A 101,927-nucleotide genomic window follows, 5' to 3' on the forward strand; every position below is an offset into this window, starting at 1 on the left:
AGAATCGAGCCAAGAGCAGTGAAACGACGACCGAAGCCTTACCCACTATTGACGAAATCACGCGATAAGGCACGGGAACTCGTTAGGAGACATGGACACCCCAAAAAGCAGAGAATGGCGACGGCTGCGTAAAAATGTTCCGCAAATTCAAACACTTGCGCTTAAGTCAGCGCCATTCGGGTCAGGCCTTACATTTAAACAGCCGCAGGGGTCAGGCCTTAAACAGCCGCAGGGGTCAAACAGCCGCAGGGGTCAGGCCTTAAAACAGCCGCAGGAAACAGCCGCAGGGGTCAGGCCTTACATTTTGCATCACCTTCCACTGGACCGCCCTCGAATGACTTCACCGCTCTGCTGACCGTTGCGTAGCTCACACCAAACTCAGCCCCCACCTGCGCCAAGGTGTACATAGCTTCATTTCGCTCCGAATATCTTTTCCGATAATGCTCCAACGGCCTTGGTGGACTCTGCCTCTGAGGCTTTGGAATATCCTGCAAAGACTGTTCAGGGTTCATCCTGCATTGCATATCTTCTACGAATTCATCCGAACCCAGATAGATCTGATTCTTGAGCGATTCCCAGGGACTTGGCTGTCCACGGCCTTCCTGAACGAACTGCCAATACCCTGCCTGCACCCTGCCACGACGAGCCCCGAAATTCCCCAAGACCCAGTCCGCAGTCAGCACCGGATGCGGCTCCGCCAGGCCCGCCGTCGCCCGGTAGCTACTCCAGGGCCAGTCCTTGGCTGCACGCACCATGCGCGCACGCACAGGATTCAGAACGATGTACCGTGCAAGCTCCAGTAGATAGCTCTCAGCCTCCACCAGAATCGCCTTGAAACGCCTCTGAAATACATGCCCTACCCGCTTGTGCCGGCGATTGAACTGCTGGGTATGAGTGCCGTTGATGTACTTCATACCCTTGGACAAACTCGGCGTTCCGGTTTCCAACAACAGATGGTAGTGGTTGGACATCAAACAGTAGGCGTGACACAACCAACCGTATCGCTCACAGGCCTTCCCTACCAATTCCAGGAAACCGTCATGCGCTGTCGCCTTTATGCGCTGGAAGGACAACCTGCCGAATGGAGCACTTAGGGAATCTCTGAATATCGTCATTCCGGCGAAGGCCGGAATCCAGAACACGTTGATTTCAGACTCCGGCCTTCGCCGGAGTGACGAAATGGACCTGTTCAGAGATTCCTTAGGGCCGGTAATCCTCTCGCCAGAGGGGCGCACACCTTTAAAGTGCACGCCCCGGCGAGTGAAATTCAGGCCTCTGGATTTTACTGACCAGGATTTTGTCGCGACTGCTCTATCTTTTGCGGGAATTCACCACGCCTTGAGCGGTCCTTTTGACTTTTTGAATCGTACCGTCGTCGTTGAAATGGAGGTACTCGGCGGCCACATGCCGCTGCTTCTTTTTACAGCTTGAATCCGGCGTATCCAGCCAGCGGTGGTAAAACAGAACCCAGTGTCCTTTGTACTCGACAATGGAGTGGTGATTGTTGCTGCTGTGCTCTTCATCCATGATGACGCCCTGATACTTCCATGGCCCTTTGGGTGAATCGCTCATGTAATAGCTCAGCACCCGGTTGTTTTCCGGCATGGTGAAGTAGTAGATTCCGTTTCTCTTGAATACCCAGGGTCCTTCCATTTTGGGCTCATGTCCACCCATGTCCATTTTTTGGAAGTCGCCCTTTACACTCAGCATGTCATCTGCCATTTCTGCGACGTGGTAGTCCCTGCCGGTACCATGAAAATACAAGTAAGCTTTGCCGTCGTCGTCGATGAAAAGACTCGGGTCATTGGCGTAGGGCTCTCTCCACAGCGGCCCACCGATTGCATCCTTAAAGGGTCCTGTTGGCGAATCGCTGACCGCAATGCCAATTCCCATCCACTTTGTGCTGTTTTTCGGGTTTTGCCGGTCCTTCATGCCTGTTCCCGCGGGGAAGACCAGGTAATATTTGCCGTTCTTGTAGGCTGCGTCTGGTGCCCAGGCATAATTGTCCGCCCAGGTGAGATCATCCACCGACAAAATGGGGCCGTGATCCGTCCAGTTGACAAGGTCGTCGGACGAGAAGGCGTACCAGTCTTTCATATAGAAATCTTCCTGGCACTCTTCGTCATGGGAGGTGTAAAGGTACATTCTTCCGTCTTTCCAGACGTGTCCTGACGGATCAGCTGTTCTTATATCGCTGCCAAAGTCGAGGGGGTTTTGCGCAAGACATATTGAGGAGCCCAATACAAGAAAAGGTAATAGCAATTTAAAAGCGGATCGATTCATTGTTACTTCCTATGGTTTCGTGGAACGAAGGAACCTCTGAACAAGTCCATTTCGTCACTCCGGCGAAGGCCGGAGTCCAGAGAAATCAGCGAGTTCTGGATTCCGACCTTCGCCCACTACTGTCCGGAATAATCTCATAGAAGCGTTCCTTGCCTGGCAAGGAGCTCTTCTCGCCATCGCTGATGTCTTCGCCAAACCTGATATTCGGTTTCCGACCGCTTGAACAATGCATCACCGGGGCGTACGCGGATATGCTGGACGCGAACACGTCGTGGGTACGAATCGAGAGGCCGCTGCGGATCAGGGTAATGCCGAGAGAGGGCGCCGTCTGTCCGGCAATGGAACGACGGAGAATCCCATGGTTTTTTCACGTGTTCTGTAGGAGCGGCCGTTGGCCGCGATCGATAGTGGTAATTTCCCAGGGCCCATCGCGGCCAACGGTCGCTCCTACAAGGACAGTTCGAGGATCACTTCACGTGCAGATAGTCGAAGTCCGCGTGGCCGTTGTCGCCTTGGGCAAAGAGGCCGAAGCGGGCGCCAACCCAGCGTCCGGGTTGGGCGATAAATCCCTCGTTCAGCGGTGTCCAATTTCCATCCGGCTGGCGGTAGGAAAATACGGTACGGCCTTCGGGAAAGACGCTGATGCCGATTTCCGCCTGGGGCTTCTCCAGCTCTGCGAGCAGAACCTCGTGTGTCTTGCAACCGCCGCGGGCACCGATACACACGTTGTAAATCAGCTGGCTTTTGCCGTCTTTGTTGCGCAGCCCGAGCCAGGCGTAGTCGGTGCCGTAGACCAGCAGGCCGGCCTGGGCCTTGTCTCCCTCGAGCCGCAGCTTGGTCTCCACGCGGAACTCTTCCGCCGGGAACTTCTGCAATAACAGCGACGGCACATGCCAGAGGTTTTCTGCCTCACCGGTACCGGACTGGGCAAAAAGGCGCAGATGGCCGGGGTTGTCGCTGAGCGAGTACCAGTCGGCCCGCCAGTTGGCATTCCACTGCCACTGGGGCTGCAGTTTTTTCGTATCGAATTCGTCGCTGGCAGCCAGAGAAAAGTCCGCCGATGCCGCGGATACTTTCGGACGCGCGTGGCTCAGTACCGGCTCGCCGCGGCCATCGCCGTCGGGGTCTGCGCCGATCACCGGCCAGCCATCTCTCCATTGCATGGGCTGCAGGTGCACTATACGGCCATAGGCGTCCTTGTCCTGGAAGTGCAGGAACCAGTCCTCACCACCGGCGGTGCTTACCCAGGCGCCCTGGTGCGGGCCGTTGATGGGGGTATTGCCCTGGGCCATCACCACCTTCTCCTCGTAAGGACCGTAAATATTCTTCGCGCGGAACGCCGACTGCCAACCCTGGGCAACACCACCGGCGGGTGCAAACACATAGTAGTAACCGTCGCGCTTGTAAAACTTGGGGCCTTCCAGGGTGCGATAGCCGGGAATCTTATTGCCGTCGATCACCACTTTGCCCTTGTCGAGAACCTTGCGCGCATCGGCGCTCATACGGTGCAGGGTGAGTACATTATTGATACCGGAACGGCTCTTGGCCCAGGCGTGCAGCAGATAGGCCTTGCCATCGTCATCCCACAGGGGGGTGGGGTCAATCAGCCCTTTTCCTTCTTTCAGAAGGTGTGGCTCACTCCAGGGGCCGCGCATATCCTCGGCGGTGATCACGAAAATACCCTGATCCGGGTCGCCGTAGAAAACCCAGAATTTGTCGTCGTGGTAGCGCAGGCTGGGCGCCCAGACGCCGTTGCCGTGCTGGGGAATAGAAAAACGCTCGTCCGGTACCTGCTGCTCCAGCACGTGGCCGAGCAGGCGCCAGTGCACTAGGTCCCTGGAGTGCAGTATCGGCAGGGCGGGCGCATGGTTGAAGCTGGACGAAATCATATAGAAATCGTCGCCCACCCGAACCGCGTCCGGGTCCGAATAGTCAGCGTGGATAATGGGGTTGGTGTATTTTTCCCGATCTGTGCCAGCAAGCGCTGTTGGTATTGAACAGAGCGCGGCAACCAATGAAAGGCAATAAAGGCGGAAAAGCAGTTTCACTACACTGACCTCCATAAAAAGCACCGCGCCTGGGGGGAGCGGTGCAAGCAAAGACGGAGAACTCCGCACAAAAAATTTGATTGGCACATCCATTGTGCCGCATTAACCCGGCAATATTCAGTTGCCGGGTTAATGCAGCCCTAGGGCACCTCTAAATCAAAATGTTACTTAGAACTTGTACTGAGCACCTACGAAGTACTGTGCACCAGTGCTGATCTCGTTGATCATGCGCTTGGCATCTCCATCCATGTAGGAGAACACCGGCTCGTCGGTGAGGTTGATGGCCTCAAAGTTAACTTTGAGGTTATCGGTCACACGGTAGCTGGCAGAGAAGTCCAGGAAGCTGGTCGCATCTACGTAGCGACGTTTTTCCTTGTCTGTCTCCTGCGGACGGGTGGAGTACTCGCCGCGGTTCGCCATGGAAAGGCGCGCAGAGAAAACGTCGTTTTCCCAGTACAAGGTCAGGTTGGAGGAGTCGTCGGATTGGCCGCTCAACGGGCCTTTGAACTCGTCTGGCTCACCGGCTTTGTAGGTCACTTCGGAACTTACCTTGGTCAGGTTAGCGATAACGCCAAAGTTGCGCACCCACTCCGGTCCCGGCAGGAAAGTCAGCGGCTGTTGATATTGCAGTTCCCAACCATCCAGTTCACCACCTTTTTCGCCGTTTATGGTGCGCTTCACTTCGAAGTCTGCGTTGTACAGATCATCGTACTGGGCGCCCAGCAGGCTGTCCGGCAGGCCGGTCGCGGCCCAGGGCATAACATCGGTCTGGCCAATCGGCAGGGACTCGATGTCCTTCACGAAGTAAGCCACAGACACAACGGCGTTTTCGGCGAAGTACCACTCAGCGCCCAGATCATAGGCTTTCGCGCGGAACGGCTCGATGAACGGGTTGCCGTAGCTTACTTTCGGATCGCCGAAGGTGCCTACGCTACCACCCGGGCTAAGGGTTCCCAGATTCGGACGGGACATTACCTTGGCGGCGCTACCGCGCAGGATCACGTCGTCGCTCAGCTCGTACACCAGGTTCATTGACGGCAGGGTGTCGCGGTAGTCGTTCTCTACAGTCACCTCCACTTCGCCATTCTGCAGGCCGGTGGAGGTCAGTTCGGTTTCTACGCTGCGCACACCGACGTTACCGCGGAAACGGCGGCCGGCGATATCGGTATCGAAGTCCAGCTGCGCGTATACACCCAGGCTTTTCTCTTCCACTTCGCGGGTGTCACCAGCGCGTACCGTGTGCGGCCAGCAGCCACTTGCCAGTGCTACATCAATCAGTGCGAGATCACCTTTGAAGTAGGGGAGGCCGGTGGGGCTGACCACGGAGCCCATGTCGCTGGTGACATTGGAGCCAACGCCGCAGGCCTCGCCATCAACAGTACCGTCTCTTTCATCGGCATCAGAGAGTCCAGTATCCGCTTGCACACCGGCGATTTCATAACCGTAAGACTTCTGGGTGACACCACCGCGCAGGGTCAACGCATCGTTAAACGCGTAGTCCAGGTCCAGACGGAAAGTGGAAGTGGAGGACTCGGCATCTTGCAGGCGATCGCGAATCTCGGACAGCTCCCAGTTCTCCGGATTGGTGGTATCGAAACCGAACACAATTTCAGGGGAAGTCATGTCGGTGTAGTCGTAGGTTACGGTGTCATTGGACTCGGCGTACTCGATCATCCGGCGAGGATCGGTCTCGCTGAAGTGCTCCAGAATCAGGGTGCTTTCGCGGTTCTGCAGATCCGAGGTGGACCCGCCGGCGAGAAACTTCAAGTGGAAGTCTTCGCTGAAGTCGTGCTCCAGAGACAGTGAGTACTGGGTAAACTCGGACTCCCAATCCGCGAGGAAATTTTCCGCACGGGTATCCACGCCATCCATGGTGGCGGTGATCAGGTTATTGTTGCCGTCAATGGTGTAGGCAGCCACGTCGGTCTGTGCGTTACCGGTGTCACCGGTACGAGCCAGAGAGATCGGGTTGATGTTCGGCTCGGTACGCTTGGAGTCGAGGTTGGAATACAGGGCGTCGAAGCTCACCAGGGTGGAGTCGCTCGCCTGCCACTGGAAAGAAGAGGTAACACCCAGGCGATCCTCGCCGTAGTTACGGTTCATGTAGCGCGGGATGCGCGGATGCCAGGCGCTCCGGACCTGATCGAACTCCGCTTCGCTGTCACACGCGGTACAGCTGGCAAAATCATCGTCTTCCCAGCGACCGGTGTCGGCGCCTTCCCCGAATACATTGCGCTCGGAGAATGCGACGGAGAAGAGCGCGCCCAGGGTCTGGTCTTCGTTGGTCAGGCTCACCAGCGCAGACGTGCGCGGGGAGAATTCTTCACTGCCGTCGTTGTAGCTGCCCTGAACGTTGGCAACCACGGTTACGGGATCGTAATCGAAGGGACGCGCGGTGCGCAGTGCAACGGTCGCCCCCAGAGAGCCTTCCTCAAGCTCAGCAGAAGTGGACTTGTAAACATCCAGGCGGTTGAACAGTTCGGAGGCAAACACGTTGAAATCGAAACCGCGATTGGTCTGCACGCCATTGGAACCAGCAGACAGCGACTGTGCTTGCATGCCGTTGATCTGCACCCGCGTGAAAGTAGAATTCAGGCCGCGCACGGTGATTTCACGACCCTGGCCGCCATCGCGATCGATAGTCACACCGGGAATACGCTGCAAAGATTCCGCCAAGTTCTGGTCGGGGAAATCGGCAATATCCTCTGCCAGAATCGAATCCACCATAGTGGTGGAATTGCGCTTGGTATCCAGCGCCTTGGCAAGGCTTCCGGCGTAGCTTCCAGTGACAACCACTTCCTCCAGCGACGCTTCGCCCTCCTGTGCAAAAACCGGCGCTGTAGACAGGCTGATACCGGCGGCGGTTATTGCAACATAGAGGGGTTTCTGCATAAATTTACGAAACATTATTATTCTCCCTGTTAAGCTTCTTATCTCTCTTCATCAATGGCCCAGACAGGCTTGCTCTGATAACGCCCCTACACCTGCCCGGATTCGTTTAGCCGCGGTGGTCAGTCGATCAACCCCAACGCCCGCGGCAGGTACTCACTGATCGCCGGCACATAGGTCACCAGTATCAGCACTAGGAACATCACCGCATACATTGGCAGCAGCGGTCGGACAAGCTGGGTGATCGAGGTTTTGGAAATACTTGCGCCCACAAACAGCACGCTGCCCACCGGAGGTGTGCACAACCCGATACAGAGGTTGAGGATCATGACGATGCCGAACTGCAGCGGGGACATGCCCAGTTCCACAGCCACCGGCAGGAATATGGGGGTAAAGATCAGAACCGCCGGAGTCATGTCCATAAAGGCCCCCACCACCAGCAGGACCAGGTTGATGGTAAGCAGGATCAGCAGCGGATTTTCGCTGATGGTGATCAGAGCCTCACTGATGGTCTGGGGAATATTCTCGTAGGAGAGTATCCAGGACATGGCCGAGGAGGCGGCGATCAGGAACATCACTATCGCTGTGGTTTCCACTGCCTTTACCAACAGTTCCGGCAATTGCGAGACCTTCACTTCCCGGTATACCAGCACCGAGAGTAGCAGCGAGTAGAGCACCGCGATGGCACTGGCCTCGGTAGCGGTGAAGATACCGCTGATAATGCCGCCGATAACCACCACGACGAGGAACAGGCTGGGTATCGCGTCCAGGGTTTTGCGCAGCGCCTCCCGCCAGGGGGTGACTTTCCCCACCGGATAGCCCTTGGCTTTGGCCCAGATTCCACAAACCAACATCAGCCCCAGGGCTACCAACAGACCGGGCAGGTAGCCGGCGATAAACAGCGCGGCAATGGACACGCCCCCGCTGGCCAGGGAATACACAATCAGGATATTGCTCGGGGGTATCAGCAGGCCGGTGGTGGAGGAGGCCACGGTAACGGCGGTATTGAAATTTTTGTCGTAGCCCTCCTTGGTCATCGACGGAATCATGAATCCGCCGATCGCCGAGGTGGCGGCCACCGCGGAACCGGAAATGGAACCGAACAGCGTGCAGCTGATGATGTTCACGAACGCCAGGCCGCCGGGCAACATGCCCACCAATACCCGTGCGAAGTCGATAATTCGCCGCGCGATTCCGCCGCTGCCCATCAGCAGCCCCGAAAAAATGAAAAATGGAATCGCCAACAGCGCGAAACTGTCGATTCCACTGGCCATGCGCTGGGCCATGGTGATCAGCGCCGGTACCACGTCGATGGTTATCAGCATGGTCAGCAGGGTGGCGATACCAATACTGACGGAAATAGGGACGTTCAGCGCCAGCAGGAGCAGGAAGCTGATCAGCAATACAGCTGCGGTGATTTCCATAAATCCTCCTAGGCGGACGCAGTTTTTACGGCTGTTGCAATGCGTTCTTTCTTTCCGCCCAACAGTTGGACCAGTTGGTCCAGACTGAAGAGACAGATCAAGCCGCCGGACAGGGGTATCACGCTGTAGACAATACCCATGGGAATATTCAGTGCCGCGGACAGCTGGTTCAGCTCGACAGTCAGCGCCACCAGTTTGATGCCGCCGAACACCATGGCCGATGCGGCGAAGACGAAGCACAGGGATATGGTCAGAATTTGAACCTGCTTGCGGATTTTTTCCGGCAGGGCGTTGGTCAGCAGATCGATTCCCAGGTGGGATTTTCTGCGGTAGGCATAAGCGCCACCGAGTAGACCGATCCAGACCAGCAGGTAGCGCGCCAGTTCCTCGGTATAGGAGCTGGGGCTCATGGGCAGGAAGCGGGTGAGTATCTGCCAGGTGACATCCAGCACCATCAGTGCCAGCAGGCTGCCGAGGAAGATTTCCAGCAGTTTTTCTATTCTATTCATCGCCAGTACACCTTTTATAATTCGATGCGTTTTTTATGCCCTCTCCCCCGGCCCCAGTGATTCGCGCCATCCCTGGCGCTCACCCTTCGGGCGCCTTCGGCGCCCAAATTTGATCCCTCAAATTTGTCCCGCAAGCGGGAGAGGGGAGGTGTCCCGCAAGTGGGATTGGGGAGAGGGGGCAGCGGGCATTACATAGCCGCAATCCGATCCAGCAGCTCGCCTACTTCCGTGCCCTTATAGCTGGCGTGCAACGGCTGCACGGCATCGATAAACGGCTGCTTGTCCGGGTAGATCACTTCCACGCCGGCCGCCTCCACTGCGGCGAGGGATTCGCGGGTGGATTCCTGCCAGAGCTTCCGCTGGTAGGCCACCGCATCATCCACTGCCTGCTGCAGCCATTCCCTCTGTTGCGGATCGAGTTTCTTCCACACTTCCGTGCTGACCAGCAGCATGTCCGGCACATAGGTGTGCTCGTCCAGGGTGTAGTACCTGGAAACTTCGTAGTGTTTGGAAAGATAGAAACTGGGCGGGTTGTTTTCCGCACCGCTGACCACACCCTGCTGCAAGGCTGTGTAGAGCTCTCCCCAGCTCACCGGAGTGGCGGCACCGCCGAGGGTATTGACCATCTTGATCGCGGTCTGGCTGTTCTGTACGCGGATCTTCATGCCGCGCAAATCTTCCGGTGTGTGAACGGGCTTGTCGGTGACATAGAAGCTGCGGCTGCCCGCATCGAAATAGCCCAGCCCGCGCAGGCGCGCGCGCTCACCGGCCACTAAAAGCTGGCGGCCGAGATCGCTCTGCAACACTTTCCAGAAATGATCTGCATCGCGAAACACATAGGGGAGATTGAAGATCTTGAGCTCGGGGACGAACCCCTCCATGGGGCTGGCCGACACCTTGGTCATGGCCAGGCTGCCAATCTGCAACAGCTCGATCAGCTCGCGCTCGCTGCCCAGCTGTCCACCGGGATAGATATCGATGCGCATGCTGTTGCCAGACAGCTCACGCAGCCGTTCGTCCATAAATTCCATGGCCCGATGCACCGAGTGCTGCCGGTCCAGGGTGTGCGCCAGCTTGAGCGCAGTCTGCGAATCTTCGAGACCGCAACTGCCGAGCAGCAGAAACAGCCCCACCACCGCCAGGCGGTAGAGGGTTTTTCCTTTCATCATCTTATGCACCTGTTGTCTATTGTTATCGCTACAGGTATGACCGAAAAATCTTAGCGGTTTTTATCATCGCCAAATTGGTCTTACCATCCTATCGGCTTGTTACCCCAGGTGCAATACTTCTCGGAATAATTGCCCCGCGGTTGCGGATTACCGCAGCGGCGCAGCGGTTGCCCGCGGAGATCGCGGCCTCCGGCTCCTCGCCTTGCAGCCGTGCCGCCAGGTAGCCGGCATTGAAGGAGTCGCCGGCACCGGTGGTATCCACCACCTCGCGAACCTCCGGCACGGGAATGGCGCACAGCTCCCCGTCGTGCTGCAGTAGCACCGGCTCAGCGCCGCGCTTCAGCACCAGCTCCGACAGGCGGTAGCGGCCGTTGCGCTGCAGGCATTCGTCAGCATCCCCATCCCCCCACAGCAGTTGCTCATCCTCCAGGGTGAGCAGGGCGATATCCGATTGTTGCAGAAAGGCGGAGACCGCCTCCCGGGCCTCTTCCACACTGGTCCACAGGCGCGGGCGGTAGTTGCTGTCAAAGGCCACCCGGCCGCCGCCGGCGCGGAACTCCCCGATAAACGTAAGTAAGCACTCACGCGCATGGGGGGCCATTATTGCAAGGGTGATTCCGGAGAGATAGAGGCAATCCACCTCTCTCAGGTAATTCTGTAGGCGCTCGCGCTGCAACTGGTCCGCGAACAATTCCCGCGCCGGGGACTCCCCGCGCCAATAGGTGAAATAGCGCTCGCCATCGGGGGTGTTGTAGATGCTGTAGAGGCCGGGGCAACGCCCGGGCAGACGCTCTATGGCCCCGGTATCAATGCTTTCGGCGCGCATGGCCTCCAGCATCTGCTCGCTGTAGGGATCGTCCCCCAGCAGGGTCACATAGGATGTGTGAACGCCACTACGCGCCACATAGACCGCGGTGTTGTACGTATCCCCGGCAAAGGACTGGGCCAACAGCCCCTCTCCGCGCGGGGACAACTCGACCATTACCTCACCCAAAGCTGCAAGTTTCAAAGCTATCTCCTGTACTGACCAGAGCAGGTCTTACCATTAATCGTTGACCGGTATAACCAATTTTTGGCAGTATAGCAATTCCGGTCTATGTACTGGGTTTCTCCATTGCCTGGCGCGGCCCAACCCCAACTTGCCGCGCACCCCCCGCCTTCGGGCGGGGTTTTTCCTTCAATGGGGTACGCAGTATGCTTGTAAGACAACCCAATTAGAACGAGCCTTTCCGCTATGTCACGCCCTTTGCAATTGCACCCCGATCGCCTGTTCCCGGTGGATAACGCCCAGCGGGATATCGCCCGCAAGCTCTACGAGAGTGTCAGGGATCTGCCGATTATCAGCCCTCACGGGCACACCGATCCATCCTGGTTCGCCGGTAATCAGCCTTTCGGCAATCCGGCGGAACTGTTGATCAAACCGGATCACTATGTGTTCCGCATGCTCTATAGCCAGGGCGTACCGCTGGAGAGCTTAGGGATTGCCGGCCGCGAGGGCACTCCGGCGGAAACCGATCCGCGCGCCATCTGGCAGCGTTTTGCCGAACACTACTACCTGTTCCGCGGCACTCCCTCACGCATGTGGCTGGATACCGTATTCCACGATGTGTTCGAGCTGGACGTGGCCCTGGACGCCTCCACCGCGGAACTCTACTACGAGCGCATCGACAGCTACCTGAAAAAGCCGGAGTTCCTGCCCCGCGCCCTGTTCGAGCGCTTCAATATCGAAGTGATCGCCACCACCGAATCCCCGCTGGATGACCTGCGTCACCACCAGAAAATTCTGGACAGCGGCTGGAGCGGGCGCATCATCACCGCCTACCGCCCGGACCCGGTGCTCGACCCGGACTACGAAGGCTTCGCCGACAATCTGCGCAAACTGGCGGAAATCACCGGTGAAGACACCGGCAACTACGCCGGCTACCTGGCGGCACTGAAAAACCGCCGCGAATTCTTCAAGCAGATGGGCGCCACCTCCACCGACCATGGCCACCCCACGGCCACTACCGCCAACCTCAGCCCGGCCGAGGCGGAAGCGCTGTTCAACCGCGTACGCGGCGGCGGCGCGAGCAGCGAAGACGCGGAGCTGTTCCGCGGTCAGATGCTCACCGAAATGGCGCGCATGAGTATTGAAGACGGCCTGGTGATGCAGATTCACCCCGGCTCCGTGCGCAACCACAACAAAGTGGTGTTCGACAAATACGGCCGCGACAAGGGCTGCGACATCCCCTCCCGCACCGATTACGTCCACGCGCTCAGGCCGCTGCTGGAAGCGGTGGGCAACGAGCCGAACCTGACGGTGATCCTGTTTACCCTGGACGAGACCAGCTACAGCCGCGAACTGGCACCGCTGGCCGGTCACTACCCGGCGCTGAAACTGGGCCCCGCCTGGTGGTTCCACGACAGCCCCGAGGGCATGCGTCGCTTCCGCGAGCAGGTGACCGAGACCGCCGGTTTCTACAATACCGTGGGCTTCAACGACGACACCCGCGCTTTCCTGTCCATCCCCGCCCGCCACGACGTGGCCCGGCGCATGGACTGCAACTTCCTCTCCCAACTGGTGTGCGAACACCGCCTGGTGGAGGACGAAGCCTTCGAACTGGCGCACGACCTCAGCTACGCGCTCGCCAAGCGGGCCTACAAGCTGTAACGTCCGTTGCCGCCACAAAATGCTTGTGCACTACTTGTGTACTAAATAGGAGCGGCCGCTGGCCGCTCCTATTAGTTAGTGAATCTGGGAAGTTTTATGAACGAAAAGGTCCTGAACAGTCATACCCTGGCTGATATATCCGCATCGGTAACCACGCCTGACTACGACCGCAGCCGGATTAAAACCGGAATTGTGCACCTGGGCATCGGCGCCTTCCACCGCGCCCACCAGGCCTGGTATACGGAACAGGTACTGGAAGACGGTAGCGACTGGGGCATTGTCGCCGCCAGCCTGCGCTCGCCCACAGTGCGCGACCAGCTGGCGCCGCAAAACTACCTCTATTCCCTGGTGGAAAAAAGCAACGATGGCGAAAAAGTTCGCGTGATCGGTTGCGTGCAGGATGTCTACGTGGCTCCGGAGAGCCCGCGCGCCCTGCTGGACGCCATGACCCAGGAAGGGATTCGCGTCGTCTCGCTCACCATCACCGAAAAGGGTTACTGCCACCACCCGTCTTCCGGGGAGCTGAATCTGCAGCACCCGGATATCCAGCACGACCTCGCCAACCCGCAGGCCCCGAAATCCGCGCTCGGCTTTATCGTCTACGCCCTGCGCGAACGCATGCAGAAAGGGCTGCCCGGATTTACCCTGCTCAGCTGCGACAACCTGCCCAGCAACGGCAATGTGCTGCAGCGCGTGCTCTTCCAGTTCGCCGACCAATTGGAGCCGGAATTCGCCGCCTGGGTCAGGGAGAATACCCGCTGCCCCTGCACCATGGTGGATCGCATAGTCCCCGCCACCACCGATTCAGACCGCGACGCCCTTGAGAAGCTTCTCGGTGTGCGCGACAACGCCGCGGTTATGGCCGAGCCTTTCTCCCAGTGGGTGGTGGAAGACAACTTCCTGCGCGGGCGCCCCGCCTGGGAAAAGGCCGGAGCCACCTTTGTCGATGATGTGGAAGTCTACGAACTGATCAAGCTGCGCCTGCTCAACGGCTGCCACTCCCTGCTCGCCTACAGCGGCTACCTGGCCGGGTTTGAGACCGTTGCCGACGTGATGCAGGAACCCGCTTTTGCGGCACTGGCGGAGCGGTTTCTCGCCGACGAGGCCAGCGCGGCGGTGGAAGCGCCGGCAGACTTCGACCTGGCGGCCTACCGGGGACAATTGTTGGAGCGCTTCGCCAACCGGGCGCTGAAACACCGCACCTGGCAGATCGCCATGGACGGTTCGCAGAAGATCCCCCAGCGCTGGCTGGGTACCCTGCGCCACCAATTGCAGAACGGCGGCTCCATCGAACTGCTTTGCCTGGCCCTCGCCTGCTGGATTCGCTATGTCTCCGCGGAGGACGACGCCGGCAAGCCGATCGAGGTTTCCGATCCGTTGGCACAGGAACTGAAGGCCCTTTGCGACGCAAACGCAGGAAACCCGCGGGAACTGGCCGCAGCTTTCCTGGGTTTTGCACCGGTATTCGGCGAAGACCTGCAAAAGAACGAAGCCCTGCAGCAGGCCCTGGCTGCCCAGTTGGAATTACTGGCAAAGCAGGGTGTGCTGAACACCGTGCGTATGCAGATGAAAGAAAGCATCACCTGATCCCACCCGCCATTCGCCTGCAAGCAGGCTCCTACAAAGCACCCTGTAGGAGCCTGCTTGCAGGCGAATAGAACACCTTTCGCTTGCTAGCAAGCTCCGGGGCTCTGCAGGGCGATGGATAGCCCGGATCAACCAAGTTGTCTCTACTCACATTTTCCACTCCGCCAGCCCTCCGAAACCCAGTCACACATCCCCACTATCTTCTACTATCCAGCTGTTGGCAGGGGGCGAGATAGCCAGCGCGGGAGAATCGAGATGAATGAACAGATTGCAACAGTCTTTGGCGGCACCGGCTTTTTAGGCCGTCGCGTGGTACGGGCACTGGTGACGATGGGTTACCGGGTGCGCGTTGCGGCGCGCCATCCCCAGGATGTGGACTTCTCTGACATAAAAGATCAAATTACGCCAGTGGCCGTTGATATACGTGATGAGCGGCAGGTTACAGAAGCGATTACGGGCTCGGCGTTCGCAGTCAACGCGGTTTCTTTGTATGTGGAGAGAGGTGATCTCACGTTTGACGCCATCCACGTGAAGGGTGCCGAGCGCATCGCCCGTTGTGCCCAGGCAACCGGCGTTGATCGGCTTGTGCATATATCCGGGCTCGGCGTAGACGAACGTTCACCGTCGAAATTCATTCGCGCGCGAGCACGGGGAGAGCAGGTCGTTCGCAACGCATTTGAGCGAGCGATCCTGGTTCGGCCAAGTGTTATGTTTGGTAGCGATGATGCTTTCCTGGCCTCGATCAAAACCGCAACCCTATCGCCATTAGTACCGCTCTTTGGCAAAAGGAACAACCGGTTGCAGCCGGTGTACGTCAAAGACGTTGCCGCAGCAGTGGCGAAGCTTTCGCGGCAAGCTGATGGTCAGGAGCAATTGTTCGAATTGGGTGGCGGTAGTATCTACACTTATCGCCAGGCCCTGCAGGTGGTTATGTCCCACTTGGGGCGCAGGCGCGTATTATTGCCCGTGCCATTGACTCTTTGGCGGGTATTGGTGGCCGCACTGAGCCTGATGCCCAACCCTCCACTCACCCGCGACCAGCTTATTTTAATGCAGAGCGACAATACGGTGGGCGAGAGTGCGAAAACTTTCGCCGATCTCGGCATTGATCCCTATAGCCTGGAAGAGTTATTGGATGAGTGCTTGCCCACAAATAGCGGGTAAACTCGACCGATATCGATAACGGTAAAAGAACTTTGTAGGAGCGGCGGGGCGTCCATCCGCCGCTCCTACATGGGGGATTAGAGGAATAAAGGAATAAATCCAAAAGCGGGCTGCGCCCGCAAGCGGAGCTGGAGCTCCGCGGTCCCGGGGGGGGGCTATTCGTTCGACGGCTTGCCGATGGTCGCCAGGATACCGCCATCCACATAGACGATCTGGCCGGTCACGAAGTTGCTGGCATCGCTGGCGAGGAATATCGCCGTACCCTGCAGATCTTCCGGGTTACCCCAGCGCCCTGCCGGGGTGCGGCTGAGAATAAATTCATTGAAGGGATGGCCGTCCACGCGGATGGGGGCGGTCTGGCTGGTGGCGAAGTAGCCCGGGCCTATACCGTTCACCTGGATGTTGTGCCGCGCCCACTCGGTGGCCATATTGCGGGTGAGCATCTTCAATCCGCCCTTTGCCGCGGCGTAGGCGGAGACACTATCCCTACCCAACTCGCTCATCATCGAGCAGATATTGATGACCTTGCCGCCGCCGCGCTCGATCATCTTGCGTACCACCGGACGACTCATGGTGAAGACTCCGGTGAGGTTGGTGTCGATCACCTGCTGCCAGTCCTTCAGTTCCATTTCCAGCAGCGGCACCCGGCGGATGATGCCGGCGTTGTTCACCAGAATATCGATGGGCGCGCATTCGCTTTCTATCTGCCCCACGCCGTCGGCGACCGCCGCTTCATCGGTGACATTGAACAGGTAGCCGCTCGCATCGAAACCCTTGTTGCGCAGGTGTGCCACCGCATCGTCGAGTTTCTGTTGCGACGAGTGGCCCGTGATGACCAGCCGGGCACCGGCCATGCCCAGCCCCTCCGCCATGGCCAGACCGAGGCCGTGGGTGGCGCCTGTCACCAGGGCCAGCTTGCCGGTTAGATCGAATAGTGAAGGCATTGTTTATTTCCTACATTGTGCCCTCTCCCCCCGGCCCCTCTCCCGCCAGCGGGGAGGGGAGACCAGATCCCTCTCCCCTTTGGGGAGAGGGTTGGGGAGAGGGGAATTTCAGATCAACGCAGCTCGTTCGGCTGCACAAAATCCATATCGGTGTAATCGAGGTTCTCGCCCGCCATACCCCAAATAAAGGTGTAGTTGCTGGTACCCACTCCGGAGTGCAGGGACCAGGTGGGAGAGATGACCGCCTGCTCGTTGGCCATCCAGATGGTGCGGGTCTGCTGCGGCGGGCCCATGAAGTGACACACGGCCTGGCCTTCCGGCACATTGAAATACATATAGGCTTCCATGCGACGGCTGTGGGTGTGGCATGGCATGGTGTTCCAGACGCTGCCCGGAGCCAGTTCGGTCATACCCATCTGCAGCTGGCAGCTTTCCACCACTTCCTTTACCAGTAGCTGGCGGATAACGCGCTGGTTGCAGGTTTCGCCTGCGCCCATCTCCAACACCTTTGCGTCGTTCTGGCCCACTTTCCGGGTGGGACACTCGCGGTGTGCGGGGGTGGAGTTCAGGTAGAACTTCGCCGGCGCGGACTTGTCATTGCTGGAAACTTTTACCTCGCGGGAGCCGCGGCCGATATAGATGGCCTCTTTGCTGTCGACGTCGTAGCGGGTGCCATCGACTTCCACAACACCCGGGCCACCGATATTGATCAGGCCCAGTTCGCGACGTTCGAGGAAATATTCGGACCTGAGCGCGTCCACAGTTTCGAGAAGCACAGTTTCCTCTACCGGCATGATCCCGCCCACGATCATGCGGTCTACGTGGGTATAGGTGAGGTGCACTGTGTCCGCCTCAAACAGTTTCGGCACCAGGAATTCTTCGCGCAGGCGCTCAGTATCGTAGCTCACATAGTCGCGCGGGCTGTGCGCGTAGCGCTCTTCGTATTTGGTAGCCATAAATCTCTCCTTTTAGCCTTGCTTATTCAGCAGCTTATACATCTCCGCACCGGCCATGATGAAGGGTCCAACGCCTTTGAGGTCGTCGTCGATGACCGGCTCGCTCATGTAATAGCGGTAGCTGCCGTCGCGACCAAAGCCCAAGCCCGCCACTTCGCAGTTGTTGGTCAGGCTTACACTGCCATCGGCGTGCACCTGGATAAACTGGTCCAGCAGGCCCTGATAGGATTTTTTCGCCAGGGGCACATAAGTGTCGGGCAGGTAGCCGTTGTTGATGGCCTTGGCAAAAAAGTAGGTAAACATGCTGCTGCCGGTGGCTTCCAGGTAATTACCCCGCGCGCCGGCCTTGTTAGCGACCTGATACCAGGTGCCGCTTTCAGCGTCCTGGTATTTTTCCAGCACCGGCGCCAGTTCGTTGATCATGTCGATCAGGTACTGCCGCTGCTCCGCGTTTTCCTCCGGGATATAGTCGAGCACGTCTACCAGTGCCATGGCCATCCAGCCCATGCCACGGGACCAGAAATTGGCGGAGAGGCCGCTCTCTTTATCCGCCCAGCCCTGCTCTTTCGCTTCGTCCCAGGCGTGGAAGTAGAGGCCGGTTTGCGGGTCGTGCAGTTTTTCACGCACGACTTTGAATTCCGCCAGTACCTCATCGAAATTCCCTTCTCCGCCATTTTCAGCGCTCAGCTTCTCGTAATGGGCGAGGAACGGAATGCCCATGTAGACACCGTCCAGCCATACCTGGTGGGGGTATTTCTGCTTGTGCCAGAAAGCACCGGCGGTCGTGCGCGGGTGGTGCTCCAGTTGCTCGCGCAGGGTGGCCACGGCGGTTTTGTAGCTGTCTTTGCCGTTGCGCTCGAGCATGCGCAGCAGCATCTTGCCGGCGTTGATGCTGTCAATGTTGTATTTTGACTGGACGTAGCCGTTGATACTGCCGTCTTCGTTGACGAAGGAGCCCATCACCTTTTCCACCGCGTCTGCGTAGCGCGGCTCGGGGCTTGCCCGGTTGAGGTCGTCGTAGGCCTGCATCAACAGGCCGGTGGTGTATTCGAAATAGGCCGGGCGCTTGCGGTGCGGGTCCACGCCGCCGAAGGCCAGTTGGTAGGTACTGCGCTCCAGTTCGGAATCCGCCAGGCGCTGGCTCCACTGCAGAGCCCCATTCGCGCTCAGCGGCTGTTGCGTCTGCGCCTCGCTCAGGGCGGTGGTCAGGCGCTTGCGCAGCGGCATGGTGAGTTTTTCCGCCTCGCGGGCCAGATAGGCTTCAAACTGCCCGGCACTGGTGATGGGGCCGTGCCTGCTCTCCGCTTCTTTTGCCCAGGCGGCGGTGAAGTAGTAATTGAAATCGTTGGTGGCTGGCTGCTTGAATACAACCACTTGGTTGAGCTCGTCTTCGGTCACTTCCTTGACGGTCTTTTTCTGCACCAGCAGGCCCATGCCCAGGCCGCTGCCATCGAGGCTCTGTTGGCCCCAGGTGCCGATATAGGTCCAGGCCCCGCCGGGAATATCCAGGTCGCCGACCATCAGTTGGGTACCGGTGTGCTTGACCAGGCCGGCCACCAGGGCGCCGAGGCCTTCGCTGGCCTGCCCGTTCACTTCCACCAGGCGGCTGCCGGCGCGCATGGAGAGTATCGTACTCAGGTCGGCCTGCTTGTTCTTCGCGGGTTTCCAGCCTTTGTATTCAATATTCAGGGAAGAGTAGAGCTCGCCGTTGTCGACGATTTTTGCGGACCAGTCCTGCACGTCACTGACCCGCACAACTTTTTCGCCATCCCAATAGCCGTAGCCGCCCACGCCGAGGGCATCGCCCACTTTCAGGATATCCATGCCCCAGTCGGCCATATGGTGGTAGGACTCGAAGCCGTCCTGCCCCACATCCTGCAGCACCGGCTCGCGCACTTTCTTACCGAATATGTCGAAACCGTTGCGCCAGTCCAGGTAGACCCGGTAGCCCACCAGGTCCGATTCGATGCCCGGGCCCTCGTAGCGGATAAACTGCGAGTGATCAGTGTGTTCCGGGGGAACATCCAGCTCGCTGACATTCTGGAAGTAGCCACCCAGGTATTTCCTGTCGGCCCACTGGCCACCGGTCTTGCGGGAAATTTCCGCCTGGGTGCGTTTATCCCCAGCCGGCTGTTCACCGCTGCCGGGGAGAATTTTCAGGTCGATTTCTTCATCCACCTGCAAGTCCACCAGGAACAGGATGCCGTCGGCGCTGCCATCAGCATCCCGATCGACCCGCTGTACCGGCAGTTGTCCGCCGCCGTGAACCGCCAGCGGCTCGGCATAGTCTTCGCTCAGGCCCAACTCCCGGAAGCTCAGGTACACAGGCTCATCCAGGCGCGGAAATGCCGACGGATTGGCCAGTTGCAGGCGGGCGATACTCTCACTCTCCGTGCTTTTGCTCTCCGTCGGTCTCTGTTGATCCTTTATTGCCGTGGAATCCTTCGCTTCGCCACAGGCGGTCAGGGCAATTGCGGCGGCCAGCAGTGGATAAACGGAACTGGATAATTTCACTCTCTGTTCCTCGTCATTCTGTTTCTTTCAAAGGGGCGAAGGGTGCGCCGTAGGGAGCCTGCTCGCAGGCGCACACTCCAAGAGCTTCGTCTCGATACCTCATTCGCCTGCAAGCAGGCTCCTACAGGTCAGGCTGGACGGAACTCCTTGCCGTTGATAAGCAAGCCCTTCGCGGTAAATTCTTTCAGCGCCTCGATCACCCCAAGGTCGCCCGCACTCTTTATCTCGCTGTTGGAAATATGCAGACCGCGGATGGGGGCGCGGTCGAAGCCGCGGATATGGAAGGCGCGCTGCGCCTTCTCGCAGCGGAGGTTGTCCACGAAGATGTTGTACACCTCCGGATCAAAGGGACCCTTGTCCCCTTCCTCGTAGAAGAAGTTGATCACGATCACGTCCTTCACCTGGCCGATTTCCAGGTTGCGCACATAGATATCGTGTATCTCGCCACCGCGCATGGCGTTGGTCTTGATGCGCAGACCGCGGTCCAGGTTGGGGCTGCTCATTACGCAGTTTTCCATGAACACATTGCGCACCCCGCCGGAAATCTCGCTGCCCAGCACCAGGCCACCGTGACCGTCGCGCATACGGCAGTTGCGGATGACGATATTCTCGCTGGGTGTGGCCAGCCGGCGGCCATCCGCATTGCGCCCGGACTTGATCGCGATGCAGTCGTCGCCGTTGTCGAACAGGCAATCCTCAATCAGCACGTTGCGGCAGGATTCGGGGTCGCAACCGTCGGAATTGGGCCCGTGGCTGCGCGCCGTGACTCCGCGCACGGTGACGTTTTCACAGAGCACCGGGTGCATGACCCAGAAGGGGGAGTTTTCCAGGGTAACGCCTTCGATCAGCACATTGCGGCACTGGTAGAACTGCACCAGCGGCGGACGCAGATAGCTGCCGTCGGCATAGACCCGCTCCGCCACCGGCAGGCCTTTTTCCGCATCCTCAAACAGCGCGTCCCGCGCAGCTTTCTGCGTAGGGCTCTCCCGGTATTCGCATTTGCCGTTCTTCCCCTTCCAGGGCCACCAGGTATCGCAGTCCGCACCTCCGTCGATGCGGCCCTTGCCGGTGAGCGCCACATTCTCGCAACCGAGCGCATAGATCAGGGGGGAATATCCCATCAGCTCCATTCCCTCCCAACGGGTTTTTACCGCCGGCAGGTAGCGTTCCGGTTCGGGAATAAAGGAGAGCACCGCACCTTCCTGCAGGTGCAGTTCGGTATTCGATGGCAGGTGAATGGGGCCACTGCGGTAGCGCCCCGGCGGCACCAGGATGCGGCCGCCGCCAGCCTCGCGGCAGGCGGCCAGGGCGCGGGCGAAGGCGGTGCTGGCATCCTCGCCTTCACCACTGGCGCCGTACTGTCGGAGATTGAACTCTCGAGAGGGAATCTGCGGCCGCTCGATGGCGGCGAGGATTTCCGGTACCGCGGCCCAAGGGCCGCTGTAATCCATCCGCGGCGGCCGGCTCATGGCCCTGGGCACCGCAGGAATGGCGGCCGCGGCCAGAGCAGATTGCAGAAACGCGCGCCGGCTCAACTGTGTCATAACTCCCTAACTCCACTATCGTTATTATCTCAGCCGAAAGCGGCAAGACCAGACTATTACTATGACCCAATGGTGTCATACCAATTTTACGGGAGCAAGGGGAAGGAAAAGCAATGACAGATGATTAAATTGAAAAACTAATCATCGATCATTGGTCACTACCTTCAGGGCAGGGCAAAGCGCTGGCGCGCCGCATTCACTTCGCGCCGCGCGGCCTCCAGGGCCTCGGCTTCGGTGGCGTCCAGCAGTTGCTGCACCACGCGCTGCAGGTGATCGCGCATGGCGCTCCTGGCTGCATCCGCATCGCGGCGCTTGAGGGCGTCGAGAATCCTGCGGTGCTCCTCGATGCGCGGCCGGGAGCCGGTCTGGCGCACCTTTTCCAGGATGCGCGCGGACACGCTGGAACTGTTGCGCAGCTGCCACAGATGCTCGCACACGGAGACCACAGCATCGTTGCGGGTGCTGCGGGCAATATGCAGGTGGAACTTCTCGTCCGCCACCTCTGCGTTGGCCTCGGTGGCGTTCTCGGCGATCATCTCCTCGAGTATCCGCTCCAGCCCCTCCAGTTCCGCCTCAGTCATCTGCCGGGCGGCCAAGCCAGCGGCCTCCCCCTCGAACATGATGCGCGCCTGCAGTATCTCAAACGGGCCTATATCGGATTCCCCGGCCTTGAAGACACCCACCTCCGCGTCCACCACATAGACGCCGGAGCCGCCTTTCACTTCCACACAACCGGCCAGTTCCAGGGCGATAATCGCCTCGCGCACCGTGGGCCGGCTGACCTCAAAGCGCTCCGCCAGCTTGCGCTCCGCCGGCAGGCGTGTGCCCGGAGGGTAGTCACCGGAGGCGATGGCGGCGGCCAGTTGTTCGGCCACCTGTTGGTAAAGTCGCACACCTTGCATGAAGGCATTCTCCGTCATTCGTTAATCGGCGCAGTTTAGCAGATGGGGTTTAACCGCTACAACAGAACTACTGCCACAACAGTCTTACCAAAACAAGTCTAATTCAAGATTGCGGCCTTACCAATATAGTGCTAGATTGCAGCCATTCACATAGCAATCAATAAAAATCAGTTGTTCCTGGCCGTTTGCCGGTGCGGAGTCTGTACGCAGATGGACCTTATCCATATTCACGAATCTGACAATGTCGCCCTCAGCCGCGCTCTGCTGCCCGCGGGCAGCCTGGTGAACTGGCGCGACGCCATGCTCGAGCTGGTCAGTGACCTGCCCGCCATGCACAAGGTGGCGGTCGTCCCCATCGCCAGCGGCGAAGCAGTACTCAAATACGGCCAGGTTATTGGCTTTGCCTCCCGCGATATCGCCGCTGGCGAACACGTGCACGAGCACAATATGTGTGCCGGCAACCACAAACCCAGCCACGATTTCTGCAGCGAGGCGCAGCCCGTCGACTACGTCGACCCGGCGGCCCGGGCCAGTTTCCAGGGCTTTCGACGGCCCAACGGCAGGGCCGGCACCCGCAACTACCTGGCAGTCGTCTCCACCGTCAACTGCTCGGTGACCGTGGGCCGGGCCGTGGCCGCGCATTTTCAAAACAGCGGCATGCTGCGGGACTTCCCCAATATCGACGGTATCGTCGCCCTGGGTCACGAGAGCGGCTGCGGCATGTCCACCTACGACGAGGGCTACCAGACGCTGCTGCGCACCCTGCACGGCTACATCGCCCACCCCAACTTCGCCGGCGTACTGTTGATCGGCCTGGGCTGCGAGGCAATGCAGGTGAGCAGCGTGCTGCGCGAGTCCGGCCTGGAAACCAACCCGCTGTTTCAGACACTGACCATCCAACAGCAGGGCGGTACCCGAGCGGCCATCCAGGCCGGCATCGAGAAGCTCACCACCATGCTGCCGGCGGCGAACAACTGCCGGCGGGAGCCCGTTCCCGCCTCGGAACTGACCCTCGCGGTGCAGTGCGGCGGCAGCGATGCCTATTCCGGCATCACCGCCAACTCGGCACTGGGTGCCGCGGCGGACCTGCTGGTACGTCACGGCGGCACGGTAATCTACTCGGAAACACCGGAGATCTACGGCGCCGAGCACCTGCTCACCCGCCGCGCGGTATCCCCGGAAGTGGCGCAAAAGCTGGTAGACCGCATCCACTGGTGGGAGCACTACACGGAGATCAACGGCGTAGCCCTGAACAACAACCCCTCACCGGGGAACAAGGCCGGCGGACTGACCACGATCGCGGAGAAATCCATGGGCGCCCAGGCCAAAGCCGGCACCACCATGTTGCAGGATGTCTACCTCTACGCCGAACAGGTGCGCACGAAAGGGCTGGTGTTTATGGACAGCCCCGGTTTCGACCCGGTTTCGGTAACCGGTCAGATTGCCTCCGGCGCCAATGTGGTCTGCTTTACCACCGGCCGCGGCTCAGCCTTCGGTGCCAAACCGGTGCCCAGTATCAAGCTGGCGAGCAACTCGCAGCTGTTCGAGCGGATGCGCGAGGACATGGATATCGACTGCGGCGGTATTCTCGACCGCGAATACACAGTGGCCGAACACGGCGAGTTTATTTTCCAGCGCATCCTGGCCATTGCCTCCGGTGAGCTCAGTGCCAGTGAAAAGCTCGACTACGGCGACAACGAGTTTGCGCCCTGGCGGATCGGCGCGGTGATATAAATCCCGGGAAAGGCAGAGCCGGTTCAGCTTTGTCTTGCCGGCCCTGTCCAGTCTCAGGCGTCCCACAGGTATCTGGTGGGCTCAGGAAAACACCACCCGCTGCCAGAAACGCACTTTTCGGCGCAGATGCGCTGGTGTCTCCTGTGGGGGAATCTTGTAGACAAAGTCCCGCCGTGCCCGCTGGTACTCCGCTTCCGGATCGAAGATCACCGCGGACACTCCTTCCAGCTCCTCCTCCCGATACCGGCGCAGCGGCTTGCGCTTTTCATCGGCAGTGCGCATGGCCCGCTTGGCTTTCAGCTGCGCGCCAAAGTTGGCAGATTGCGACAATATCCGGCAATAATGCTCCATCTCCCGCTGGAAAATATCCCACCCCTCATCGAAGATTTCGTCGCCAAGCCCCATCTGCAGCGCCTCGGTGGCGAGCAACGGCAGGCAGTTTTGGGTCAGCGCCAGGGCCTGCTTTTGCCCAGCCCGTCGCGGCAACAGGTAGGTCCAGTACTCGGAGCCGCAGAACCCCATAGTCCGGTAATGCGGATTGAGCACCACGCCTTCGCGCAGTAATACATGATCACAGGCCAGCGCCATCATGGCGCCACCGGCGCCGGCGTTGTTGCGCAGGGCGGCCACGGTGATCTGATCGGGCGTTTCGATAATGGCTTCCACCAGATCGTCGATGGCGTTGATATTCTCCCAGGACTCCCGCGCCGGGTCCTCCGCCGCCTCGATACAATGCAGATGGACGCCGTTGCTCCAGAAATCCTCGCCACCCATCAGCACAATCACCCGCGCATCGCCGGACTGCAGTTCGCGGTAGTGCCCGAGCAGGCGCCGGCACTGGCCGGTATTCATAGCGCCGCCGGCAAAGTCGAAATAGAGGTAGGCCACATCACCGATCCGCGCGCTGCGAATATCCTCCACGGCGCTGGGGATGTTTTTCAACTCGCGGGGGATTTCCTTTAGCAGCGGCAGCAAAACCTGCGCCGCGGGCAGTTTGATCCCCCCTTCGCACCGGGCCTGCGGTATCCACACGGCACCATCGACGGTGGCGCGACAGACGGCGCCGTTGCTGTGGGCGATAAAGTCGCCCGCCCCGCCGGAGAGATTTTCCTCCCGGCGCACGCCATAGAGGAACACCACCTGGCCGCCGATCTCCTCGCGGATACCCGGCGCGCTGTCGGCGGCGCGCAGTTTCGCAATGGTGATATCGGTGGAATCCCTTTGCCAGTCGATCGCGCGGTCCGCCTGGCGCATGGGCGGCTGCACACGCCCGGGAATTTTTTGCGTCTCCAGTGGACGGGGAGTGAAACCGGGGTCTTTCAGCGCGGCCAGGGCCGACTTGACCAGGGAAGCGGCGGCGGCGGTGACCTCGCGCCGGTAAAGGCCGGCCTTGCTGGCGCCGCGCAGGGGGAAGGTGGCGGTGCCCCAGATATCCCCCGCGCCCATTTCCCCGTTGGCCTGCAGCAGGGTCACGCCCCACTCGGTACAGTTGCTGGCGATCGCCCAGTCGAGAGACGAGAGCCCGCGGTCGCTCTCGATGCCAGGGCGCAGCACCAGACAGGGTATTTTTTGCCAGATGGCGTCGGGAATCCTGTGGACCAGGTAGGGGCAGACGATCAGCCGCGGGCGGAATTCGGCCACTGCATTCTCCATCCCGGTTTCGCCAGTGGCCAGTTCTACGGAAACCTGGCAGCCGTGCAGTTCCAGTTCGCGGTGGATACGCTGGCTTATGCCGTTGAAAGCGCTGCACAGCAGCAGGACTCGCATGGTGACACTCCTTGTTGTTATTGGGCTCGGGAAAATCCTCTTTCCCCGTGGTATCTCAAGAGAACGCTGTCATCTTTTTGTAGGATGGGCAAAGCAAAGCGTGCCCATCAACTCCCCTGTGATGGGCACGCTTTGCTTTGCCCGTCCTACTAACCAGCGCGACCTCTCTACCTCAGTTGTCCTGCAAAAAGCGTGCAATTGTGCGCAGGCCGTGCCCCTTGGCACCCTGGGCCCACATATCGTTGGCGGAGGGCAGGTAGGAGCCGGACAGGTCCACATGCACCCAGGCGCGCCCCTCATCGCGCACAAAGCGGGCCAGGAAGGCCGCGGCAGTGGAGGCGCCGGCGCTGCCGTCGATCCCTACATTGGCCACCTCGGCAAAGCCGGAGGGTATCTGCTCCAGGTGGAATTTCTCCAGCGGCAGCCGCCAGGCCCTTTCGTTTTCCAGGGCGGCGGCGTCCAGAACCTTCTGCGCGGTTTCATCTTCGAAACTGAGCACGGAGTTGTAGTCGCGCCCCACCGCCATCTTCGCCGCGCCAGTGAGGGTGGCGGCATCGAGGATCCAGCGCGGATTCTGTTCCGACGCGGCGATCAGGCCGTCCGCCAGCACCAGCCGGCCCTCGGCGTCGGTATTGAGAATCTCCGCGCTGACGCCATTTTTGTAGCGGATAACGTCCCCCAGCTTGAAAGCCTGGCCGGAGATCAGGTTTTCCGCGCAACAGAGGTAGAGCTTGACCCGCTTCTGCAGGCCGCGGGCGATGGCCAGCCCCAGGCCGCCGCTGACCATGGCGGCACCGCCCATATCGGATTTCATGGTGACCATATTGCTGGAGGGCTTGATGCTGTAACCGCCGGAGTCGAAGGTAATGCCCTTGCCCACCAGGCAGAAATCCACCGGCGCATCGGCGTTCCCGGAAGGGTTATAGTCCAGCTCCAGCATCACCGGCTCGCGCGCACTGCCATGGCCCACCTTGTAGATACCGGCGAAACCCTCCTGTACTAACTCCTCCCCGGCGACAACCCGGTAATTAACCGCCTCCGGCGCCAGCTTCTGCAGCATGTCCGCCGCGCTCTCCGCCAAAGCCCGCGGGAACACCTCCTCCGGAGTGCCGTTGGTGATTTCGCGCACCCAGCGCGCCGCCGCCTCGCGGGCTTTCAGCTCCTTCAACTCGGCGGCATCCTGCGTGCCCCAATCCAGGCGGTTCTCGCGATTCGGGTTGTAGTAGCCGGCCCAAAAGGCCCAGCGGCTCTCCAGGTCCCAGCCGCCTCCGGCGAGCGTCACCGCGGGAACGCCCATACCGTCCAGCCGCCGCGCCGCGCGCTGGACCGTCACCATCGGTGCGCCGGCGGCCTCAGTGGCGTGTACCACAGCGCCGCCGTCGGAAAAACTCAACAGCGCCTTGTCACCCCAGGTTTCCGCCGCGGCGGTCTTGACCAACTGGACCTGCATTGCCTTCGTCATACTGCATCCTTAACTGAAATCGTCGGGTGGATTTGCGGTGCATTCTAGCAGCCTAATCAACTCCCCTCTCCGCTCGCTCTATAGCCCCCCTCCCCCGCTTGCGGGGGAGGGGTTGGGGGAGGGGGTGCGCCGGTATAAACTGGCGCGCGGGAAATAACGACAACAAACGGATTTATTCATGGCCGAGCCCTGCAACTACCACTCATCCGCCGAGGCCGCCTGGCACTGCCAGCCGTGCAGCCGCCACTTCTGCGGCAGCTGCATCCCCGGCGCCAGCGCCAACTACCGCAACGGGCAGCCGGACTGCCCCCTGTGCCACAAGCCGCTCGACTATATCGGCGCCAGCAACAGCGCCAAACCTTTCTGGCAGATGGGCCTCTTCTACTTCCGCTACGCGCTGCAGCCGGGCCCGCTGACGGTGCTTGCGCTGGCCACCGGCGCCGGCCTGATGATCTCCGGCCTGGGCATCATCTCGCTGCTACTGCTGCTGGCGGCGGTGGCCCTGGTCAGCCGCTACAACCTGCTGGTGATCGAGAAGCTGGCCGGCGGCCAGTTGCAGGCGCCATCCTTCGGCGACGCCCTGGACGGCAACAGCGCACCCCTGTTTCTCAAGGTGATCGGCATGACGCTGATCGCCGGCTTTGTCGGCTACAAGCTGATGGCCTTCGGCCAGGGCGCCCTGCAGCTCTACTCCATTGCGCTTTCCCTGCTGGCCCCGGCGGCGATGATAGTACTGGCCCTGGAGGGCAGCCTGCGCCCCGCCATCAACCCGCTCAAACTGCTGCAGTTCACCGTGATTATCGGCTGGCCCTACCTGCTGCTTTGGCTCACCACCAGTGCCGTCTCTGCCGCCCCTGGCTACCTGGTGATGCTGGTGGCGGACAAGCTGCCGCCCTGGGCCATAGTGCCTGTAATCGCGGCGAGCACGACTTACTTCTATATTGTGACCAGCGCGATGATGGGCTACATCTGCCTGTCCCGACAGCAAAAACTGGGCATCATCGCCGAGCGGGACGACGACGGCGACTTCCTTGAGGAAGCCGAATTCAACCGCGCCCGCGCCCTGGCAGAAAGCCAGATACTGATGCGCGAGGGCGACTTCAACGGCGCGCGCCGCGCCTTGGTGGAATGTCTGCGCCGGTACCCGGACGACCCGGCCCTCAACGAGCGCTACTACCGCCTGCTGCTCGCCACCCAGGACAAAAAAGCCCTGCGCGAACTGGGCCCACACCTGCTGGAAAAATTCATCCGCATGAACCGCGCCCACAAGGCCGCGGAGCTCTACCTGGCCACAGACCCCCTCCCCACCATCGACAAGTCCCACCTCCGTCACACCCTGGCCGAGGCCCTCTACCGACAGCAGAAATTCCGGCCGGCGGCGATGCTGCTGAATAATTTGCATAAGGAAGACAAGGACTACCGGCACCTGGATGCGGCTTATTTGCTCTTGGCGCAGATCTATATCGACGGTTTTAACCGCGAGGATATGGCGAGGAAGCTGCTGGCGTTTGTGCGGCAGCATTTTCCCAATAGCAAGTTGCAGGGGCAGATGGATACGTTGGAGCGGGTACTTGGTGGGGTGCAGGTGGCTGACTGACTGCTCGGCACAGACGTGCCACTCACGATTTTTTATACATACGACCATTTATGGGTATATATGGGCATACAAGGCCAGTCTGTACGCTCAGCTGGCAACGTTAGGCGCATTTGGAGGCTGATTCAAAATGACACAAAGCGACACAAAGTCTCGCTTCAAAGCAAAACTGCTTTGTCCAGCTAAGTCGGGCAGCGATGCGCCGTGGGCTTTTATAATTCTGCCCAAGAACGCGAGCGCAAAACTTCCAAGACGGGGAAGGACGACGGTAGAGGGCACCATCAACGGTCACGGCTTCCGGGCCACGCTTGAGCCGGATGGCCAATTGAGTCATTGGCTGCGGGTAAACGAGGAGCTACTCGAAGCCGCAGGCGTGAACATTGGCGACACTGTCACGTTTGAGATCATGTCAGTGGAACAAGAACCAGAACCTGAGATTCCCTCGGACCTGCAAGAAGCCCTTGCGGCTGCTCCCGAGGCTCGAGCCGTTTGGGACGATACAACGACCATCGCACGCCTGGACTGGATACACTGGATTACTTCAGCCAAGCAGTCCAAGACTCGGGCGAAGCGGATTAGTAATGCTTGTGACATGCTTGCTTCTGGAAAACGACGGGTTTGCTGTTTCGATCCATCTGGCTACTATAGTAAAGCCTTCAGCGCGCCCAAAGCGGCAGATTAAATCGGGCGAATTTTATGAACAACCGAAGTCAGGGTACAATTTTGACGTATGACCTGGATGGCACTGACCTCATGGGTGATGATTTGAAACAAGGATTTATGCTGGAGCGCTGAGCCAATTTGGCTGAAATCAGGTCTGCCCCGGACTTACTATTAGCAGCCCTACCGTAAACAAAGATTCTTCCCAGCAAGTAATAAACACTTACAATATTTCAGAAGGAACTCGAACATGCCTTTCAACCACATCACTGCCTCTCAACAGATTGATCCTACCTCTTGTGGGTGTTGTACTACCGCCTGGGGTCTCAAAGTATTGCATGAAAACAACTTGACGGTCGCTACCCTGACCCTGCCATCAGGGGCCAATTTGGCTAGCCAAACCCAAGCGAACTATTGGAACTATGGCGATACCCGGCTGGAACGCGACCTGTTCCCAATGCGCGTCGGCGGTCGGGCACCCGGATTAACCATGCCCAGCAATATAGCCGAGACCATACTACGCAACGCCAACGGGATTACTCTGGTGCTGGAAACCTCTCCGGGCATAGAAACCATCTTTAACAAGGTCGGGTACGGCGGAGAAGTCACCACGTTGAAAAATGTCGTGGCGAATTACGCCAACGCCTCCCACGTCTATATGGACTCCTATATCAGACGCCCCCTTTCAACTCATCTGTTTTCGATTGGGTTGATGGGCAGAACCGATGGGACATTGCACTGGCTCTTCCAGGAAGCTTCCAATGGCTCCTGGTGTGACCCCGGATTGGTTGGCAACCGCCACTGGTTCAAAGCCCATACTGCCTACACCTCAGCAGCTCAGGGTACAGTGGGCTCAACGATAGGCGTGAACCTGTATGTTTATAACTAACTTCACCTGAAGGCTAATTCAGGTACAGCGGCACGTCTAGCATGCCAATAGATGCATAACAACAACCATCATTCTACCCAAAGAATATTGATATTGGGTCGGAGTACAATTTTTCCGCCAAACCTTACTGACAGATAATTCGCAGGCGCGCAGGGGCAAAGAAAAAACATCCTTTTGATACTGTAGATCAAATAGCCAGCACAACCGATCTGAACGATGCCAAGTGAAATATAAAGATAGCAAAGGAAGCCTGGACACCCCCAAGAAGATTCTAAAGGTGAATCACGCCGGGGAATTTGGCGCGATAAATATATATCGCTCGCAGATACTTGTTTCCCGAATCTTTATGCGCGACCTGGTTCCACTGCTCGAATCATTCCTGGCCGACGAGAAAAGACACTTGCAAATATTCTGGACGGAAATCCAGTCCCGGAACGGCGTGAAGTGCAAGAGCTTCTGGCTTTGCGGGCTCGGGGGCTACTTTATGGGGTTTGTATCCGAGCTGCTCGGGAAGAAGGGCATTATGGCCTGCACCTGGGCGGTGGAATCCGTGGTGGTAAACCATCTCAATACCCAGCTCACCTATCTCGAGAGCAAATCCGACAGGGCTGCTTACCATACCGTAGCGGCCATCCTGGAAGACGAAAAGAACCATCGGGACATCGGCAGCGAACACGGCGGTGCCAACAATATCTGGTATAGCCCCCTGCGGTTTGCCATTAGTCTTTTTACCGACGGTGTTATCCGGTTTGGCATGAGATAGCCGCATCTCAGTATCACCGGAAATTGCGGAAATGGAGAGCAGGGGTTCGCTGAAGCTGTTCCGCTCAGAGCCTGTCCGAGGAACCCACGGCATCAATAATTTTATCGCCTTCCGCGTAAATCCTGCACAAGCTCTCGACATTTAATGTAATCCTCCGGGCTTCACACACCTCCAAGGCTTTGCTATTGGCAGTATCCTGGTCGGGAGAATCATATGCATAACCGAACACATAGGCGCCTTTGTAATCAAGGGCCAGGGCGAGAGCCTTGTTCGCTGAATACCCTTTATACTTGGCAAAGGCACCATCAATGGTCTTTTTCTCCTCCGCATCCACTTCAGGCGCTGCAATATCGGGCAGCAGATCGGCAAGCATGGCTTGAAGCTGTGTGCGCGGTTGCTCCTCCGTTATTTGCATAAGCAACGGGTGCGCTACCCGGGCAAATATTTCCGCATCCCGGTCAAGATACAGTTCATTAGCGTACCACCAGGCAATACCCACCTCCCGCGGAGCCCTCAGGTAAGCCTGTTCCAGTATTTTCAGGTACTCGCCCCGCGGATACCCGAGTTTCTGCATGGCGACCGCCAAGCCGCGCCAATAGGCTGGCACCTCATCGTTGGCTTCTATCAGTGCAGCAAACCTGTCGCGGACAGCTTCCAATCGCTCGGGATCACTGTGTACGCCCTTTACCAACTGCCTTTCCAACCACAGAAAGGCTTCCGCACTCTGGTACCACTGCTCGCTGTGCGCCCCCAAGGGTATAGATTCCAGCAGGGATTCGGCCCGGGAAAACTCTCCGGCCCGGGTTTTTGCAACCGCGATTATCGACATCAATTCATGGCTGTCAGCTCTCTCCGCCCGCGCATACTGCACCAGTTCCCGAAGGGAATCCGCGTTCTTTCCGGACATCACCAGGTAGCGGGCAATCTCGGCCACCGCAGCCTCTCGCGACAACGGCTGCACTATCGGTTGAACGGGTTTGTAGCCCCGGGGCATCAGGCCTGTGCGTTTGGAAAACTTGCCTTTCGCCTGCCCGATGTAGTGTCGTTCCAATTCTTCAAACGGCATTTCCAGAGCCGAAACCAGAGCATCCACCGGGTCCTCTCCACGGTTATACGCCGACACGTAACCCTGTATTCTGTCTGCCTTCCCACTGCTCATGATCAACCAGTGGGTAAGCATCCAGCCTCCCGCATAGACTCTGGAGTTCTGCCTCCCGTCAGCCGTTGTCGGCGTCGCCCTGAGCAATTCCTCCAGCGGCATCGGCTGGTCGTAGTAAAGAGAGGCGGCACGGTCCATGGGAATGGCCCCAAACACGTAGTTGCCGTCTTTAGGAAAGTCCACCGTGGAGAAAACTTCCGCAAACCCCTCGCTATACCAGTATGGGTAATGGAGTGGACTTCTCCCGTAGGTAAGGAAGTGCGTGTATTCATGAAACAGGAATTCGCGTGCCGGGTGTTCCCGCATGGACCGGTCGCTCCCAAGATTGACCAGGGCAAAGCTTCCATAGCTGGTATTATGGAATACGCCCCCGGTACGCTTTGCGTTCTCATCTCCGACGAAGGCTGCATAACTGTTTCTGTCAGCCAACGCGAAAATTGTCAGCTTATGCTGAACTTCACTCGCACTGAGCAGTTGAGAGGCCACAACCCGGAAGCGCTCCAAGTCTTCCGCCAAGCCTTTTACCGATTCCGGCCTGCCGTTGGTCACTATGCGGAAATGTGGAGTTTCGATTTCATGCCATTCGGCATCTACCAGATTAGCAGGGCTGGTCCACCCTGCAATCGGCAACAGATAAGCCATAAGCAGTATGCAAAGCTTGCCTCTCATTTTCCTTCCCTATACCCAATTTATTCAATGTAACAGGGCAAATCACGGACTACGCATGTTCTTCAGGCCGCACCAACCGCAACACCTCCCGTGCCCGTTGCTCCTCCCCGACCCTGCGATAGTGATCGACCAGCGCCATCCCAAGGCTCTGCAACAGCGGATGTTCGACTTCCCTCTTATGCAGCCGCCGCAATAAATCCTCCAGCCAGGGCCAATCTTTTTCCTGTGCTGCGCGCCGTGCCAGCAACAGGCTGGCCCTGACGGTGAGGGCCCGGGGTTGGGGGCAGGCCTGGAGGTAGTTGCGGTAGCCTTCGGAAATTCTCCGTGCGTCGATTGCGGAGTTGCCGGCGAGGGCGAAGAGAGCCAGGTTTGCGCGGTGGTGGGCATCGCTGTCCGGCGCTGCCGCGGTTAGGGCGATGGCGCGCTGAATCAGCGGCAGCGACTGGGGGAGCTGGCGCACCGCGGCGGCCGCGGCGTCGGCCGCCTCCAATAATTTGCCGCTGTTCTGCAGTGATTCGATGCGCGCCATGGCGCGCTGCTCCGGCGACGGCGCTTCGTCTTCCCGCGGAATCTGGGTGAGCGGCGGGCGCCGCTTTACCAGTACCATGGCAGAGGCAAAGCCGGCCAGCAGGCCGCCGGTGTGGGCCCAGTAGGCAATGCTGCTGTCGCCGTAGAAGTAACCGAAAATTTCCTTGCCGAGCCACAGCGGCAGCACCAGCAGTGCCGGCGCGCTGAACTCGCCGAACACGAAACCCAGGGTGTAGAAAAAGCGCAGCCTACGCACTCCGTACACCGCGACGAACATGCCCATGATTGCCGACACCGCGCCGGAGGCACCCACCATGGGCACCGGGCTGCCCATCTCCACGGCGATGTGCAGCCCCGCGGCGGCCAGGCCGCCGAGCAGGTAGAGGCCGAAAAACCAGGCGGCCCCCAGTGCCAGCTCCACCGAGAGGCCAAACAGCAGCAGGAACACCATATTGCCGATCAGGTGGTCCCAACTGCCGTGCAGGAACATGTGCCCGAACACGCCGGCCAGGTGGGGCTCCGCCGGGGTCAGCCCCAGGGCGAAACTGCTCAGGCGATCGCGCAGCCGTACGAATTCCTGCCGTTGCGCCAGCCACTCGCTCTCCCCTTCGGCGCGCAGTTGCGGCAGCAGCCAGCGGTGAAATTCCGGGTTCCACAGCAGTTCCCGGTAGACGAAGTCCTCCCCTTCGGCGTCCACCTGCAGGCGCCATTCCGGGTGCACCTCGTTCACGTAGATCAGGAAGCGTGACTCCTCGCGGGCGGAAAGGTCGTTGGAAAAATAGTATTCCTCCGCCTGCTGCCAGCGGGCCTCGTCGCCGCCTTGGTAGAACACGAAGACCAACAGATTGAGCGCGACCAGGGCCAGGCAGACCAGCGGCGGGCGGCGCCAGTCGGGCTTGTTCTGGATGGGAATAATCAGCACGGGATTTTCCTTGTGGTTATCGCTCGGGCGGGCGGCTCGACATTACAACAATGCCATCCTCTTGCCGCCAAACGACCTAAAACCGCTACATAATTTACAAATACTTTGCACTTTCGCCACAACACCACTATTTCCCCGCCAATTTTCACTAACAGTCCCTGCGTCGCTGGATTGTCCGGAGAGAGCCGCGCTATGTTTGCAGGCGTTGTTCGGACGCCCGCTGTGCGGTCCGACGGCGGGAGAGATCACAATAAGGAAATCAATTGGAGCCCCAAATGAAGAAGCACAGTAGCAAACCCTCGAATAAAGTTTTACCGTTTTTCGCCATCTGCGCCCTGGCTTGTTCCGCCGGCGCCCTCGCCGCCCCCGATCCGCTGGCGGGCAAAATGAACCTCCCCGCGCTGCAGGCGGGCCAGAACCACCAGCGTTTTATCGTCAAATACCGCGAGGGCGCGGCGGAGCGCGCCAGCCTGGCCGCCGGCAACCGGCTGCTGAACGCGGTGGCCGCGGAGACCGGTTCCGAGCTGAATCTGGTGCGCCGGCTAGCCACCGGCGCCGACCTGGTGGGGGTTCCCGGCGGGCTGGACGGCGCCGCCGCCGAAGCGCTGATGCGCCGCTTTGCCCGCGACCCAGACGTCGCCTACGTGGAACCGGATATCCGCCTCACCACCCAGTTCACCCCGGACGACAGCCGCTACAGTGAGCAGTGGCACTATTACGAACCCACCGCCGGACTGAACCTGCCCGGAGCCTGGGACAAGGCGGACGGCAGCGGCGCGGTAGTAGCGGTGGTGGACACCGGCTACACGGACCACAGCGATCTGCTCGGCAATATTATCGGCGGCTACGACTTTATCAGCGACAGCGCCACCGCCCGCGATGGCAACGGCCGCGACAGCGATGCCCACGACGAGGGGGATTGGTACGGCTGGTTCGAGTGCGGCATCTTCCCCGCCAGCAGCAGTTGGCACGGCACCCACGTGGCCGGCACCGTGGCCGCGCTGACCGACAACAGCCAGGGCGTGGCTGGGGTGGCCTTCAATGCCAAGGTGGTTCCGGTGCGGGTGCTGGGCAAGTGCGGCGGCAGTCTGTCGGATATCGCCGACGCCATTGTCTGGGCCTCCGGCGGCAGCGTCTCCGGCGTGCCCGCCAATCCCTTTCCCGCGGATGTGATCAATATGAGCCTGGGCGGTTCCGGTGCCTGCGGCGCCACTTTCCAGGATGCCATCGACACCGCGGTGGGCAACGGCGCCGCGGTGGTGGTGGCGGCGGGCAACAGCAACGCCGACGCCTCCGGCTTCCAGCCCGCCAGTTGCAACAACGTGATCAGCGTGGCGGCCACAGACCGCCAGGGCAACCGCGCCAGCTACTCCAACTACGGCAGCGTGGTGGATGTGGCGGCCCCCGGCGGCGAGACCGCCTCCACCGCCAACGGCGTGCTCTCCACCCTCAACAGTGGCTCGCAGACGCCTTCATCGGAGAGCTACGCCTTCTACCAGGGCACCAGTATGGCCACGCCCCACGTGGCGGGACTGGCGGCGCTGGTGCGGAGTGTCGATCCGGATATCACTCCGGCGGAGCTTGAAGCGGAGATCAAAGCCAATGCGCGGGCTTTCGCGGGCTCCTGTTCCCAGTGCGGCAGCGGGCTGGCGGATGCCGATGCCACGGTCACTGCGGTGATGAACCCGTAGTTTGAAGCCGTAGTTTGAAGCTGTAGGTGCACCCTGCCCGGCGGCCTACCCGGCCGCCGGGTTATTTTCCCGCGCGCCGCTCGATCGGCATCGGCGCTTCCCAACTGCGCAGGTGCAGGTCGCGCTGGGGAAAGGGCACTTCGATACCCCTCTCGTTGAATTCCCTCAGCAGCTCCAGGTTGTAGAGCGCGTAGGGGTCTCCAAGGGGCGAGACCATATTGCTATTGACCCACACCACCAGCTTGAAATTCAGCGCGCTGTCGCCGAACTCCATCAGCCAGACCTCGGTCTTGCGCTGCCAGTCGGTATGGGTAATGTTCACCCGCTCCGCCGCTTCCATGGCCGACTCGCGCACCAGATCCGGGTCGGAGCCGTAGGCCACGCCGAAGGGCACGTGGATGCGGCGCACCGGGTCGTCCAGGGTGTGGTTGATCACCCGACCGGTCACGAATTCCGAATTGGGCACCATGATATCTACGTTGTCCCGGGTGGTGATGCGGGTGGAGCGCACATTGATATCGCGGATGCGGCCGAAGACGCCGGACTCCAGTTCCACCAGGTCCCCCACCCGCAGCGGCTGCTCCAACAGCAGGATCAGTCCGGAAAGAAAGTTGGAAAAAATCGCCTGCAGGCCAAAGCCGATACCCACCGACAGCGCCCCGGCAATCAGGGCCAGCTTGGACGTGTCCAGACCCAGCATGCTCAGCGCGATCACCAGCGCAATAGCAATAATGGTGTAGTGCAACACCCGGCCGAGGTTGTACATGGAGGATTCGCTGGCGTGTTTTTTTACTACCAGCCGGTTGAGAAAACGCCGTGTGAGGCTGGAGATCAGCCAGGCGACCACCAGCACAAAAAAAATCCTGGCGATGTCACGCAAAGTTACCGGGCTCTCGCCGATCGCGAACAGCTTGTAGTCCGCCAGTTCCCGCCAACGGTTGTAGACAACACCACCCCAGTGGCCCGCGCGCTCGCGCACCGTGGCCCACCATCCCTGGTGCTCGCGGTACACCATCAGTTGGGCCGTTTCGTAGCGCAGCACGTCTTCGATCAAGTCGTCGCTGCGGCCCAGGGCACTATCCACCCGCTCGAAGCTCCGCCACCAGCCACTCATCGCCTCGCTGCCCTCCCCCATCCAGGCCACCACCTGGCGCCGGCGGACGTTGAGTTCGCGGGAAATACTGTCGACCAGGGTGCGCGCTGTCTCCACCAGGTCGCCGCTGGAGACCAGAGACTGGTCTTTCACCTCGGGGTTGAGCACATTGTTGATGGAGACCAGTATCTCCGTTTTGCGCTTCTGCAGGTGTGCCTCCAGGGCCTGTACCTCCAGCTCCATCACCCGCAGGTCTTTTTTCATGTTCTCAGCCGGGTCGGTGGACTCCAGTGTGGTGCTCTGCAAGCGGGTGCGGTCGCCGGCGAGTTTTTCGATCCTATCGGTGTATTTCTCCAGGGTTTTCTGCAGCTGCTCCGTCGCCTCGGCGCTGTACTGCAGCTCCTCCAGCATCCGCTGCAGCTGGCTCTCGCCGTGTTCGATCTGCTCCTGCCAGGCGCCCAACTGCCGCTCGATGATCCTGCGCTGCTCGATAATATTCAGGTGATTGAACTGGGCCGCCAGCAGCGCCAGGGCCGCGCCTTCACTGGCGGCCGGGTCACCGCTCGCCTCGCGCAGGATCACCACCTGCTGGCGCAACTGGCCCAGGGATTGGGCGAGCGCCTCGTCCAGTTGCCGCAACTCCAGTTGCAGCCCCAACAGCCGCTGGCGCCCTCGGGCCACCGCGGCGTCGGCCGTGGCCCAGGCCATCACCCCCGGGTTGCGGGGGAATTCGACCTCGGGCAGTACCGCGACTTTCTCGAACTCGGCGTACTTCTTCCACGTGATGCCGATGCCCTTGAGGCTCCTCTCCACCGCAGCGGCGCGCTCCTGCACCCGATCGCTGTCCGGCAGCGTCCCGCTCCACTTGTCCCAGGCTTTGTTCAACTCCCCCAGCCACTGCTCGCGCTGCTCGCGAGTGGCCTCGGGCCAGGTGGTCCACCAGCCGGCGGAGGGCGAGTTGAAATCGGGGATCTCCGGTTTGAATTCCTCGGGCTTCTTAGTGGGCAGCTGGGCGAAAGTGAGAAGGGAAATACACAGCAGGAAGAGGGTCAGCGAAATACGGGCGCCAGCGCGATAGCACCCACAGCGAGAGGGAAAGTGACAGCATTCGCCCGCCATAGCCTGACTCTATCCTTGACCGGAAACCGCGCAGGTCCACTGATAGAGTGTAGATGAGGGAAGTTATCCACCCGGTCAGGGGTTAATAGCGGCGCCTTGAGGAGGAGTCGTTCACACAGGCGAGGTACTCTTCCTTAACGTAAGTGTCGCCCCGCACACGGATCTCCGTCGCGCTCGCGGGCAGTTGCCCAAAGCGGTCCTGGGCCCAGCCGGTGGTGAGACACAACAGAATGGTGGCGGCACAGCGCATGGCGATAACTCCAGGCTGTGGAAGTCCGGCCAGTCTACCTCCTGCGGCGTCGGCTCCCAACGGTTTAGAGAGCTCGCAAGCGGACTCTAGCGGGCCTGCGGCCCGCAAGCCGAGCCGGGACTCGGCGCTCCCGGCGGGCGCTCCCGGCGACAATCAGAGGAAATGCTGCACTTTGTTCTTGTAGCTGCGGCTCATTTTCAAACGCTCGCCATTGTTCAGTACCAGGTGGTACTCGCCGTTGATATGCGCACAGATCTCGCGCACCCGGCCCAGGTTGACGATGGTGGAACGGTGAATACGCTGGAACACCCGGGGGTCCAGCTGCTGTTCCAGCTCCTTCATGGTGATGCGCATCACGTGGGTCTCGCCGTTGGCGTGCACGCACATATAGTCGCCGGCGGCATCGATCCAGTCTATCTCCCGCGCGGGTACCAGGGTGATGCGGCCGGCGTCCTTGATGGCGATCTTTTCCGGATAGCGGCTGCTGCCCCCCTCCCCCACATGTAAGTCGCCCGCCGCCAGCTTCCGCTCCAGTACTTCCGGCGACTCCCGGGTGAGATCCGCCACCGCTTCCAGCAACTGTTCGCGCTGGGTGGCGATGTCGGCGCTGGCGAGCTTCTCCCGCACCCGCGCCAGCGCCAGTGCCAGGCGCTCCTCCTCGATGGGCTTTAGCACATAGTCCACCGCGTTGACCTCGAAGGCTTCCACCGCGTACTGGTCATAGGCGGTGACGAACACCACCTGAGGCAGTTGCTCCTCGGGAATCTGCTGCACCATCTGCAGCCCGTTCACACCGGGCATCTGGATGTCCACAAACACAACGTCCGGGTGCAGCTCTAGGATCTGCTCCCGCCCCTCGCGACCGTTGCTGCACTCGGCAATCACCTCCACACCGTCCATCTGCTCCAGCCGCAGGCGCAGCCCGCGCCGCGCCAGCGGTTCGTCGTCCACTACAATGGTTTTTAATTTTTCTACCGCGTCACTCATCGCACTATTCCTGTTCATAGGGAATTCGAATATGCACTACCAGGCCGCCCTCCGGCCGGTTGCAAAAACGCACTTTCTGTTCTTCGCCGTACAGCGCGCGCAGGCGCTCACAGGTATTGCGGATACCCACGCCGTAACCGGAAGTCAGTCGGGCCAGGTCCTCATCCGCCATGCCCGGGCCGTTGTCGCCCACCTCGAGCAGCAGTTCACCGGCGAACACCCGCGCCTTGATGGTGATCTCGCCCCCCCACTCCCGCTGGGAGATACCGTATTTGATCGCGTTTTCCACCAGCGGTTGCAGCAGCAGACTGGGCACCAGCGCGCGCGGGGACTCCCCCTCCAGATCCAGGTTCACCCCCAGGCGGTCGGCGAAGCGCACCTTTTCGATATCCAGGTAGAGCATCAGCGCCTCAACCTCACGGGCCAGGGTCACTTTCTGCATGGGGTCGTTGTCCAGGGAGTGGCGCAGGAACTGCGACAGGCGCGTCACCATATCGTTGGCGGTGCGCCCCTGGCTGTCCAGGATCAGGGTGGAGATGGCGTTCAGGGTGTTGAACAGGAAGTGCGGATTCAACTGGTAGCGCAGCATCTTCAGCTGCGCCTGGTGAGCCATGGACTCGGCACGCAGGGCCTTTTCCTGCTGGGTCAGCGAAGCGCGGTAGTACTTGATGCCGTAGTAGAGCGCGGTCCAGGTCATGAGGATCATGAAGGAATAGGAAAACCAGTAGATAGCCAGCACCGCCGGGTGCTCGTCTCCCCGCTTGCCATACAGCCACAGGGAGCCGCCGAACTTGATCGCCGCCCACACCAGTGCGGCCAGGGCAATCACCGCCAGGGAGCCAAACAGGCGCCACGCCGGCGGCTTGTCCCACAGCCGGCGGAAACCGCGGCGCATCACTTCCGAGAGTGCGACCCCCGAGCCGGTGGCCACGGCGAGATATCCCATGTGCAACCAGTGGTCCTCCACCCAGAAGAAGCTGCCCACAAAGGTGAGCAGGGTATATCCACCCCAGCCGGCGAGCTGCAGAGCCCAGTACTGCTTCTGGTGCTCGGCCAGCCGCTGCGACAGCCATCGAAATGCGTTGTTGCCCATAAATACTCATTGCTATTCAATCGACCCCGGAAGGCCGCAGGTTGCAAAACAGCCTAATGCAGCGGCCCGCCCGGTGAAACACCGTCGGGCGCAGCAATAGGACGGACTGCCGCAGGAACACATCATGACTTACTGGCTTTTCAAATCGGAACCAGACGAGTACAGCATCCGCGACCTGGCCGCGGAATCCGGTCGCACCGGCCGCTGGGACGGTATCCGCAACTACCAGGCGCGGAACTTTCTGAGGGATTCGGTCGGGGTGGGCGACGGGGTACTCTTCTACCACAGCGCCTGCAAGGTGCCTGCGGTGGTGGGCACCGCCGAAGTGGTGCGCGGAGCCTACCCGGATCCGGCGCAGTTCGACCCCAAAAGCGGCTACTTCGACCCCAAGGCCAGTGGCGACAAGCCGCGCTGGTACTGCGTGGATATCCGCTGGCAGAGCGAGTTCCCGCGGCCGGTGCCACTGGCGGAGATCAAACAGAATCCGGATTTGGCGGAGATGCTGCTGGTGAAGCAGGGACGGTTGTCGATCCAGCCGGTGACCGCTCAAGAGTGGAAAACCATTCTGCGACTGGGTAATGCCATTATGTAGGAGCGGCGGGGCGGCCATCCGCCGCTGGCCGTGATCGGCAGGCGCTTCGTAGCCCAGTCCGATCGCGGCCAGCGGCCGCTCCTACATAGTTAGTGCCACGATTTCAGCCAGTCCCCAGCAAGCCATCCGCGCGGAACATACCCTTGATCCCGCGCACCGCCTGGCGGATACGATTCTGGTTTTCGATCAGGGCGAAACGCACATAGTCGTCTCCGTAGTCACCAAAACCGATACCCGGCGAGACGCATACCTTGGCATCCGCGAGCAGTTTTTTCGCGAACTCCAGCGATCCCAGTTTGCGGTAGGGCTCCGGAATTTTTGCCCACACATACATGGACGCCTTGGGCAGCTCGACCATCCAATCCGCCTCGTGCAACCCCTTGACCAGGGCATTGCGGCGCAGACAATACTGCTCGGCAATGTCCCTCACGCACTGCTGATCGCCCTCCAACGCGGCTATCGCAGCCACTTGCAGTGGCGTAAAGCTGCCGTAATCGTGATAACTCTTGATACGCGCCAGGGCATTGACCAGATCCCGGTTGCCGACCATAAACCCGACGCGCCAACCCGCCATGTTGTAGCTTTTCGACAGAGTGAAAAACTCCACCGCCACATCCTTGGCCCCCGGCACCTGCATGATCGAGGGCGCCTTCCAGCCATCGTAAACGATATCGGCGTAGGCCAGATCGTGCACAACCAGGATGCCGTAGCGCTTAGCCAGGGCCACTACCCGCTCGAAAAAATCCAACTCGACACACTGGGCGGTGGGATTGGACGGGAAGCCGAGAACCACCATCTTCGGCTTGGGAATGCTCTCACAGATGGCCCGTTCCAGTTCGACAAAGAAATCGATACCGGGCACCAGCGGCACCGAACGCACCTGGGCGCCGGCGATGACAGCGCCGTAGATGTGAATCGGGTAACTGGGATTGGGTACCAGCACCATGTCGCCGTGGTCGAGCACCGCGAGCATCAGGTGTGCCAACCCCTCCTTGGAGCCGATGGTGACCACCGCCTCCTCTTCCGGGTCGATCTCCACCTGGTAGCGCTGCGCATACCAGTGCGAGATGGCCCTGCGCAATCGGGGTATCCCCCTGGACGTGGAGTAGCCGTGGGTGTCCTCGCGCTGGGCCACATCACACAGCTTATCGACGATATGCCGGGGCGTAGGGCCATCCGGGTTGCCCATGCTGAAATCAATAATGTCCTCTCCCCGCCGACGGGCAGCCATTTTGAGTTCGGCGGTGATATTGAAAACGTAGGGAGGGAGTCGGTCGATACGGGAAAACCGGCGCACCGGCGTTTGGGTGTCTATTGTCATGGGTTCCTCGATACACGTTAGCGCCCGGAACCGTCCGAGCGACGCGGCCGCAGCATGCGGCTGAACCCATATTACGCGAGCGGCGCCCCGTTGCGAACCCTCTCCAGAGACTGTAGTTCTTCTATACCACGCCCTTGGTGCGCGCGATAAAAATACTGAGCAGCGACAACAGGGTGAGCACGCCGACGATCACCAGCAACAGCAGCAGCGGGCGGAAGGGCTTGCGTTCCACCTTGTTGACGCCGCTGTGCAGGTATTTGTCGACCTTGGCCTGGTCTTCGTCGGAGAGTTTCTTTTTGGGCTTGTCGGGCATGGGCATTTGTGCTCGTTATCGCTATGCAACGAGTGTAGGAGAAACGGCAAGTACAAAAAAGCCCCGCTGTTCGGGGCCTGATCGGCAGATCAAAGTGCAGATAGAGGGCGGGCCTGCGGCCGGCGTGCGGAGCTGGAGCCTTCAGCGAACCAGATAAATAGCTCCGCGGTCCCGGGTTGGGTCAGAGGAGCTCTTCCTCGATATCCATCAGGGTGGCGCTGCCGGCCTCGACGCTGGCGGCCAGGGCCCGGGCCTGGGGCAACAGGCGCGCGAAGAAAAAGCGGGCGGTCTTCACCTGAGCACTGTAGAAGCTGTCCTCCGCAGTTTTCCGCAGCGAGACTGCGGCAGCCCTGGCCCACATATAGGCGTAGGCTACGTAGCCGAACAGGTGCAGGTATTCCACCGAGGCGGCGCCGGGCGCGTGGGGGTCGTCCTTGGCCGCGGCCAGTATGTTTTCGGTAGTTCCGCGCAGGCGCTGCAGTTCCGCGGCCAAGGGCTGCACGAACTCGGCCATGTCCTCGCGGTCGATCTCCCCGTCGATAAAAGCCTGGACGTCGGCGGCAAACAGCTCGAAGAAGGCGCCGCCGTTGGCCACCGTCTTGCGACCCACCAGGTCCAGGGCCTGGATGCCGTTGGTACCCTCGTAGATCTGGGTGATGCGCACATCGCGCACCAGCTGTTCCTGGCCCCACTCGCGGATATAGCCGTGGCCACCGAACACCTGCTGGCCGAGTACCGTGCACTCCAGGCCCTTGTCGGTAAAGAAGGCCTTGGCCACCGGGGTGAGCAGGGCCACCAGCGCCTCCGCCTTCCGCTTTTCCTCGCCCTCGCCCTCGCCGAACTTGGCGATATCCAGCCACTGGGCCACGTAGGTGGACAGGGCGCGGCCGCCGCCGATCAGCGCCTTCTGGGTGAGCAGCATGCGGCGCACGTCCGGGTGCACGACAATGGGGTCGGAGGCCTTGTCCGTCGCCTGCGGGCCCGCCGGCGAGCGGCTCTGGATACGTTCTCGGGCGTATGCCCGGGCGTTTTGATAGGAACGCTCGGACGCGCCCAGACCCTGGATACCCACCCCCAGGCGCTCGTAGTTCATCATGGTGAACATGGCCGCGAGCCCCTTGTTCACCTCGCCCACCAGCCAGCCGGTGGCGCCGTCGAAATTCATCGCGCAGGTGGCGGAGGCTTTGATGCCCATCTTGTGTTCGATGGAGCCGCAGTGCACCGCGTTGCGCTCGCCCAGGCTGCCGTCCTCATTGACCAGCACCTTGGGCACCAGGAACAGGGAGATACCCTTCGGGCCCGCGGGGGCGTCGGGCAGCTTGGCCAGCACCAGGTGAATGATGTTCTCGGACAGGTCCTGGTCGCCGCCGGTGATAAAGATCTTGCTGCCGGTGATGCGATAGCTGCCATCTTCCCCCGGTTCGGCCCGGGTGCGGATCATGCCGAGATCGGTGCCGGCGTGGGGCTCGGTCAAATCCATGGCCCCGGCCCAGGTGCCCTCGTACATTTTGGGCAGGTAGCGCTGCTTGAGTTCCCCGCTGCCGTGGGCGTCGATCGCCAGGCAGGCGCCGGCGGTCAGCACCGGGTAGAGGGCGAAGGAGATATTGGCGGAATTGATCATCTCCTCCACCTGGGCACCGAGCATTTTGGGCATACCCATACCGCCGTATTCCGGGTTGCCCAGCAGCGCGCCCCAGCCGCCCTCGCAGAAAGTGGCATAGGCCTCCGGGAAACCTTTCGGGGTGGTCACCACCCCGTCGTTCCAGTGACAGCCTTCTTCATCGCCGCTGCGGTTGATCGGGTCCAGGGTATTGGCGGCGAGTTTGGCCATCTCTTCCAGGATCGCATCCGCAGTTTCCCGATCGACGGTTTCCGCCAGCGCCGGCAGGCGGGCCCAAAGTTTTTCTGCGGCAAATACTTCGTGCAGGAGAAAGTGCATCTCCCGCAGTGGCGCCTTGTATTCAGCCATGCTCCCGGTCCTCATTCACTTGTTTCAAACGGTTGTTTGAATCTAGGCGCGAAGTGGGGGATTGTCAACTGTGTTGGAAAATGGTGTTGAGGTTCGACGCTGTAGGAGCGGGCCATGCCCGCTCCTACAGGGAGGTTAGAAGAGGGCTCAGGTCGAGGTGCCCGGCGGCGTTGCGGTAATCGGCCGCCTCGTCGAACGGCAGTGTGCCCAGCAGCGGTGCGGGCAGCAGCGCCTGTAGAGTAGCCAGGTTTTCCTCCGGCCGCGCCATGCTTTCACAGACGAAGTTGGCCACCCAGCCCACCAGTTGCAGGCCGTCGCGGCGGATCGCCTCGACCGTCAGTAACGCGTGGTTGATGCAGCCCAGTTGCATGCCCACCACCAGGATCACCGGGATATTCAGTTCCCGCGGCAGGTCCGATAGGAAGGCCCGGGGGCCCAGCGGTGTGCGCCAGCCGCCGGCACCCTCGATCAACACCAGGTCGGCACCCGCGGCCATCACTCCGCGGCAGACACCGGCCAGGCGGGGGATATTGAGCTGCACGCCCGCTTCATGCGCGGCTATATGGGGCGCTATGGCAGGCTCCAGGGCGATGGGATTGACCTGTTGGTAGGGTAGCTCCAGGGTCATCGCCTCCTGCAGCATCAGCGCATCGGCGTTGCGCAGCCCCTCGTGGGTACAGTCGCAGCCGGAGGCCACCGGCTTCACCGCTGCGGTGCCCAATCCCTGCCCGGCCGCGCGGGTCAGCAGTGCCGCGGTCACGTAGGTTTTTCCCACTTCGGTGTCAGTACCGGCCACAAAGAAGGTGCGGGCCACAGACATTCCCTCCATCAGAATTTTCATCTTTTTTACTTGACGCCTCTTTCAACGCCGCCTACATGCTGATAAATTACCCACTCAGAGCAAAAAATAACCAATTCCGGCAGGTTTTTTTGTCCGGGGTTGAGATAATTGCCCGCTACGCCGGCGGCGGGACAGCGCCGGCATAAGATCGCATCACGCCCAACCGGCGGCAGTGCGACCGCAAGGAAGCCTCCGAAGAACAGAAAACTATAGCTTTTGCTTCAGAGACCAATGCGATACCTAACTCTTGCCCTGCTGTTGCTGGCACCTGCGCTCGCCTGTGCCGCTGTAAATCCCGTCGACCTGGTGGTTGTGTATAAATCCAAAGGCCTAATGCAATTGATCCGCAACGAGCGTGTGGTCAAGAGCTACAAGGTGGTGTTCGGCGAAAACCCCAGGGGCCACAAGGTCCGCCAGGGGGACGAACGCACGCCCGAAGGCCGCTACACCCTGGACTGGAAAAACCCGAACAGCAGGTTCTACCGCTCGATTCACGTCTCCTACCCCAACGCCCAGGACCGCGCCCGCGCGGCCAGGCTCGGGGTGAACCCAGGCGGCGATATCATGATCCACGGCATAAAGCCGCAGTGGCAGGGCATGGAGAAGTACCTGCAGAAAACGAACTGGACCGACGGCTGTATCGCGGTAACCAACCGCGAGATGGACGAGATCTGGGCGATGGTGAAGACGCCGACGCCCATTCATATCTATCCCTGACGTCGAGTCTCAGGACTCGCAGGATTGTGCTGTAGGAGCGGCGTCCCTGCCCGCCATCTCCAGGTAGATCACCTCGTAAGTGGCCGGCAGCCCGGCCGGCGTTCGAAACCGTTCATAGGCCGCCGCCAGACGACGCAACTTCTCCCGGCCCAGCAGGCCGCGCCCGGCATCGCGATTGATATTCCGGGCCCCGATAACTTTCAGTTCGCGCATCAGCAACCGGGCACTGTCGAAATAGAGCACCCGCTCCTCGCAGTGCAACCGGCAGTCTCCCGCCGCCCGGCGCCAGTCGTCCTCGGGCAGGAAGCGGTTGACGTGCACACCGCCATCCACATCCGCCCAGCTCGCCTTCAATTCCCGCAGGGTGCCCGGACCGAGGGTGGCGACCAGACAGCGTCCCCCCGGCGCCAGTATCCGGCGCAGCTCCGCAAACAACTGCGGCAGGCGGTAGCACCACTGCAGCGCCATGCTGGAAAACACCAGATCGATACTGCCGTCCGCCAGCGGCAGCTGTTCCGCGTCGGCGGCGATATAGTGATCCGCCGCCGGCCGTTCGCGACGCGCGAACTGCAACATCTCCCCGGCCAAGTCCAGGGCGATGATCTCCGCCCCCGGAAAACGCCGGCGCAGCAGCCCGCTGCCGTAGCCGGTGCCACTGCCAAGGTCCAGGATACGCCGAGGTGTCGCGTGATCGCCGACCTCACGCAGCAACTGGCGGCACACGGCGCGCTGAAGATGGGCCGCGTTGTCGTAATTGTGCGCGGCGCGGCCGAAGGATTTGGCTACCGCGCTTTTGTCGAAGGGCGGAGGAATATCGCCGTCCGGGGGAGCGAAACCATTATCCGCCCGCACAAAACCCAGAATTTTCTCCGCCACCCGTTCGGGATTTGAGAGTTGCGGCGCATGGCCACTGCCGGGCAGCAGTTCGGCCTGCGTGCCCAGTCCGCCCAGTCCACGCAGACGCGCCGCCGCGTCGGCGGGCACCAGGGCATCGCACTCGCCGAGCAGGTGCAGCGCCGGTAGGGACAGGCCCCGCAATATTTCCCGGTTGTCCCAGCGGCCCAGGCAGTCCAGCGCTTCCCCCCAGGCGTCGCCAATGGCTTGCGGCGCCCACTGCTTCAGTTGCCTGATCACCCGGCGCATTTCGCCATCGCCGCGGGCCTGCAGGCCGCAGAATTTTTCCCAGGTTTCCCGGGGCTCGTTTCGCATCGAGCGACAGAACCGGCGGAAGGCGGCGGGGTCCATACCGGGCCAGCTGTCGCCGGCGACAAAGCGACCGTTGGCGGCGATCGTCAGCAGGGCGCTAATTTTCTCCTGGCCGGGCAGTGCGGCCAGCCGCGCGGCCAGCATCCCGCCCAGGGAATGGCCGACTAACAAGCAGTTGTGCGGCAGACGCCGATAAAGATTCTGCAGCAGCGTTTCATCGTCGGGCCAGGACTCGCCCGCCGCATCACCGAAACCCGGCAGGTCCAGGCAGGTGATCGGCAATGCGGTCCTCTCCCGCAGGGCGTCGAGCAGCGGCTGCCAACCGCGGCTGTCACCGCCCCAGCCGTGCACAAGGATCAGTCGCTCTACCGGTTTCACTCTGCCACCACTACGGAGTCGGCCAGGGATTCCACCAGTGCCTGCAACAGCGCGTCGATTTCCGCCTCGCTGTGCGCGGCGGAGAGCGTGATACGCAGGCGCGCGGTGCCCGCCGGCACCGTGGGCGGACGGATGGCCCCCACCAGGAAGCCGCGCTGCTGCAGCCCGGCGGCGAGTGCCATCACCGCTTTCTCTCCGCCGATAATCAGCGGTTGGATGGCGCTACGGGAATCCGTCAGGGGCAGGTCCAGCGCACCGGCCCGGTCGCGGAAATAGCCGACCAGGTGGGCCAGGTGCTCGCGCCGCTGCGGTTCCCGCTGCATGATTTCCAGCGCCGCCAGGCAGCCGGCGGCCACCGCGGGGGGCATGCCGGTGGTGTAGATATAGGGGCGCGCGAACTGGGTGAGATAGTCGATCAGCTCCCGCGAACCGGCGACAAAGGCGCCGGCGTTGCCGGCGGCCTTGCCCAGGGTGCCCATCAGTATCGGCACCTGCTCCGGGGCCAGGCCGGCGGCCGCGGCGCTGCCGGCGCAGGGAAACCCTTCGCTGCCCATAACGCCGAAACCGTGGGCCTCGTCCACCATCAGCCAGGCGCCGTGCGCGCCACAGAGGCGGGCGATATCCGCCAGCGGCGCGCAGTCGCCGTCCATGCTGTAGACACCGTCCACCGCCACCAGGATATTGCCGTCCGCGCGGCTCAACTGCCGCTCCAGGGATTCCATATCGCTGTGGGCAAAGCGCAGGCTGCGCGCACCGCTGAGCTGCGCGCCGTCGATCAACGAGGCGTGGTTGAGTTTGTCCTGGATCACCGTATCACCGCGGCCCACCAGCGCACACACCGCGCCGATATTGGCCATATAGCCACTGGAGAACACCAGCGCGGCCTCGCGCCCGGTGAGTTCGGCGATCTTGTCCTGCAATTGTTCGTGGATCTGCAGGTGTCCGTTGACCAGATGGGAGGCGGTGGCGCCGGCACCCAGCCCGGCGCCCCGCTGCTGCGCGGCGATCACTTGCGGATGGGTGGCCAGGCCCAGGTAGTCGTTACTGCTGAAGGCGACCAGTTCCCCGCCATCCACCTGCGCCCGCGGCCCGGGCGCGGCGGCCAGGGTTTTCACCTCCCGGTACAAGCCGAGCTCGCGCCGCCGGGCGAGCCGCTGGTGCAGAGTCTCCCGGAAGGTCATTTCACCGCGTTGTAGAAGTAAGGGTCTTGTTGTTGCTCGGCGATGCGCCCGGACAACTCCGCTTCCGCCTCCGCCTCATCGGCGTGCTGGTGGTATTCCTCCGGCTGGATACCCAGGCGGTTGAACAGTTGCATATCCCGGTTGGTTTCCGGGTTGGGCGTGGTAAGCAGCTTCTCGCCGTAGAAAATGGAGTTGGCCCCGGCCAGGAAAGCCAGCGCCTGCATTTCATCGCTCATATGTTCGCGGCCGGCGGACAGGCGCACGTGGGATTTGGGCATCACAATCCGCGCCACGGCGATGCAGCGGATAAATTCGAAGGGGTCCAGGTCGCGCTCGTCTTCCAGCGGTGTGCCGGCCACCTTCACCAGCATATTGATCGGCACGGACTCCGGGTGCTCCGGCAGGTTGGCCAGTTGCACCAGCAGCCCGGCGCGGTCCTGCTCGCCCTCGCCCATGCCGATAATACCGCCGGCGCAGACCTTCATGCCCGCGGTGCGCACGCGGTCCAGGGTTTCCAGCCGGTCCTGGTAAGTGCGTGTGGTGATAATCTCGCCGTAGTACTCCGGCGAGGTGTCCAGGTTGTGGTTGTAATAGTCAAGGCCGGCATCCGCCAGTTCCTTCGCCTGTTCGTCGTTGAGCATACCCAGGGTCATGCAGGTCTCCAGCCCCAGGGCCTTCACCCCGCGCACCATTTCGGTCACATAGGGCATGTCCTTCTTTTTCGGCGAGCGCCAGGCGGCGCCCATGCAGAATCGGGTGGCGCCGCCGGCTTTGGCTGCGCGGGCTTCTTCCAGCACCTTTTCCACCTTCATCAGCTTTTCCCGCTCCAGGCCGGTGTCGTAACGGGCGCTCTGTGGGCAGTAGGCGCAGTCCTCCGGACAGGCGCCGGTCTTGATGGAGCAGAGGGTGCTCACCTGTACCCGGTTGGCATCGAAGTGTGTCCGATGCACCTGCTGGGCGGTGAACAGCAGATCGTTGAACGGCATGGCGAACAGGTCCAGTACCTGCTGGCGGGTCCAATCGTGGCGTATGGCGGCGGTGGGCATTTGCCGGTTGGCGGTCACGGGCGTAGTCTCCCCGGTTATTGTTTTGACTGTAGGAGCGGCGGGGCGGCCAGCGGCGGATGGCCGCCCCGCCGCTCCTACAGGGTGCATTTAAAAGTCGCCAGTGTAGCGGTGGACCAACCTCTGTCAACCAAAGTGACCATCAATGGTTTACAAATACCTGTCCCACCTGTTATCCCGCGGGCTGGCCCGTTGCGTGCTGTGCGCCGCCGGCCCGGCGGAGCCCGACGGAGTCTGCGAGCCCTGCCGCGGGGAACTGCCCTACCTGCACAGTGCCTGCCACCGCTGCGCCCTGCCCCTCCCTCAGCCCGCCGGCGCATGCGCCAACTGCCTGCAGCAGCCGCCGCCCTTTGCCTCCGCCCGAGCCGCCTGGCACTACGCCTTTCCCGTGGGTCAGTTGATCCAGCGCTTCAAATACCACCGGGATCTCGCCGCCGGGCACAGCCTGGCGCTGTTGGCCGCGGACCATATCCGCCCAAATGAGAGGCCCGACCTGCTGGTGCCGATTCCCCTGCACTGGCGCCGCTACCTGACCCGCGGCTACAACCAGGCCCAACTGCTCGCCAGCGAGTTCGGCCGCCAGTGGAATATCCCGGTAAAACCGCGGCTGCTGCACAAGCACACCGCTACGGGCACCCAGCAGCAGCTCAAACGCGGTCAGAGACTGCGCAACCTGCGCGACAGTTTCCGTGTGCGGGGAACGCCGGTCGGCCTGCATATCGGTCTGGTGGACGATGTGATTACCACTGGCGCCACGCTGGAGGCCGCGGCCCGCTGCCTGCTGGAAGTGGGGGCTGCAAGGGTCAGCACCTTCGCCCTGGCCAGAACCCCCTGAGCCCCGTCCCATCTATACGTTGACCGGTGGCCCTATTCCGCAGGGAGAGAAATTGGATGCCATAGGCGCCCGGAAGAAACAGCCCGGTTACAATAGCCGTCTTTTGCCAAACCGGTACCTACGTATCAACCGGGCGGGCGCTGCTAGTGTTTAAAAACATAGTCGCTCGCGCGCAGCCAGTAGGATGCGGGCGGGCCGAGGGTTCAGCGATGAGTGAAAACAAGTTGCCGCGTAGCGTGGTGGTCAGCGGTACCGGCCTTTGGACGCCGCCGGAATCGATCAGTAACGAGGAACTGGTAGCCGCTTACAACGCCTACGCGGAAAAGTACAACCGCGAGCACGCGGCGGAAATCGAGGCCGGCACCCTGGCCGCCAAGCCGCCCTCCTCGGCGGAATTTATCGAGAAGGCCTCCGGCATCGAGAGCCGCTATGTGGTGAGTCGCGAGGGCATCCTCGATCCGGAGCGCATGCGCCCCTATCTGCCGGAGCGCAGCGACGACGAACTCTGCCTGCAGGCGGAAATGGGCGTTGCCGCCGCGCGCATGGCGCTGGACAAAGCCGGCAAAAAACCTGAAGACATCGATGCGGTGATCGTCGGCGCCTCCTACCTGCAGCGGGCCTACCCGGCCATCGCCATCGAGATCCAGAGCGCCCTGGGTATCGACGGCTTCGCCTTCGATATGGAGGTGGCCTGCTCCTCCGCCACCTTTTCCCTGCAACGCGCGGTGGATGCCATCTGCTCGGGTTCCGCGCGCGCAGTGCTGGTAATCAACCCGGAGCTAACCTCTCCGCAGTTGGATTTCACCGATCGCGACAGCCACTTTATTTTCGGCGATGTCGCGGTGGCCAGCGTGGTGGAACGGCGCGGGACCTGCGCTACGGACTCCGCCTGGGAAATCCTCAGTACCAGGGCCAAAACCGTCTACTCGAACAATATCCGTTCCAATTTCGGCTACACCGCCCGCGCTGCCGATGTGGACCCCTTCGGCCCCGACAAGCTGTTCCACCAGAACGGGCGCAAGGTATTCAAGGAGGTCTGCCCCATGGCCGCCGCGCATATCGAGGAGCATCTGCGCGGGGCGGGCAGCAAGCCGGAAACAATCCGGCGCTACTGGCTGCACCAGGCCAATATCAATATGAACAACCTGATCGCGAAAAAACTGATGGGCGATAACGCCAGCGCCGAACGCGCGCCCATAGTACTGGACCGTTACGCCAATACTGGCAGCGCCGGTTCACTGATCGCATTTCATCTTTACAGCGAGGATCTGGAGATGGGAGATCGCGGGGTAATCTGTTCCTTCGGCGCGGGCTATTCGATCGGCAGCCTAGTGGTGGAAAAGATCACTCTTTAACAAAAGTCTTTCTCTGGGCCGTGGTTTCCTTCGGCCCCGGGACGCGATCGAAACGCAGTGCATAGCAGCCATAGGCGGCAAAGCGCAGCAAGACAAACTCGGTTTCACTGCGCGCAAAAAACGTAACCAGCTCGGTCTCTATCTGTTCCGGCAGCACTAATCTTGCCGCCACGATACTCTCCTCTGCGCAGTAGGCGCGCAATGCCACTGGTGTATTGGCTTTCAGGTAGTCACCCGCCTCACCTGACAGCAGCGGCAAATTTTTTTTTGCATTTTGATTTTCTTCGGACTGCGCCAATACGAAGACAGGACCGTACTCCCGATAAGGACCCGGCCGTCGGAAGGGGCAATAGCTCGCCAGGACAATCCGCTCCCCGGACCGCGCGCGTCGCAGCACATCGCGGCAGGGTTCGCCGCCATCGGCGACCCTGTATCTCACGGGCTGGTTTTGATCGTCCAGGCCGGTCTGCCTGACTTTAGACAAAAACTCTTCACGAATCGGTGTTACGATAAACGGCATAGCCATCGTTATACTCCAGAGTAGCGAGCAGAGCGGCCAGCCTAGCGAATGCCGGCAGTTTCAGCTGGCCGCTTCCGGAAACGGCATTCGCAATCCAAACGATTTCTTCCACACCAATAAAAAGAGGACAGCACCGTGAAGAAACTGTTGTTGATGACACTAGCCCTGCCACTCGCGGCAACCGCCGCCGATCCCCTGTCCACCAGTTGCACTCATGGTGGCGATGTGCGCACCATCGAGGTGGTCTACCCCCAGGGGGCCGAACTGCCCTGTGAGGTGCACTACACCAAGGACGGGGAGACCCAGACCCTGTGGAGCGCGAGCAACCAGGCCGGCTTCTGCGAGAGCAAGGCGGAGGAGTTTATCGCCAGCCAGCAGAGCTGGGGCTGGCAGTGCGACAGCGCCACGGACGCGTCGCAGGAGGCGGCAGCCGCAGTGGAACCGGCGCCCGCTGCCGAAAGCGATGATTTGAAGACCGCTGCGAACGCGGAGGAAAGCCCGGCAGAAGTCCAGACCGACTGATATTTCCGGCAGGCTCCAGCGCCTCGCGGGGCTGGAGCACTGCGCTCCCGGAGCGGGCTATTCCAGCTCTTCCAACAGTCGCTCCCCCCACACCAGCCAGGCCTTTTCCGTCTCGATACCCAGCAGCAGGGTCTGGTGCGCAAGCCAGAAACGTTTCTGCAGCTGCGGATCGCTCTGCTTTACCCTTTCATTCTGCTCCAGGTAACCCTGCAACAGTTCGCGGTGCTCGTCCAAATGGCGCCGCACTGCATCCCTCGCCTGCCCGCGGGTCAGGTGGTGGCCGGCAAACAATTGCAGCAGAAACGGCTCGCGGATTTTCTGTGCGGGCGCGGGCCGTTGCACCCACTCCCGCAGTGCGCTCCCGCCGCTTTCGGTCAGGCGGTAGATCTTCTTGTCCGGCTTGCCCTCCTGGGCCTGCTCGGTGCAATCCAGCAGCCCCTCGGCATGCAGCTTGTGCAACTCCCGGTACATCTGCTGATGACTGGCGCTCCAGAAGTGGGAGATGCTGCGCTCAAAGCGGCGTTTGAGGTCATAGCCGCTGCCGGGCTCGATATCCAGCAGGGTGAGGACAGCGTAGCGCAGGGACATACAGGCTCCAGACAGGCAATGAATTTCATACTGGCCGGAATGGTAACCCCTCGCAACGGGAGATGGGCACCCCGGCACCCTCGGGCCGCCCACGGGATTTATCTCGACTGGTTGCGCCGCTTGTGGATAAATAGCCCCCCAATTGAGTTGATCAGAGGAAACCACGGTGCTCAGCAACGCGATCGAAAACAGCGGCATGACCATCGGCGTGGTCGCCGGCACCGCTATCGACACCCGCTTCGGCCTGGAATTCCTGGCCGCGCGCGACCTGCGCGGCATCGGCCTGTCCCTGTCTGCCTCACCCCAGGCGCAAACCCAATTGCAGGCACTGGGGCGGAATGCCCTGACCCAGCAGTTGATCCAGGCGATTGCCCGGCTGCACGAGGCCGGCGCCCAGGCGGTGATGATCTACTGCAACTCCCTCTCCGGCGCGGTGGATATGGCCGCGGTGGTCGCGAACTCGCCGGTGGAGGTGGTATCGCCGCTGGAAGTGTACGCGGAGCTGACCCGGCGCTATCGCAACTTCGGCCTGCTGGCGGCGAACTGCCAGAGCTGCGCCAATATCGAACGGGAGATCCTCGCACGCAACAGCACGGCCAAGGTGATCGGTATCGGCAACCTGCAGATCGTCGAGGATATCGAGGACGGGGTAACTCCGGAGATGATCGTACAGCAGCACGCACTGGACGACCTTGCCGCGGCGCTGGTGAAGAGCGGCGTGCAGATACTGATTCTCGGTTGCACCCACTTCGATTATTTCTACCGGGAGCTGCTGGCCCACTGCGACGGCATCCGCCTGTTCCTGCCCTCGGAGCGCATGCTCGAGTTGCTGCGCGAGCGGCTCCCCCGAGCCGCCTGACTATCCTATCAATCCCGTAATCCAAGCCCGTTGAAGTAAACTATTGAAGCACCACGCCAATAGTTAGTACTTACGTACCGCAAAAACCCGATTTCGAGTGCAAATTCAGCTTGAGTGCACCGGCTGTTTGCAGTATCAAAACAACCCACGACTGGAAGGGGATTAGCGACAAATACACAGTTCTCGGGTTCTGGAATTCAACCCGCATAGACAACAAGTGGTTACAAGGATGAAAAAGGCCATTCGCACCCACAGGGGTGTCTTTACCTATTGCCGTGCGCGCGCAGCCCGCCTCGCGCCCGCCGCGACTCTTTTGCCCGCCGCGGCCATTGCCGCCCCGCTGTCGATTCCGCCTCTGCACACGCAAGTCTCCATACTCTGGGCCCTGGGCCTGGGGCTCGCTGTCGTCGTGTTTGCAGTGGTCGCCCTCCTGCTCCGGCTGCGCCTGCGCGAGGCCCTGTTCAGCGGCGAAGCCCGTGCGGCGGAACTGCAATCCGACAACGCCAGGCTCCACCGCCAATTGCAGTCCAAGGGGCGCGAACTTGCCGCGTGCGAGCGGGAGCTTGGCGAGGCCCGCGACAGCCAGGAAAAACTGCGTCAGGAGAAATCCGACCTGCTCGCCATTACCGGCCACCGCCTGCGCCAACCCCTGGATACCCTGCTCGGCACCCTGAACCTGCTGGCCCAGAACACCGACGGCGAAACGGCGCGGCTGGTGGACACGGCCCGCCGACAGGCCCAGACGGCCCTGGAATCCCTGGAGGAAATGCGGCAGATGGAGCAGTTGGAGACGGTGGAGCTGAAAATGCCGGCGGAGCAGGCCGCGGATAGCCTGTCGATCCTGCTGGTGGAGAGCGGCAGCCACGACTCCCTGCGCCCCGCCCTGGAGGAACGCGGCCACCGGGTACAGCAGCAGAACAATGGCGTCGACGGCGCTGATGCGGCGCTGCGCGACAAGTTCGACCTGGTACTGCTGGACAGCACCCTGCCACTGATGGACGGCATGGAAACGGCGCGCAAAATTCGTCGCGGCGCCGGAAACGAGCTACCGATTTTCGCCTTGGTGACGAACCTGCGCCCCGGCGACAGGGAGCGGTACCGGGATCAAGGCCTCAACGGCATACTGCCAAGACCGGTGGCGGAAACCCAGCTGCAACAACTGCTCGCCTGGGCCGCCCGACACCGGCGGACGCGCCCCGCCGGCCAGCAGCGCGCTCGTGCCACGCGCCTGCTCAACGCAGACACCCTGTGTCGGCAGCGGGACACACTCGGCCACCTGCCGTTTGCTGAACTGCTCGGCGAGCGCATCGCCAACCTGCCCAAGAAAACCACCGAGCTCACCAGCGCGCTCACCGGGCGCCACTGGCTCGACGCCGAGCAGCAGGCCCAGGCCATCGCCGCGAACGCCGAGGAGATTGGCCTGGAAGCCGCCGCCGCGCGCCTGCGCGCGCTGGTGGCGCGCCTCGCCGTGGACGGCGAGCGGGAATATTGCCGCCACCAGCGCACCGAGGTCCTCAACCTGATGCGCACATCGATACAGCAGCTCAAAGCCTGGCGTGAGAAAAACGTCCGCAGCGAGTGGGCGCTAAAATGACAGAAATTGGGGATCGGAGGATCTAAGGTCAGTTGCAATTGCAACACCGGCCCGCATGCTAGTGTGGTGTAAGGTACTAAATGCGGATATCAGCGGGCCGCTAAGCGGCCAGATGCAAGGCGCATTTGCGCCGGCATAGTCATCTATGTCAAGCAAATGCAACGCCGCAGATGGCTGCTTAGCGGCCCGCCCGAAGGGAGCCCCCCCTCTTCACCAATAGAGAGGGCCCACCGCCGCGTTGCCGCTCTTGAAAAGGGCGAGCCATTCCCTGCGAGCGGCGCCTTGCTGTGAACATTTTGGGGGGCTCTGATAACCGCATTTAGTACCTTACACCACACTAGGACCTGAGCATTATCAAACGAGAACAACCATGCCCCAACAGTTTCCCATCGGCACCGACAAGGCCCGCGAGCAGTCGGGCCGCGACCTCGCCACCCTGGTCTACCTGATCCAGGCCATCAGCCTGTTCACCGCAGTGCCCTTCTTTATCGGTGTCATCGTCAACTACGCCAAGCGCGGTGACGTGCGCGGCACCCTGGCGGAGTCCCACTTCCGCTGGCAGATACGCACCTTCTGGTTCTGGCTGCTGTGGACGGTAATCGGCTCGGCGACCTGGTGGCTTCTGGGCCTGGGTTTCCTGATCCTCGGCGTCGCCTGGGTGTGGGCGATCTATCGGGTGGTCCGCGGCTGGCTGGTTCTGGCGGACAACCGCCCGGCCTACTGACGAGGAGACCCTGCAAAATCCCGCTTAGAACTCAAGTTTCGGAGTTCAAGGCGCCTGCCGATGGCAAAAGCCGGAACTGAGTTCCGAAGCTTGAGTTAGAATTTTCCTGTGAGCGCCAGCAGGAAGAGGTCCGCCGGCAGTTCCTGGCCGTTCACCTGCAGCCGCCCCCGCTCCACCTGCAGGTGCATCTGCAGCTCCCCATTGTTTTCCAGCAGCAGCCCGTACTGGCGCAGCGCAGTGGCCTGGCCGATCAGCGGCGATTGCATCAGTGCCTGCTCCGCGGCGCTGAAGGTCAGGTCGCAGGTGAGCGGGCTCAGCCACCACGGGTCCCCGCCGCTGTCCACCACCCGCGCGCCGGAGCGCTGGCCGCGCCAGTCGATATCCGCATCCAGCAGCGTCGGGCCATTGGCGGACTCCACAGACAGCTGCTGTTGCAGTTTCAGGGGCCTGTCCAATACCTGCTGCCAGTCGCGCTTCGCCGCAGGCGTGGCCAGCGCTTTCAAGTAGTGGCCCAAATCGGCCCAGGAAATATGTGGCAGGGTCAACTGCTGCTGCAGCGAAGTCACCGGCGTGGCCGACTGAACCTGGGGTACCTGCAGCGTGGAGGCCAGTTTAATTGCCCCCGCTGACACCGGCTGTATATCCAGTTGCAGGGAAATATCCCGCAATTCCAGCGGCCCGGAATCCGATTCGGTGCGCAGCAGCGGCAGGGCGACGGTCGCTTCTCCGTCCCCCCCCGGCGTGTAGAGAATGTCGGCGCGGGCCTGCTCCAGGTGGAAGTTCTCCCGCCCACCGATCGAGTGGCGAACCTCCCCAAGTTCAAGCACGCCGGTCAACAGCGAGCCGCTGTAGTCGGTTTTCACCAGCAGCTCCGCGCCCTCGAATACCAGCTCGCCGCCGCTGTCGCCGCGGGTAAAGGGTTCCAGGCGCAGGTAATTCACTACGCGGTTGTCCGTTCCCACCAGGGATTCGAGTACCAGCGGACTGTGATCCAGGCGGCCGTAGAACCGCTCCAGCTGGCCGCGCAGCGCCGGTGCCAGCTGCTCCACGGACAGGCGGGTCTCGCTGTACACCAGACCGATGCGCGGGCCGCGGGCGGTGAACAGCAGCGGGCCGTGTTGTATCTCGCTGTGCAGCCGGGTGTGACCCTCCTCCGTCGCCAGGTCGATGCTGGTCTCGGCACCGAACCAGCCGCGCTGGTAGGCCCCCGCCTCGCCGCCGCGCAACCGCCCGAGTTGCTGTTTCCACACCTCCTCTACCTTGGGCCCCACAACTCCGGGGGCCGCCAGGGCAGTGGCGACCAGCAGGACGGAAAGGGAAATCAAAACAGTGCGCAGTAACTTCATGGGGACATCGGAATTGGAAATTTCCGTCGATGTTAGCAAATTCCGGGGGAGGTGGTGACGGTAATCGACGTTCAGAAGGTCAATCCCGAAATGGATATCCCTGTAGGAGCGGCCGTTGGCCGCGATCGAAGCCCAGGTGCACCCGAATAGCCCGATCGCGGCGGCCAACGGCCGCTCCTACAGGCAGTCATCAGTTTGCCGCGAGGGCCTTCGCCACCCGCGAATTGCTCTCGCGACCCAGTTCGGCGGAGATGAAGTTGCCAGCCTCCGCCAACCGGTGCAGATCCACCCCCGTCTCGATCCCCAGGCCATTCAGCAAGTACAACACATCCTCGCTGGCCACATTGCCGGAGGCGCCCTTGGCATAGGGGCAGCCGCCAAGACCGGCCACAGCGGAATCCACCACCGCCACCCCCAGCTGCAGCACAGCGTAGATATTCGCCAGGGCCTGTCCGTACGTATCGTGGAAATGCACCGCGAGCTTTTCCAGCGGCAGCCGCGCGGCGACGGTTTCGGTCATGCGCCTGGCTGCCTCCGGCGTGCCCACGCCGATGGTGTCGCCGAGGGAGATCTCGTAGCAGCCCATTTCGTACAGCGCCAGGCTGACCTCCGCGACCTTCGCCGGGTCGATTTCCCCCTCATAGGGACAACCGAGCACACAGGACACGTAGCCGCGCGCCGGAATGCCGTCCGCCTTCGCGCGATCCAGCAGTGGTCGGAAACGTTCCAGACTCTCGGCAATGGAGCAGTTGATGTTTTTCTGCGTGAAGGTTTCCGAGGCGGCACCGAATACGGCCACCTCGTCCGCCTTCGCCTCCAGGGCGCGCTCATAGCCCTTCAAATTGGGGGTCAGTGCGCTGTAGCAGACACCGGTGGCGCGGCGGATACCCGCCAGCACCTCTTCGCTGGCGGCCATCTGCGGCACCCACTTGGGGCTGACGAAGCTGCCCGCCTCGATAAATTGCAGTCCACTGTCGCTGAGTTTGTCGATCAGTGCGATGCGGGTGTCGATGGAAATTTCCCGCTTTTCGTTCTGAAGGCCATCCCGGGGGCCCACTTCCACCATTTTCACCTTCTTTGGCAGCGACATATTCAGTCCTCCTCGGCGGCGAAGTCCACCAGCAGGCTGCCGCCGTCCACCAGTTCGCCGGCGCTGCAGAAAAACTCCCGCACGGTGCCGGCGGCCGGGGCGCGCAGTGTGTGCTCCATTTTCATGGCTTCCAGCACCAGCAGTGGCTGGTCTTTTTCCACCTGCGCGCCCGGCTCCACCAGCAGCGTGACGATAGTGCCGTTCATGGGTGCGTCCAGGCCCTGGGCGCGGTCGCCGCCCTCGCCCAGATCCGGCGGCAGCAGGGTGAATTCCACCTGGGTGCCATCGATAAAAACCGAGCCGCCGTCCCGCGTCTGCACGCAGGAATAATTCATCCGGCGCCCGTCCACCAGCGCGATTTCCCGGCCGGGGAGCGGGCGGATTTCCCCCTGCATGTCTCCACACTGCCAGTGCAGCTGCTCGCCGCTGTGACGGAAGCTGAGTTGCACCTGCCGGCCGCGGTACTCGATATTGTGACTGCGCGCACTGGCCAGGTTGCAGCGCCAGTTGTCGCCGCCGTGCCAGGGGGAGTGTTCATCCGCCTTCGGCGCGGCGGCGCGCAGGTCCCGGCGCTCCCGGTCGCCCAGGCAGGCGGCGATGGCGGCGCAATTCAGCGGCGTCAGCTGGTGCTCCTGTCCCAGGATTTCCGCCTCAAAGTTCTCGATAAAATGCGTGGACACCCGGCCCCCGGCAAATTCCCGGTGGTTGATCACCCGACGCAGGAATTCGATATTGTGACGCACACCGGCGATCTGGTATTCCTGCAGCGCGCGGTCCAGTTTCGCCAGCGCCTCGCGGCGGCTGCGCCCGTGGCAGATCAGCTTGGCGATCATCGGATCGTAGTGCACGCCGATCCCGTCACCGCTCTGCACACCGGTGTCCACGCGCACCGACTCGGATTCTTTCGGCGGCCGGTGGCGAACCAGTTTGCCGGTGGCGGGCAGGAAGTCGTTGTCAGGGTCCTCGGCGTAGATGCGCACTTCCATCGCGTGGCCGAGGATATGCAGGTCCTCCTGCTCCAGCGGCAGGGGTTCACCGGCGGCCACCGCCAGCTGCCAGGCCACCAGGTCCTGGCCTGTGATCATTTCGGTGACCGGGTGCTCCACCTGCAAACGGGTGTTCATTTCCATAAAGTAGAAAGCCCCGCTGGCGTCCAGCAGGAATTCCACCGTGCCCGCCCCCACGTAACCGATAGCGTGGGCCGCGCGCAGCGCCGCCTCGCCCATGCGCGCGCGCAGTTCTTCGGTCATGCCCGGCGCGGGCGCTTCCTCCACCACTTTCTGGTGGCGGCGCTGCACTGAGCAGTCACGCTCGAAGAGGTAGATGCCGCCGCCCTTTTGGTCACAGAATACCTGGATCTCCACGTGGCGGGGATTCACCACATAGCGCTCCAGCAGCATCAGGTCGTCGCCGAAGGCGTTTAGCGCCTCGCGCTTGGCGGCCTCCAGCGCCGAGTGGAAATCCTCCGCCCGGTCCACCCGGCGCATGCCTTTGCCACCGCCGCCGGCGGCCGCTTTCAGCAGTACCGGGTAGCCGATGCGCTGGGCGTGGCCCTCGAGAATACCGGGGTTCTGGTTGGTGCCGTGGTAACCGGGCACCAGGGGTACCCCCGCGTCCTCCATAATCCGCTTGGCAGCGGACTTGGAACCCATGGCCTCGATTGCACCGGCGGGCGGGCCCACGAAGACGATTCCTGCACTGTCGCAGGCTCGGCAAAATTCGGCGTTTTCCGACAGGAAACCGTAGCCCGGGTGAATGGCATCGACGCCGGTCTGCGCCGCCGCGTCCAGCACCTTGCGGATATCTAGGTAGGAGTCCTTCGCCGGCGCCGGTCCCAGGCGCACCGCCTCGTCCGCCAGCTGCACGTGCAGCGCGTCGGCGTCCGCATCGGAATAGACAGCGACGGTTGCCACACCCAGGCGGCGGGCGGTTTTGATAATGCGGCAGGCGATTTCGCCGCGGTTGGCTATCAGTAGTTTGCGAATCATAAAACCAGTACAAGGTTGAGTGGCACAGAGTTGCTAATGCAGTGGCGGTCCCGCTGCAGGGAGCTGTTTGCGGGGCCTTCGCATCGGACTTTACTGTTTCTTTATTTGCCAGCTGGGTGCACGCTTTTCGAGAAAAGCACCGAGCCCCTCCTGTCCCTCCGCGGATACCCGCACCGCGGCAATCAGCGCGCTGGTCTGCCCCTGCAGTTCCTCGTTGATCACCCGGTTGGACATGGACATCGCCAGTTGCTTGGCCATGGCCACTGCGCGGGGGCCATTGGCGGCAATGGTGTCCGCGAGATTTTGCACGGTGGAGTCCAGTTCATTCTCGGCGCAGACTTCCGATACCAGGCCGATCTCCCGCGCGCGTTCGGCGGAAAAGCGTTCCGCGGTGACGAAGTAGCGCCGCGCCTGGCGGGTGCCGACGGCGTTGATTACGTAGGGACTGATAGTGGCCGGCAGCAGGCCGATTTTCACCTCGGACAGGCAGAAACTGGCGCGCTCGCTCGCCACGGCAATATCGCAACAGCTCACCAGGCCCACACCGCCGCCAAAAGCGGCGCCCTGTATCCGCGCGATGGTGGGCGCGGGAAAGGTGTCCAGTTTATGCAGCATCGCGGCCAGGGCGGCGGCGTCGCGGCGGTTTTCCTCTTCGGAATAGTCCGCCATGCGCTTCATCCAGTTCAGGTCGCCGCCGGCGGAGAAGCTCTCGCCGTTCGCCGCCAGCACCAGGGCGCGAATAGAGGGGTTTTGCGAAAGCCGATCGAAAGTCTCGCCCAGTTCGCGGATCAGTTCATCGTCGAAGGCGTTGTGCAGCTCCGGGCGGTTGAGGGTGACGGTGACGATACCCCGATTGTCGATTTCGGTCAGCAGCTTGTCGCTCATATTCAATTCCTTAGTCTTCGGCGGCTGTTAGTCTTTTTTGTAGGAGCGGCCGTTGGCCGCGATCGGCCTTTGCCGAACAGAAATACCGATCGCGGCCAACGGCCGCTCCTACAGGGTGCCTACCCTACTACATCCGGAATACGCCGAACTTGGTTTCCTCGGGTTCCTTGTAGCTCGCCGCGGCGAGGCACAGGCCCAGCACGCGGCGGGTATCCGCCGGGTCGATCACGCCATCGTCCCACAGCCGCGCGGAGGCGTAGTAGGGGTGCCCCTGGTGTTCGTAGTCTTCGACGATCGGCTGCCTGAAAGCCTTTTCCTCCTCGTCGCTCCAGGATTCGCCGCGGGCGGCCATCTGGTCTCTTTTTACCTGCGCCAGCACACCGGCGGCCTGTTCGCCGCCCATTACCGAGATGCGCGCGTTTGGCCACATAAACAGGAAATTGGGATCGTAGGCGCGGCCGCACATACCGTAGTTGCCGGCGCCGAAGGAGCCGCCGATCAGCACGGTGATCTTGGGCACTTTTGCCGTGGCCACCGCGGTCACCATCTTGGCGCCGTGCTTGGCGATGCCGCCGGCCTCGTACTGCTTGCCCACCATAAAGCCGGTGATGTTCTGCAGGAATACCAGCGGAATCTGCCGCTGGGCGCACAGCTCGATAAAGTGCGCACCTTTTTGCGCGCTCTCGGAAAACAGGATGCCATTGTTGGCGACGATACCCACCGGGTAGCCGTGAATGCGTGCGAAGCCGGTCACCAGGGTAGTGCCGTAGAGGACCTTGAACTCGTCGAACTCGGAGCCGTCCACCACCCGCGCGATAATTTCGCGCACATCGTAGGGGTGTCGGGAGTCCTTCGGCACCACGCCGTAGAGTTCCCCGGCCGGATAGCCGGGTTCCACCGGGGGTCGGATATCCAGCTGCGGATTCTTGATGCGATTCAGCCGGCTCACCGAGCGACGCGCCAGTTCCAGCGCGTGCACGTCGTTGTTGGCGTAGTGGTCCGCTACGCCGGAAGTACGGCAGTGCACCTCCGCCCCGCCCAGTTCCTCCGCAGAGACTTCCTCACCGGTGGCCACCTTCACCAGCGGCGGGCCGGCGAGGAAAATCGTCGCCTGCTCCTTCACCATGATCGACTCGTCCGCCATCGCCGGCACATAGGCGCCGCCGGCGGTGCAGCTGCCCATCACCACAGCGATCTGTGGAATATTTTTTGCGGACAGGTTGGCCTGGTTGAAAAAGATGCGCCCGAAGTGTTCGCGGTCCGGGAACACTTCGTCCTGGCGCGGCAGGTTGGCGCCGCCGGAATCTACCAAGTAGATGCACGGCAGCTTGTTCTGCTCGGCGATCATCTGCGCGCGCAGGTGTTTTTTTACCGTGAGCGGATAGTAGGTGCCGCCTTTCACCGTGGCGTCGTTGACGACGATTACGCAGGGCTGCCCGGAGACGGTGCCGATGCCGGTGATAATCCCCGCGGCCGGCACTTCCTCGCCGTACACCTCGTAGGCGGCCAGCTGCGAGAATTCCAGGAAGGGGCTGCCCGGGTCCAGCAGTGCATCGATGCGATCCCGGGGCAGCAGTTTGCCGCGGGCCAAGTGCTTTTCCCGCGCCTTTTCCCCGCCGCCCCGGGCGATGGTTTCGACTTTTTCCCGCAGGTCGGCGACCAGCTTTTGCATCTGTTCGCGGTTATCTGCGAAGGCGGGATCGCGGGGGTTAATTTTGCTGTGCAGCTGGTTCATAAATTCCGGTTCGTTGTTTGCAGTGAACGAGCTTTTTGTAGGAGCGGCCGTTGGCCGCGATTGGAGTTCAATTTGATAGAGAGTTCCATCGCGGCCAACGGCCGCTCCTACATCGGCGCTCCCGACTCACCGGGTTTCGTTGAACAGCTCGCGACCGATCAGCATGCGGCGCACCTCGGAGGTGCCGGCGCCGATCTCGTATAGCTTGGCGTCGCGCAGCAGGCGGCCGGTGGGGTATTCATTGATATAGCCGTTGCCGCCCAGGGCCTGGATGGCCTGCAGGGCCATTTGTGTCGCGCGCTCGGCAGTAAACATAACTACCGCGGCGGCGTCCTTGCGCGAGTCTTCACCCCGGTCGCAGGCGCGGGCCACCGCATAGAGATAGGCGCGGCTGGCGTTCAGGTCGGCGTACATATCGGCAATCTTTCCCTGCATCAGCTGGAATTCGCCGATAGCCCGGCCGAACTGCTTGCGCTCGTGGACGTAGGGCACCACCGCATCCAGACAGGCCTGCATAATACCCACCGGGCCGCCGGAGAGGATGGTGCGCTCGTAGTCGAGACCGCTCATCAATACCCGCACGCCACCGTTCAGTTCGCCGAGAATGTTTTCCTCCGGCACTTCACAGTCCTCAAACACCAGTTCGCAGGTATTGGAACCGCGCATGCCCAGCTTGTCGAGTTTCTGCGCCTGGGAAAAACCGGGGAGATCCCGCTCGACGATAAACGCGGTGATACCGCCGGAGCCCACTCCCGGCTCGGTGCGCGCGTAGATCACATAGGTGTGCGCATCCGGGCCATTAGTGATCCACATCTTATTGCCGTTGAGGATGTAGCGGTCCCCTTTTTTCTCCGCGCGCAGCTGCAGGCTGACCACGTCGGAGCCGGAGTTGGGCTCGCTCATCGCCAGGGCGCCGATGTGTTCGCCGGAGCAGAGTTTGGGCAGGTATCTTTCCTTCTGCTCGCGCGTTCCGTTCTTGCGGATCTGGTTGACACACAGGTTGGAGTGGGCACCGTAGGACAGGCCCACGGAGGCGGACGCGCGGGAGATTTCCTCCATGGCCACGGCGTGGGCCAGATAGCCCATGTCGGAGCCGCCGAACTCCTCCTCGACGGTGATGCCCAGCAGGCCCAGCTCGCCAAATTTTTTCCACATGTCCGCGGGGAACAGGTTGTCCTCGTCGATCTGCGCCGCGCGCGGGGCCAGTTCCGCCTGGCAGAACTTGTAGACCATATCGCGCAGCATATCGATCTCCTCGCCGAGGCCGAAATCGAGGGTGCGGTAGGGGGTATTCATAGCGACTCCAACAGGGTTTGCTAATTGCTCAATGCAGGTTGCGGCGCTGGGAGCGCCGGGGGCCACCGAAAAAATTCAGGAGGGATTTTTCCGCTGGTCCGATGAAAGCGCGGCGCGGGCGCGCGCCTCCGCCCGATCCAGTTCCTCCATCAGGCTGTGGATGTCGCGGAGCTGCTGTTGCAGCTGCGCGCGCTTCTGTTCGATGTACTGGAGCAGCCGCTGCAACTGCTCCACATTGCCGTGAGCCGGATCGTACATATCGATAATTTCCCGGCTCTCGTCCAGGGAGAAGCCCAGCCGTTTGCCGCGCAGGATCAGCATCAGCCGGACCCGATCCTCGGGGCTGTAGACACGGGCCTGGCCGCGCCGCGCCGGGCTGAGCAGCCCCTTGTCCTCGTAGAAGCGGATGGCGCGGGTGGTGATGCCGAACTCCTGCGCCAATTCGGAAATGCTGTAGCTGCCGGGCTCGATGGTTTCGGTCTTCATATCGGCTCTCTCGGGTTGCGGGGGGAGCTTAGCAGAGGGTTACGTTGACGTAAACGTAAAGCAAAAAGCAAGACCGACCGGGAACCGAAAATTAGTCGCGTGGCTTTTCACTGGGCTGTAGGAGCGGCCGCTGGCCGCGATCAACCTTGCTTCGTAGCTCAGGCCGATCGCGGCCAGCGGCCGCTCCTACACAGGGGAAAACGGATCGGAAAGCGTCAGGTATTGGCCAACTGGCGCAGTTGGCTGTCCAGCAGTTTTTGGTAGCTGGGCACCAGGCCGGACACCTCGGCACCCCAGTTGGTGGTGTGGCACTCCACCCGGTTCAGCAGCGCCGCGTCTTCCAGCAACTGCGGGTGCAGGGCCAGGCCGCGGGGCTGGCTCAGCAGTTGCTCGCCGGAGAAGTCGCAGGACCGGGGCTCCGAGGGCACCACCGCCACGGCCAACTGCAGGCCGGCGGCGCGGCTGGACTGCTGCAGCTCGCGCAACAGCAGGCCACAGCAGACCGCGCGGAAGGCGGCATCCCCGCCGCTGAAACCCAACCCCAGCTGCGGGCCCGAATGCCGCAGCGGCCGGGCGTCGTAGATCCGGCGCAACAACTGCAGGCGCTGGTCCAGGTCGTCCTGCAGCTTGTCCAGTGCCCCGCGGCTCAGTTGGTTGCCCAGTTGCGCCCAGTTCAGCGCGCGCAGGTAGAGCCCCACGGTCACCTCCGGCTCCGGCACAGGCGCCGGCCTGGCGGGAACCACCGGCAGCGGGCGCCGGAAGGGGAAATTGCCGGCGGCCAGGGCCGCTGCGGCGCTGACCGGCAGCGCAAACACCAAGCTCAGTATCAGACTGGCCCAGGGAAAGCCCACGCCGCTGCCGGGCACCAGATTCAGGGTCACACTGCCAGCCAGGCTGTCGTGCAATACCACCGGCGCGCTGACCGTTTCTCCCTGGTGGGTATCGCCGACCTGGGCCAGCGCGTTGGACTCCACGTCCTCCACAGTGACGCCGGTAACCGCCGGCAGCTCTAACAGCTGCCGGGCCAGCAGCTGCATGCTGATGCGGTCTCCGGCGACGATCCGCTCCAGGCTCTGCTGTGCCAGGAAGTCCGCCGCCGCCCGCGCCGCGGCCCTGTCCCTCTCTGCGGCGTCAGCCTTCTGCTGGCCGTAGTAGTGGCCCAGGGCGGCACTGCAGAAGAGCGCCAGCACCAGCCAGATGCCGCCGGCCAGCAATTGTTGCCGGGTGCGGCCGGGCAGGCGGGACAGGAACTCGGGGAGGTTGCTGGCAAACATAGGGAAACCGCGCGGGCATTTATTGAAGTCAGGGATTTTAGCGAATAATGACGCCGGGGCTATAATGCGCGCCTTCTTTTCATCCAGCCGCGGAAACACAGCACTATGGGCGAAGCGCCGACGCAACAGGAGTTCCAGCTGTCCCTGGAGCAAATTCGCACAACTGCCGCCGACTGCGCGCTGCACTATCTTGAATACGGGGGCGGCGACGCCCGGCTGGGCCTGGAGTACAGCGGCCCGCCCCCAATAGAGACAGCTACAGCTGCAGGCCCCCTGTCCCCCATGCCCGCGGAGCCGGCGCAGGTGGCCGCCCCCTGGTGCGCCACCCTCCTCTCCCCCAACGCCACCCTGGAGCAACTGCGCCGGCTGCTGGCATTTTTTGCCGAACGGGACTGGGAGCTGACCGCCGCCGACACCATGGCGCGCCATCCCGGGTGCACAGTGATCCGCTTCCAACTGCAGGCAGAGCTGGAGTTCGAAACGGCGAAACACGCCTGCCAGGAACAGGCGGAGCGACTGGGCGCCGATCTGGTACTGCAGCCCGGCGCCACCCAGCGGGTGCCGGGGCTGGCCGGCTTCGATATGGACTCCACCCTGATCGATGCGGAGGTGATCGACGAACTGGCGAAGATTCTCGGTATCGGCGACCAGGTGGCGGCGATCACCGAGGCGGCGATGCGCGGCGAACTGGATTTTAAACAGAGCTTCAGGAAGCGCATGGCCCTGCTAAAGGATTTTTCTGAGCAGCGCCTGGCCGAGATAGCCCCGAGGCTGCCGATCAAGCGGGGGGCCGAGCGGCTGCTGACCGCCCTGCGCGCCCTGGGCTGCAGAACCGCGATTCTCTCCGGTGGCTTCACCTATTTCGCCAATTACCTGCGGGCGAACAAGCTGCCGCTGGACTTCGTGCACGCCAACCAGTTGGAGTTCGCCGACGGCAAGCTGACCGGCGACGTGATCGAACCGATTATCGACGGCGCGCGCAAGCGCGAACTGCTGCAACGGCTGGCCGATGAGCTGAACCTGCCCCTGGAGCGGGTGATCGCCGTGGGCGACGGCGCCAATGATATTCCCATGCTCAGGCTGGGCGCCCTGGGCATCGCCATTCACCCCAAGCCCAAGGTGCGGCGGGAGGCGCCGCAGTCCATCGACAGTTTCGGGCTGGATGTGGCGCTGTACCTGTTCGGCCTGAACGACCGGCAGATAGAGAAGTTGCTGTAGGAGCGGCCGCTGGCCGCGATCGGACTTGCTTCGTAGCTCAGGCCGATCGCGGCCAGCGGCCGCTCCTACAAAGAGATTCCAGCCCATCGCGTGGGGAAAGTCGACGGCGGTGGCGCTATCCTCTCAAAAGACACCGCTCATTTTATCCACGCCCATGGCCGGATTGATGACAGCATCGAGCAAAGACAGAGCCCCCCTCCCCGACCAGCTGCGCGACCTGCAGCGCCCCCTGCGCGAGCGGGCAGACCTGGACCCGCTGATCGAAAAGCTGGCCCCAGCCCGGATAGTAATGCTGGGCGAGGCCTCCCACGGCACTTCCGAATTCTATGTCTGGCGCGCCGCCATCAGCCGGCGACTGATCGAAGAGTACGGTTTCGATTTTGTCGCGGTGGAGGGGGACTGGCCCGACTGCTACCGCGTCAATCGCTACGTCAAATCCTATCCGCAAGCCGGTGAGCACGCCGAATCGGTGCTGCGCGCTTTCGACCGCTGGCCCACCTGGATGTGGGCCAACTGGGAGATGGTGGCCTTCGCCGAGTGGCTGCGCAGGCACAATATTGGACGCGAACGCGGGGCAGGCTTTTACGGGCTCGACGTGTACAGTCTGTGGGAATCCCTGGACGCGATCATCGGTCACGTGCGCCGGGACGATCCGCAATCACTGGCCCTGGCAGAGCGGGTGTTCAACTGCTTCCAGCCCTACGGGCGCGACGAACAGCGCTATGCGCGACATACAACCGCAACACACCAGGATTGCGCGGATGAGGTGGTCCGCCTGCTGCTGCGGCTGGCGCACCGCCGCCCGCGTTTCGATACGGACCCCGAGGGCGACTTTGACACCGAGCAGAACGCCCACGTGATGGTGAACGCGGAGCGCTACTACCGCACCATGGTGCTCGGCGGCCCCGGCTCCTGGAACCTGCGCGACACCCATATGATGGAAACCCTGAACCGCCTGATGCAGCACCACGGGCCGGACAGCAAGGGCATTGTCTGGGCCCACAACACTCATATCGGCGACGCGCGCGCCACGGACATGCGGCACGAGGGGATGCACAACATCGGCCAGCTGGCGCGTGAGGAGTGGGGCTCCCGGCGGGTGCGCCTGGTGGGCTTCGGCTGTTACCGCGGCAAGGTGATCGCCGGCAGGGCCTGGGGCAGCGAGCAGCGGAAAATGCCGCTGCCGGGAGCTGCCGCGCACTCCTGGGAAGGCGCCATACACCAGGCACTGGGCGACGACGGGCTCTTTCTGCTCGATGAGACCGGAGAGCGGGGTGATCTTGTGCAGCCCCGCGGACACCGCGCCGTCGGCGTCGTGTACAACCCGGAGTACGAGCGGTTCAACTACGTGCCCACCGAACTGGCGCGGCGCTACGACGCTTTTTTATATATGGAGGAAACCCGGGCGCTGCATCCGCTGCACGTGGAGACATCCGCGGAGGCGGCCCCACCGGATACCTTTCCCTGGGGTTTCTGAGAGCCTGTTTGAAGTCTTTGGAAATTCGACTTCAGTAAAGAGGCACCCATACCGGCCGAGCGAGCTTCGCGCGAGATTCCAAACAGGCTCCGAACTCAGCCCTGTACGACGCCGGCGTGGGGAAAAGGTATGGGCGCGGGTTTGCCGCGCTCGTCGTCACAAACCTTGTTATTGCAGCCGGCAACAATCAGCACCAGCAGCAGAGCGGAAAAAGATAGATAGCGCACCGTCCTGATCTCCATATGGCGGTCTTGTGCATGCGCACTTTACTGCAAATTCAATTTCCGTTGCCAGTGCATATTTCCACGCCAGGGGTTAGTTACTCGCCGTCGTCGCCGTAGATAACCTTGCTGTTCACCTTCACCGTCAGCGGATGATAGCCGGCCTTGGCATTTTCAAAAATACGCTTGGCCAGATTCCCCTGGCCGGTCTCTACCAGCTCGCGGTACAGCGGGCGCAGGAATTTGTTGCGGCCGATGGTGGTGAGGAAATTCACCAGGCGCCCGTAGGCGGGTTTGTACTGGTTACGCACCGCGATCATCAGCCAACTGAAGGCGACTTCGTTGTTTTTCGATTCGGTCAGTCCGAAGGTGCTGTCCAGTTCCTTCAACTGCGCTTCGCTCAGTTTTTCCGGCATGCTGTCGAGGAAATATTTCCACTGGTGGTAGGTCCAGCCATTGGTGTCGATATCCTTCGCTGAAATCTCGCCGTCCAGCCACTGCTGGCGCAACGGGTCGATTTTGCTGAAGGCATCGGATTGCGGGTGCGGCGCGCCCTCCGGAATGCCCGGCTCATAGATCCATTCGTGAATCCGCTCCGCATCCAGCTTGTCCGGGTATTGATTCAGCAGCGTCTGGTTCAGGTAATCCACGAAATCTTCCGTGGTGATGCTCTGGAAGGCAAAGTGGTTGAAGTAGTCCACCAGGAACTGGTCGAAAGCCTCGCGGCCGATCTTCTGTTCCAGTTCGTACAGGAACAGGGAGCCCTTCTCGTAGGGGATATCGGAGAAGACTTCGTCCGGATCGCGGCCGCGCATGTTCACCGCCAGTATCTCGTCGCGATCGTCCCTTTCCTCCAGCGTCGCTTGCAGGTCGTCGTAGCCCAGCGCCATCTCCATTTTGTAGCGCTGGTCGCCGTAGATATTCTGCATGATGCGGTTGGTCAGATAAGTGGTGAACCCCTCGTTCAGCCACAGGTCGCGCCAGGTTGCATTGGTCACCAGGTTGCCGGACCAGGAGTGAGCCAGTTCGTGGGCGATCAGCGCCACCAGGCTCTTGTCCCCGGCGATCACCGTGGGGGTGATAAAGCTCAGGCGCGGATTCTCCATGCCGCCGAAGGGGAAACTCGGCGGCAGGATCAGCAGGTCGTAGCGGTCCCAGCGGTAGGCACCGTAGACCCGCTCGGTGGCCTCGAGCATGGATTCGGTGTCCTCGAACTCCTCAGCGGCGGCGTCGAGCAGCGCCGGCTCCGCGTAGACACCGGTACGCTCGCCCATGGGCTTGAATTCCAGATCGCCCACCGACAGTGCCAACAGGTAGGAGGGGATCGGCTGCGGCATTTCAAATTCGTAGACGCCATCTTTCTCCGTCTCAGGATCGTTGTCCGCACTCATCACCGCGCGAAGTTCTTTCGGCGTGCGGATAGTGGCGTTGTAGGTCATGCGCACCTTGGGGGAATCCTGCAGCGGCACAAAGCTGCGCGCGTGGATCGCCTGGGCCTGGGTGAACAGGAAGGGGTGCTTCTTGCCCGCGGTCTGCTGCGGCTCCAGCCACTGCACGCCGGAGGCTTCCGGCGAGGTGTGGTAGCGGATGGCTACGGCGGTGGCATTTTTCGGCAATTTGATCGACAGCGGCGTGCCCAGATGATCGTCCTTTTCGTCGAGGGAGAATTTCACCGGTTCCAGCCGCTCGCCATGGCCGGCCTCAACGGATTCGATGGTGAGGTTCCGGGTATCCAGCACCAGCGGCGGGTTCTTTTTGGTGAGCCGCTTGATTTTCAGCCGGGCTTCACCCTCCAGCACCTTCCGGGAAAAATCCACGGTGAGATCCAGGTCCAGATGCTCGATGCGGTAGTCATCGGTGTTGGCGAAGGAGTGGTAGTCCACGCCGGATTGCGGGTCTTTTTTATCCGCAGCGACCTTGTCGGCGGACCCGGCCTTCGGGGCTTCGGCCTGCGGCGCGGCACTTTCCTCCTTTGTTTCGGGTTCGGATTTTGCGCAGCCGCCGAGGGCGAGGGCGCTGAAAAGAAAACTGGTACAGAGTAAGCGGGGCAGCATGGATTGGCTCCAGAAATATTCTGCTTGTTGAAACGCGGAACAGGATACAGGAGCAACGGGGACAAATCAGCCGGGAGCAGATTAGGACAGCCGAAGGCTGCCCGCGAAGCGAGTGAGGCACAGGGACGTGTCTCATCAATGCGGAAAGGTACCTGTAGGAGCGGCCGTTGGCCGCGATCAAGTCTGCGGAACAAATCACCGACGATCGCGGCCAACGGCCGCTCCTACGGGGAGGGAGTAGCACGAAAAGTGAGGACATCCGTCGTCAGCGGTCCCGGGGCGAGTCCCGAGTATCAATCTAGGCTGAAATCGAAGTCCATCGCCTCACCGGGCGCCTGGACATAGTAGCCCTGGATATAGTCGGTGCCGGTCTGCCACAGGGTGGGCAGCATGCTGGCCTGTTCGATGTGCGGCACTATCACCTTGGTGTTGGCCTCGCTCAGCTGCTTGACCAGGTTGGCCAGGGTTTCGCTGCTCTCGCCCTCGTCCTGCACCTCGCGCACGAAGGAGGGGTCCACCTTGGCGAGATCCACCTTGACGTGCTCCAGGGCCTTGAAGGGGTTGAGGCCGGTGCCGAAGTGGCACACCGCCACGCGGCAGCCCAGGCCTTGTACCTGTTTGGTGAAGTCCCGCGCGGCGTGCAGGTTGCTGTTGATATCCTCCTGGCGCAACTGGAAGGTCACTGCCTTTGGGGGTACTTTGGCGGCCTTGAAGGCCACCGCCAACCAGGCCGGCAGGCCGCTGTCCAGAAGCGAGGCGGCGGTGATATGCAACAGCAGCGACACTTCGTTACCCTTTGCGCGCTGGGCGGCGGCGGACTTGATCGCGGTGAGGGTCACCCAGCGATCCATTTTGGTGGAGAGGCCGGCGTCGCCGAGGGCCTCAAGGAAAGCCACCGGCGCCAGTTGGTCCTTGCCGTCCACCAGGCGCACCAGCACTTCGTAAATCTGCTCGCCACTGCCCTGCAGGCTGAGGATCGGCTGGTACAACAGCTTCAGCTTGCCCGCCTCCAGCGCCTGCACCACCCGGGCGCGGTGGTAGGTGTCGGCGTCGCCCTCCTTGCCGGCGTCCGGCTCGTAGAGTGCGAAGCCGTTGCCCTTGGGGTTGTTCTGCAGCGCCTGCTTGTGGGCGTGCAATGCCTGGTCGAGTACTTTCTGCGCGTTGCCGGATGCCTCGCTGAGCAGCGAGATACCCACCGAAGCGGTGATCTGCAAAGTCTTGCCGGCGGCGTCGAAGATGGTGTCGGAGATTTTTTTCAGCAACTCGCGGGTGCGGTGTTCGGCGCTGTCCGGGGTGGTTTCCGGTATCAGCAGGCAGAAGCTCTCGTCGCCGTAGCGGGCGATCATGTCGCCGCGGCGCAGACTGGACTGCAGCAGCTCGGCCATATTTTTTTGCAGCGCGTCGGCGCCCGCCACCCCCACCACTTTCTGTACTGTCTCTTCGAAGCCGTCCACCTCGATATAGATCAGGCCGCCGGTGCGCTGGGTGCCCGCGGTGGATTTAATGGCAGAATTGAGCAGTTGCACGAAGTGCTGGCGGTTGTAGAGGCCGGTGAGCGGATCGCGGTTCTTGATGTCGCTGAGCTGAGCCTCCAGTTCCTCGGTGTCGCCGCTGCGCGAGGCGATGCGCACCTGCAGGCAGCGCTCGTCGTCGTACACGGTGGAGAGCACCTGGGCGCGGGTGGGCAGCGGGCTGCCGGAAGCGGTCTTGGCGGTGAATTTCCACTCGCGGGCCTCGACTTCGTTGTTGTCGATGGCGCATTGCTTGAGAAATTCCCGCCCGGCTTCCTGTTCGCCCGCCGTGAGCATATCGATCAGCGGCTGGTACTCCACATCCTCGTTGCTGCGGTAGCCAAAGCGCTCGGCAAAGGAGTCGTTGGCGTAGACGATCAGACCGTCGGACACATAGGCAATGGCGTCCTTGGAGCTGTCCAGCAGTTCCTTGGCGCGTTGAAGGGTGGCGTGGTAACGCTGGTCGTGCAGGCGCGCCACGCGGCGGTTGGCGAGCGCGGTGAGTTCGCGCTGGATCACCAGCAGCAGGTGCTGGTCCTCGTCCACAGTAATGACATCGCGGGCGCCGAGTTTCAGCCCCTCCACCGCCGGCTGCGCGCCGCTGCGCTCCGTGAGCAGCAGCACCGGCACGTCTTTCTGCAGTTTGCTGATGGTGCGCAGTGCAACTGCGGGAGGCAGCTGTTGGCTGTTTTCCGCAGCGATCAGCAGGTCCCAGGCTTTGTCCTGCAGCAGCTTGGTCAGCGCGGCCTCGCTGGCCACGTGTTGCGCGCGGTTGGGACGGCCGGCGTTGTGCAGCATGCTCACCAATCGTTGGGCTTCGGTGGGGGTATCGTGGATCAATAAAAGTCGAATGGTGTCGTTGCTGCTCATTATTTGCTCTTTTTAACTACCGTCGCGTCAGGCGAGCCCGCTAGTTTATTGCCGCGCGACTGGGACTTACAAGGCGGGAGTGGCAACCGCGTCACACTATTCGAAGCAAAAGGAAAGACCGGCGGCGGGATGCCGCCGGAGGGATTGCGCGCCTTTCTTCAGAGCGGCGTCTTGGACGCTTCCCCCGGAATTTCCCGCACCAGTCGCGGCACCAGGTAGCCAGGCAACCGCCGGCGCAGCTGCTCCACCAGTTCCCGCGCGCGGGCGTCGCCCACCTCGAAGTGCGCCGCCCCCTGAACCCGGTCGAGCTGGTGCAGGTAGTAGGGCAGCACGCCGGCGGTGAAGAGCGCCTCGCTCAGGTCTTCCAGCGCCTCGGCGCTGTCGTTCACCCCTTTCAGCAGTACCGCCTGATTGAGCAGGGTGACCCCGGCATCGCGCAGTTTTTGCAGGGCGCTGCGGACCTCGCCGTCTATCTCGTTGGCGTGGTTGCAGTGCAGCACCAACACCGGCTTGAGCCGCGAACCGGTGAACCAGTCGATCAGTTGATCGGTGATCCGCGACGGCACCACTATCGGCAGGCGACTGTGCAGCCGCAGCTTGTCCAGCTGCGGAATCGCCGCCAGTTCGCCGCTCAGCCACTGCAGTTGGCGGTCGCTTAGCACTAGCGGATCGCCGCCGCTCAGAATCACCTCGCGCAGATCCGCCTGTGAGCGGATATAGTCCAGCGCTTCCACCCACTGGGCGCGGCTGAGGTGGTTGTCGCCGTAGGGAAACTGGCGGCGAAAGCAGTAGCGGCAGTTCACCGCGCACTGGCCGGCGGCGATCAGCAGCAGGCGGCCGCCATACTTGTGCACCACGCCGGGCCGCGGGTTGGCCTCGGCCTCGCGCAGCGGATCGGCGCTGTAGCCGGGGCTCGCCTCCAGCTCCGCGGCGGCGGGCAACACCTGTAATAACAGCGGGTCGCGGGGATCGCCGGGGCGTATACGCTTGAGGTAGGGCCTGGGGATACGCAGGGAGAAGTCGCCGCCCGCGGCGAGTGCCGCCGGCAGCTGCGCCGGGTCCAGCCCCAGCAGTTCGATCAATTCGCGGGGATCGGTGAGCAGGTCCGCCAGTTCCTCCTGCCAACGCCGCTGCCGTCCCGCGGGGACCGTCTCGCGGGCAACGATTTCACTGGCGGCTGGGGCGTGCTGTATCATAGGCGGCTGTTTGCAATGGCTGAAGCGCGCAAATTTTAAGCACTTCATTAGAAATTGAAAGTTTGTTTTAGAGGAATCCATGGCTAGTTACTCCACCAACGAATTCAAGGGCGGCCTCAAGGTAATGCTCGACGGCGACCCCTGCTCCATCGTGGAGAACGAATTCGTCAAACCCGGCAAGGGCCAGGCATTTAACCGCGTGAAGCTGCGCAACCTGAAAACCGGCAGGGTGTGGGAGCGCACCTTCCGCTCCGGCGAGAGCCTGGAGGCCGCGGACGTGATGGACCGCGATATGGAGTACCTCTACAACGACGGCGAGTTCTACCACTTTATGGAGCCGGAGACCTTCGAGCAGCACCAGGCCTCCGCCGATGCGGTGGGCGACGCCTCCAAGTGGCTGAAAGAGCAGGATATGTGCACCGTGACCCTGTACAACGGCGCGCCGCTCGCGGTCACCCCGCCCAACCATGTAATCCTGGAGATCACCGACACCGACCCGGGCCTGCGCGGCGATACCGCCCAGGGCGGCACCAAGCCCGCCACCCTGGTCACCGGCGCGGTGGTCAAGGTGCCATTGTTCCTGGAGATCGGCGAGACCATCAAGGTGGACACCCGCACTGGTGAATACCTGGGGCGCGCCAAGGAAGACTGATCCCATTCCCTGTAGGAGCGGCGGATGGCCGCCCCGCCGCTCCTACAAAGATCTTCGACAAATGACAGAGAACTTCTGGCAACCCACCGCTTCCGCCGAGGCCCTGCGCCACCGCGCGCGGCTGCTGGCCGATATCCGCCGCTTCTTCGCCGATCGCGATGTGCTGGAAGTGGAAGTGCCGCTGCTTTCCCGTCGCGCCACCAGCGATCCCCATATCGAGTCCGTCACCGCCCTCTGCGGCGGCCAGCCCGCCTACCTGGCCACCAGCCCGGAATTCGGCCTCAAGCGGCTGCTGGCCGCGGGGGTGGGGGACTGCTACAGCCTCGGAAGGGCGTTTCGCGAGGGCGAGGCCGGTGGCCGCCACAACCCGGAGTTCACCATGTTGGAGTGGTACCGGGTGGGATGGGACGACCGCAAGTTGATGGAGGAAGTGGGAGAATTGCTGGGCCGACTGCTCGGCACTGAACGGATGCGCTCGCTCAGCTACCGCGAGCTGTTCCTGCAACAGTTGGAACTGGATCCGCACACCGTCTCCGATGTGGAACTGCGCGACTGCGCCGGCCGCGAAGTGGAGCTGTCCTTCACGCCCGCCACCCGCGACGAGTGCCTGGACCTGCTGATGAGCCACCGCCTGGAGCCGGCCATGGGCGAGGGCATCACCCTGCTATACGACTTCCCCGCCAGCCAGGCGGCCCTGGCCAGGGTGGTGGAGGACGAGACCGGCACCGCCGTGGCACGGCGCTTTGAGGCCTACGCCAGCGGCATGGAACTGGCCAACGGCTACTGGGAACTCACCGACCCCGAGGAGCAGCTGCGCCGCTTTCACGCGGACCACAGCTACCGGGCCGCGCACAAGCGACATGTGTATCCTTTCGAGGAACGGCTGGTGGAAGCGCTGTGCGCCGGAATGCCGGAGTGCGCGGGAGTGGCGCTGGGTGTGGACCGGGTACTGATGCTCGCCGGCGATTATTCGCGCATAGACGAGGTCATCGCCTTTCCGATAGATCGCGCATAGAGTGCGCCGTTACGGCTCATAGCGATAGCGGGTCACCTCGCCAACGGCGAAGAAACCTGTCTCAAGATAGAGCTCCTGCCGCTCCACCGGTGTCAGCGACACTGCGTGCTTGTGATGGCTGTCCAGCGCCTGGGCCACCAGGTAGTTGAACAGCGCGCGGCCTATACCGCGGCCCCGGTATTCCTCCCGGGTGATCAGGTCGTAGAGGCCCAGGGCATCGGCGGAGGCGAACAGGCACCCCGCGGCCACCGGCCTGCCCTCCCACTTGCCCAGGAACAGTTTCAGGCGACCGCGCTTGTGCTCCGGCAGCTCCTGCAGCTTACGGTAGAACTTCTTGATCTGCGGCCCCTCGCGCGCGCCGTTGAACGCCTCCGCCTGCAACTCTGCGTAGTCGGCTATCTCTTCCGCGGCCGCGGGCGCCAGTTCCAGTTCCGGGGGGCACTGATCGTCCGCCGCCAGCCGCTGCACCTCCACTGCCATGGCCACCAGGGTATCCTGCCGCACCACCCCCAATTCCGCCAGTTCGGCGTGATCCAGCGGTTTGTTGGCGCAGTGCCAGAGGGTGAAGGGGCTGTGGCGCTCGGCGAAGTAATCCACCACGAAGCGCTGCAGTATGCGCGAGGGCATCACCGCATTGCTCACCACCTGGTTGAAGGTGTGGGACAGCAGGCCGCTGTCTGTGCGCAGTACGCCGGTGATCTCCCGGGTGTGATCCGGGTTCAACAGGCCGGCGCAGTAGCTGGCCTTGGCCTCCAGATTGCGGCAGACGAGGTTTTTGGCGCTGAGACTGTATTTCATTCTTACAAGAATAGCGGTTGGCCGGAGGGGTGTAGGTCTGGGATGCCTCTACAGGAACGGTGGCGCCGGAGCCCTCAGCGTAACTGATAGCCCTCAGCGTAACTGATAGCCGTCAGCGTAACTGATAGCCCTCAGCGCAACTGATAGCCGTCAGCGCAGCTGCCTGTCCACTTCCGACAGCGCGCACTGGTCCATGGACAGCGCCGGCTGGGCGCAGCTGGCGTCGCCGATCACCCGCGCGGGAACGCCGGCCACCAGCTTCTGCGCCGGTATCGATTTGAGCACTACGCTGCCGGAGGCCACCTGGGCGCACTGGCCGATCTCGATATTGCCCAGCACTTTGCTGCCGGCGCCGATCAGCACGCCGCGGCGCACTTTGGGGTGGCGGTCGCCGCTCTCCTTGCCGGTGCCCCCCAGGGTCACCGACTGCATGATCGACACGTTGTCCTCCACCACCGCGGTCTCGCCGATCACGATGCCGGTGGCGTGGTCCAGCAATATGCCCTGCCCCAGCTCCGCCGCCGGGTGGATGTCCACGCTGAACACCACCGAGATGCGATGCTGTAGGAACAGCGCCAGGGAGCGGCGCTTCTGGAGCCACAGCCAGTGGGCCACGCGGTGGGCCTGCAGGGCGTGGAAGCCCTTGAAGTACAGGAAGGGTTCGTAGAGGGCGCTGCAGGCGGAATCCCGCTGGTGGACGGCGGCCAGGTCGGCGCGCGCGGCGCGGCCGATGCCGGCGTCCGCCGCCAGTGCCTCGTCGATCACCTCGCGGATCAGCAGTGCCGGCGCCACGGGGCTGTCCAGTTTATTGGCCAGGTGAAAACTCAGCGCCGATTCCAGGGTGTCGTGGTTGAGGATGGTGGCGTGCAGGAAGCTCGCCAGCATCGGCTCCCGCTCCACCTGCTGGGCCACGCCGCCGCGGATCTCCCGCCAGATTTCATCGGTTTTCACGTCCACTCGATAAGCTTCCATCAACAATATTCCTCCTTTAGACAGCGCCCAGGGTCAGCGGCGGTTCCTGCAGCGCAGACAACTGCTCGCGCAACGCCAGTATATGTGTCCCCCAGTAGTTCGGGGTGTTGAACCAGGGGAAGGCCAGGGGAAAGGCCGGGTCCTGCCAGCGACGCGCCAGCCAGGCGGCGTGGTGCATCTGGCGCAGGCAGCGCAGCGGCTCGATCAGCTGCAACTCCTGCGGGTCGAAACTGGAGAAGGTCTCGTAGCCCTCGACCACCGCGTCCAGGTAGGCGGTCTGCTCGGCGCGGTTACCCGAAATGAGCATCCAGATGTCCTGGATCGCCGGGCCGGTGAGGCAGTCGTCCAGATCCACGAACCAGGGGGTCTCCTCGCGCCACAGGAAGTTGCCGGGGTGGCAGTCGCCGTGCAGGCGCAGGGTCGCCCAGTCGCGCTCGAACAGCGGCGCTATCCGCTCGATGATATGGGCGGTCACCGATGCGTAGGCCTCGCGGTTTTCCCGCGGCAGGAAGTCGCCGGCGAGGATGAATTCGCGGCTGTCGATGGCAAAGTGCTGCAGGGTCAGCGCCGGCCGGTACTGGAAAGGCCTGGCGCGGCCCACTGCGTGGATGCGCCCGAGCATGGTGCCCACCTGCTCCAGGTGCTCGAAATTGTCCAGCTCCACCTGCCGCCCGCCGCGGCGGGGGAAGAGCGCGAAGCGGAATCCCCCGGCTTCCATCAGCGTGCGGCCGTCGAACTGCAACGGCGCCACCACCGGAATCTCCGCCGCCGCCAGCTCCAGGGTGAACTGGTGCTCCTCCACGATCTGCTCGTCGCTCCAGCGGCCCGGACGGTAGAACTTGGCGATCAGCGGCTCGCTCTCCTCGATACCCACCTGGTAGACGCGGTTTTCGTAACTGTTCAGGGGAAAGATCCGCGCGTCGGACACCAGCCCGGCGCTCTCCACGCAGTCGATAACCCTGTCCGGCGTGAGGGCTTCGTAGGGGTGGTGGCTCTGGGGCATGACATATCCCGGGGTTTACATAGGACGGCTATGCTAACCCGGCCCGCGCGCCGGGAACAAACAGATAAGACAGCGCCGTCGATCTCTGTAGGATTCCCCGTAGGGTGGATAAGAGCAGCGCATCCACCCTACTGTGTGCCTTTCTCCAACAGCCCTGCGGCTCTTTGCGGCCAAGTAAAAACGGCGGCGTGTATGAACGCCGCCGTCTTTCGTTGACTGCAACAGGGTTGCAGTGTGAATCCACCCTGTGAGGTCCGAATTATTTCAGGTCAAAACGGTCCAGAGTCATCACCTTGGTCCAGGCGCCGACAAAGTCCTCGACGAATTTTTCCCGGTTGTCGTCGGTGGCATAGACTTCCGCCACGGCGCGCAGTTCGGAGTTGGAGCCGAAGACCAGGTCCACCGGGGTGGCGGTCCACTTCAGCTTGCCGCCCTTGCGGTCGTAGCCTTCGTAAATGCCGTTTTCCTCGGACGACTTGGACCACTTGGTGGACATATCGAGCAGGTTCACGAAGTAGTCGTTGGTCAGGGCGCCCGGGCGATCGGTGAAGACGCCGTGCTTCGAGTCGCCGTCGTTGGCGCCCAGGGCGCGCATGCCGCCGACCAGTGCGGTCATTTCCGGAACACTCAGGGTCAGCAGGTCGGCGCGATCGATCAGCATCTCCGCCGGGGAGAGGTGGCTTGCGCTGCTGTAGTAGTTGCGGAAACCGTCTGCCTTGGGTTCCAGGAAGGCGAAGGACTGCACGTCCGTCTGCGCCTGCGCCGCGTCGTTGCGGCCCGGCTCAAAGGGCACCCGAATGTCGTGACCCGCTTTTTCGGCGGCCTGTTCGATGGCGGCGGCACCACCAAGAACGATCAGGTCGGCCAGGGAGACCTTCTTGTTTCCGGACTGCTTGCGGTTGAAGTCTTTCTGGACGCGCTCCAGGCGGCCCAGGACTTTCTTCAGCTCGCGGGGGTCGTTTACGGCCCAGTCTTTCTGGGGCGCCAGGCGGATGCGCGCGCCATTGGCGCCGCCGCGCATGTCGGTGCCGCGGAAGCTGGAGGCGGAGGCCCAGGCGGTTCTGACGAGCTGCGGAACGGTCAGCCCGCTGTCCAGAACCCTGGCTTTCAGTGTCGCGATGTCCCTGTCGTCGATCAGGGTGTAGTCGACGGCGGGGATCGGGTCCTGCCAGATCAGGGTTTCTTTCGGCACCTCACTGCCCAGGTGGCGCGCCTGCGGGCCCAGATCGCGGTGCGTCAGCTTGAACCAGGCCTTGGCGAAGGCCAAGCGGTACGCTTCGGGATCGTCCACGAAGCGCTTGGCGATCTTGCGGTACTCCGGATCGAACTTCAGCGCCAGGTCGGTGGTGAACATGATGGGGGCGTGGCGCTTGTCGGGAATGTGCGCATCCGGAACGAAGCGAGCCTGATCGGCATTTTTCGGCACCCACTGAGTGGCACCCGCCGGGCTCTTGGTCTTCACCCATTCAAACGCGAACAGGTTGGACAGGTACTGGCTGCTCCACATGGTCGGGCTGGCGGTCCAGGCGCCCTCCAGGCCGCTGGTAACGGTGTCTTCCGAGTGGCCCTTGCCGCACTTGTTCTTCCAGCCGAAGCCCTGCTCTTCCAAGGCCGCGCCCGCCGGAGCTTCGCCCACGCACTCCTCGGGTTTGTGGGCGCCGTGGGCCTTGCCGAAGGTGTGACCGCCGGCGATCAGGGCCACGGTTTCCTCGTCGTTCATGGCCATGCGGCCGAAGGATTCGCGAATATCTTTGGCCGCGAGCAGCGGATCAGGGTTGCCGTTGGGACCTTCCGGGTTTACGTAGATCAGGCCCATTTGCACCGCAGCCAGCGGTTTTTCCAGTTTCCTGTCCCCGCTGTGGCGCTGGTCACCGAGCCACTCCCTTTCGGAGCCCCAGTAGACGATATCGGCCTCCCATTCGTCTTCGCGGCCACCGGCAAAGCCGAAGGTCTCAAAGCCCATGGATTCCAGGGATACGTTGCCGGCCAGTACCATCAGGTCCGCCCAGGAAATCTTGTTGCCGTATTTCTGTTTTACCGGCCACAGCAGGCGGCGCGCCTTGTCCAGGCTGACGTTGTCCGGCCAGCTGTTGAGGGGCTCAAAACGCTGCTGCCCACCGCCGGCGCCACCGCGGCCATCGTCAACGCGGTAGGTACCGGCGCTGTGCCAAGCCATGCGGATAAAGAAGGGGCCGTAGTGGCCGTAGTCGGCGGGCCACCAGTCCTGGGAGGTGGTCAGTACTTTTTCGATGTCTTTTTTAACCGCATCGAGGTCGAGGCTGGCGAAAGCTGACCCGTAGTCGAAATCGTCATCCATCGGATTGGATTTTTCGGCGTGCTGGCGGAGGGGTTGGAGGCTGAGTTGGTCGGGCCACCAGTCCTGATTGGACATGGGGGCCTCCTTGGCATTGACGTTAGCGGAGATGGCTGCCGCCAACACTGCCGCCAACGGAAGGGCTCTTTTTAACATTGGATTTGCGCTCCTTTTAGCTTTATAGCTTTGTCTATTGCGTGGAAAAATCCTATAGGGATGCACAATGACTGGGAAATTAGACATTGTTATCACTCTGATAGCGGCGGCCAATTCGTGGAATTTCACGTCGGCCGAGGAGTTGGCATAGTTTCGCCCTCAGTAACCTAAACTTCCCTTCGTTTAGTTAGTGTTTCCGTCAGGACCAACGGAAAACCGGAAAGCTGTCCGGTTTCCGGCTCTGATATCGGGCGCCGGTTCCCGAACCCAAAGCTTCCCTTCCCTCCCCGGAGCAAATAGATGCCCGCCGAGATCAGTATTGTCTGGACAATCATTACCGCGCTGCTCTTGTACTTTATGCACGGCGGTTTTGGCTTCTTTGAAGCGGGTATGTGCAGAGCCAAGAATACGGTGGATACCCTCAGCCACAACCTGATGGTTCTGGCGGTCACCACTCTGGTTTACTGGGCCTTTGGGTTTGCGTTTATGTTCGGTGACGGCAACGGGTTTATCGGCTACAGCGGCTTTGCACCGCGATTGGTGGGTTCAAGCGACAACTATCCCAGCCTTGCCATCCATATAGTGCCACTGGCAGTTGCTTTTGCATTTTCCATGTCATACGCCGATACGCCCGCCACCCTGATCGCTGGTACAGGCGCCGAGCGCATTCAATTCTCCGCGGTGATGCTGCTGACGGTGGTGATATCCGGGCTGCTGTTTCCCATCGTCGGTCACTGGATTCTGGGCGGTGGCTGGCTGGCGCAACTCGATGTTCCAGTGTACGACATAGGTTCGGGGGTGATACATCTGACCGGCGGTATCTGCGCGTTGGCGGCGGGGGTTGTGCTGGGACCGCGAATGGAGCACAAATCGGAATCCGAAGGCGAGGAGGAGGACGTCAGCTCAATGCCACTGGTATTCCTCGGCGCCTTTATTCTTTGGTTGGGTTTTTTTGCCTTTAACGCGGGATTCGCCATGGTCGCCGGCAAACCACTGGGACTGGTGGTCGTAAATACCGCCCTCGGCGGTTCCGCCGGCACAGTGACGGGAATGATAGGCGCCGAGCTGACCACCGGAAAGGCACGACTGCGCACAGCAATGGTCGGCCTGCTCACCGGCAATGTCGCGGTCTTGTCCAGCACTGCGATTGTGGAACCCTGGATCGCTACGACCATAGGGGCAGCGGCGGGACTGCTCGCGGTCGGATCCATTCATTTCTGGGCCTACCTGAAAGTCGATGATCCCACCGAGTACCTGACGATGAATGTGGTGGGCGGCATCCTGGGAATAATTGCGGTGGGCCTGTTCGCCTCGCCGGAGATCATGGCAGAGTACCCGGCCAAAACGCTGCCGCGGGCGGGGCTCTTTTATGGCGGCGGCAGCGCGCAACTGATCAGCCAGGCGCTGGCCACCGGGGCCATTATCGGCTTCGTGCTTCCGGCCGCACTTTTCGTATGCTGGATATTGCGAAGTATGGGCTGGCTGCGGATTCCCGCCGAGGAGGAAAAGGAAGGCTCGGACAAGGCGACCCACGGCGAAGATGCCTATGAGGACAAGTAGCGCCACATCGCCAGTATTTCCGGGCGGAAACAATAGACAAATCTATTTGATCGCCGGATTAATAATAGGGCGATAACTAACCTATTAATCGCTTACCTTATCACTACGGCCAGCGAGACTCGCGGCCTTTCCATTCAACCACGGTAAGGAAATCGAGAATGCCTCCCGTCCTGTTCTACGGCGTTTCCCAGGGTTGCTCATTCGGCTCCATAGTTGCATTGGAGTGGCTGCGGCGGCCCTACCACCTGTGCCGCATCGAAAGAATCGGGCACCTCCAAGACCCGCTCTACAGCCAGGTAAACCCGCTGATGAAAACCCCGGCCCTGCTGCTGGATAACGGCGATATCCTGAGCGAGAGTCTGGCGATCCTGATGCACCTGGCCATACACGATCCCGACAGCCCGCTTGGGGTATACCCGGGCACAGTGAAGTTCGACCGGCTGTGCCAGACCCTGGCCTACCTGCATACCGACGTCTTCTCGGCGTTCGCCCCGTTGCGCGCCCTTGTGGAAACCCGGGGGCTGACCACTGAACAGCGTGAGCTTCTGTACGTCCTCGGACGCGAACAGATTGCCCGGTGCTGTGCCCACCTCAACGGGCTGCTGGAGGGTCGCGACTGGCTCTTGGGTGAACGCAGTCTAGCGGATGCTTACCTGTCCGGCATCGCCCGCCGGGTTGGACACCACAGGTTGTTCGGTCTGCAGCGCAACTATCCGTACCTGGCCCGCTACCTGCGGAAACTGCAACAGGACCCGGCAGTGCGTTTCGCCCAGGCAATCGAAGAAGTGACTCCCACGAAAAGCGGCGCCGATTTCAGAGGCCATATTCACCTGAAGGATTTGCGCCCGCGGCTGGCAGCCTGAGCTAAGCTTGCCCTGAGCCCCCACGGGGGGCATCCTTTCCGCCACTGGCGCGGGCCCGGCCCGCGTCTCTATCCGGAATCGAGCTGACAGGGACCCGCTATGCCGACAAGACCTTCCATAAAATCCATCGCCACAACTGCTATTCTCGCCATCCTGCTGTCGCTGGCCGGCTGTGACCGCGGGCGGGAGTCGCAGAGCGATTCCCCGGAAAACCGGCCTCCCATCGGCAAGTTGAAATCCAAGCGGGAAACTTTCGAGCGCCAGGCTAGCGGCTGCACCGAAAAAGAGGAATGCGCGTCCGTGTCCATCACCCGCGAGGTGTTCGAACAGCGGCCCGCGTTGAACAGAGTCGTTCTTCAGCAGATGATCCACCAACTTCAGGGAAACGGTGAGGATCAGACGTCTGCAAACAGTCTGGAGGAACTCGCCGACAACTTTCTCGCCGAAGCCGCGAAGGGGCACGGGGAGAGCAGCGCCCGCTGGCAGCTCACCGGCGAGGCAAAGCGCTTCGCCCGTCGCGACGACCTGCTCACGGTGGAAATCAACAGCTATATCTATACCGGCGGCGCCCACGGCATGCCGGCCATTCGCTGGCTCAACTGGGACCTGGCCGCGGACGAAGAGGTACCTTTAGATCAGGTAATCCGGGAGGGCCAGGAGAATGACTTCTGGGGAGAAGCCCGGGGGGCGCACCGGCGCTGGCTGGACGAACAGCCGGGAACCAACAGGGAGTTTCGCGAGACTTGGCCGTTCCGGCGCAGCAATAACTTCCGCTTCGACGACCAGGGCCTGGTGTTGCTTTACAACGTCTATGCCCTGGGACCCTATGTTCTCGGCCCGGTAGAGCTGACAATCCCCTGGAAGGACCTGCGCGGCATAGTGCACGAACAGTACCTGCCGGAGGAACAGTAGCTAAGCGCCGCCCGATTCCACACAGACCTGCTGCGCAACATCCTCTCGTACAGCGGCGGCCTTCAAATTACGCAGATAGCCGTGCAGCAGTTCCGCATCCAGCCCGTGCAGCATCAGCCGGAAGCCGGCCTGCAAAGTTGAGTGCGGCACCATCGGGTGCCGGTTGCTGACCAGGGAAAGGGCGGTGCCGTCGTTCAGCAGCCTGCCGATATAGATGGAAACCGTCTCGTCCAGCTGCAGTGAATTACTCGCGCGCCAGAAATCGTGATCCGAGAGAAACAGCGCGTATAGCGGCGTATACAGTTCGATCGCGGTCTGCAGGTCGATCACATTGGTGAAATGCGCCTCGCCCGGGTCCAGTTCGAATTCCGCGGAGGAGACCGCGCTGAAATCCAGTTGCCGCGGGGGCACGATCTCCCGGTTTTCCTCGCGCAGCTTCTGGCTCAGTTCGGCGACAAAATTGTAGATATTCAGGTCGTGGATCAGGAATGTGTCGTCCAACAGGTCTTCCAGGCGGCGCGGCCGCAGAGGCCGGGTGCTCTCTATCTCGACCCCGTCGATATTGTCGGTGATAAACTGCAGCAGTTCGGTGCCGATATTGAAATGGCGCAGGATCAGGTAGTTGGCATCCGAACGCACGAAATACTTGAGCCCCCAGTAGATGGTGCGATGGAGAATTTTAGAGGAATTCCAGCGCTCCGGAATTGCGATGCGCAGCAGCTGCACCAGCACGATACTGAGCCGCGCCAGCGGCCGCACCACCGGCAGTAGCAAACGGCGGGACCAGGTATTGTTACCGGCGAGCAGCGCCCGCTTGGCATCCTCGTTTATCGGCAGGCTTCTGTCCAGGTAGAGGGCCAGCCAGGGATTCGGGTCCCGCCGGTTGATGGTGCACTGCTCGAAATCGCTGTTCCAGCTCATCAATAGTTCCCCAGCTCTTCCAGCTGCAACAGGTACAGGCGCCCGGTGACCCGCGCGGTTTCCAGGATGCGCTCCGCCAGGCCGTCTGTGTCCAGGATGCCGGAACCCAGCGTTTCCGCCAGTTCCGCCAGATGGTCCTCGTCGTGCTGCGCGTGGTAGAGATAAAACGAGACTTGGTCTCCGCGCAGCCCCAGATGCTTTTGCAGCGACTCGGCAAAGATGCCGGCAAAGTGTTTGCCCAATCCCTCGATCATAAACATCGCCCCCAGCAGGTCCAGCGGATTCGGCTGCGAGGCCCGGTGGTACATCCATGCGGAGAGGGCGTTGGAGCCGATATTTTTCCGCCCGCCGCGCAGCGTCGTGAGATCGCCGCCTACAGACTGAAAATCCCGCTCCAGCATCCGGTAGTCCAGGTGCTCGGTTTTCGCGTGGGACAGGAAGCTCGAGCGCAACTCGAGGTGCCCGCGGTCGATGGAGGACACCGCCCGGGCGATCCAGCAGGCCCCCTCGATCACCTGCTGGTAGTGGTCGCAGAGGATGGTGCGGTAGTCATCCAGGCGCAGCGCGCCCCGCAGGGCGCGGCTGATTATCGGCACCTGGACCAGCCGGCCCTCGAAATCCGCCCAGGTTTTGGTGAGTTCGCGGATCAGCCGCGATGCTTTGTCGTTTTCGTTCACTGTTAAACCACCGTCATACACATAAAGGCCGCCAGGCAGCGCCCGCTCTCCGGCACGAAGCAGAGCACCCGGTCGCCGGGTTGCAGTGCGGTCTCGCGCATCAGTTGATCGATCATCAGGAAAATGGAGGCCGAGCCCACATTACCCACCCGGTGCTGCCTGTTGAACCAGCGCTCCTCCGGAATCATCGCCCCGGCCTGCGTCAGCAGTGCCTTCATGCGATTGCCGAGGGATCTGGCCGAATAGTGAGGCAGAAAGTAGCGCACATCCTCCGGCGACAGCCGTCGCTTATCCAACACCTCGAGAAAATAACCCATCCACACCGGAAACATCTGCTGCAATAAATCGAAGTCCTGGCGCAGCGCCACGGCGCCGTCGCCGCAAGCCTCGTCCGGCGCTCCGTAGTGGGCCCAGGGCCTGAACTGCTCCGGGTCCGCAGTGCGGCTTCCCGCGTACATGCAGCTGGGGAAGCGGTCGGCGAAGGACTTCTGTTCTATCCAGTCGATGCGCAGGCTGGGCCGGCTGTCGTCGGCCCGGGAGTCCATCACCAGCGCCGCGGCGCCGTCGGACAGCGTCCAGCGCAGGAACTCGTATTCCAGAGCCTCTTCCGCGGACAAGCCGGCAAAGTCGATCGCCGAGTAAAAGCCCGGCTGGAACCAGCGGCTGGAAAACTCGCTGCCACAGGCAACGGCGGTGTGGTGCTCTCCGGCGCGGATATTCAGGTAGCTGGATTTGATCGCCATCATGCTGCTGCCGCACACACTCTGGTGCGAGGAGACTTCCATCGGACCCGCGTCCAGTCCGGCGTGCACCGCACTGGCGTGGCCCGGCACCAGCAGGTCGCCCTGGGTAGTGCTGGTGGCGAGATAACCGATACGGCGAGGGTCCAGTCTCGCCAGATCGCAGGCGGAAAGAATAGCCTGTGCCGCCATTTCCGCATTGGTAAAAAGGTAATTGCCCCCGGCGTCGATGGCGTAGTGCCGGGACTTGATGCCGTTTTGCCTCAGGGAGGCGGCTTTCAGTTTTCGGCTGTGTTCGCTGAGGAGGCCAATGCGCTCCTCCATAGTCCCATTGTCCACCGGCGCGCCCGGCAGAAAGCTGCCGGTCCCGGTGATAAAAACATCCTGCATGCAATATTTGCCTGTTTATTGTTGTAACTACTCACCCCTGTGACACTAAGCCGAGGCCTGGGCGGCCCTGCTACCGGTAGCCGTTCGTTCAACTGCCTCATCGGCAATCGTCTCTCGAACGGCTCCCGGCATCAGGGCCTTCGCATCAAGCTCCGGCATTCTTTTCCCGAGTCCCGAGGGCGAGTAGCTACTATTGTTTTATGTTATGTCGAGCAGGGCCCGGTCCACCGCTGCCCGCGCGTGTATTTCAGTGGTATCGAACAGTGGCACCGGAGCATCCGCCGCCGTTACCAGCATACCGATCTCTGTGCAGCCGAGAATAATCCCCTCCGCGCCCCGCTCCACCAGGCGCCGGATAATGTCCCAATAAGCCGCGCGGGATTCGTCGCGCACCGTTCCCAGGCAGAGCTCCTGGTAAATCACCTGGCGCACCAGCGCCCGCTCTTCGGCATCCGGCAGCAATACGGGGATGCCGTGCTCCTCCTGCAGGCGGCCGCGGTAAAAATCCTCCTCCATGGAGTTCGTTGATACGCCGGTAGTAGATCTGGGTGGACTTCCAGCTCATTCCCCCAATCAGGCCGACGATCTTCACCGCTGTACCGGCGTGTGACAGACCGCTTCGATATTGTGCCCGTCCGGGTCCATCACGAAGGTGCCGTAGTAATCGGGGTGGTAGATCTCGCGCAGGCCGGGGGGGCCGTTGTCCTTGCCACCGGCGTCCAGCGCGGCGCGATAAAATGCGTCGACCATTTCGCGGCTATCCGCGCGGAAGGCGATATGCAGCCCGGGCCTTACCTGCTTGCCCACCTGTATCCAGAAATCCGGTTTGCCGCCGATTCCGAAGCCGCCCCAGTCGGCGTACTCCAGGATCAGTTGATAGCCCAGCGGCGCCAGCGCCTCCAGGTAAAAGGCCTTGCTGCGCTCGTAACTGTGCACCTGCAGGCCGATATGATCCAGCATGCTTCCTCTCCTCAGTCCGTTTTGGCGTTCCCGAGCCTGGCGATGGTTCCCTGGGCTACAGCACAGAGATTCTCTCCGTCGTCGCCGACCGCATAAACCTCGCAGCGACAGACTGCCTGGGTCCTGCCCGAGTGAACAACGCTCGCCCTGGCGACAATATACTCGCCCACCGCCGGGCGCACATAGTTGATCTTGAACTCCGAGGTGACCACATTGGTGCCCAGCACGCTGCCACCGGCATAGGTCAGCGCGTTGTCCGCGGCATAGCTCACCACACCGCCGTGCACAAAGCCGTGTTGCTGTTTGAGTTCATCCGTGACAGGAACCCGCAGTTCCGCATTACCGGCAGAGAACCCGTCCAGTTCGGCCCCAAGCAACCGGCTGAACGGCTGGCTGGCAAGCACGTCCCTGCCCATGGGCAGCAGTGAATCCATAACTACCTCCTCTTATTCCACGATAGCGCGCCACCGCTCGAGTTTACCTGAAAAGCTGAGCGAGGCGTTTGCCGGACTGGTAGAGGGCAATCTCAGGGTGGGTAGGGCAACGTACTGCTCGGGCAGTGTTGGCAGTACATATTTCCGATACATCTGCTCCGATTTGGCGCCGTTGAAATAGATATGCCGGATTCCCGGGTGATCGGCGAGGAATCCAGCAAAATCGTTTGGCACTATGGACGAAGCGACAATATCGGAATCCAGGCTGCCCGATCGGGTGCAGCTCTTCAGTACATCCCAGAGCGCGATCCCATTCTTCACCAATTGTGCACAGCGCTGCTCGTAGCTAAGCCCGGGATCAAGCGCCAGCACCGATTCGATAATTCGCCAGAAGGCGTTGCGCGGATGAGCATAATACTGCTTCGCGCGCAGCGAAGCCCCGCCCGGCATGGAACCAAGGATCAGGCGTTCGGCGCCCCCGGCCGCAATCGGTTCGAAGCTGTGAATACAAGTCATCCGGCTTCAGTCCGGGCGGAGGTATTCGGATACCCCGGACTCCAGTAATTCCACCAGCTCCGGGTCCATATAGGCAAACCTGTCCGGGATATTCAGGCACACCAACCGTCTGTCATTGAGCAGATCCGGGTATTTTTCCAACAGCAGTTCCCGGTGGAAGGTCTCCATAACAAATACCCTGTCCGCCCACTCGATCAAGTCCCGGCTCACCGTCCTGGCCGCAGCCGGATTGATCCCCGCGCCAAGCGCATTGACACCCCGGTAATATGAAAAAACCGCTTCCGCAGTGGGGCTGCGCAGGCGGTTTTCACTACAGACAAACAGCAGGTTCACGGCTCCGCCCTATGTTGCCAGCGCCAGCAACCACAGATAGAGGCCGTAGCTGGCCACGCCGGTACCGAAGATAAACTGTCCGATAAGCAGCGCGCGTATCGCGAAGGTGTATCGGACAAAGCTGCCCTTTTCCGCGCTGTCCCGGGTAAACAATCTGCACTCCTCCGGGAGATCGCCTTCCATTTTTTTGAGCCCTGGAACCGCCAGGCTGAGCAGCTCCCGGCTGCGCGCATCCACCAACCAGAAAACCGATGAGAGTATCACCACAAAACCGCCGAGCAACGCCAGGCTCAGGGGATGGAAGCCCTTTTCAACCGCGGTAAAGATACCGCCTTCGGCGAACATCGACAGAACCACAAAAAAGTTGAAACCCTTCAGCCGCTGCTCGGCGTTGAATCTGTAGTGCTCGCAAAGATACTGCTGTTCGTTCACCCGATATCCCCAAAACCTATTTATAGGAATATTCTGCACGCTCCAGGCGAAAGACGAAACAGTCGTCCTCGCCAAACCGGCGGCGCTCGAGAAATCTAAAGCCGATCCGCTCGTAAAAACGGTGCGCGCGAACATTGCTTGCCAACGGATCGATCAATACCGCCGTCACCGCCGGATCCGCGAAACAGCGGTCGAGCGCCAGTTCCATCATCCGGGTGCCGTAGCCCCGGCCCAGGTCCCGCGCCTCGCCGATCCAGATATCGATGGCTCGGAGGTTCTCCGGGACATCGCCCCAGTAGTGGCTGTCCTCCAATGCCGGATTGATAATCTGCATAAAACCGATCGGCCGGCTATCCAGCTCGGCGATCAGTTGCTCGCGCCAGTCGGGGTTGCGCGCCAGCTCCATCTCCCAGCCCCAGTCGTCATTCGGGTCTGCGGCGATCACATGAGGTTGTTCGTCCCAATGGCGCAGCAGGTCCAGATCGGCGGGAGTGGCCGGGCGCAGTTTCATGGCCGGCTGCCCGGGGGAGGTGGCTGGCGTATCGGACATAGCTGTGTTCCTGTTGGGTAATTTTCAGGGTCAGGCTTCGGTGCGCACCAGAGCCGCATTAAGGATGTTCATCTGCCACTGCCCCGCATTTTGCCGCTCCGCCAGGGCGGCGGCCCTCCCGTAGTATTCGCGGGCCTTCCGGCGGTTATCCAACTGTTCATAGACACCGGCGATTTCCTGCAGGTACTTTGCCGAAGCGGAAAAACGGGACTCCGATTCCCGGAGTATTTCCAGCGCCCTCTTCGGGGAATCGAAATGGCCCGCATAGGCGGCCTGCATAATGATAAAATCTCGCTCAGACATGGGGAGATCCCGCCTCACCCGCGCAACCAGTGCGTCAATTTCCCCGGCCCTCTCCCGGTTATACAACGCCCGAATCACGCTTTTTACGCTGGACGTCGGTATGGGCTGGTTGATGCCGAATGCATCCATTCGCGCCCTGTAATGCGCAAGGACACCATCCGGTTCCATTGCGGATATCTCGCTCCCGGACAGATACCAGCCCTCGAAGATCTCTTTCAGGCTGTCGCGCAGCGCGGGTAGGCCGACGGAGTTATGATTTTCATCCCCGTAACGGGTGAACTGCCATTCGATGCCCTGCACCTCCTTCCGGTCCAGCACTTCCAGGAATCCGTAGACCCCCATGCGGGTCTCGTCCGCCAGCGACAAGTGGAGGGTTTTTCCCCGATAGCTGTTCTTGCCGACCAGCTCCGCCGCGGTTTTTTCCAGTTGATGGTCACCTACCCAGAGAGCGGGACTGATAGCCACGTAATGGTCGAAGCTGTCCGGCTTTTGCAGCAGTGCATTGATCGTGAACAGGCCACCGATGGACTGCCCCACCAGCGTCGCGTTTGGCGCGGACCGATAGTGCCGGTCGATATAGGGTTTCAGCTCCTTCTCCAGGAAATTCAGGAATTGCCCGGCGTTACCTCCCTTGCCGTCGCCGTTGGCCGGAGTCATATTCTCCCGGTAGCGGAGTGTTCCCTTGTCGGCAATCCCGACAAGAATCACTTCCGGGATCATCTGCCCCTTGTTCGCCAGCAGATCGAGCATGCCGGACACGCCGTGAAAGTTATAGTCCCCGTCCAGCAGGTAGACCACCGGGTAGCTGGTGTCTTTATCGATCCAATAACCCTCAGGCAGGAGAACCTGTATCGCGCGTTCCTCCTGCAACACCTCCGATTTCAGGGTGATGCGCTCTCCGGGGGCATCGGCGTTGGCAGCCGCACCCAGAACACAGAGCAGAAGAAATACAACCATCGATTTGATGCCGACATTTTTATTCATTATTTACACTCATTGGAACTTTCTTCTTCCTGCTGTCAGCGGTATACCGATACAAATCCAAAGCCGGTCGTCACAAAAAACGAGATAACCCTATTCACTTAGGGAAGAGCCACAACTGAGAAGGAAATCAATGTGCAGCGGCCACACTAATACGCCTAACCGATCTCCACCAGCGGCTCACCCTGTTCAAAAAGTGCAACCGCTTCGGGCAAGACTTTTTTCAGTACAGTCCGCATATGATTGTTCGAGGTATTGCCCAAGGTGACCCACAATACCTGTGGCGGCGGGCCATGTTTGTCGATCAGATAGGTGAAATCCTTGTCCTTGGTTATGACCACCGCCCCGCTCTTCCGGGCGGCAAAGAAAATTTCATGGTCCGCTGCATCTCGGTAACCCAGTCGTTGCACGGAGTAGGACTCGATGCCAAATTCCTCGGCAATCCACGGCGCCAGCGCAGGGGAGAGCTGGGCGTCGATCCAGAAAATCATGCGGCCAGAATCGGGTGGTCAACGCGTCGGGCGGCGAACTGTAGCGCGGCAGAGATGTCTTCCGGCTCCAAATCGGGCATTTCCGCCAGTACCTGCTCGGCGCTGAGCCCGTTTGCCAGCAGGTCCAGCACATCGGATACGCGGATGCGCATTCCGCGGATGCAGGGGCGCCCGCCGCACTGCTGTGGGTTTATGGTGATTCGTTCGCTCAGGGTAGGCATATCGGCAACCTCGTTGGTGCTACCTCCCAACTTTAGCGACCTTCCCCGCCCCAGGCAAACCGCAAGGTCGGGCATTGCCCGGCCTCTTTGATGGCGGTGATCAGCGATTGGCCCTGTGTTCGATCAGTTGATCCACCACCGACGGATCCGCCAGCGTGGAGGTGTCGCCGAGGTTGTCCAGCTCATTGCCGGCAATCTTGCGCAGGATGCGGCGCATGATTTTGCCGGAACGGGTCTTCGGCAGACCCGGCGCCCACTGGATGACATCGGGTTTGGCAATGGGGCCGATTTCCTTGACGCAGAGGTCGATCAGTTCCCGCCGCAGTTCTTCCGAGGGTTCGTGGCCCGCCTTCAGGGTGACGTAGCAGTAGATGCCCTGCCCTTTGATATCGTGGGGATAGCCCACCACCGCGGCCTCGGCGGTGTCGTCGTGCAGGACTATCGCGCTCTCGATCTCTGCGGTGCCCAGACGGTGGCCGGAGACATTGAGCACGTCGTCGATGCGGCCGGTGATCCAGTAGTAGCCGTCGGCATCGCGGCGGGCCCCGTCGCCGGTGAAGTAGTAGCCGGGGAAACTGGAGAAGTAGGTGTCCACCATGCGCTGGTGGTCTCCGTAGACACTGCGAATCATGCTGGGCCAGCTGGATTTCATCACCAGCGCGCCCTCGCCTTCACCCTCGATCTCTTTGCCCTTTTCATCCAGCAGTGCCGGCTGCACGCCGAAGAAGGGAACTGCGGCGGAGCCGGGCTTGAGCTCGGTGGCGCCGGGCAGTGGGGTGATCAGGTGGGCTCCGGTCTCGGTCTGCCACCAGGTGTCGACGATGGGGCAGCGCTCATCGCCGACCACCTTGTAGTACCACTCCCAGGCCTCCGGATTGATCGGCTCGCCCACGGTGCCGAGCAGTTTCAGCGAGCTGCGGTCGGTCCTGGTGACGAATTCGTCGCCGGCTCCCATTAAAGCGCGGATGGCGGTGGGGGCGGTGTAGAAGATATTGACCTTGTGCTTGTCCACCACCTGCCAACAGCGGGAGGCGTCCGGGTAGGTGGGCACGCCCTCGAACATCAGGCTGATAGCCCCCGCGCATAACGGCCCGTAGACGATATAGCTGTGACCGGTGACCCAGCCCACGTCGGCGGTGCACCAGAAGATATCGCCCTCCTTGTAGTCGAAGACGTACTTGAAGGTCATGGCGGTCATCAGCAGATAGCCGGCGGTGGTGTGCAACACCCCTTTGGGTTTGCCGGTGGAGCCGGAGGTGTAGAGGATAAACAGCGGGTCTTCCGCATTCATCGACTCCGGTGCGCAGTCGGCTTCCATCTCCGCAACGGATTCGGCATACCAGATATCGCGTTTGCTGTTCCAATCGATATTGGCGCCGGTGCGCTTGACCACGATGGCGGTGTGTACCTCGGGGCAGTGGGCGAGGGCCTTGTCCACATTCGCCTTGAGCGGAACTTTTTTGCCACCGCGCACGCCCTCGTCGGCGGTGATCACCAGGCGGCAGTCGGAGTCCAGGATGCGGTCTTTCAGCGAGTCGGGAGAGAAGCCGCCGAACACTACGGAATGCACCGCGCCGATGCGCGCACAGGCGAGCATGGCATAGGCGGCCTCGGGGATCATCGGCATATAGATGCACACGCGATCGCCCTTTTTCACCCCGCGGGATTTGAGCAGATTGGCAAGGCGGCAGACGTTTTCATGCAACTGGCGATAGGTGACGGTCTGGCTGTCGGCGGGATCGTCGCCCTCCCAGATAATCGCGGTTTGCTCCGCGCGATTGGGCAGGTGGCGGTCGATGCAGTTGACGGTGACGTTGAGCTGGCCATCGGCGAACCAGGCGGCGTGGCCCTTATTGAGATCTTCCTCGACCACCCTGGTGAACGGCTTCTCCCACTGCAGGAAATCCTTGGCCTGTTGAGACCAGAAAACCTCCGGATTTTCGACCGACTCGCGATACATTTTCTCGTAGTCTTCGGCGCTGATATGCGCTCTATCGGCGAATTCTGCGGGTACGGGGCGGGTATGCACTTCGGACATCATTTTCTCCCTTATTATTCAGATATCTTTCCATAATAGCCCGATGGCAATGGGCTTTCACACTAGGCGAGACCAATTGGCAGCTATCTGCCGATCAGGCCCTGAAGATGGGCGACGACGCTGCGGCCGAGCGCGCTCAATGCATAGCCACCTTCCAGCGCGGATACGATACGCCCGCCCGCATGGCGATCGGCGACCTTTTTGATCGTTTCCGTAACCCAGCGGTAATCATCTTCAACGAAGCGCAACTGGGCCATGTCGTCTTCCCGGTGGCCGTCGAAGCCGGCCGACACGAACAGCATCTGCGGCCGGAAATTCTCCAGGGCCGGCAGCCAGGTATCCTCGACGGCGCGGCGCAGCCCGGCCCCGCCGGCGCCGGCCTCCAGCGGTGTATTGATCACATTGTCCGGCAGCTCGCCGGTGCCGGAAAACGGATAGTAGGGGTGCTGGAAGCTGGAACAAAGCAGGTAGCCCTCCCGCCCTTTCACGAAATCCTCGGTGCCGTTGCCGTGATGCACGTCGAAATCGACGATGGCGACGCGCTCCAGGCCGTATTGCTCGCGTGCCCAGGCCGCACCGATAGCAATATTGTTGAAAAGGCAGAAGCCCATGGCCCTGTCCCGCTCGGCATGGTGGCCCGGCGGGCGCACGGCACAGAAGGCGGAGGGTATCTCCCCGGCCATCACCCGGTCTACCGCCGACACCACCGCGCCGGCGGCGTGTAGCGCGGCGTCCAGCGAAGCCGGATTCATGCAGGTGTCCGGGTCCAGCTGTTCGATGCCCTCCGTGGGCGCGCGCACAAAGATGGATTCGACATAATCCGGATCGTGTACCAGCTCCAGCTGCGCGCGGCTGGCCGCCGCCGCATCGAAGTGACGCAAGGCTACATCGATACCACTGGAGAGCAGTTGATCGCGAATCGCATCGAGGCGCGCCGGACGCTCCGGGTGCTCTGCACCCATATCGTGACCGGCGCAGGCGGGGCTGGAAATAAAACCGACGGGCATGGCGGCAAGCCTCCTACGAGGAGAATCAGGCTTCGGCCAACTGCACGGGGATGGTATTGGTACTGCGTTCCACCCGATTGCTTTCGTCCAGGTAAACCAGTTTCGGTTTGAAGCTGTCGGCCTCCTGCTCGCTCATCTGCGCGTAGGACGCGATGATGATGCGGTCGCCCACCTGCACCCTGCGCGCCGCGGCGCCGTTCATAGAGATGGTACCGGAGCCGCGCTCGGCGAGGATCACATAGGTGTGGAAGCGCTCGCCATTGCTCACGTTATAGATATCGATCTTCTCGAATTCGCGCAGGCCGGCCAGCTCCACCAGATCCTGATCGATGGCGCAGGAACCGTCATACCAGAGCTCCGCCTGGGTGACGGCGGCCATATGCAGTTTGCACTTCAACAGCTCAATTTGCATTTTCACCCCCATTAAAGTTGCAGGGATACGTTGTCGATCAACCGCGCGGCGCTGGTGTAGATGGCGCCGAGCACGGTGATCTCCCCGTCGTCGTCCGCGGCGGGCTCCAGGGTCCGGCTGTTGCAGATGGAAAAATAGTCCACGCGGAAACCCGCCTGTTCGATACGCTTCTTCGCCTCTGCCTCCAGGTCGGAGAAGTCGCGGCAGCCGCTCTCTATTTGCTCCCTGGCCCAGTTCAGCGACTGGTTGAGCACCGCCACCCGCGGGCGCTCCTGCGGGGTTATATAGCCGTTGCGCGAACTCATGGCCAGGCCGTCCGCCTCCCGGTGTACCAGCGCGGCGACGATCTCCACCGGAATGCACAGGTCCTCCACCATCCGCCGGATCACCGCCAGTTGTTGGAAATCCTTGATACCGAATATCGCCTTGTGAGGTTGCACGATATTGAACAGTTTGGCCACCACCGTGGTCACCCCCTCGAAGTGGCCGGGGCGGCTGGCACCGCAGAGTACGTCGGTCATCGCCGGGCAGATCACCCGGGTCTGCTGGTCCATCCCGTTCGGGTAGATCTCGCTCTCCTCCGGGTGGAACAGGAAGTCGCAATCCGCGTCGCGCAGACGCGCGGTATCCTGTTCCAGGGTGCGCGGGTACTTGTCCCAATCCTCGTTCAGGCCGAATTGCAGCCGGTTTACAAAGATAGATACGACTACCTGGTCACAATGCTGCCGAGCGGTTTTGACCAGCTCGATATGGGCGTCGTGCAGGTTGCCCATGGTGGGCACGAAACCGATAGTCTTGCCGGCGGCGCGGGCATCCGCCAGCGCCCGGCGCAGGCTGGCCACATGATGAAACACTTGCATGCGATCTCTACCGCAGTGGGTGGATGAGCGCGGCATCATAGCAAAAAAAGATTTCGCCCGGTTCAGGAATGATTCAGTCCGCCGGGGACACACTGGCTACCAGTATTACGAGATGCCGTTCAACGGCACTGGAGAGAGCACCATGAAAAAGCCCCTGAACAAACTGACCACCATTGCCGCTATTGCCGGCCTGCTGTTGGCGGGACCGGCCTTGGCGGCGGACCGCGACGACCGCTTCGGTCACAAGGGCCCGGAACGCAAACTGTCCCACGCCGCCGGCCCAGCCTACCGCGAAGATCGCGGGCACGACCGAGGCCGGGGACATCACGACCGGGGCCGGGGACATCGAGACAAAGACCGGAGACACCACGACAAGGGCCGGAGACACCACGATAGAGACCGGAGGCACCACGATAGAGACCGGAGGCACCACAATAGAGACTGGGGCCACCGCGACAGAGACTGGGGACACCGCGACAGAAGGCATCACTACGGCGATCGCCATCACTACAAGCACGGCTACAGGCACCGCCACCACTGGCGCCCGCACCACTACGGCTACGGCTACCGCTGGAACCGCCTGCCGAGAAACTTTGTGCGCATCAGCTTCGGCGGACTGGGCTTCTATTACAGCGACGGCATCTTCTACCGTCCCCACGAGCACGGCTATATGGTCGCACAACCGCCGATCGGCGCGATAGTGTACAGCCTGCCCGCCTCCGCGGTGACCCTGGCGTTCGGCGGCCATAACTACTACGTGGCCTACGATACCTACTACCGCTGGGATGCTCGCCACCGGGGCTACCGGATAGTGACCAACCCAGGTTTCTACTGAGTTTTCAACCCCTGTTGCCGGCGGCCCTTGTGGCCGCCTTTTTTGTGGGAAACGGATTGTGGCGCCCCACCCCATCGCTTGCGCTGGCGAAGTTTACTCCTACACTTCATCTGCAGCTTCTTCCACCCGGCAAAAACTGAACAAAAATTTAATTTTACCCGCTAAAAAACAGCGTTTTTCTTATCTATAGTTATTGCTTTCCGCCCTTTCTGGGCCCAAGATTCGCGCCCCGAAACATTCCAACCAAACAGGCGCCATGAAACAGCGACAAGTACAGGACTGGACCTGCGAAGACTCCGCCGAACTCTACGGAATCCGCAACTGGGGCGCCGGCTATTTCGACCTGGACAAGAGCGGCGAAGTGACCGTGCAGGTAGAGACTTCAAACGGTGAAACCCGTGCCGTTTCCCTGGTGGACATTGCCCGCGGCGCCACCGAGCGCGGCCTGGGTATGCCCCTGCTGCTGCGCATCGAGAACCTGCTGGACGCACAGATCGCCCGCATCAACGAATCCTTCGCCCGCGCCATCGCCGACTGCGGCTACCGCAATGTGTTTCGCGGCGTCTTCCCGATCAAGGTGAACCAGCAGTGCCAGGTGATCGAGGAGATCGCCAGCGCCGGACGCCGCTTCGGCCACGGCCTGGAGGCGGGCAGCAAGGCGGAGCTGATCGCCGCGCTGTCGATCCTCGACAACACCGAATCGCTGATTATCTGCAACGGCTACAAGGACGAGGAATTCATCAACCTGGGCCTGCAGGCCCAGCGCCTGGGCGTGCAGATTTTCTTTGTGGTGGAAACCCCCTCGGAAGTGGAGACCATCATCCGCTGCGCGGAGCGGGAGCAGGTGCGCCCCAACATAGGGGCGCGCGTCAAGCTCGCCTCCAAGGTGGGCGGTTACTGGAACGCCACCAGCGGCGACCGCAGCATCTTCGGCCTGGGCAGCAACGACCTGATCGCCATGGTGGACCAGCTGCGCCGCCACGACATGCTCGACTGCCTCAAGCTGCTGCACTACCACCTGGGTTCCCAAGTGCCGAATATCCGCGATATCCGCACCGGGGTACTGGAGGCCTGCCGCTACTACGCCGACCTGGTGGAAGAGGGCGCGGCCATGGGTTACCTGGACCTGGGGGGCGGCCTGGCGGTGGACTACGACGGCTCCAAGACCAATTACACCCACTCCAAGAACTACTCCCTGAACGAGTACTGCGTGGACGTGGTGGAAGCCATCATGGGCACGCTGGACAGCGAGGGCGTCGCACACCCGGTGATTATCACCGAGTCCGGCCGCGCCACCGTGGCCTACTCGTCTGTGCTGCTGTTCGATATCCTCGACACCACCCGCTTCGAGCCGGTGGAGCTGGAACACACCAAAATCAACGAGGATGATCACCCGATGCTGCGCAACCTGCAGGATGCGGTCAGCAGTGTCAGCGCGAAAAACCTGCAGGAGAGCTACAACGACGCCCTCTATTATCGCGACGAGGTGCGCGCCCTCTACCTGCACGGCCAGGTCAGCCTGCGCGAACGTGCGAACGCAGAAAACCTGTTCCTGCAGGGCGCACAAAAAATCCGCGCGCTGCTCGACGAGGCGGAGGAAGTACCCGTGGATCTACAGGCGCTGCCGGAAGTGCTGTCGGACATCTACTACGCAAACGTCAGTGTCTTCCAATCACTGCCGGACATGTGGGCCATCGACCAGGTATTCCCGGTGCTGCCGATCCACCGCCACGGCGAAGCGCCCACCCGCTCGGCGATCATCGCCGACATCACCTGCGACTGCGACGGCAAGATAGACCGTTTTATCGGCCGCCAGGAGGAGCATCGGACCCTGCCGCTGCACCCGCTGAAAGACGACGAGGACTACATTCTCGGCGCCTTCCTGGTGGGCGCCTACCAGGAGACCCTGGGCGACCTGCACAACCTGTTCGGCGACACCAACGTGGTCAGCGTGCGCATCCACGACGACGGTACTTTCGACTACAGTCGGGAAATTCACGGCGACAGCATCGCCGACGTGCTTAGCTACGTGGAGTACCGGCCGCAGGACCTGTTCGAGCGCTTCCGCAAGCTCGCCGAGCGCGCGGTGAAGGACGGCAAGATCACCCCGCAACAGCGCAAGCAGATTTTGCACACTTATACCGCTAGTATGAGCGGCTATACCTATTTTGAAAAATAAGGCCCGGGACTCGGGACTCGGGACTCGGGACTCGGGACTCGGGAAAAGAATACGAAACGTAACTACTCACCCCGACAGTCCCCTCTCCCCCTTTGGGGGAGAGGGTTAGGGAGAGGGGGAGCCGGTCAGGGGGCCCCCCCCCCCCCCCCCCCCCCCCCCCCCCGGCGGGGGGGGGGGGGGGGGGGGGTGGACTGTGGGGGTGACGGGTGGCAT

At 61.6% G+C, this 101,927-nt stretch carries 89 protein-coding genes; 26 read left to right on the forward strand and 63 right to left on the reverse strand.

Annotation, left to right across the window (positions count from 1 at the left end; genetic code table 11):
- Positions 1-290: 290 nt before the first annotated feature.
- From FHS09_RS16750 to FHS09_RS16785, 8 genes are all read right to left on the reverse strand, one after another.
- Entirely contained in the window at positions 291-1,142 is an 852-nt protein-coding gene (locus FHS09_RS16750; RefSeq protein WP_221192076.1) for a transposase, read from the reverse strand.
- 169 nt (positions 1,143-1,311) lie between these two features.
- Positions 1,312-2,283 (reverse strand): family 43 glycosylhydrolase, encoded by a 972-nt coding sequence (locus tag FHS09_RS16755; RefSeq protein WP_183462007.1) that lies wholly within the window; start codon positions 2,281-2,283, stop codon positions 1,312-1,314.
- Between the two features lie 467 nt (positions 2,284-2,750).
- A complete protein-coding gene (locus tag FHS09_RS16760) occupies positions 2,751-4,346 on the reverse strand; it encodes a glycoside hydrolase family 43 protein (protein WP_183462009.1) in 1,596 nt (531 codons plus the stop codon).
- A 153-nt stretch (positions 4,347-4,499) separates the two neighbouring features.
- Positions 4,500-7,238 carry a TonB-dependent receptor gene (locus FHS09_RS16765; RefSeq protein WP_183462010.1) on the reverse strand — a complete coding sequence of 913 codons (2,739 nt, stop codon included), beginning with the start codon at positions 7,236-7,238 and terminating at the stop codon, positions 4,500-4,502.
- A gap of 104 nt (positions 7,239-7,342) precedes the next feature.
- Positions 7,343-8,644: a TRAP transporter large permease gene (locus tag FHS09_RS16770; RefSeq protein ID WP_183462012.1), complete on the reverse strand. Its 1,302-nt coding sequence runs from the start codon at positions 8,642-8,644 to the stop codon at positions 7,343-7,345.
- Positions 8,645-8,652: 8 nt separating this feature from the next.
- The gene (locus tag FHS09_RS16775) at positions 8,653-9,153 is read right to left on the reverse strand and encodes a TRAP transporter small permease (RefSeq protein ID WP_183462014.1); all 501 of its coding nucleotides are present in this window, start codon (positions 9,151-9,153) and stop codon (positions 8,653-8,655) included.
- Positions 9,154-9,341: 188 nt separating this feature from the next.
- The gene (locus FHS09_RS16780) at positions 9,342-10,322 is read right to left on the reverse strand and encodes a TRAP transporter substrate-binding protein (protein WP_425487779.1); all 981 of its coding nucleotides are present in this window, start codon (positions 10,320-10,322) and stop codon (positions 9,342-9,344) included.
- An 88-nt stretch (positions 10,323-10,410) separates the two neighbouring features.
- Complete coding sequence (locus FHS09_RS16785; RefSeq protein WP_246395106.1) at positions 10,411-11,331, reverse strand: sugar kinase; 921 nt, start codon at positions 11,329-11,331, stop codon at positions 10,411-10,413.
- Between the two features lie 225 nt (positions 11,332-11,556).
- On the opposite strand from FHS09_RS16785, the gene uxaC reads away from it, so the two are divergent.
- The 3 genes from uxaC (at position 11,557) to FHS09_RS16800 (ending at position 15,723) form a co-directional block, all read left to right on the forward strand.
- Entirely contained in the window at positions 11,557-12,972 is a 1,416-nt protein-coding gene (uxaC, locus tag FHS09_RS16790; RefSeq protein ID WP_183462016.1) for a glucuronate isomerase, read from the forward strand.
- A 96-nt stretch (positions 12,973-13,068) separates the two neighbouring features.
- Positions 13,069-14,559, forward strand: coding sequence for a mannitol dehydrogenase family protein (locus tag FHS09_RS16795; RefSeq protein ID WP_183462018.1), 1,491 nt, complete (start codon positions 13,069-13,071; stop codon positions 14,557-14,559).
- A 255-nt stretch (positions 14,560-14,814) separates the two neighbouring features.
- Positions 14,815-15,723, forward strand: coding sequence for a complex I NDUFA9 subunit family protein (locus FHS09_RS16800; protein ID WP_183462020.1), 909 nt, complete (start codon positions 14,815-14,817; stop codon positions 15,721-15,723).
- Between the two features lie 155 nt (positions 15,724-15,878).
- On the opposite strand, the gene FHS09_RS16805 is transcribed toward FHS09_RS16800, so the two are convergent.
- The 5 genes from FHS09_RS16805 to FHS09_RS16825 all read right to left on the reverse strand — a co-directional run bounded on the left by FHS09_RS16805 (position 15,879) and on the right by FHS09_RS16825 (position 22,583).
- Positions 15,879-16,667, reverse strand: a complete 789-nt coding sequence (locus tag FHS09_RS16805) for a gluconate 5-dehydrogenase (RefSeq protein ID WP_183462022.1) — start codon at positions 16,665-16,667, stop codon at positions 15,879-15,881.
- 113 nt (positions 16,668-16,780) lie between these two features.
- Positions 16,781-17,623, reverse strand: a complete 843-nt coding sequence (gene kduI / locus FHS09_RS16810) for a 5-dehydro-4-deoxy-D-glucuronate isomerase (RefSeq protein ID WP_183462024.1) — start codon at positions 17,621-17,623, stop codon at positions 16,781-16,783.
- A gap of 12 nt (positions 17,624-17,635) precedes the next feature.
- Positions 17,636-20,137, reverse strand: coding sequence for a DUF4861 family protein (locus FHS09_RS16815; RefSeq protein ID WP_183462026.1), 2,502 nt, complete (start codon positions 20,135-20,137; stop codon positions 17,636-17,638).
- Between the two features lie 128 nt (positions 20,138-20,265).
- Positions 20,266-21,681 (reverse strand): glycoside hydrolase family 28 protein, encoded by a 1,416-nt coding sequence (locus FHS09_RS16820; protein WP_183462028.1) that lies wholly within the window; start codon positions 21,679-21,681, stop codon positions 20,266-20,268.
- Positions 21,682-21,845: 164 nt separating this feature from the next.
- Positions 21,846-22,583, reverse strand: coding sequence for a FadR/GntR family transcriptional regulator (locus FHS09_RS16825; protein WP_183462030.1), 738 nt, complete (start codon positions 22,581-22,583; stop codon positions 21,846-21,848).
- A 210-nt stretch (positions 22,584-22,793) separates the two neighbouring features.
- Here FHS09_RS16825 and FHS09_RS16830 point away from each other — a divergent pair, with 210 nt between their 5' ends.
- A complete protein-coding gene (locus tag FHS09_RS16830) occupies positions 22,794-24,317 on the forward strand; it encodes a UxaA family hydrolase (RefSeq protein ID WP_183462033.1) in 1,524 nt (507 codons plus the stop codon).
- Between the two features lie 81 nt (positions 24,318-24,398).
- On the opposite strand, the gene FHS09_RS16835 is transcribed toward FHS09_RS16830, so the two are convergent.
- A complete protein-coding gene (locus tag FHS09_RS16835) occupies positions 24,399-26,084 on the reverse strand; it encodes an enoyl-CoA hydratase-related protein (RefSeq protein WP_183462035.1) in 1,686 nt (561 codons plus the stop codon).
- Between the two features lie 172 nt (positions 26,085-26,256).
- Positions 26,257-27,546, reverse strand: a complete 1,290-nt coding sequence (gene pepB, locus FHS09_RS16840; RefSeq protein WP_183462037.1) for an aminopeptidase PepB — start codon at positions 27,544-27,546, stop codon at positions 26,257-26,259.
- Between the two features lie 178 nt (positions 27,547-27,724).
- Between pepB and FHS09_RS16845 the strand changes: the two genes are divergently transcribed.
- From FHS09_RS16845 to FHS09_RS16860, 4 genes are all read left to right on the forward strand, one after another.
- A complete protein-coding gene (locus FHS09_RS16845; protein ID WP_183462039.1) occupies positions 27,725-29,143 on the forward strand; it encodes a tetratricopeptide repeat protein in 1,419 nt (472 codons plus the stop codon).
- 127 nt (positions 29,144-29,270) lie between these two features.
- Positions 29,271-29,822, forward strand: coding sequence for a YdeI/OmpD-associated family protein (locus FHS09_RS16850; RefSeq protein ID WP_183462041.1), 552 nt, complete (start codon positions 29,271-29,273; stop codon positions 29,820-29,822).
- A 228-nt stretch (positions 29,823-30,050) separates the two neighbouring features.
- Positions 30,051-30,689, forward strand: coding sequence for a hypothetical protein (locus FHS09_RS16855; protein WP_183462044.1), 639 nt, complete (start codon positions 30,051-30,053; stop codon positions 30,687-30,689).
- 223 nt (positions 30,690-30,912) lie between these two features.
- Positions 30,913-31,452 carry a demethoxyubiquinone hydroxylase family protein gene (locus FHS09_RS16860; RefSeq protein ID WP_183462046.1) on the forward strand — a complete coding sequence of 180 codons (540 nt, stop codon included), beginning with the start codon at positions 30,913-30,915 and terminating at the stop codon, positions 31,450-31,452.
- 64 nt (positions 31,453-31,516) lie between these two features.
- Here the strand turns inward: FHS09_RS16860 and FHS09_RS16865 are convergent, their stop codons facing one another.
- Together FHS09_RS16865 and FHS09_RS16870 are read right to left on the reverse strand one after the other, a co-directional pair.
- On the reverse strand, positions 31,517-33,280 hold the full coding sequence (locus FHS09_RS16865; RefSeq protein ID WP_183462048.1) for a hypothetical protein: 1,764 nt from the start codon (positions 33,278-33,280) through the stop codon (positions 31,517-31,519).
- A 49-nt stretch (positions 33,281-33,329) separates the two neighbouring features.
- Positions 33,330-34,730: a rhomboid family intramembrane serine protease gene (locus FHS09_RS16870; RefSeq protein WP_183462050.1), complete on the reverse strand. Its 1,401-nt coding sequence runs from the start codon at positions 34,728-34,730 to the stop codon at positions 33,330-33,332.
- Between the two features lie 275 nt (positions 34,731-35,005).
- Between FHS09_RS16870 and FHS09_RS16875 the strand changes: the two genes are divergently transcribed.
- Positions 35,006-36,421: a S8 family peptidase gene (locus FHS09_RS16875; RefSeq protein WP_221192077.1), complete on the forward strand. Its 1,416-nt coding sequence runs from the start codon at positions 35,006-35,008 to the stop codon at positions 36,419-36,421.
- Between the two features lie 61 nt (positions 36,422-36,482).
- Here the strand turns inward: FHS09_RS16875 and FHS09_RS16880 are convergent, their stop codons facing one another.
- The 4 genes from FHS09_RS16880 to FHS09_RS16895 form a co-directional block, all read right to left on the reverse strand.
- Positions 36,483-38,633: a mechanosensitive ion channel family protein gene (locus FHS09_RS16880; protein ID WP_183462052.1), complete on the reverse strand. Its 2,151-nt coding sequence runs from the start codon at positions 38,631-38,633 to the stop codon at positions 36,483-36,485.
- Positions 38,634-38,715: 82 nt separating this feature from the next.
- A complete protein-coding gene (locus FHS09_RS16885) occupies positions 38,716-38,883 on the reverse strand; it encodes a hypothetical protein (protein ID WP_183462054.1) in 168 nt (55 codons plus the stop codon).
- A gap of 153 nt (positions 38,884-39,036) precedes the next feature.
- Positions 39,037-39,870 (reverse strand): LytR/AlgR family response regulator transcription factor, encoded by an 834-nt coding sequence (locus tag FHS09_RS16890; protein WP_183462056.1) that lies wholly within the window; start codon positions 39,868-39,870, stop codon positions 39,037-39,039.
- Between the two features lie 4 nt (positions 39,871-39,874).
- A complete protein-coding gene (locus FHS09_RS16895) occupies positions 39,875-40,963 on the reverse strand; it encodes a sensor histidine kinase (RefSeq protein WP_183462058.1) in 1,089 nt (362 codons plus the stop codon).
- A gap of 124 nt (positions 40,964-41,087) precedes the next feature.
- Between FHS09_RS16895 and FHS09_RS16900 the strand changes: the two genes are divergently transcribed.
- On the forward strand, positions 41,088-41,555 hold the full coding sequence (locus FHS09_RS16900; RefSeq protein WP_183462060.1) for an EVE domain-containing protein: 468 nt from the start codon (positions 41,088-41,090) through the stop codon (positions 41,553-41,555).
- A gap of 103 nt (positions 41,556-41,658) precedes the next feature.
- On the opposite strand, the gene alaC is transcribed toward FHS09_RS16900, so the two are convergent.
- The 4 genes from alaC to bioD form a co-directional block, all read right to left on the reverse strand.
- Positions 41,659-42,876 carry an alanine transaminase gene (gene alaC / locus FHS09_RS16905; protein ID WP_183462062.1) on the reverse strand — a complete coding sequence of 406 codons (1,218 nt, stop codon included), beginning with the start codon at positions 42,874-42,876 and terminating at the stop codon, positions 41,659-41,661.
- Between the two features lie 121 nt (positions 42,877-42,997).
- A complete protein-coding gene (locus FHS09_RS16910) occupies positions 42,998-43,195 on the reverse strand; it encodes a DUF3094 family protein (RefSeq protein ID WP_343057509.1) in 198 nt (65 codons plus the stop codon).
- 175 nt (positions 43,196-43,370) lie between these two features.
- Complete coding sequence (locus FHS09_RS16915; protein ID WP_183462066.1) at positions 43,371-45,158, reverse strand: acyl-CoA dehydrogenase C-terminal domain-containing protein; 1,788 nt, start codon at positions 45,156-45,158, stop codon at positions 43,371-43,373.
- A 124-nt stretch (positions 45,159-45,282) separates the two neighbouring features.
- Positions 45,283-45,999 carry a dethiobiotin synthase gene (bioD, locus tag FHS09_RS16920; RefSeq protein ID WP_246395107.1) on the reverse strand — a complete coding sequence of 239 codons (717 nt, stop codon included), beginning with the start codon at positions 45,997-45,999 and terminating at the stop codon, positions 45,283-45,285.
- A gap of 231 nt (positions 46,000-46,230) precedes the next feature.
- Here bioD and FHS09_RS16925 point away from each other — a divergent pair, with 231 nt between their 5' ends.
- The gene (locus tag FHS09_RS16925; protein ID WP_183462068.1) at positions 46,231-46,716 is read left to right on the forward strand and encodes a L,D-transpeptidase family protein; all 486 of its coding nucleotides are present in this window, start codon (positions 46,231-46,233) and stop codon (positions 46,714-46,716) included.
- Between the two features lie 9 nt (positions 46,717-46,725).
- Here the strand turns inward: FHS09_RS16925 and bioC are convergent, their stop codons facing one another.
- The 3 genes from bioC to bioB are packed head-to-tail and all read right to left on the reverse strand — an operon-like array spanning position 46,726 to position 50,527.
- The gene (gene bioC, locus FHS09_RS16930) at positions 46,726-48,300 is read right to left on the reverse strand and encodes a malonyl-ACP O-methyltransferase BioC (RefSeq protein WP_183462070.1); all 1,575 of its coding nucleotides are present in this window, start codon (positions 48,298-48,300) and stop codon (positions 46,726-46,728) included.
- Entirely contained in the window at positions 48,297-49,481 is a 1,185-nt protein-coding gene (gene bioF, locus FHS09_RS16935) for an 8-amino-7-oxononanoate synthase (RefSeq protein ID WP_183462072.1), read from the reverse strand. The genes bioC and bioF overlap by 4 nt, the downstream gene beginning before the upstream one ends.
- On the reverse strand, positions 49,478-50,527 hold the full coding sequence (gene bioB, locus FHS09_RS16940; protein WP_183462177.1) for a biotin synthase BioB: 1,050 nt from the start codon (positions 50,525-50,527) through the stop codon (positions 49,478-49,480). The genes bioF and bioB overlap by 4 nt, the downstream gene beginning before the upstream one ends.
- Positions 50,528-50,690: 163 nt before the next feature.
- Here bioB and FHS09_RS16945 point away from each other — a divergent pair, with 163 nt between their 5' ends.
- Positions 50,691-51,380, forward strand: coding sequence for a ComFC family protein (locus FHS09_RS16945; protein WP_183462074.1), 690 nt, complete (start codon positions 50,691-50,693; stop codon positions 51,378-51,380).
- Positions 51,381-51,589: 209 nt separating this feature from the next.
- Positions 51,590-52,735 carry a beta-ketoacyl-ACP synthase III gene (locus FHS09_RS16950; protein ID WP_221192078.1) on the forward strand — a complete coding sequence of 382 codons (1,146 nt, stop codon included), beginning with the start codon at positions 51,590-51,592 and terminating at the stop codon, positions 52,733-52,735.
- On the opposite strand, the gene FHS09_RS16955 is transcribed toward FHS09_RS16950, so the two are convergent.
- Positions 52,725-53,261, reverse strand: a complete 537-nt coding sequence (locus tag FHS09_RS16955) for a DUF1203 domain-containing protein (RefSeq protein ID WP_183462076.1) — start codon at positions 53,259-53,261, stop codon at positions 52,725-52,727. The two genes, FHS09_RS16950 and FHS09_RS16955, sit on opposite strands and share 11 nt — an antisense overlap.
- A gap of 129 nt (positions 53,262-53,390) precedes the next feature.
- On the opposite strand from FHS09_RS16955, the gene FHS09_RS16960 reads away from it, so the two are divergent.
- Positions 53,391-53,777, forward strand: a complete 387-nt coding sequence (locus FHS09_RS16960) for a hypothetical protein (RefSeq protein WP_183462078.1) — start codon at positions 53,391-53,393, stop codon at positions 53,775-53,777.
- A gap of 57 nt (positions 53,778-53,834) precedes the next feature.
- Here the strand turns inward: FHS09_RS16960 and FHS09_RS16965 are convergent, their stop codons facing one another.
- Positions 53,835-54,365, reverse strand: a complete 531-nt coding sequence (locus tag FHS09_RS16965; RefSeq protein ID WP_183462080.1) for a PadR family transcriptional regulator — start codon at positions 54,363-54,365, stop codon at positions 53,835-53,837.
- 166 nt (positions 54,366-54,531) lie between these two features.
- Between FHS09_RS16965 and FHS09_RS16970 the strand changes: the two genes are divergently transcribed.
- From FHS09_RS16970 to FHS09_RS16980, 3 genes are all read left to right on the forward strand, one after another.
- Positions 54,532-55,224: an aspartate/glutamate racemase family protein gene (locus FHS09_RS16970; protein WP_343057510.1), complete on the forward strand. Its 693-nt coding sequence runs from the start codon at positions 54,532-54,534 to the stop codon at positions 55,222-55,224.
- A gap of 229 nt (positions 55,225-55,453) precedes the next feature.
- Complete coding sequence (locus tag FHS09_RS16975; protein WP_183462082.1) at positions 55,454-56,818, forward strand: response regulator; 1,365 nt, start codon at positions 55,454-55,456, stop codon at positions 56,816-56,818.
- Between the two features lie 370 nt (positions 56,819-57,188).
- Entirely contained in the window at positions 57,189-57,542 is a 354-nt protein-coding gene (locus FHS09_RS16980; RefSeq protein ID WP_183462084.1) for a DUF4870 family protein, read from the forward strand.
- A 95-nt stretch (positions 57,543-57,637) separates the two neighbouring features.
- Here FHS09_RS16980 and FHS09_RS16985 read toward each other — a convergent pair whose 3' ends face one another.
- The 8 genes from FHS09_RS16985 to FHS09_RS17020 form a co-directional block, all read right to left on the reverse strand.
- Positions 57,638-58,888 carry a DUF945 family protein gene (locus FHS09_RS16985; RefSeq protein ID WP_183462086.1) on the reverse strand — a complete coding sequence of 417 codons (1,251 nt, stop codon included), beginning with the start codon at positions 58,886-58,888 and terminating at the stop codon, positions 57,638-57,640.
- Between the two features lie 190 nt (positions 58,889-59,078).
- On the reverse strand, positions 59,079-59,978 hold the full coding sequence (locus FHS09_RS16990; protein WP_183462088.1) for a hydroxymethylglutaryl-CoA lyase: 900 nt from the start codon (positions 59,976-59,978) through the stop codon (positions 59,079-59,081).
- Positions 59,979-59,980: 2 nt separating this feature from the next.
- Positions 59,981-61,966 carry an acetyl/propionyl/methylcrotonyl-CoA carboxylase subunit alpha gene (locus tag FHS09_RS16995; protein ID WP_183462090.1) on the reverse strand — a complete coding sequence of 662 codons (1,986 nt, stop codon included), beginning with the start codon at positions 61,964-61,966 and terminating at the stop codon, positions 59,981-59,983.
- Between the two features lie 90 nt (positions 61,967-62,056).
- Positions 62,057-62,851, reverse strand: coding sequence for an enoyl-CoA hydratase/isomerase family protein (locus FHS09_RS17000; RefSeq protein WP_183462092.1), 795 nt, complete (start codon positions 62,849-62,851; stop codon positions 62,057-62,059).
- Positions 62,852-62,978: 127 nt separating this feature from the next.
- The gene (locus tag FHS09_RS17005; RefSeq protein ID WP_183462094.1) at positions 62,979-64,586 is read right to left on the reverse strand and encodes a carboxyl transferase domain-containing protein; all 1,608 of its coding nucleotides are present in this window, start codon (positions 64,584-64,586) and stop codon (positions 62,979-62,981) included.
- A gap of 126 nt (positions 64,587-64,712) precedes the next feature.
- Positions 64,713-65,882: an isovaleryl-CoA dehydrogenase gene (locus FHS09_RS17010; RefSeq protein WP_183462096.1), complete on the reverse strand. Its 1,170-nt coding sequence runs from the start codon at positions 65,880-65,882 to the stop codon at positions 64,713-64,715.
- A 75-nt stretch (positions 65,883-65,957) separates the two neighbouring features.
- Positions 65,958-66,368 (reverse strand): MerR family transcriptional regulator, encoded by a 411-nt coding sequence (locus tag FHS09_RS17015; RefSeq protein ID WP_183462099.1) that lies wholly within the window; start codon positions 66,366-66,368, stop codon positions 65,958-65,960.
- Between the two features lie 215 nt (positions 66,369-66,583).
- Positions 66,584-67,642: a hypothetical protein gene (locus FHS09_RS17020; protein WP_183462101.1), complete on the reverse strand. Its 1,059-nt coding sequence runs from the start codon at positions 67,640-67,642 to the stop codon at positions 66,584-66,586.
- Between the two features lie 105 nt (positions 67,643-67,747).
- Between FHS09_RS17020 and serB the strand changes: the two genes are divergently transcribed.
- Positions 67,748-68,860 (forward strand): phosphoserine phosphatase SerB, encoded by a 1,113-nt coding sequence (serB, locus tag FHS09_RS17025; RefSeq protein WP_183462103.1) that lies wholly within the window; start codon positions 67,748-67,750, stop codon positions 68,858-68,860.
- 166 nt (positions 68,861-69,026) lie between these two features.
- On the forward strand, positions 69,027-70,337 hold the full coding sequence (locus tag FHS09_RS17030; protein ID WP_183462105.1) for an erythromycin esterase family protein: 1,311 nt from the start codon (positions 69,027-69,029) through the stop codon (positions 70,335-70,337).
- A gap of 95 nt (positions 70,338-70,432) precedes the next feature.
- Here the strand turns inward: FHS09_RS17030 and FHS09_RS17035 are convergent, their stop codons facing one another.
- The 4 genes from FHS09_RS17035 to epmB all read right to left on the reverse strand — a co-directional run bounded on the left by FHS09_RS17035 (position 70,433) and on the right by epmB (position 76,189).
- Complete coding sequence (locus tag FHS09_RS17035) at positions 70,433-70,579, reverse strand: hypothetical protein (RefSeq protein WP_183462107.1); 147 nt, start codon at positions 70,577-70,579, stop codon at positions 70,433-70,435.
- 77 nt (positions 70,580-70,656) lie between these two features.
- Complete coding sequence (locus tag FHS09_RS17040; RefSeq protein WP_183462109.1) at positions 70,657-72,612, reverse strand: M1 family metallopeptidase; 1,956 nt, start codon at positions 72,610-72,612, stop codon at positions 70,657-70,659.
- 293 nt (positions 72,613-72,905) lie between these two features.
- The gene (locus FHS09_RS17045; protein ID WP_183462111.1) at positions 72,906-74,993 is read right to left on the reverse strand and encodes an EAL domain-containing response regulator; all 2,088 of its coding nucleotides are present in this window, start codon (positions 74,991-74,993) and stop codon (positions 72,906-72,908) included.
- Between the two features lie 158 nt (positions 74,994-75,151).
- The gene (epmB, locus tag FHS09_RS17050; protein WP_183462113.1) at positions 75,152-76,189 is read right to left on the reverse strand and encodes an EF-P beta-lysylation protein EpmB; all 1,038 of its coding nucleotides are present in this window, start codon (positions 76,187-76,189) and stop codon (positions 75,152-75,154) included.
- Positions 76,190-76,268: 79 nt separating this feature from the next.
- On the opposite strand from epmB, the gene efp reads away from it, so the two are divergent.
- On the forward strand, positions 76,269-76,841 hold the full coding sequence (gene efp, locus FHS09_RS17055; RefSeq protein WP_183462115.1) for an elongation factor P: 573 nt from the start codon (positions 76,269-76,271) through the stop codon (positions 76,839-76,841).
- A 61-nt stretch (positions 76,842-76,902) separates the two neighbouring features.
- Positions 76,903-77,856: an EF-P lysine aminoacylase EpmA gene (epmA, locus tag FHS09_RS17060; RefSeq protein WP_183462117.1), complete on the forward strand. Its 954-nt coding sequence runs from the start codon at positions 76,903-76,905 to the stop codon at positions 77,854-77,856.
- 9 nt (positions 77,857-77,865) lie between these two features.
- Here the strand turns inward: epmA and FHS09_RS17065 are convergent, their stop codons facing one another.
- The 4 genes from FHS09_RS17065 to katG form a co-directional block, all read right to left on the reverse strand.
- On the reverse strand, positions 77,866-78,654 hold the full coding sequence (locus FHS09_RS17065) for a GNAT family N-acetyltransferase (RefSeq protein WP_183462119.1): 789 nt from the start codon (positions 78,652-78,654) through the stop codon (positions 77,866-77,868).
- 150 nt (positions 78,655-78,804) lie between these two features.
- On the reverse strand, positions 78,805-79,626 hold the full coding sequence (gene cysE, locus FHS09_RS17070; RefSeq protein ID WP_183462121.1) for a serine O-acetyltransferase: 822 nt from the start codon (positions 79,624-79,626) through the stop codon (positions 78,805-78,807).
- A gap of 16 nt (positions 79,627-79,642) precedes the next feature.
- Entirely contained in the window at positions 79,643-80,629 is a 987-nt protein-coding gene (locus FHS09_RS17075) for a serine/threonine protein kinase (RefSeq protein WP_183462123.1), read from the reverse strand.
- Positions 80,630-80,888: 259 nt separating this feature from the next.
- Positions 80,889-83,099: a catalase/peroxidase HPI gene (gene katG / locus FHS09_RS17080; RefSeq protein ID WP_183462125.1), complete on the reverse strand. Its 2,211-nt coding sequence runs from the start codon at positions 83,097-83,099 to the stop codon at positions 80,889-80,891.
- 300 nt (positions 83,100-83,399) lie between these two features.
- Between katG and FHS09_RS17085 the strand changes: the two genes are divergently transcribed.
- The 3 genes from FHS09_RS17085 (at position 83,400) to FHS09_RS17095 (ending at position 86,434) form a co-directional block, all read left to right on the forward strand.
- Positions 83,400-84,659, forward strand: a complete 1,260-nt coding sequence (locus tag FHS09_RS17085) for an ammonium transporter (RefSeq protein WP_183462128.1) — start codon at positions 83,400-83,402, stop codon at positions 84,657-84,659.
- Positions 84,660-84,817: 158 nt separating this feature from the next.
- Positions 84,818-85,522 (forward strand): glutathione S-transferase family protein, encoded by a 705-nt coding sequence (locus tag FHS09_RS17090; protein WP_183462130.1) that lies wholly within the window; start codon positions 84,818-84,820, stop codon positions 85,520-85,522.
- A gap of 99 nt (positions 85,523-85,621) precedes the next feature.
- Positions 85,622-86,434 (forward strand): DUF3298 and DUF4163 domain-containing protein, encoded by an 813-nt coding sequence (locus tag FHS09_RS17095; RefSeq protein ID WP_183462132.1) that lies wholly within the window; start codon positions 85,622-85,624, stop codon positions 86,432-86,434.
- On the opposite strand, the gene FHS09_RS17100 is transcribed toward FHS09_RS17095, so the two are convergent.
- The 17 genes from FHS09_RS17100 to panC form a co-directional block, all read right to left on the reverse strand.
- The gene (locus FHS09_RS17100; RefSeq protein ID WP_183462134.1) at positions 86,435-87,355 is read right to left on the reverse strand and encodes a DUF6999 family protein; all 921 of its coding nucleotides are present in this window, start codon (positions 87,353-87,355) and stop codon (positions 86,435-86,437) included. It lies immediately after the preceding gene.
- Complete coding sequence (locus FHS09_RS23290; RefSeq protein ID WP_221192079.1) at positions 87,355-88,032, reverse strand: iron-containing redox enzyme family protein; 678 nt, start codon at positions 88,030-88,032, stop codon at positions 87,355-87,357. Before FHS09_RS23290 ends, FHS09_RS17100 begins: the two co-directional genes overlap by 1 nt.
- A 2-nt stretch (positions 88,033-88,034) precedes the next feature.
- Positions 88,035-89,162 (reverse strand): 3-oxoacyl-[acyl-carrier-protein] synthase III C-terminal domain-containing protein, encoded by a 1,128-nt coding sequence (locus FHS09_RS17110; protein ID WP_183462136.1) that lies wholly within the window; start codon positions 89,160-89,162, stop codon positions 88,035-88,037.
- A gap of 198 nt (positions 89,163-89,360) precedes the next feature.
- Entirely contained in the window at positions 89,361-89,678 is a 318-nt protein-coding gene (locus FHS09_RS17115) for an aspartate/glutamate racemase family protein (protein WP_183462138.1), read from the reverse strand.
- 72 nt (positions 89,679-89,750) lie between these two features.
- Positions 89,751-90,122 carry a VOC family protein gene (locus FHS09_RS17120; protein WP_183462140.1) on the reverse strand — a complete coding sequence of 124 codons (372 nt, stop codon included), beginning with the start codon at positions 90,120-90,122 and terminating at the stop codon, positions 89,751-89,753.
- 11 nt (positions 90,123-90,133) lie between these two features.
- On the reverse strand, positions 90,134-90,556 hold the full coding sequence (locus FHS09_RS17125; protein WP_183462142.1) for a PaaI family thioesterase: 423 nt from the start codon (positions 90,554-90,556) through the stop codon (positions 90,134-90,136).
- A gap of 12 nt (positions 90,557-90,568) precedes the next feature.
- Complete coding sequence (locus tag FHS09_RS17130; RefSeq protein WP_183462144.1) at positions 90,569-91,072, reverse strand: DNA-deoxyinosine glycosylase; 504 nt, start codon at positions 91,070-91,072, stop codon at positions 90,569-90,571.
- A gap of 6 nt (positions 91,073-91,078) precedes the next feature.
- The gene (locus tag FHS09_RS17135; RefSeq protein WP_183462145.1) at positions 91,079-91,405 is read right to left on the reverse strand and encodes a phosphotyrosine protein phosphatase; all 327 of its coding nucleotides are present in this window, start codon (positions 91,403-91,405) and stop codon (positions 91,079-91,081) included.
- 9 nt (positions 91,406-91,414) lie between these two features.
- Positions 91,415-91,837, reverse strand: a complete 423-nt coding sequence (locus FHS09_RS17140) for a hypothetical protein (protein ID WP_183462147.1) — start codon at positions 91,835-91,837, stop codon at positions 91,415-91,417.
- Positions 91,838-91,853: 16 nt separating this feature from the next.
- Positions 91,854-92,387 (reverse strand): GNAT family N-acetyltransferase, encoded by a 534-nt coding sequence (locus FHS09_RS17145; protein WP_183462149.1) that lies wholly within the window; start codon positions 92,385-92,387, stop codon positions 91,854-91,856.
- 30 nt (positions 92,388-92,417) lie between these two features.
- Positions 92,418-93,674, reverse strand: a complete 1,257-nt coding sequence (locus FHS09_RS17150) for an alpha/beta hydrolase (protein WP_183462151.1) — start codon at positions 93,672-93,674, stop codon at positions 92,418-92,420.
- Between the two features lie 155 nt (positions 93,675-93,829).
- Positions 93,830-94,162, reverse strand: a complete 333-nt coding sequence (locus FHS09_RS17155) for a DUF5615 family PIN-like protein (RefSeq protein WP_183462153.1) — start codon at positions 94,160-94,162, stop codon at positions 93,830-93,832.
- Positions 94,159-94,458 carry a DUF433 domain-containing protein gene (locus tag FHS09_RS17160; RefSeq protein WP_221192080.1) on the reverse strand — a complete coding sequence of 100 codons (300 nt, stop codon included), beginning with the start codon at positions 94,456-94,458 and terminating at the stop codon, positions 94,159-94,161. The genes FHS09_RS17155 and FHS09_RS17160 overlap by 4 nt, the downstream gene beginning before the upstream one ends.
- A 25-nt stretch (positions 94,459-94,483) precedes the next feature.
- Positions 94,484-96,421 carry an acetate--CoA ligase gene (acs, locus tag FHS09_RS17165; protein ID WP_183462155.1) on the reverse strand — a complete coding sequence of 646 codons (1,938 nt, stop codon included), beginning with the start codon at positions 96,419-96,421 and terminating at the stop codon, positions 94,484-94,486.
- A gap of 83 nt (positions 96,422-96,504) precedes the next feature.
- Positions 96,505-97,428 (reverse strand): histone deacetylase family protein, encoded by a 924-nt coding sequence (locus FHS09_RS17170; RefSeq protein ID WP_183462157.1) that lies wholly within the window; start codon positions 97,426-97,428, stop codon positions 96,505-96,507.
- A gap of 25 nt (positions 97,429-97,453) precedes the next feature.
- Complete coding sequence (gene panD, locus FHS09_RS17175; RefSeq protein ID WP_183462159.1) at positions 97,454-97,840, reverse strand: aspartate 1-decarboxylase; 387 nt, start codon at positions 97,838-97,840, stop codon at positions 97,454-97,456.
- Between the two features lie 11 nt (positions 97,841-97,851).
- Positions 97,852-98,700 carry a pantoate--beta-alanine ligase gene (panC, locus tag FHS09_RS17180; protein WP_183462161.1) on the reverse strand — a complete coding sequence of 283 codons (849 nt, stop codon included), beginning with the start codon at positions 98,698-98,700 and terminating at the stop codon, positions 97,852-97,854.
- Here panC and FHS09_RS17185 point away from each other — a divergent pair.
- Positions 98,699-99,535, forward strand: a complete 837-nt coding sequence (locus tag FHS09_RS17185; protein ID WP_183462163.1) for a DUF6515 family protein — start codon at positions 98,699-98,701, stop codon at positions 99,533-99,535. The two genes, panC and FHS09_RS17185, sit on opposite strands and share 2 nt — an antisense overlap.
- Positions 99,536-99,791: 256 nt before the next feature.
- On the forward strand, positions 99,792-101,714 hold the full coding sequence (speA, locus tag FHS09_RS17190) for a biosynthetic arginine decarboxylase (protein WP_183462165.1): 1,923 nt from the start codon (positions 99,792-99,794) through the stop codon (positions 101,712-101,714).
- Positions 101,715-101,927 lie beyond the last annotated feature (213 nt).

Origin of the sequence: Microbulbifer rhizosphaerae, assembly GCF_014191725.1 — a bacterium.
GTDB lineage: Bacteria > Pseudomonadota > Gammaproteobacteria > Pseudomonadales > Cellvibrionaceae > Microbulbifer > Microbulbifer rhizosphaerae.

Excerpts from the sequence above, each read along its gene's own strand:
- FHS09_RS16755 (WP_183462007.1), bottom strand. The coding sequence starts at position 2,283 with ATGAATCGATCCGCTTTTAAATTGCTATTACCTTTTCTTGTATTGGGC.
- FHS09_RS16760 (WP_183462009.1), bottom strand. The coding sequence starts at position 4,346 with ATGGAGGTCAGTGTAGTGAAACTGCTTTTCCGCCTTTATTGCCTTTCA.
- FHS09_RS16765 (WP_183462010.1), bottom strand. The coding sequence starts at position 7,238 with ATGTTTCGTAAATTTATGCAGAAACCCCTCTATGTTGCAATAACCGCC.
- FHS09_RS16770 (WP_183462012.1), bottom strand. The coding sequence starts at position 8,644 with ATGGAAATCACCGCAGCTGTATTGCTGATCAGCTTCCTGCTCCTGCTG.
- FHS09_RS16775 (WP_183462014.1), bottom strand. The coding sequence starts at position 9,153 with ATGAATAGAATAGAAAAACTGCTGGAAATCTTCCTCGGCAGCCTGCTG.
- FHS09_RS16780 (WP_425487779.1), bottom strand. The coding sequence starts at position 10,322 with ATGATGAAAGGAAAAACCCTCTACCGCCTGGCGGTGGTGGGGCTGTTT.
- uxaC (WP_183462016.1), top strand. The coding sequence starts at position 11,557 with ATGTCACGCCCTTTGCAATTGCACCCCGATCGCCTGTTCCCGGTGGAT.
- FHS09_RS16795 (WP_183462018.1), top strand. The coding sequence starts at position 13,069 with ATGAACGAAAAGGTCCTGAACAGTCATACCCTGGCTGATATATCCGCA.
- FHS09_RS16800 (WP_183462020.1), top strand. The coding sequence starts at position 14,815 with ATGAATGAACAGATTGCAACAGTCTTTGGCGGCACCGGCTTTTTAGGC.
- FHS09_RS16805 (WP_183462022.1), bottom strand. The coding sequence starts at position 16,667 with ATGCCTTCACTATTCGATCTAACCGGCAAGCTGGCCCTGGTGACAGGC.
- kduI (WP_183462024.1), bottom strand. The coding sequence starts at position 17,623 with ATGGCTACCAAATACGAAGAGCGCTACGCGCACAGCCCGCGCGACTAT.
- FHS09_RS16820 (WP_183462028.1), bottom strand. The coding sequence starts at position 21,681 with ATGACACAGTTGAGCCGGCGCGCGTTTCTGCAATCTGCTCTGGCCGCG.
- FHS09_RS16825 (WP_183462030.1), bottom strand. The coding sequence starts at position 22,583 with ATGCAAGGTGTGCGACTTTACCAACAGGTGGCCGAACAACTGGCCGCC.
- FHS09_RS16830 (WP_183462033.1), top strand. The coding sequence starts at position 22,794 with ATGGACCTTATCCATATTCACGAATCTGACAATGTCGCCCTCAGCCGC.
- FHS09_RS16835 (WP_183462035.1), bottom strand. The coding sequence starts at position 26,084 with ATGCGAGTCCTGCTGCTGTGCAGCGCTTTCAACGGCATAAGCCAGCGT.
- pepB (WP_183462037.1), bottom strand. The coding sequence starts at position 27,546 with ATGACGAAGGCAATGCAGGTCCAGTTGGTCAAGACCGCCGCGGCGGAA.
- FHS09_RS16845 (WP_183462039.1), top strand. The coding sequence starts at position 27,725 with ATGGCCGAGCCCTGCAACTACCACTCATCCGCCGAGGCCGCCTGGCAC.
- FHS09_RS16850 (WP_183462041.1), top strand. The coding sequence starts at position 29,271 with ATGACACAAAGCGACACAAAGTCTCGCTTCAAAGCAAAACTGCTTTGT.
- FHS09_RS16855 (WP_183462044.1), top strand. The coding sequence starts at position 30,051 with ATGCCTTTCAACCACATCACTGCCTCTCAACAGATTGATCCTACCTCT.
- FHS09_RS16865 (WP_183462048.1), bottom strand. The coding sequence starts at position 33,280 with ATGAGAGGCAAGCTTTGCATACTGCTTATGGCTTATCTGTTGCCGATT.
- FHS09_RS16875 (WP_221192077.1), top strand. The coding sequence starts at position 35,006 with ATGAAGAAGCACAGTAGCAAACCCTCGAATAAAGTTTTACCGTTTTTC.
- FHS09_RS16880 (WP_183462052.1), bottom strand. The coding sequence starts at position 38,633 with ATGGCGGGCGAATGCTGTCACTTTCCCTCTCGCTGTGGGTGCTATCGC.
- FHS09_RS16885 (WP_183462054.1), bottom strand. The coding sequence starts at position 38,883 with ATGCGCTGTGCCGCCACCATTCTGTTGTGTCTCACCACCGGCTGGGCC.
- FHS09_RS16890 (WP_183462056.1), bottom strand. The coding sequence starts at position 39,870 with ATGAGTGACGCGGTAGAAAAATTAAAAACCATTGTAGTGGACGACGAA.
- FHS09_RS16895 (WP_183462058.1), bottom strand. The coding sequence starts at position 40,963 with ATGGGCAACAACGCATTTCGATGGCTGTCGCAGCGGCTGGCCGAGCAC.
- FHS09_RS16900 (WP_183462060.1), top strand. The coding sequence starts at position 41,088 with ATGACTTACTGGCTTTTCAAATCGGAACCAGACGAGTACAGCATCCGC.
- alaC (WP_183462062.1), bottom strand. The coding sequence starts at position 42,876 with ATGACAATAGACACCCAAACGCCGGTGCGCCGGTTTTCCCGTATCGAC.
- FHS09_RS16910 (WP_343057509.1), bottom strand. The coding sequence starts at position 43,195 with ATGCCCATGCCCGACAAGCCCAAAAAGAAACTCTCCGACGAAGACCAG.
- FHS09_RS16915 (WP_183462066.1), bottom strand. The coding sequence starts at position 45,158 with ATGGCTGAATACAAGGCGCCACTGCGGGAGATGCACTTTCTCCTGCAC.
- bioD (WP_246395107.1), bottom strand. The coding sequence starts at position 45,999 with ATGAAAATTCTGATGGAGGGAATGTCTGTGGCCCGCACCTTCTTTGTG.
- FHS09_RS16925 (WP_183462068.1), top strand. The coding sequence starts at position 46,231 with ATGCGATACCTAACTCTTGCCCTGCTGTTGCTGGCACCTGCGCTCGCC.
- bioF (WP_183462072.1), bottom strand. The coding sequence starts at position 49,481 with ATGACCTTCCGGGAGACTCTGCACCAGCGGCTCGCCCGGCGGCGCGAG.
- bioB (WP_183462177.1), bottom strand. The coding sequence starts at position 50,527 with ATGCCCACCGCCGCCATACGCCACGATTGGACCCGCCAGCAGGTACTG.
- FHS09_RS16945 (WP_183462074.1), top strand. The coding sequence starts at position 50,691 with ATGGTTTACAAATACCTGTCCCACCTGTTATCCCGCGGGCTGGCCCGT.
- FHS09_RS16950 (WP_221192078.1), top strand. The coding sequence starts at position 51,590 with ATGAGTGAAAACAAGTTGCCGCGTAGCGTGGTGGTCAGCGGTACCGGC.
- FHS09_RS16955 (WP_183462076.1), bottom strand. The coding sequence starts at position 53,261 with ATGGCTATGCCGTTTATCGTAACACCGATTCGTGAAGAGTTTTTGTCT.
- FHS09_RS16965 (WP_183462080.1), bottom strand. The coding sequence starts at position 54,365 with ATGTCCCTGCGCTACGCTGTCCTCACCCTGCTGGATATCGAGCCCGGC.
- FHS09_RS16975 (WP_183462082.1), top strand. The coding sequence starts at position 55,454 with ATGAAAAAGGCCATTCGCACCCACAGGGGTGTCTTTACCTATTGCCGT.
- FHS09_RS16980 (WP_183462084.1), top strand. The coding sequence starts at position 57,189 with ATGCCCCAACAGTTTCCCATCGGCACCGACAAGGCCCGCGAGCAGTCG.
- FHS09_RS16985 (WP_183462086.1), bottom strand. The coding sequence starts at position 58,888 with ATGAAGTTACTGCGCACTGTTTTGATTTCCCTTTCCGTCCTGCTGGTC.
- FHS09_RS16990 (WP_183462088.1), bottom strand. The coding sequence starts at position 59,978 with ATGTCGCTGCCAAAGAAGGTGAAAATGGTGGAAGTGGGCCCCCGGGAT.
- FHS09_RS16995 (WP_183462090.1), bottom strand. The coding sequence starts at position 61,966 with ATGATTCGCAAACTACTGATAGCCAACCGCGGCGAAATCGCCTGCCGC.
- FHS09_RS17000 (WP_183462092.1), bottom strand. The coding sequence starts at position 62,851 with ATGAGCGACAAGCTGCTGACCGAAATCGACAATCGGGGTATCGTCACC.
- FHS09_RS17005 (WP_183462094.1), bottom strand. The coding sequence starts at position 64,586 with ATGAACCAGCTGCACAGCAAAATTAACCCCCGCGATCCCGCCTTCGCA.
- FHS09_RS17010 (WP_183462096.1), bottom strand. The coding sequence starts at position 65,882 with ATGAATACCCCCTACCGCACCCTCGATTTCGGCCTCGGCGAGGAGATC.
- FHS09_RS17015 (WP_183462099.1), bottom strand. The coding sequence starts at position 66,368 with ATGAAGACCGAAACCATCGAGCCCGGCAGCTACAGCATTTCCGAATTG.
- FHS09_RS17020 (WP_183462101.1), bottom strand. The coding sequence starts at position 67,642 with ATGTTTGCCAGCAACCTCCCCGAGTTCCTGTCCCGCCTGCCCGGCCGC.
- serB (WP_183462103.1), top strand. The coding sequence starts at position 67,748 with ATGGGCGAAGCGCCGACGCAACAGGAGTTCCAGCTGTCCCTGGAGCAA.
- FHS09_RS17030 (WP_183462105.1), top strand. The coding sequence starts at position 69,027 with ATGACAGCATCGAGCAAAGACAGAGCCCCCCTCCCCGACCAGCTGCGC.
- FHS09_RS17035 (WP_183462107.1), bottom strand. The coding sequence starts at position 70,579 with ATGGAGATCAGGACGGTGCGCTATCTATCTTTTTCCGCTCTGCTGCTG.
- FHS09_RS17040 (WP_183462109.1), bottom strand. The coding sequence starts at position 72,612 with ATGCTGCCCCGCTTACTCTGTACCAGTTTTCTTTTCAGCGCCCTCGCC.
- FHS09_RS17045 (WP_183462111.1), bottom strand. The coding sequence starts at position 74,993 with ATGAGCAGCAACGACACCATTCGACTTTTATTGATCCACGATACCCCC.
- epmB (WP_183462113.1), bottom strand. The coding sequence starts at position 76,189 with ATGATACAGCACGCCCCAGCCGCCAGTGAAATCGTTGCCCGCGAGACG.
- efp (WP_183462115.1), top strand. The coding sequence starts at position 76,269 with ATGGCTAGTTACTCCACCAACGAATTCAAGGGCGGCCTCAAGGTAATG.
- epmA (WP_183462117.1), top strand. The coding sequence starts at position 76,903 with ATGACAGAGAACTTCTGGCAACCCACCGCTTCCGCCGAGGCCCTGCGC.
- FHS09_RS17065 (WP_183462119.1), bottom strand. The coding sequence starts at position 78,654 with ATGAAATACAGTCTCAGCGCCAAAAACCTCGTCTGCCGCAATCTGGAG.
- cysE (WP_183462121.1), bottom strand. The coding sequence starts at position 79,626 with ATGGAAGCTTATCGAGTGGACGTGAAAACCGATGAAATCTGGCGGGAG.
- FHS09_RS17075 (WP_183462123.1), bottom strand. The coding sequence starts at position 80,629 with ATGCCCCAGAGCCACCACCCCTACGAAGCCCTCACGCCGGACAGGGTT.
- katG (WP_183462125.1), bottom strand. The coding sequence starts at position 83,099 with ATGTTAAAAAGAGCCCTTCCGTTGGCGGCAGTGTTGGCGGCAGCCATC.
- FHS09_RS17085 (WP_183462128.1), top strand. The coding sequence starts at position 83,400 with ATGCCCGCCGAGATCAGTATTGTCTGGACAATCATTACCGCGCTGCTC.
- FHS09_RS17090 (WP_183462130.1), top strand. The coding sequence starts at position 84,818 with ATGCCTCCCGTCCTGTTCTACGGCGTTTCCCAGGGTTGCTCATTCGGC.
- FHS09_RS17095 (WP_183462132.1), top strand. The coding sequence starts at position 85,622 with ATGCCGACAAGACCTTCCATAAAATCCATCGCCACAACTGCTATTCTC.
- FHS09_RS17100 (WP_183462134.1), bottom strand. The coding sequence starts at position 87,355 with ATGAGCTGGAACAGCGATTTCGAGCAGTGCACCATCAACCGGCGGGAC.
- FHS09_RS17110 (WP_183462136.1), bottom strand. The coding sequence starts at position 89,162 with ATGCAGGATGTTTTTATCACCGGGACCGGCAGCTTTCTGCCGGGCGCG.
- FHS09_RS17115 (WP_183462138.1), bottom strand. The coding sequence starts at position 89,678 with ATGGAGGAGGATTTTTACCGCGGCCGCCTGCAGGAGGAGCACGGCATC.
- FHS09_RS17120 (WP_183462140.1), bottom strand. The coding sequence starts at position 90,122 with ATGCTGGATCATATCGGCCTGCAGGTGCACAGTTACGAGCGCAGCAAG.
- FHS09_RS17125 (WP_183462142.1), bottom strand. The coding sequence starts at position 90,556 with ATGGATTCACTGCTGCCCATGGGCAGGGACGTGCTTGCCAGCCAGCCG.
- FHS09_RS17130 (WP_183462144.1), bottom strand. The coding sequence starts at position 91,072 with ATGACTTGTATTCACAGCTTCGAACCGATTGCGGCCGGGGGCGCCGAA.
- FHS09_RS17145 (WP_183462149.1), bottom strand. The coding sequence starts at position 92,387 with ATGTCCGATACGCCAGCCACCTCCCCCGGGCAGCCGGCCATGAAACTG.
- FHS09_RS17150 (WP_183462151.1), bottom strand. The coding sequence starts at position 93,674 with ATGAATAAAAATGTCGGCATCAAATCGATGGTTGTATTTCTTCTGCTC.
- FHS09_RS17155 (WP_183462153.1), bottom strand. The coding sequence starts at position 94,162 with ATGATTTTCTGGATCGACGCCCAGCTCTCCCCTGCGCTGGCGCCGTGG.
- FHS09_RS17160 (WP_221192080.1), bottom strand. The coding sequence starts at position 94,458 with ATGCCCGACCTTGCGGTTTGCCTGGGGCGGGGAAGGTCGCTAAAGTTG.
- acs (WP_183462155.1), bottom strand. The coding sequence starts at position 96,421 with ATGTCCGAAGTGCATACCCGCCCCGTACCCGCAGAATTCGCCGATAGA.
- FHS09_RS17170 (WP_183462157.1), bottom strand. The coding sequence starts at position 97,428 with ATGCCCGTCGGTTTTATTTCCAGCCCCGCCTGCGCCGGTCACGATATG.
- panD (WP_183462159.1), bottom strand. The coding sequence starts at position 97,840 with ATGCAAATTGAGCTGTTGAAGTGCAAACTGCATATGGCCGCCGTCACC.
- FHS09_RS17185 (WP_183462163.1), top strand. The coding sequence starts at position 98,699 with ATGCGATCTCTACCGCAGTGGGTGGATGAGCGCGGCATCATAGCAAAA.
- panC (WP_183462161.1), bottom strand. The coding sequence starts at position 98,700 with ATGCAAGTGTTTCATCATGTGGCCAGCCTGCGCCGGGCGCTGGCGGAT.
- speA (WP_183462165.1), top strand. The coding sequence starts at position 99,792 with ATGAAACAGCGACAAGTACAGGACTGGACCTGCGAAGACTCCGCCGAA.